Raw genomic sequence first — 115,343 nt, 5'->3', positions numbered from 1 at the left:
CGGACGCCACGGTCGAGGTCTACGGGCAGGAACTCAACCCCGAGTCCTGGGCGATCTGCCGTTCCGACATGCTCATCAAGGGGCAGGACCCGGAGAACATCGCCGCCGGGAACTCCTTCTCCGACGACGGCCACGCCCGCAAGAAGTTCGACTACCTCCTGGCCAACCCGCCGTTCGGCGTGGAGTGGAAGAAGGTCAAGGACGAGGTCGAGTACGAGCACACGTCAATGGGTGACGCGGGCCGCTTCGGCGCGGGTCTGCCCCGTATCAACGATGGCTCGCTCCTCTTCCTCCAGCACATGCTGTCCAAAATGAAGCCGGTCGAGGTGGACGGGGGCGGCGGCTCCCGCATCGCGATCGTCTTCAACGGTTCGCCTCTGTTTACGGGTGCGGCCGGTTCGGGTGAGTCGGAGATCCGCCGCTGGATCCTGGAGAACGACTGGCTGGAAGCGATCGTCGCCCTCCCCGACCAGCTCTTCTACAACACGGGCATTTCCACGTACTTCTGGATCCTCACGAACCGGAAGGCCCCGGACCACAAGGGCAAGGTCGTGCTCCTCGACGCCCGCGACCAGTGGGTGAAGATGCGCAAGTCGCTGGGCGACAAGCGCAAGGAACTGGGCGACGGGAAGAACGGCAAGCCCAACCACATCGCCGACATCACGCGGCTGTACGCGGAGGCGGTGGCCGTCGCGGGCGATCCGGAGCACCCGCTGTACGGCAAGGTGAAGGTCTTCGACAACTCGGCCTTCGGCTACCAGCGGATCACGGTGGAGCGGCCGTTGAAGCTCCGCTTCGAGGTGACCGAGGAGACGCTGGTGGCGGTGGCGGCGGCGAAGCCGGTGCGGAGGGTGGTTGCGGACCCGGAGGCGTTCGTGTCGGCCCTGCGCCCGCTGCTCGGCTCGACGTGGTCGAAGAAGGCGGAGGCGTTCGTCGATCTCAAGGACGCGGTGGTGGCGGCCGGGTTGCTCTGGCCTGCCGGCGCACCGTTCTCGAAGGCGATGCGCGAGGCGGTCGGGGTACGGGACCCCGAGGGCGAGGTCCAGAAGGTGAAGGGTGCGGACGAGCCCGACCCGGAACTGCGGGACTACGAGAACGTGCCGCTGGGCGAGGACGTGGAGGAGTACCTCAAGCGCGAGGTGCATCCGCACGTTCCGGACGCGTGGATCGACCACACGAAGACGAAGATCGGCTACGAGATCCCGTTCACGCGGCACTTCTACGTGTACGAGCCGCCACGGCCGTTGGCGGAGATCGACGCGGAGCTGAAGGCGCTGGAGGCGGAGATTCAGGGGCTGTTGGGGGAGGTGACGGAATGACCAGGATTCCCGGCTTGGGTGTCGTCCCCGGCGAGTGGACTACTGAACGTGCTAAGTGGCTTTTGGGTCGCCAGCGTCGAAATGTGCGTGCAGACGATGGGATTGTCACCGCCTTCCGTGACGGGCAGGTGACATTGCGCGAAAATCGACGTACGGGCGGCTTTACGAACGCCATTCAGGAGATCGGATATCAAGGGATCCGGAGGGGGGATCTCGTAGTTCATGGCATGGATGGTTTCGCCGGGGCCATTGGTGTATCTGATTCCGACGGGAAAGCTTCGCCGGTGGTCCACGCCTACCAGGCGAAGATGGGCATGGATGTGCGATACCTAGCTTATGTGCTGCGCACAATGGCAATTAATGGGTATGTGGCCACGCTTGCAAAGGGAATTCGCGAGCGTTCGACGGCCTTTGATTCTGCGACTCTGGGAAGCGTGCTGCTTCCAGTTCCACCGCCGGAGGAGCAGCGCCGAATCGCCGACTTCCTCGACGCCCAGACCGCCCGCATCGACACACTAGCGAGGCTGCGAAGGAAACAGGATTCTGTACTCGAAGAGAGATATTTTTCCGCTATCTCGGAGCTGTTGACGCCAGGAATCGGTAGGGTAGGTCAGCGCCATCACGTTTGGCCGTGGCTTCCCGCCGAGCTGCACACGGTCAGATTGGGTTACCTCGCGCGGGTGCAGTCCGGGGTGACGGTGCATGGCGCCCGCGAGCAGAGCTCGGATGACGCCGAGTTTCCGTACCTTCGTGTGGCTAACGTCCAAGGCGAGCGAGTTGATCTCGCCGAGATTAAGCAGATCCGGATTCCGAAGAGCATGGCAATGCGGTGCATGCTTCGGCCTGGTGACGTAGTCATGACCGAGGCGAATGGTAATCCGGACAACCTTGGTCGCGGTGCTGTCTGGCACGGCCGTATCCCCCGCATGGTGCATCAGAATCACGTGTTCGCGATCAGGGGGGATCGACAGAGGATCGTTCCCGAGTATCTGGCAGCACTCTTGGCGACCGCACATGGTAGGAGGTACTTTCGATTTACGTCGACGCAAGTCGGAATCGCGACGACGAGCAGCGCAAAAGTCCTGGACTTTCCCGTCCCAGATTGCTCGATGTCGAAGCAGCGAGAGGTGGTGAGTGAATACGAGAGCCTGAAAAATTCTACCAGCCGGGCAAGGGATGCTCTCGATAGACAACTAGCCTTGCTTACCGAGCGCCGTCAATCCCTCATTACCGCCGCTGTAACCGGCCAGTTCGACGTCTCTACCGCCAGTGGCCGCAACGTAACGGAATAACGGACGGAGTTCCGACCCATGAGCAACGTGCACCACGAGAAGGCGTTCGGCTCCGCCGTAGTCGCCGCCCTCCTCGATCGCGGCTGGCGTGAAGCCAGCCCGGAGGACTACCGTCCCGACCTCGGCCTCGACACCAACGAGCTGTTCACCTTCATCGGCGCGACCCAGCCCGACGAGTGGTACGAGCTCGCGAACGTCTACGGCGGCCAGGCCGAAGCCCAGCGCGGTTTCGCCCGCCGTCTCGACCAGGCCATCGCCGAGCACGGTGTTCTCCACGTCCTCCGGGAAGGTGTGAAGGACCGCGGAGTGAAGCTCCGTGTCGCCTACTTCAAGCCGAACCTCGTCACCGATCCCGCCATCCTCGCCCCGTACCAGGCCAACCGGCTCACCGTCGTCCGCGAGCTCCCGTATGCCACCAAGCAGGCCGACTGGGGTCACCGCCTCGACCTGACCCTGTTCCTGAACGGAATCCCGCTCGCCACCGCCGAGTTGAAGAACCCGCTCACCGGTCAGGGCGTCGAGCACGCCAAGGAGCAGTACCGCACCGACCGCGACCCGACCGAGCTGATCTTCGCCAAGCGCGTCATCGCGAACTTCGCTGTCGATCCGGACCTCGTCTTCGTCGCCACTCAGCTCTGGGGGAAGAACACTCGCTTCCTTCCCTTCAACACCGGCTCCGAGGGGCCGGGCAAGCCAGGCGGCGCCGGCAACCCCGCCCCCACCGCGTTCGGCGCGTACGCCACCTCCTACCTGTGGGAACAGGTCTGGGAGCGGGAGAACTGGCTCGACCTCCTCGAACGTTTCGTCCACCAGCCCAAGCAGAGGAAGGGCACCGGACGGACCACGATCTTCCCCCGCTACCACCAGTGGGACGTCGTCAAGAAGCTGACCGCGCATGCCGCTTATCACGGTTCCGGGCAGAACTACCTGATCATGGCATCCGCTGGTTCCGGCAAGTCCAACACCATCGGCTGGCTCGCCCACCGCCTGTCCGACCTGCACGCGGACACCGACCCGCGCGCGCTGGACCAGGACGCCGTCACCACCGCACGTGTCACCCCCGGTGAGCCGGTCTTCGACAAGGTCATCGTCATCACCGACCGCCGCAACCTCGACGCCCAGCTCCGCGAGACCGTCGGCAGCTTCTCGCGCACCGCCGGACTCGTCGTGAAGATCGACGAGAAGGGCGGGGCCAAGGGGGAGCAGCTCGCCCGTGCGCTGTCCCGGGACACCGGGAAGATCGTGACCGTAACCCTGCACTCGTTCCCGGCGCTGCTCGACTACATCAGGCGCAACCCGACCGAGATCGCGGGCAGCCGGTTCGCGATCGTCGTTGACGAGGCGCACTCCTCGCAGTCCGGTGATGCCGCCACCGCCGTCAAGTCCGCCCTGCGCGACCTCGGCCTGGACTCCGACTCCGAGGACCCCGGCGCCACCACGGCTCCCGCCACCCCTACAGCCCCGTCGTCGCTGACCGGCCAGCTCAAGGGCAAGGCCAACGAGCGCTCGAAGGCAGCGAACCTCTCCTACTTCGCGTTCACCGCCACGCCCAAGGCCAAGACCCTCGAACTCTTCGGCACGCTCGACGACATCGCCGGCGAGGCCAAGTACCGGCCTTTCCACACGTACTCGATGCGGCAGGCCATCGAGGAAGGCTTCATCCTCGACCCGCTGCGCAACTACGTCACGTACAACACGTACTGGAAACTGGTGAACCAGAACCCGGACGAGAAGGAGGTCGATCCCTCCAAGGCCAACGGCCTGCTCGCACGGTACGCGCTCACCCACGACTCGACCGTCGCACAGCACGCCCAGGTGATCGTGGAGCACTTCGTCACGCACACCCGCGGCCGGCTCGGCGGGCGCGGCAAGTCGATGGTGGTCACCGCGTCACGGCAGTCCGCTGTGCAGATGACGCGCGCTATCAAGAGCTACCTCAAGGACCGGGACTACGACACGAAGTACCCGGACCTCGGTGTCCTGGTCGCCTTCTCGGGTTCGCTCACCGTTGACGGTGAGGAGACCACCGAGAGCAAGGAGAACGGCGGGCTCGCCGAGAGCGCGCTGCCCGAGGCGTTCGCGTACACACGTGCCGACGACAAGGCGGTCCGAGCGGGTGGCTCGGGCAAGCCCGAGTACAAGATCCTCGTCGTGGCGGAGAAATACCAGACCGGGTTCGACCAGCCGCTCCTGACGACGATGTACGTGAACAAGACGCTGACCGGTATCGCCGCCGTGCAGACGCTGTCCCGGCTCAACCGGACCGCCGAGCGCAAGGCGCAGTCCGACCTCGCCGTCCTGGACTTCGTGAACGAGGCCGAGGACATCCGGGATGCCTTCCGCCCGTACTTCGAGGAGGCGAACACTCTCCCCTCCGACCCGAACCTCCTGTACACCGCGCAGGGACGCGTGATGTCCGCCCCGGTTCTCGCCGAGCAGGAGATGGACGAGTTCGCCGCCGCGTACTTCGAGGCGAAGCAGAAGGCGGGCGGCTCCCAGGCCAAGTGGGAGAAGCTGCACGCCGAGCTGTACCGACTCCTGTCCCCGGCCGTCGAGCGGTTCACCGCCCTGATGGAGAGCGAGGACGACGAGGAGGCCGAGACGGCCGAAGACTTCCGCGCGAACCTCAACGACTACGTACGCAAGTACGGATTCCTCGCCCAGATCGTCCCGTACCAGGACGCTGAACTGGAGCGGTTGCACCTGTACGGCCGTCACTTGCTCAACCGGCTGCCGCGGCGTGCAGACGGAGGAGTGGACATAGGCGAAGTCGATCTCAGCCACATGCGGGTGGAGAAGACCGGCGAGTACGACGTCTCGCTCAGCCCCGAGGGAGCGGCCGACCTGAAGGGGTTCGGCGACGGAGCCACAGGCGCCAAGGAGGTGGAGAAATCGCTGCTGTCCGAGCTGATCGAGAAGTTCAACGAGAAGTTCGGCACCGAGTTCACCGAACAGGACGTTCTGCGCCCCTTCGAGGAAGCCAAGGCCGATCCGAAGGTGCGCGCCGCCGCCGTGGCCAACAACGACGTGGACAACTTCGGCCTGGTCTTCGACGACGTCTTCGAGGACAAGATGGCCGACCACATCGACACCATCGCCGGGCTCGGCCGCCAGTACTTCGGCGGTGACAAGGGCTTCAAGTCGAGCCTCGACCGCAGTGCGCGCAAGGCCGCCTGGCGGATGATCCGTCGCGAAGAAGGGGTTGACGACGGGTTCTGACGTACCCGCCTGTCACGTCTGAGGGAGCAAGCGAGCGAGCGGTGTCGGAACCCCCGGCACCGCTCGCTCCCCGATCCTGGCTGGACCTGGCCTGGACGGGTGATCACCACAGGCGTCACACTGGACACGCACCGTCACGCCACGGACGCCGACACACGGTCACCAGCGCAGGAAGTGAGAGCACCGTGCCCCCCGAGCCCATCTCCGACCGCTACGAACTCCTCGAGGAGCTTGACCACGGCGGCATGGGCGACGTCTGGCGCGGCTACGACACCGTGCTCGACCGACCGGTGGCCGTGAAGCTGCTTCGGCAAGCATCGCTGGTCGCGGCCCCGCACCTGGCCGAGGAGTTCGCCAAGCGCTTCAAGCGCGAGGCCAGGATCACCGCGCGCATCCAGCATCCCGGCGTGCCCCAGGTGTACGACGCGGTGCTCGACGCCTCGCTGGAACGGCTGTCCCTGGTGATGGAACTCGTCGACGGCGTCTCGCTGGGCCGGTACGTCAATCCGGCGCGTCCGCTGCCGATCGGCTGGGCGGCAGCCGTGGCCGCACAGGTCGCGACAGTGCTGTCGCACGCCCATCAAGTCCCGGTGATCCACCGTGACCTGAAGCCGTCCAACATTCTCGTCGCCCGCGACGGCACGGTGAAGGTCCTGGATTTCGGTATCGCCGCCATTCTCCGTACGGACGTCACGAAGCTGACCGCCACGGGGACGCCCATCGGCACGTACCAGTACATGGCTCCCGAGCAAGTACGTGGCGGCACGATCACTCCGCAGACGGACCTCTACGCACTCGGCTGCGTCCTGCACGAACTGCTTAGTGGGCGGCTGCTGTTCACCGCCGGCGACGAGTTCGGCCTGATGTACCAGCACGTGAGCGAAGATCCCCTGCCCCTGAGGCAGCTGCGCCCTGAGGTGCCCCAGGCTCTGGAGGAACTGGTCCTGTGCCTGCTGGGTAAGGCCCCCGAAGAACGGCCCGCCGACACCCAAGAGGTGTATGAGAGGCTGCTCCCGTTCTTGCCGCTGCCCGGCGATGAGACAGCCGTAGGCGGTGAGCAGGGGCCATCCGGTGTACCTGATCCGACCGCTCTCTACCGTAAGCCCTACGCACCCCGGGCTCGTGAACAGGCGCCCGCCGCCGACCGACCGGCCCCCGTCCTCCCGCAGCCCGTGCCGGCCCAGTTGCGCGCGGACCTCAGGGCAGCCCGTGACCAGGCAGACCTTCTCATCATGGAGGAACGGTTCGCGCAGGCAGTCGATGTGCTCGGCGAGGTCATCGAACCTGCGGCCCGCGCGCTCGGCCCGGAGAACAGGGCCGTGCTGGCACTGCGCAGGCAGCGAGCCGCGGTGCGCCTGCTCGGTGGTGACTACCGCGCCGCGCGACCCGAGTTCGACACCCTCGCCGACGCGTACGCCCGTATCGCCGGGCCGACCAGTGAACAGGCCCGTGCCTGTCGTGCCCAGGCCGCCCGGTGCCGCGCCGAACTCGGCATGGTCACCGACGCGCTGGCACAGCTGACGGAAGTGCTGGACGTTGTAAGGGCTGTTGACAGCGACGCCAGCGAAGAAGCGGTGGAGCTCCGGCACAACATCGGCATGCTGCTGCTTGCGCAGGGGCGGACGGCGGAGGCCAGAGAGGTGCTGGAGCCGCTGTATCAGGACGTGGTCCTGGTCAGTGGGCCGGAAGACGAGTTGGCGGTCGAGATCGCCGAGGCGCTCGCCGTGATCGAGCTCGGCTTCGACGATCCTGAGCCGGGCGCCTGACAGGCGGACGACCCGGCCCAGGGTGGTCAGCCCCTCATGGCCGTGGATCGTGGTCGATCAGCTTCAACAGGCTCAGCAGCTGCTTGGTCTCCGTCAGAGCCGCGGTCTTCGTCTCCGGAGCGTCCATGTCCCAGTGAGCGAGTTCGTTCCGGTACTCCTTGACGGCGGTGACCCGGCGCACGAGGTCGTCCTGCTCGTACGGCCATGCCAACGTCGCCCAGCAGGTATCGTCCTTGAGGATTTCCGGGTACTGGCCGAGAGTGAGGTACTTGCCTGCGGCGCGCGTCTTGCGCACTCCCGAACCGGTGGGCAGCTCGTCCACGGGCAGCCGGTCGGTGAGGCGGCGCAGGCGCCGTTCTGCCTCGCCGAGGAGGATGAACGGCTCGACCCGTAGTTTGAGCTGATCGGCCAAGTCGGATGCGGTGAGGATGCCGAGCACGAGGTTGTCGCCGTCGGTGACGATGAGGAATCCGTGGCGCTGGATGTCGTCGATGCGGACGAACAGCTCTTCCTGTTCCTGAGCGGTGAGCGGGTGGGGGTTCAGGGCCGCGGCTATGGTCGTGCCGCGATGACCCAGCTGGGCTCGGGCAATGCTCTCCCAGGTGACGACCCCTCGCAGCACGTTGTTCCGGTTCACCACCGGAAGCTGTGAGAAGTCGCCTTGCACCATGCGCGTGATGGCGCGACTCAGCGGCTCGTCGAAGCCGACTGTCACCACATCCCGAGCGAAGGGGAGGCTGCCGATACGCCAGTGTCTACTCAGGTCCTCGCCCGCCACCCTTGTGGGTGTATGGCCAAGCTCTGTCCCCGGTGACTCCTGCACCGTCTCTCCGGTCAGCGTGGTCTCCTCCACGGAGACCGTGATCAGGCCGTCGAGCTGCACCTCCGTGAAGTGCGGTGCCACCTGCAGACCGCGAGCCGCGAGCTCCCTGTCGACGAGGTCGATGACGTCACCGGTGCGCCTCTGCCACCCCCACAGGCCGATCAGGTCCCGGGCGGTCAGCTGTCGGGTCCCCTCGTCGCGCACATCCTGCTCGAGCGCCTCGGGGTCCGCGGGCGGTTCCACGGCGCCCTTGTAGCCCGGGTCGACGCCGGTCTGGGCCAGCGTCTCGACACGGTGTGCCGCGTCACGGCGGCTCAGCTCGCTCACGGTCAGGAACGCGCCGATGCTGTCGCGGAGGTCGCCGACGATCGCCGCCCGCTCGACCTGGCTGCGCACCCACTCCACCTTGCGCGTGTGCCGGAAGCCTGGGGCAGCCTCGCTCCGGTACTCATATCCGCCGGTCAGTCGTCCGATGGCGACGACTCCCAGGAACTTGCGGGGCATCACGACCAGATCTCCGGTCTCCATCGTGATGAAGCGCCACAGCTGGTGCTTCCAGTTGTCCACCCGGCCGGCCGGCTCCTCCGGGTAGGCCCGCGCCAGAACCTCTCCCACATCGGCGATCGACGCGCAGCCGCTCAGATCCCCGACCTCCTCCCAGCCGGCGATCACCACACCTTCGTCCAGCGCTAGCTCTTCGCGCTCGCCATACTGGCCCCCGCGGACTGTCCAAGCTCTGACCATCGTTCCCCCCATCCGTGGAGCCCTCCAGCCGCACCTACGTCGAGCGGCTCGCGTCTGGGTGAATCTACGTGCGGCTGGCGGGGTGACGACAGCCGCGGAGCGGATTGGGCCAACAGCCGAGGACAGGGCAGGCGCTATGAGGACGCCTGTCCTCCGGAGCCGACGTACTGTCAGTGGTGCTCTGAGCAGGCGTTTTCCGTGGGTGATCTGCCTGTGTGGCGGAGGTGGAGTGCCGGGCTGGGGACGTACGTGGGACAGAGTTTCGAGAAGAGGCCCGAGGATCGGTGCAAAAGAGGCATGACGGGCAACGAAAAACCCGCCGCAATCGATCTCGCGGCGGGTTAAAGTGCCCTTTGACCTGCGAAAACGGTGCGCCCCCGGTAGGACTCGAACCTACGGCCAAGCGCTTAGAAGGCGCCTGCTCTATCCACTGAGCTACGGGGGCTCGGCACGGTCGCGCGTCGGGCGGAGCCCCGGTGGACCTTGCTCGCACAAGGATAGGGGTGCCCTTGGCAGCTCCTCGGTGCTTCACCGTCGCACCACGGTGTGGAGGTTCCGTGAAGCGGCTCCGATAATCGCAGGCGGGTGCGATTCGTGCATGGGTTTGTGCGGCGGGGTGGCGGGGTGTTGTGCACTCGTTATGCCTCTGATCTCCCGCACGCCTTCTGCCACAGGGGTCAAAACGGGGCGTTCCCCGCTGAATGGGCTTCAAAAAAGCGGCACATTTGGGCATTCTTCACCTTGTGGTGATCTTGGAAGCACGCACCGAACTGCTCGACGCGCTGGTCCGGCTGCGCGAGAGCGTGGCCGCTTGCCGCTTCCCGCTGCCGCTGGCCGGTGCGGAGCGGGCCCGGCGCGGCAGGGCCGAGCTGCTGGCCCAGCTGGACAATTACCTGGTTCCCAGGCTGCGCGAGCCGCAGGCGCCGCTGCTGGCCGTGATCGGCGGCTCGACGGGCGCGGGGAAGTCCACGCTGGTGAACTCGCTGGTGGGCCGCCGGGTCAGTGAGGCCGGGGTGCTGCGTCCCACCACGCGCGTTCCCGTGCTCGTCTGTCACCCCGAGGACCGGCACTGGTTCGCCGACGGACGCGTGCTGCCCCGGTTCGGCCGGGTCTCCGTGCCGCGTCCGGGTGAATCGGCGGACGGCGGCGGGGAACGCCCCCGGGCCGGGGGCGAGGACGGCGGCACCCTCCTGGTGGAGTGCGCGGAATCGCTGCCCGCCGGGCTCGCCGTGCTGGACGCCCCCGACATCGACTCCCTCGTCGCCGCCAACCGCGAACTGGCCGCCGAACTGCTGTGCGCCGCCGACGTGTGGGTGCTCGTCACCACCGCCACCCGGTACGCCGACGCCATCCCCTGGCACCTGCTGCGCTCCGCCAAGGAGCACGACGTCACTCTCGCCACCGTGCTGGACCGGGTGCCGCACCAGCTCGCCGCCGACGTCGCCCGGCAGTACGCGGCGCTGCTGGAGCGGGCCGGACTTGGCGACGTGCCACGGTTCACCATCCCGGAGCTGCCCGAGTCGGCGGGCGGCGGCCGGGGCCTGCTGCCGGGCACCGCCGTGGAGCCGCTGCGGGCGTGGCTGGCCCACCGTGCGCAGGACCCGTCCGCCCGGCACCGCGCGGCACACCGAACGGCCTGCGGTGCCCTCGACTCCCTGCGCACCCGCGTCCCTGAGCTGGCTGCCGCGGCCGCCGCCCAGCACGCCGCGACCGTGCGGCTGATCCAGCAGGTTGAGGACGCCTTCGACGCCGCCCACGCACGCGTGCGCCGCCACCTGGCGAGCGGCGAGCTGCTGGCGGGCGACACCCTCGCCCACTGGCAGGGCTTCCCCCGGGACAGCGGCGGCGACGAACTGCTCGACGCCTGCGCCGACGGCTTGACGGCGTTGCTCACCGAAGCCGTCGGCAGCGCCGAGGAGCGGATCGCCCGCAGCTGGCGTGGCGAACCGGGCGCCGCCGGACTGACCGAACCGCCCGCCGCCGAAGGCGCCACGCTCGGTGAGCGCATGGGCCTGCTGGTGCGGCGCTGGCGGCGCTGCCTGGAAGAGCTGGCCGACGAAACCTTCCGGGCCGACGGCCGTGGCCCCTCCACCAGCGAGGAGACGGCGGCACTCCTGGCGACCTCGCTGCTCGGCGGCCCCCGCGGCCGGGCCGCCGACGAGGCGCTGCGACTGATCATCGGCGCGCCCGCGACCGTCCGGCTCCGGGAGCGGGGTGCCGAACTGCTGGAGAGCGCGGCCCACCGCGCACTGCGCGGCGAGCGGGAACGGCGGCTGGCCCCGCTGGAGGAACTCGGCGCTGGCCCCGAGCAGCAGGTCGAGCTGATCGCCGCGCTGTCCGTACTCCAGAAGCAGCACAAGGAGGAGAGGTGAGCGACGTGACGGGATCGCCGGGATCGCCCGGAACACCGGGGTCGCGGGGATCGTCGGGGGAGCCGTGCGAGGACGGCGCGAGCACACCGCCCCCCGAGGCCGAGACGCGTCAAGCCGAGACGCGTCAATGGGATGACGGGCTCATCGCCCGGCGCGTCCGTCCGCAGCCGGTGCCCGTGCTCGACGGCCATCCCGCCGATCCGCCGCCTTCCCCGGTGCCACCACCGCCTGCGCCGGGACCCCCGACGGGCGCCGCGCCCGCCGGGACCTCGGTGACGGACGCCGGGTCAGGCGCTACCGGGCCGGGTGGCGCCGGGTCAGGCGCCGTCTGCGCGGGGGGCGCTGAGCGCGGTGGCGCTGATGCGGACGCCGGTGGTACGGCGGGAGGCGGCGCGCCGTACCCGTGGGCGTCCTACGCCGGGGCACCGCAGACCGGTGGGTGGGCCGCTTCGGATGGCAGCGCGCTGTACCACCCCGGGTCCGGGGCGCCCGTGGGGGACAGCGGTGAGCCGGAAGTCGGTACGCCGGAGCGGGGGACACCCCAGGGGATGACGCCGGACGGCGTGCCGCCCGTGCCGGTGGCTCAGGAACCGCTCGTCCGGGAGGGCGGGTTCGCCCCCGTGGAGCCGCTGACCGAGCTGCGGCCGCCCGCGCCCGCCGGCCAGCCTCCCCGCCTCCAGTGGGATGAGCCATACGCCGAGCCGTTCCGTCCAGGGGCGGAACCGCTCCCCGCCAGGTGCGCGGAACCTCGGCTGGCCCCGGGCGATGCGCCCCACGGGCCGCTCCCTGCGCCTCCTCCGTCTCCGCCGCACGCGCCGCCGTCCGGATGGGTACCGCCCGCCGCACCGCCGTACGCGGACCCGGCGCCGCCTCCCGGCCCGGCGCCGTACGCGTCGCCGACACCGCCCACCGCGCCGCCGTCGTACGCCGGGTGGGGAGCGCCCGGGGAGTCCTCGTACGGGTTTGCGGACCCCTCGTCAGCCTCCGAGCCGGTGTGGTCTGCACAGCCGTTGCCCTACGGTGACGGGGTCCCGTCCACGGCGCCGTTGCCTTCGTCCGGCCCGGAGCACTCTCCAGAGCAGCAGGGTCAGCCGTCGCCGTACGCGGGCGCGCAGCCGTCGCCGTACGGTGAGCCGTTGCCCGACGCCGGGTGGGCGTATGTGCCCGGTGAGCCCTCGCCGTACGGTGCGGCGGCGGCGCCTGCGGAGCCTTCGCCGTCCGGCCCGGTGCGGCTGGAGGGGGTGTCTGCGCCGGCCGCAGCCGTGCCTCCCGCCGAACCATTGCCGCTCTTCGAGCCCGCGTCCCCGACGCACCCCGCACAGCGGCTCCCGCAGTCGCTGTCAGCGCACGACGCGACCTCCGAGCCAGCCGTCGGCCCGGAGGTCGCGACGGAGCCCGCGACACCGCCCGGGCAGCGCGGCGCGCCGACGCCCGGGACCTCGCCCACCGGTGCGGCCTATGACCCTGGAGCCGCTGCCGGGCCTACCACCTCCCCGGCGCCTGACGACGCGTCCGAGCCGCCGCACGTGCCGGTGCCAAAGCCGCCTCCGAGTGAGCCCGTGCCGGTGACGCCTGTCCCGCCAGTGGGGGAGCCGATGCCCGAACCACCACCCGCACCCGCCCCGTCGAACCCGCCGCTCACCCCGCCCATGACGCCAACAACCCACACACCCCACTCGCACCCAACACCGCGCACCCCACGGTCTCTCCGTACGCCGCACGCTTCCCCCACCTCCGCGCCCGGGCAACCGTCCCCGCCGCAGGGTCCTTCGCCCGCGCCACGGTCGGCGCTGGACGAGGCCGTCGCGGACGCCGTCGGGGTGGTGACCGATCCGGTGCCGCCCGCACCCGCCCCGCGCGAGCCCGCCGCCGTCCGGCCGCCGCAGCCGCGGGCCGGCAGTGGGCTGGGCGAACGGCTGAACGCGCTGCGGGAGCTGGTCGGCCTGTCGCGGACGCGGCTGGAGCCTGCGGCGCTGGCCGAGGCGAGCCGGGTGCTGGACGAGGCGGCGGCCCGGGGGCGGCTCTCGCGCGCTTACACCACGGTGGCGATCGCCGGGCCGACCGGAAGCGGCAAGTCCACCCTGTTCAACGCGCTGGCCGGGACGCAGCTGGCCGAGGCGGGGGTGCGGCGGCCCACCACGGCGTCTCCGCTCGCCTGCGTGTGGGAGACCAGCTCCGACCGCTTGGGAGCCGAGGGCCTGCTGGACCGGCTCGGCATCTCCCACCGCGACCGGCGCCGGGCGCAGCTGCGCGACGCCTCGCACCTGGGACTGCGCGGCCTGGTGCTGATCGACCTGCCGGACCACGACTCCGCCGTGCCCGGCCACCGCGAGCAGGTGGACCGGCTGCTGCGGCTGGTGGACGCGGTGATCTGGGTCGTCGATCCGGAGAAGTACGCCGATGCGATGCTGCACGCGCGCTACCTGGGGCCCCTGGCCGGGCACGCCGAGGTCACGTTCGTGGTGCTGAACCAGACGGACCGGCTGGACGCGGAGTCCGCCGACGAGGTGCTCGGCGATGTGCGCCGCGTGCTGGACGAGGACGGCATGGCGCTCGGCGAGTACGGCGAGCCGGGTGCGCAGGTGCACGCCGTGTCCGCGCTCACCGGGCAGGGGGTGGCCGAACTGCGGGACGCGCTCACGGCGTTCGTAGCGGCGCGGTCGGCCGCCGCCCGGCGGCTGGCGGCCGACGTGGACCAGGCCGTGGCCGGGCTGCGTCCGGTGTACGTCGCCGATGGCCCGGTGCCGCCGCTGGGGCTGACGGAACAGGTGCGCTGGGAGTTCGAGGACCGGTTGGGCACGGCGGCGGGTGCGACGGCAGTCGGCCAGACCGCCGAGCGCACCTGGCTGCGTCACGCCGAGGCCGCCTGCGGGACACCGTGGGCGGGCCTGGCGCACTGGCACGCGCGGCGGCGAGCCGAACGCCGGGGCGAACCGCCGGGCGGCCCGGCCGCGGTGGAGGGGACGGAGGAGACGCGCCCGGCCGCGCGTCCGGTCGTCGCGGAGGCGGTGCGGGCGCTGGCCGCCGACGCCTCCCGGGGATTGCCGGAACCGTGGGCGCGCACCGTGCGGGAAGCGGCGTGGCGTGGCGCGGAGGGGCTGCCGAGCGCGCTGGACGAGGCGGTGGCCGAGGCCGGTCTGCCGCAGCGTCCGCCCCGGCCGCGCTGGTGGGCCGCCGCGTCGGTGGGGCAGGCGGCACTCCTCGCGGTGCAGCTGGTGGGGCTGGCCTGGCTCGTCGGCACCCTGGTGGCCGTCGTCTCCGGGGAGCCGTGGGTTCCGGCCGCGCTGCTGGCGGGCGGCGCCCTGGGGTCGCCGCTGCTGGCGTGGGTGTGCCGGGCCGCCGCCCGTGGACCGGCCCGCGCGTACGGGCTGGCCCAGGAGCAGCGGCTGCGCTGGCTGGCGGCGGGCTGCGGCCGGGGGCGGGTGCTGGAGCCGGTGGCGGCGGAGCTGCTGCGGTACCGGGAGGTGCGGGGCCAGTACGTGGTCGCGGCCGGAGGCCCGCCGGGAGGCTGACACCCGGGCGTCCCGCGCGTCCGTTTGCCGCGTTCGGATGCTTCTGACACCCCCTCATTCACCGGTGTGAGTGAGGGGGTTTTCCACAACCCCTTGGCTGTCCACAGCCTTCAGCGAGATCTGGGAGATGGCCCCACCATGGTCCGTGACCGGTCTGGCAGGCGGGCCGGCGCGGTGGGATGAGGAGACCTCGGGCATGAACGAGACGATGGTGACGGTCGTGGGCAACGTCGCGACGAAGCCGGATTTCCGGGAGACCGAGCGCGGTGCCTCGGTCCGCTTCCGGCTCGCGTCCAATGTGCGGCGGTACGACCGCGAGCAGGGCATGTGGGTGGACGGCACCACGAGTTTCTACACGGTATGGGCGTCGCGGTCGCTCGCCCACAACCTCACCGCGTCAGTGGGGGTGGGGGAACCGGTCATCGTGCACGGCCGGTTGCGCGTGGTGGAGAGCGAGCGCGAGGGGCAGCGCTGGACGCACGCGACGATCGACGCCGCCACCGTCGGCCACGATCTGACGCGCGGCACTTCGGCGTGGGTACGGGTGGCCGCTGCCCGGGCGGAGGCGCCCATGGGGGCCGCGTCCCCGGTGCCCACGGGGTGAGACGCGCGGTCTGACGGGGCGGGGCGGCGGCCGGAGAAGGCGGCGGTGGCAGCTGTGTCGGCAGCCAGCCAAGAGCGAGGAAAGTCCGTTTTGGGGGAGGTGGGGATAACGATTGCGATGCGGTGCGCGTAGCAACTGTGAAAGTTGGGGATCGTGTTGAGCTTGTCTCCTTACGATTTTGAAGACCACGGGGCTGACGAGGGGATAGTCATGAGAGCGATACGCCGACGGGCTGCCGCCCGTCGCGCGGTGACGGCACTGCTCACGGGGATGCTCGCGGCAGCGGGAACGGCGGCGGGGGCGAGTGAGGCGGCGGCGGGGGAGCTCACGGCGCGACCGCTCACGGCGGCGGAGCCTGCGCTGACGGCGGGGGAGCCTGTGGAGGGACGGCTCGCCGGGGGAGAGGCCGTGTCCCGCCCGGAGGGGGCTGGGGGCGCCAGTGCCACGCTGGGGAAACTCAAGGCGCACGGCCGCGCCGTCATCACGGACGGCAGCGCCACGACGGAGACGGCCGCCGGGTTGTTCGAGATGTCCGTCAGTGGCGGTGGCAGCCTGCTCACGTACGGCATCGACATGTACAGCTCCACCGCGCAGGGGGCGCGGTACGAGGAGGTGCCCTGGGCCGACACCTCGCTCCACGACAACCCTGAGGCCGGGCACATACGGTGGATTCTGCGCCACTCCTACCCCCAGGTTGACGATCTCGCCGCGCTCGCCGACCGGGCCGGGGCCAGCCAACTGACGCCGCAGACCGCGGCAGCCGGTACCCAGGTGGCCATCTGGCGCTACTCCGACCTGGGGCCGGACGGCGGGCGGCCGGACGTCACGGCGGTGGACCCGAACGCCGAGAAGCTGGCGGACTACCTGGTCAAGGAGGCCGAGGCCCGCCCCGAGCCGGGGCCGTCTCTGGCCCTGCGGTCGCGCGCCGCCGCCGGGCGGCCGGGCGCAGCGCTTGGCCCGGTGACGGTACAAACGGGCGCGGACCACGTTTCCGTCGCGCCCGGGCCGGAGGCCGTACGGCACGGCGTACGCATCGTGGACGCGCGGGGCGAGGAGGTGACGCAGGCGCGGGACGGCACCGAGCTGTGGTTCGACGTGCCCGAGGACGCGCCGGACGCGAGCGCGAGCCTCACGGTCCAGGGCACCACCCAGATACCCGTCGGTCGCACCCTGGCCGACAGCGGGGTGCACAGCGCCGGTCAGGCACAGGTCGTGGCTGGCTCCAGCGATGCGACGGTGACCGCGCGGGCCACCGCGAGCTGGGCTGCTGAGGGGGCCGCCCCGGCCGTCTCCGCCCGGCCGGACTGCGTTGCCGGGGCTCTGGCGGTCACCGTGGACAACCGGGGCGACGCCGCGTTCACGTTCACCCTGGGGGAGGAGGAACACGCCGTGCCGGGCGGAACGGCCGAGACGGTCGCGGTGCCGGTGGGCGAGGACCAGGCGTACCGGATCACCATCGCGGGGGCCCAGGCAGATACCTGGACGTTCTCTGGCGTGCTGAACTGCGCCACGCTGAGCGCCGAGCCGCAGGAGGAGGGCCTCAGCGTGCACAGCGAGCCCGTCACCGTCGGCGGCGACAGCTCCGGCCAGCACGGGGTCAACCTCGCGGAGACGGGAAGCGACGGCCAGCTGCCGCTGCTGACGGCGGTGGGGCTCGGCCTGCTGGTACTGGGCGGCGGCGCACTCGTCACGGTCGGCCGCAACAGACCGTGACCGGACGCCGACGCCGCGGCCCGGGCACTCCCGCGCCGTGAGGCCCACGCCGCACACGGGCCTCGGCGAGGCCCCGGACGCGGCGGGGGCGGTAGCCGGAACTGCCGGTGGGCGGGCGTATCGGCGGGGCCGGAGCGGTAGCGGCAAGCTTCGCGGACCTGCCCGCCCCGCGCCCGGTTTCCGCCAACGGCGCTCCGTACGGCAGGATGGACAACTGGCCCGCCGCGGCGCAGCCGCGACCCGACACCTACTTCACTGCCGGACGGTTTCTCTTGGCTGAGTTCATCTACACCATGCGCAAGGCGCGCAAGGCGCACGGCGACAAGGTGATCCTCGACGACGTCACCCTGAACTTCCTGCCGGGCGCGAAGATCGGTGTCGTGGGTCCCAACGGCGCCGGCAAGTCCACGGTGCTGAAGATCATGGCCGGGCTGGAACAGCCCTCCAACGGCGACGCCTTCCTCTCGCCCGGCTACAGCGTGGGCATCCTGCTCCAGGAGCCGCCGCTGGACGAGTCCAAGACCGTGCTGGAGAACGTTCAGGACGGCGTGGCCGACACCAAGGCCAAGCTCGACCGGTTCAACGAGATCGCCGAGCAGATGGCGACCGAGTACACCGACGCGCTGATGGAGGAGATGGGCAAGCTCCAGGAGCAGCTCGACCACGCGGGCGCGTGGGACCTGGACGCGCAGCTGGAGCAGGCCATGGACGCGCTGGGCTGCCCCCCGGGCGACTGGCCGGTCACCAACCTCTCCGGCGGTGAGAAGCGCCGCGTCGCGCTGTGCAAGCTGCTGCTGGAGGCGCCGGACCTGCTGTTGCTGGACGAGCCCACCAACCACCTGGACGCCGAGTCCGTCCAGTGGCTGGAGCAGCACCTGGCCAAGTACGCGGGCACCGTCGTGGCGATCACCCACGACCGGTACTTCCTGGACAACGTCGCCGAGTGGATTCTCGAACTCGACCGCGGCCGCGCCTACCCCTACGAGGGCAACTACTCCAAGTACCTGGAGACGAAGCAGGCGCGCCTGAAGGTCGAGGGGCAAAAGGACGCCAAGCGCGCCAAGCGCCTCAAGGAGGAGCTGGAGTGGGTGCGCTCCAACGCCAAGGGCCGCCAGGCCAAGTCCAAGTCGCGCCTCGCCCGCTACGAGGAGATGGCCGCCGAGGCGGAGAAGACCCGGAAGCTGGACTTCGAGGAGATCCAGATCCCGCCGGGTCCGCGCCTGGGCAACATCGTCGTCGAGGTGGAGAACCTCTCCAAGGCGTTCGGTGACAAGGTGCTCATCGACGACCTGTCCTTCACGCTGCCGCGCAATGGCATCGTAGGCGTCATCGGCCCCAACGGCGCGGGCAAGACCACGCTGTTCAAGATGATCCAGGGCCTGGAGGAGGCGGACTCGGGCAAGATCAAGGTCGGTGAAACGGTCAAGATCTCCTACGTGGACCAGTCCCGCGCCAACATCGACGCCAAGAAGACGCTGTGGGCCGTCGTCTCCGACGAACTGGACTACATCAACGTCGGCCACGTCGAGATGCCCTCGCGCGCCTACGTCAGCGCCTTCGGCTTCAAGGGCCCGGACCAGCAGAAGCCGGCCGGCGTGCTCTCCGGCGGTGAGCGCAACCGGCTGAACCTGGCCCTGACCCTCAAGCAGGGCGGCAACCTGCTGCTCCTGGACGAGCCGACCAACGACCTCGACGTCGAGACGCTCTCCTCCCTGGAGAACGCACTGCTGGACTTCCCCGGCTGCGCGGTGGTCGTCTCCCACGACCGCTGGTTCCTGGACCGCGTCGCCACCCACATCCTCGCCTACGAGGGTGACAGCAAGTGGTTCTGGTTCGAGGGCAACTTCGAGTCCTACGAGAAGAACAAGATCGAGCGGCTCGGGCCGGAGGCGGCTCGTCCGCACCGCGCCACCTACAAGAAGCTCACCCGGGGCTGACGCACGTGCGACACCACTTCGCCTGCCCCCTGCGCTGGTCGGACATGGACGCCTTCGGGCACGTCAACAACGTCGTCTTCCTGCGCTACCTGGAAGAGGCGCGCGTGGACTTCATGTTCCGGCTGGCGCGGGAGGCCGACGCCGAGTCCTTCGCGAGCGGCGCCGTCGTCGCCCGGCACGAGATCGACTACCTGCGCCCGCTGGTGCACCGGCACGAACCGGTGACCATCGAGACGTGGGTGACGAAGCTCGGCGCGGCCTCGGCCACGGTCGCCTACGAGGTCAAGGACGGGGAGACGGTGTACGCCCGGGCCGCGACCGTGATCGTCCCCTTCGACCTGCGAAAGGGCCGCCCGCGCCGGCTCTCCGACGCCGAGCGGTCCTTCCTGGAGCCCTACCTCGATGACACCTTCCGTGACCCGGCAGCTCCTGCACCTCGCTGAACCCGGGGAGGCGGTCCGCGTGGCCGCCTTCCTGGAGCGGCTGCTGCGGTGGGAGAAGAACGCCGCCGTGCGCATCCAGGCGGCCGGCGGCGTCGCGGCCGTCTTCGCCCGCCCCGCCCGCTTCGAGGTGCTGGCCGTGCGCACAGCCCGGCTGGCCGAGGCGGACGCGGGTACCGAGCTGGACGTCACCGTCGCGGCCGGGGAGCTGCTGGAGCTGCTGGACGAGAAGGCGGCGTCGCTGCGCGTGCCCGCCGCCGTCACCGGTCCGCCGTGGGCCGGGGTGATGCCGCCGCGCCGGGGCTGGGAGCGGCTCGGCGAGCTGCCGCCGGACGCCGTGCGCACGGTGGCCGCCGCCGCCGTCGGGGAGTTCCGCGAGCGGGCCGAGGAGCTGCCGGAGGCCGAGCGCACGCGGCAGCGGCTGGACGCGCTGGCCGAGGAGATCTGGTCGCGTCCGCTGGGGCGCACCGGACTGCCGCTGCGGGCCGTGCACGCCGCGCACGCGCTGGGCTTCCTGGGCGGGCCGGAGCCGCTGGGGCTGCTGGCGGCCGGACCCTGGCTGCGGCTGTCCACCCCGCACGGTTCCGTCGCCGTGCGCCCCTCCCGCCCGGTGGGACTCTCGGTTACTCCCGCGTAGCCCCGGGGGCTGGGCGCCGCCTCCCTCACGGGCGGCGGGTACGGGCGGGCGATCTGCGACCATGGGGGACGTGATGGAGATTCCGCGAGGCACCTTGCAGACGCAGACGTTCTTCGAGCAGGTCGGCGGCGAGGAGACGTTCCGCCGACTGGCGAAGCGCTTCTACGAAGGCGTCGCGGGGGACGAACTCCTGCGCCCCATGTACCCGGAAGAGGACCTGGGCCCGGCCGAGGAGCGCCTGGCGCTGTTCCTCATGCAGTACTGGGGCGGCCCCCGCACCTACAGCGACCAGCGCGGGCACCCGCGGCTGCGGATGCGGCACGCGCCGTTCCAGGTGGACCGGGCGGCGCATGACGCGTGGCTGCGGCACATGCGGGACGCGGTTGACAGCCTCCAGCTGCCGCCGGAACTGGACAAGCAGCTGTGGAACTACCTGGTGTACGCGGCGAACTCCATGATCAACACACCGGGTTGAGCCGCCGGGGGTGGCCGTTCCCCACTCCGTCACCCCGCCCGGTCCGGGTCCCGCCCGCAGGCCGCGGGCCGTCGCGCGACCGGGAGGCGCGAAAGCCAGTGCGGCGTGTGCCCGCCTCGAACGCGGCGACGGACCCCGCCCGGCGTGCCCAGGCGGGGTCCGTCGCAGGCCGGTTGCCTCACCGCGTGCGTGCGTGCGGCGGACGGTGCCGGACGAGCGCCTAGTCCCAGCGGAAGACACGCCAGGCGAGGAGGGTGACGAGGGCCGCGAAGGCGAGGAGACCGCCGATGACCGGGAGCGCGGCGGCCCAGCTCTCCCCCTGGGTCAAGACCCCCTGCATCGCCTCGGCCAGGTGTTTCAGCGGCAGGAAGTCCGAGACGGTCCGCACCCACGGTGGTGCCGCCTCCAGCGAGAAGAACGAGCCGGACAGGAACGCCATGGGCAGCACGATGACCTGCGCCAGCCCGTTGGCCGCCTCCTCCGACTTCGCCCACGCCCCCACCAGCAGCCCGATGGACAGGAACGCCAGCGTCCCGGCCAGCACGAGCGGGACGACCAGCCACCAGTCGCCGGTGAGCTGGAGCCCGTAGTACGGGAGGCTGGCGACGCCGAGGAAGACCACCAGCTGGACGAGGGCGAAGGCCAGCGTGATGCCGACGCGGGCGCCGATCACCGACGTGGCGTCGATGGGCGCCAGCCACAGGCGGCGCAGGATGCGCTTCTTGCGCCAGGACACCAGGTTGAACGCCGGTCCGAAGACGGCGCCCATCGCCACCGCCCAGCCCAGCAGCCCCGGCGTCAGGTACTGGATCGGCTTGACGGACTGGTCCTCCACCTGCTGCGCGGCGAGCGTATAGGCGGGCGGCTGGCCGGTGGCGGCCTGGTTGGCGGACTGCACGAGCGAGTTGAGCAGCGAGCGGACGGTACCCGCGCGCACCGGGTCGGCGGCGGAGTAGCGCACCTCGATCTCGTCGCCGCGCTGGAACACCGCCGCGTCCACGTCCCCGGTGCGGACCTCCTCCAGCGCCTCGTCCAGCGCGGCCTCGGAGCCGTCGGTCTTCGCCACCTCCAGCACGCCGCGCAGCGCGGCGCGGGACTCCTCGGGCATCTCGTCGAGCACCGCGACGGAACCGACCTGCACGACGGACGTCCCGGACGTGCCGGAGCCTTTGAACAGGGCGCCGAAGAGCACCAGGAACATCAGCGGGAAGAGCAGCAGGAAGAAGACGGCGGTGCGGTCGCGCAGCAGGCCCAGGGCCATGGCCCGTGACAGGCTCACGAACGGCGTGCGGTGCCTTCGCCCGGCGTCGGCGCGTGGCGCGGTCATCCGCGGTACTCCCGTCCGGTCAGGTGGAGGAAGACGTCCTCCAGCGAGTCCACGCCCAGCTCGCCGATCAGTTCGCGGGGCGGGCCGACGCGCAGGACGCGGCCGTGGTCCATGACGGCGACCCGGTCGCACAGCGTCTCGGCCTCGTCCATGTAGTGCGTGGTCAGCACGACGGTGCGGCCTTCGGACTGGATGTCGCGCAGCAGGTCCCACAGGTTGCGCCGGGCCTGCGGGTCCAGGCCCGTCGTCGGCTCGTCCAGGAACACCAGCTCCGGGTCGTGCACGAGCGCGCACGCGATGGACAGCCGTTGTTCCTGGCCGCCGGAGAGCTGGTCCTGGCGCACGCCGGCCTTGTCGGTCAGCCCGACGCGCTCCAGCATCGCGTCGGCGTCCGCCCGCCGGACGCCGTACAGCTCGGCGAAGGTGTGGATCTGCTCGCGGGCGGTGAGCTTCTCGAAGAACGCGGACGCCTGCAACTGCACCCCGATGCGGGCCAGCAGCCGCTTGTCGCGCGGCCAGGACGGCTGGCCCAGCAGCAGCGCCCGGCCCTCGTCCGGGCGGCGCAGCCCCTCGACCATCTCCAGCGTGGTGGTCTTTCCGGCGCCGTTCGGTCCGAGAATGCCGTAGAACTCGCCGCTCGCGACCTCGAACGAGACCCCGTCGACCGCCTGGACATCCCCGTACCGCTTGCGCAGTCCTTCGACGGTGATCGCGGCTTGTTGGTTCATGGGAGTGACGCTATCCCGAGAGGTGGAACGAGCGATCACCGCGTCGGAACATGTGATCGAACGGTGAACTGTCCCGCCGCGCCTGACCATCCACTGGGCCACGCGGACACCGTGCGCACGGCGGACCTGCCGGTGCCGTGCGCACGGGCGGGCGTCAGCCGCGGTGGAGGGTGATCGTCGTCCAGGCGCCGACGTGGACGCGGTCGCCTTCGCGCAGCGGTACCGGCACGAACGGCTGGATCGGGTCCTCGGCGCCGTTGAGCGTGGTGCCGTTGGTGGAGTCCTGGTCGATGACCGCCCAGCCGCCGTCAGGCTGGCGCACCAGCAGGGCGTGCTGGTGCGAGACACCCGGGTCCTCCGGCGGGCGGGAGAGGTCGATGTCGGGTGCCTCGCCCGTGGAATGCCGCCTGCGGCCGATGCTGAGCTGCTCGCCGGTCAGCTGCACCTGTTGCTCCGGTGCGTACGCCGGGAGGTTCAGCGAGGCACCCTCCGGGCCGCTGCGCCGCATCATCGCGGAGAAGTACGCGCGGTCCGGACCGACACTGACGAGCCAGCCCGTCTCCGGCACCGGCGGCGCGCCGCCGGGAGCTGGGTAGCCGTAGCCCGAGGGCTGCCCCGCACCGGGCGCCCCCTGGTTCGGGGCGTGCGGGTGGGGCCGCTGGCCGGGCGGGGCGCCCGGCGGGGCGAGGTTCCAGTCGCCGAGTTCAGCGGTTCCCTGGGGCGGCGCCTGGCGGGCTGGGGCTTGGTGGGCTGGTGCCTGGTGCGCGGCCTGTGGCGGTATCGGCTCGGCCGGGCGGTTCACCCGCGAGGGCCGGGACGCCTCGTACACCGGCGGGGCGCTCTGCTGGAGGAAGCCGGGCGGCGGCGCGGGCGGCGCGTAGGCCGTGGCCGACTGGGTGTGGAAGTTGTACCGGCACTCCTCGCAGAACGGCGCCTGCGACTCGCGCGGCGTGCGGCACTGCGGGCACAGCTCACTGTGCTGCGCGGTGCCGTGCTGTGGGCCGCCGTGGGGTGGCGCGCCGTGCTGCGCGGTGCCGGAGGGCACGCCGGGGCCGGGGTGGTGGCCGTACGCGGGCTGGCCGTGCGCTGAGGACGTCGGGTAGCCGTAACCGTCCCCGGCCTGCTGCGGTGGGGGCGGGCTGGGATAGCCGTACCCGTCGTGCCCCCCGGCGCTGTGCTGCTGTGGCGGCGGGGGCGCCAGCGGCCCCGGCCCGGCCGGAGCCGGTCCCGCCATCCGGTGCCCGCACACCTCGCACCAGTCCTCGGACGTGGACTGGTGGCCGTTCGGACATGTCGGCATCTCGGGCTTCCCCCCTCCGCGCGGCGGTGTGCGCAGTGCGTCGTCTCGTGGTTCTCGGCGGTGCTCGGCCAGCGGTTCGGCGTTTGGCCGGTGGCCTTCGTCAGCCAGACGTCAGCCGGACTTCACCCGGACCGTCTTGGTGGAGCGTGTCTCCAGCGTCATCTCGTCGGCCTCGGCGACCGCCGTCTTCAGTCGAACAGTACCGTTCGCCTCATCCACGACGTCCACCACCTTCGCCAGCAGCCGGGCGGTATCGGCGTGGCCCAGGGCCGCCGCGAGCTGGACGGCGCGGCCCAGGCGCGTCGTCGCGCCGCCGGTGTCCCCGGCCTTGCGGGCGCTGAGGCCCTGCTGGATGGCGTGGGCCAGCTCCGCCTGCCCGGTGTAGTGCGCGACCTGCGGGCTGATCGCCGTGGAGGCGGCCGCGTCGTCGGTCCACACCGCCCGGACCAGGCCCTGACCGAGCACGTCGGCGCCGCCGTCGGGCAGCGGCTGGACGAGACAGACGCGGGCGGCGAGCATCTCCTGGCCGACGGCGGCCGCCGGGACGCGGACGCACACGTGGTAGTCCCGCGACTCGTCGCCCCACGAGCCCGTCGGGTAGTCCCCGGCCCGGGCGGCGACGGGCGCACGCCGGTCGGTGAGATCGGTCACCGTCGGTGCGACCTGCTTCACAAAGCCGATCTCCGCGCCCGCCGGTGTCCACAGCCGCAGGGCGACGTCGGCCACCCCCTTGCCCATGGCGGCCGTCATCATGGTGCGGAAGTCCTCGGCCAGGCCGGAGGATTCGGCGACGATGTCGGCGGTGCCCAGCAGCGCCGTCGCGATGCCGGTGACCTCCGTGACCTCCCAGTCGGTGCCCACCCCGCGCGCGTCGCAGGTGAAGTGCCCGGAGCAGGCGTCCAGCGCGGCCCGCAGCGCGCCCGGTTCCTCGTGTTCGTTGCGCCCGTCGGTGAGCAGGATGCCGTGCCGGATGGCGGCGCCGGAGGCGGTCAGCAGCCGGTCGGCGCACCACAGCCAGGTGCTGATGGCCGTGCCGCCGTCGGGCCGCAGCCTGCGCAGGGTGGCCTTGGCGTCCGCCCGGGTCGCCGGGCCGGCCACCGCTAGGCGGCCCTCACCGGGGTAGATCTCCCGCGCCTCGTGCGTGCCCGCGACGATGGCGAAGGCCACGCCGTCCCGCAGCGCGTCCACCGCCGCCCCGGTGGCCTCACGGGCGTGCCGGATCTTCTGCGGCGGGTAGGACATCGAGCCCGAGCAGTCCACCATCAGCACCACGGCGGCCCGTGGGGCGTCCGCGCCCGCCGGGGCGGGCGCTTCGGTGGCCGGGGTCGCTGGCTGGCCGCTCCCGGCGGGCTGTGCGGAGGCGGGCAGTGGCAGGCCGCCGCTCGTCCCGCCGCCGGTGGCGGTCACCGTGATGACGGCGTGCACTTCCCGGCCGCCCTCCGGCAGATACGGGTTCTGGTGAACCTCCACCGCGAACCGCGGCGTCGTCGGTTTGGCGAAACTGGCCATTCCTCCCTGCCCCCCTCGGCGTCCCGGCCCCCCCGGACGTCGTTCGTCAGACCGATCCTGCCCGCCCGGGCGCGGCCGGGAACGGGAGGACGGCCACCGTTACGTTGTCGTGGCCTCCGCTCTCCAGCGCGTGCCGCACCAGGTGCTGGGCTGCGGGCAGCGGATGCTGCCGGGCGTCGGCGGGTACCGCCTTCGCCATGTCCGCCGCCGACTCGGCGTAGTTCCACAGCCCGTCCGTGCACACGAGGACGACCCCGGGCTCCCCGGGCATGAAGGACGCGGTGTGCGGGTCGAAATCCTCGGAGTCCGCGCCCAGCCAGCCGGTGATGGCGTGAGCACGCGGGTCGGCGAAGGCGTCGGCCTCGGTCATCAGCCCGGCGGCCACCATCTGCGCCGCCCAGGAGTCGTCCTCGGTCAGCCGCGCGGGCGGCGCCGCGCGGTCCTCCGGTACCCAGTAGGCGCGGCTGTCCCCGATCCAGCCGACGGTGAACATCTCCCCGGCGACGACCGAGCCGACGATCGTGCAGGCGGGCGCGTTGGAGCCGCGGTCGCGCCCGGGGTCGGCCAGCGCCGCCACGGCCCGGGCCGCCGCACCCAGCGCCTCGTGCACGGCGTGCGGCGGGTGCACACCCCGGGGGAGTGCGGCGACCAGCGCGTCGCGGGCTGCCGCCGCGGCGGTCGCCGACGCCTCGTCGGGCCGGCTGGAGGACGACACGCCGTCACACACCACCGCGAGCACCGCGGGCGCGGCGTTTGGCAGGTGGGCCACGGAGAGCGTGAAGGCGTCCTCGTTGCGGCGGTGCCGCAGCCCGCGGTCGCTGACCGCCGCGACACCGGGCATCTCCTGCTCCAGGTGGTCGCGCTCCTTGGGTGAGGCGTGACCACAGTGCTCGCAGTAGCCGTCGGCGTCGTCACCACCCGAGCCGACTGTGCCGCAGACGGCGCAGGCCGACGCGGACCGGGGCGGCGGGGGCGGGGACTGCGGCGGGGCGGGCGCCGGGGCGTCGGTGCGCGGGTCGCGCGGGGACTCGCGCGCGGCGGGCGGGGCGAGGGGGAAGCCGGTCAGCGTGGGTGTGGGCTCGGCGGCGGAGGCCGGGGGACCCGAGGCGGGCGCCGGGACGGCGGCCGGTGGCGGCGTACTCGGCGGGGGACCGGCGGGAGTGGGCGGGTGCGCGGGCGGCGGCGGCACGGCCATGGGCGGCGTGCCCGGCTCGGGCGGCGTGCCCTGGTGGGTGGGCGCGCCCGACTGGGGCGGTGGAGCTGGCGCGCCCGGGCCGGCGACCCCGGCCTGCGGGGGCCGCGCGGTGGCGGTGGCTGCCGTGCTGGCGGTCTCGGCCGTCGGTCGCGGCACCGTGGCGAGGCTGAGGCCGCACCGGCCGCAGAAACGGTCGTCCTCCTCCAGCGGTTCGGCACAGCCGGGGCAAGCGGAGCACTGGTCGAGCTGCTGCATCCTCACACCCAAGTCCTGGGGCGGAGGCGGTTCGCGCGCTCCACCCATGTGATTCTCTCGGTCCCGCTCTGCGCCAGCCGGGCGAGTCTGCGGCAGGCGGCTTCCAGGCCGAGCCGCAGCCCCTCCTCGGTCGGCGCGCTGCCCAGCAGCGGCCCGTGCGGTGCGGCGGTGCCGGGTGGGGCCGGACGTCCGGCCAGCACCCAGTCCAGGGCGGTGCCCAGCACTTCGGTGGCCAGGCGCTCCCGGCGCGGGGCGTCCAGACCGAGCGCTTCCAGCTGCTCCAGCTCCGTCGCGGCGGACCGCACCTCCGCCCACACCGGTTCACGCGGGTCGCGCTGGCGCAGGCGGGCGGAGACGGCCGCGACCCGGGCGGCCACGTAGTGGATGGACGCCTCAGGCACGGACTGGAGTGCCGCGACGGCTCCGGCCCGGTCCCCGCGGGCCAGCCGCACCCGGGCCAGTCCGAAGGCGGCGCTGACGTAGTTCGGGTCCGTGGACCATACCAGTCGGTAGAACTCCTCGGCGTTGTCCCACTGGCCCAGCAGTTCGGCGCTGACGGCCAGCGCCAGCTTCGGCGCGGGCTCGCCGGGGAACGCGTCGTACACGGCGTCGAAGGCGACGGCGGCGGTCGCCAGGTCGCCGTGCACCAGCGCCGCCACCCCCCGGTACCACACCACCCGCCAGTCCTCCGGGTGCCGACTGGCCAGTTCCGCGAGCTGGGCCGCACCGGCGTCGGAGCCGGGTGTGGTGGCCGTCAGCTCCAGCCGGGCCCGCAGCGCGCGCAGCCGCAGCTCGACGGAGTCGGTGGGAGCCGCCCGCAGCGCGGCGTCCAGGTCGGCGGCTGACGCGCCGGTGAGTCCGGCCAGGAAACCGGCGTTCGGGTCGGCCGGGTCCACCAGGGGAACCGGCAGGGCCAGCGCCACCGCGCGGGTGTCCAGCGGCGTCACCGTCACAGGACCCATCGCCCCAGGGAGGGGCGGCAGCTGGGCCGGCGTCAGACGGCTGCGGCGGCCCCGGGGCGGGCGGGCGCCGAGCCGGGAGGCGTCCGCGTCCCCCTGGGGCAGCAACTCCGTACTCGAAACCCGCAGTTCCGGGCCGAACAGGGTGGAGACGGCTGGCCGCGGCTGGCCGGAGCGTTCGGCGACGACCTCCCGCAGGACGCCGGTCAGCTGCTCGGCCATCTCGGCGGCCGACGCGAACCGCCGCCCGGGCTCCGGGTCGGTGGCGCGCACCAGCAGGCGGTAGAAGGACTCGTGCCGGGCGAACACCTCCACCGACTCCGGCGGCGGCAGGCTGTCGGCGTAGGTGTTGGTGTAGCCGCGGAAGTCGAACGTCAGCACCGCGAGGGTGCGGGCGACGGTGTAGAGGTCGGAGGCGACCGACGGCCCCACCTCGGCCACCTCGGGCGCCTGGTAGCCCACGGTGCCGTAGACGGCGCTCTCGTGGTCGTCCATGCGGCGCACCGCGCCCAGGTCGATCAGCTTGAGCTGGTCGTGCTGCTGGATGGCGTTGTCCACCTTGAAGTCGCAGTACAGCAGGTTGCGGCTGTGCAGGTGGCCGATGGCCTCCAGCGCCTCGATGCCGAACGCGCACGCCTGCTCCACCGGCAGCGGGTCGCGCCGCCCTTGCGGCGTGCGGCGCTCCTCGGCGAGCTGCTTGAGCGACTTGCCGCCGACGTACTCCATGACGATGTAGCCGTCCAGGCTGCCGGTGCGCTGGTCCAGGTGCTCGACGAAGTTGTAGATGCGCACGATGCCCGCGTGCTCGATCTCGGCGAGGAAACGCCGTTCGGAGATCGCGGCGGCCATGGCGTCCTGGTCCCCGGTGTCCAGCAGGCCCTTGAGCACCACCCAGCGGTCGGAGACGGCCTTGTCGACGGCGAGGTAGATCCAGCCGAGCCCGCCGTGGGCCAGGCACCCGGCCACCTCGTACTGGCCGTGCACGACGTCACCGGGGTTCAGCTTCGGCACGAAGGAGTAGGGCTGCCCGCACTTGGTGCAAAACCCCTCGGTGCGGCCCGGCCGCCCGGCGCGGGCGCGGCCCACCGGGCTGCCGCACTCGGGGTTGCCGCAGAACCGCTTGCGCTCGGGCACCTCGGCCCGCTCCAGCACGGCCGACGCCGGGTCGGCGCGCGGCACTTCGGGCACCGTCACCAGGCCCGCGCCGAGCCGGTGGCGTCCCGACGAGCCCGAGGACGTTCCGCGTGAGCTGCGCACCGACATCCGGTTCCCGCCCGCACCGGAGCCGGTGCGCGCGGAGAGCCGTCCGGACACCGAGCGGCGCGAGGACTGCGATGGGGCCGAGCTACGCCCGAAGTCGCCGGACCGGGCCGGGGGCAGCGAGCCGGAGCCGCTGCCGGGACCGGCGGGAGCGCCCGGGCCCCAGCCGGACGCGGCGGCAGCGGACCCGGGAGGCGGTACGGCCGCCGGGGCCACCACCGGGGACAGACCGCAGGTGTCGCAGTACAGCTGCCCGCCGCCGACGTCCTCGTACCGCCCCGCGCAGTCCCGCTGCTGGCACGTGTGCCCCTGCCCGGTCATCAACCGCCCTGCCCCTTGCCGTCGTTCCGTTCCGCCCCGGGCGCCTCGCCTGCCCCGTCCGCCCCGTCCGCCGGGCCGCCTGCCGCCGTGGCCGCCGCGCCGCCCGGGGCCAGGTGGCCGGTCGCCGCGTGCTGGTAGCGCAGCACCGCCTGTTCGGCGGCGCGCAGGTCACACGGGGCGCTCCACAGCATGCGGCGGGCCGCGTCGTAGCGCTGGCTGAGCAGCGGCTCCTCAGCCAGCCCGTGCCGGGCGACCTTGGCCCGGTACGCGTCCAGCCGCCCGCGCAGCTCGGCGCGGACCGCCAGCGGCGCCGTCACCGCGGCGAGCTGGTCGCGGGCGCGCCGCAACTCGTCGTCCGCGCGCTGCTCCAGGGCGTCCAGCAGCGGGGAGAGCCGGTTCCACCGGGCGTGGCGCCGGTGTTCGGCCGCTGCCGCGAGCTGTTCGTGCAGCGCGGTGGCCGGTCCGCTGACGGCCGGTACCTCCGACGCGGCGATCTTCGCCAGCACCTCGCCGCGCGCCGTGCGGGCCTCGGCCAGGGTGCGGTCGGCCCGCGAGAGCACGTCCCGCAGCCGGGCCAGGCGCTGTTCGGCGTCCTGCCGTACGCCGAGCACCGCGTCGATCTCCCGGCGCACCTCCTCCAGCGCGCGGGCCGCGCGGTCGTACCGGTCGGTGTCCGGACGGCCGCCGCCGGGCGCGCTGTTGGCACCCGCCGACCGCCAGAACGCCAGCGGGTCGGTGATCACCTCCTGGCGCAGCCGGGTGAGTTCGGCGGTGATCTCCGCCAGGTCGTCCCCGGCCGGGTGCTCACCGGGCCGGACGCCGACGGACCGCGCCAGCGAGCGGATGCGGCCCAGCTCGGCGGCGAGCAGGTCGATCCGGGCGGGCAGCGCGGACCACACCGCGTCGGCGGCGACCACCACGTCCAGCGCGCGGGCGTACCCGGAGTTCATCCGGTCCACCAGCTCGGTCAGGCTCAGCCGCTCGGCCAGCCGCCCGCCGGGCGCGCCACCGCCCGCACCGGCCACCGTCACGCCGCGCCCGCGCAGCAGATCGGTCAGCTCGGCCAGTTCCCCCCGGCCGGGCCAGCGCCGCCGGGCCCGCACTCCACGGGCGGTGGTCAGCGCCTCGGTGTAGCGCTCGAACTGCGTCCACAGCGCGGTGATGGTCTGCTCGGCGGCCGCCCAGCGGTGCCGGGTGGTGCCGGTCAGCTCGGCGCCCTCCAGCAGGCGGCGCCCGGCGTGGTCCTGGAGGGCGAGCAGCGACGACTCGATGGCCTCGTGCTCCGCGCCGAGCCGGGCCAGCGCCCGGTCCACCTCGTCCCGGCTCAGTACCGGTCCAAAGGATTCCGCGGCCTCCATCAGTCACCTCGCTGCTCTCGTCCGCCCTGCCCCTGTTACGCCTGCCCGGCTCCGTGTCGCCGTGGTCCGCCTCCGCCCGCGCTCAGTCCCGGTACACCGGCGCTGGTGGGTTCGGCTTCCGGTCCGGCATGACGTCGGCCAGCCAGCGGTCGTAGGACGCCCGCCACGCGCTGTCCTCGCCATCCGAGTCACCTGAGTCATCCGAGCCATCCGAGTCACCCGAACGGAAGTCGTTCAGCACCGCGTTGACGCGCCGGACCAGGTCCTCGTCGGCCAGGTTCATCGCCACCCCGTAGGACTCGGTGGTGAACGCCTCGCCGACCAGCCCGACCGTCGGGTCCTGCGCGGCCTGCCCCGCCGCCAGCGCGTTGTCGGTGACGACCGCGTCCACCTCACCGAGCTGGAGACGCACCAGACAGTCCAGCTGATTCGGCACGAGCAGCACCTCGGCGCCGTGCGCGTCAGCCTCCAGCGCGCTCTGGCCCGTCGAGCCGCGAGCGGTGCACACCGTGCGGCCCTCCAGCGAGGCGTCGTAACCGGTGATCTTGGACGCGCGCGGCGCCAGCACCTGCTGTCCGGCCTCGAAGTAGGCGGTGGAGAACGCCACGTCCGCACGCCGGTCGCAGGTGACCGTCATCGTGCGCACCACCATGTCCACCCGGCGCTCGCGCAGCGCCGGGACCCGCTGATCGGTGGGGATCGTGCGGTAGACGATGGCCGGGTCCTCGCCCAGCAGGTCGCGCGCGATCGCCTTCACCAGGTCGATGTCGAACCCGTCGATGGCGCCGGTGTGCGGGTCGCGGTAGCCCCACAGATAGCTGTTCTGGTCGACGCCGACGATGAGCTTCCCGCGCTCCTTAACGCGCCGCACGGCCGCACCGGAGGCGTCCGAGGGGCGCAGGCTCGCCGCCACCGGGCTGCCGTCGGCACACCGCTCGGGGGCGCCGGGTGCGCCGGGCGCGGCGGGCGGGCGGTCCCCCGGCGCCTGGGCCGGGGCGGCCCGACCGGGTGGTCCGGCTGCCGGTGCGGTCCCGTGGGCCGGTGCGCTGTCGGCCGTCTGCGCGCTGGTGGTCCGAGCGCTGGCGCCGGTCCCGGGGGTGGCGAGCACCGCCGCTTCGAGGGCGGCGAGCGCCAGCGCGCCCGCTGCCAGCGTCGCGCGCAGCCCGTGGCGCGCCCCGCGTGCCGGTGCGTCTTCGGCGTCCGTTCCCGCTCGCCTGCCGCGCATCGTCCAGCCCTCCCCGCTCACCGGTACTCCGACAGCCTGCGGCCCATCCCGGCCACCACCCCCGCGGCTCCCGCCAGGCCCAGTATCCCGGCGCCCACGGCGAGCCCGGTGAGCGCGCCGCGTCCCGCCCGGGCGGCGTCGGTGAACTCCCGCCGCTCGTGCGCGAGGGCGTCCCGCAACGCCGTATCCACCGCGTCGAACGCCTCACCCGTGCTGTCGCTCGGGCCGATCACCTTGGCCACCGCGTCACCGTACTCGCCGGTGTTGTCCAACTCCCGTGCTTCGGCGTGACGTTCCCGCCACCGGGCGACCTGGTCGCGGGCCGTGGACACCGGTTCGCGCCCCTCGGCGTCGTCCGCCCGTGCCAGCGCGTCCCCCAGCAGGCCGTCCTCCCCGGTGCCGGAGCCCGCGAGGGCGGCCATGCTCGCCTGGTACGTCTCCTCGTACTGGGCACCGCCGCCGCGCGCGACGAGCGTCATGCCCTCGTCGCCCCGTGCCTCCAGCGCCGCCACCAGGGCCTCGTTCAGCACGTGCTGTGAGCGCGCGCCGCTCTCGTCGGCGTCGTTCAGCTGGGCAGCGGCCACCCCGTGCGCGACGGCCAGCCACACCAGCAGCGCCACCGTCGCCCCGGTCGCGGCGACCAGCCCGCGATTGAACACCCGGTTGGTGCGCAGGAAGTGGCGGCGCTGGGCCCAGCCGAGCGTGCCCAGCGCCGCCGCGCCGAGCAGCAGCGCGCCCCAGGGCCATGCGGTGGCGTCCTCGTGGTCGCGTGCGTAGCGGGCCGTCTCCGTCTCGTACAGGGTGCGCGCGGCGGGCAGCAGCTCGGTGCGCATCTGCTGGTCCGCGTAACGCAGGTAGGCGCCGCCGATGGGCAGGCCCTGGCGGTTGTTGGCCCGCGCCGCCTCCACCAGCCCGGTGTAGCGGGGCAGACCCCGGCCCAGCACGCTGAGCTGGCTGCGCGCCGCCGGCGAGCCCTCGCCGCTCGCCGCGGCCCGGGTGATCAACTCCGCCGCGGTGCCGATGTTCTCGTCATACCGCTCGCCGGCCGCGCGGGGTTCCTCGCCACCCGCCAGGAACCCGCTGGCGGCCGTGGTGTTGGCGTCGGCCAGCGACCGGTGGATCTCCGCCGCGTCCGCGCTGAGCCGCTGACTGCTGTGGAGCACGGCGTCCGCCGCGTCCGCCCGGGCCGTCACCTGCCAGACCGTCACCGCGCCGCAGGCCAGCACGAGGACGACGAGGACGGCGCCGATGACGCGCAGCCGCCCCGGTTCCGTCATTGCGGCGGCCCGGGTGCGCGCCGCCGCCTCCGCCCACAGCCCGCGCTCGCCCCGGCGCGCCGGGCCGTCCGGAGCGGGCCCGGCAGCCGGGTCGGCCAGGGCGGATGGCACCGGCGGGAGCGGGCCGGGCGCGGCGGGCGGAGCCGACGGCATCACGGGCGCCGTCGGCCCGGGCGGCTGCGTCACGGTACGGGCCCTCCCCCTCGGTCACTCATCACGTCTCCCCCGTTACGGCCAGCAGTATGTCCCCTGGAGAGCGCTGGTGACACCGGTGGGTCCCCACAAAGTCGCGGTGGCGGCCGGTAGCGGCGGCCCGGCGTGGGCCGTGGGGCGGCGGCTCCGCACGCCTTTGGCCGCCTGCTCCGCGCCCCAGACCGGCCGCCCGTGCCACGGCTCCGCAGACAAAGACCCGGATCAGGCAGGGGTTCTGCCGTCGATCCGGGCCAGGGCGTCGTCCGCGCCGTACGGCTGCAGGTAGGGCAGCCAGCGCGGGTCCCTATGGCCCGTGCCGATGATGCGCCACGCCAGCCCGCTGGGCGGCGCGGGCTGGTGCCGCAGCCGCCAGCCCAGCTCCGCGATGTGCCGGTCCGCCTTGACGTGGTTGCAGCGGCGGCAGGCGGCGACGACGTTGTCCCACACGTGCTGCCCGCCACGGCTGCGCGGGATCACGTGGTCCACGCTCGTCGCCGTCTGCCCGCAGTAGGCGCAGCGGCCGCCGTCCCGGGCGAACAGCGCGCGCCGGGTCAGCGGCACCGGACCCCGGTAGGGCACGCGGACGAAACGCTTGAGGCGTACCACGCTGGGTGCGGGGATGACGCGGGTCGCGCTGTGCATCAGGGCGCCGGAGTCCTCCAGGCTGTCGGCCTTGCCGTTGAGGACGAGGATGAGCGCGCGGCGGAGCGGTACGACACCGAGCGGCTCGTACGACGCGTTGAGGACCAGGACATGCGGCACGGTGCCTCCTTGTACGCCTGCGGCACGTGGCTCGTGCCGGGACGATCTCCCTCAGTGTCACCCGGGCCTGCCCCGCCGCGCCACCACGATCACGTAACGCGCGGGGCGTGTTCTTCCCCACACCGCGCCCGGGTGCGGCCCTGCTGGGAGCGAGCACCCGTGCGCGGTGATGGCGCAACGCCGGATTCTTCCGGGAGCGGCGTGCTTAGGTGGGCGCCGTGGAGGTCGTGATCATGTTGTATGCCATGCGTGACAGGAACGCGATAACCGCCGGGGACGCCGCGGATGCCGTGGACGATGTGGAGCGGCACGCGGACGAGGCGGCGGGCTGGGTGCAGAGCAACTGGGAGACCTGGCTCGGGGCGGGCCTGCGCATCGTCCTCATCGTGCTCATCGCGCTCGTGCTGCGGGCGGTGGTCCGGCGCACCATCACCCGGCTTGTCACCCGGATGAACCGCAACACCGAGGAGGGGGCCGCGCCCGGTGGCGGCTTCGGGTCTTTGCTGATCAACGCCGAGCGGCGGCGGCAGCGCTCCGAGGCGATCGGCTCGGTGCTGCGCTCCGTCGCCTCGTTCCTCATCCTGGGCACCGCGGCGCTGACCGTGCTGTCCGTCCTCAGCATCAACCTCGGGCCGCTGCTGGCCAGCGCCGGTGTCGCGGGCGTCGCGATCGGCTTCGGCGCGCGCAACGTGGTGATGGACGTGCTGACCGGGATGTTCATCCTGCTGGAGGACCAGTACGGCGTCGGCGACCGCGTGGACTGCGGTGAGGCCGTCGGCACGGTGCTGGAGATCGGCCTGCGGGTGACGAAGCTGCGCGGTGACGACGGCGAGATCTGGTACGTGCGCAACGGCGAGATCAAACGGGTCGGCAACCTGAGCCAGGGGTGGGCGACGGCGACCGTGGACGTCCAGGTCCGCGCGAACGAGGACCTGGAGCGGGTGCGCGGCGTCATCACCGACGCGGGCCGGGAGCTGGCCGCATCCGCCCCGTGGGACGAGAAGCTGTGGGGGCCGGTGGAGGTGCTGGGGCTGGACACGGTCACGATGGAGTCGATGACCGTGCGCGTCTCCGTCCGCACCATGCCCGGCGCCGCCCCGCCCGCCTCCCGCGAACTGCGCTGGCGCATCAAGCAGGCGCTGGACGCGGCGGGCATCCAGCTGGTGGACGACGCGGGCCTGTCCCTGGAGAAGCGGTGACCCAAGGCGCGGGGAAGCCGGACGCGGGTGACCCGGCGCACCGGACCATCAGCGGGGTGCCGCACCGGCCGTCACGGTGTCACACCCCGCCGCCCCGGCTAGTGCCGCGTCAGTCAGGGTTTGCCCGTCAAGGAGCGGCGTCCGGTGCGGTGCATCGCAAGGCGCCGGATCGACNCGATTCGGCAACGCCGCGAGGCGCCGTGCCGGGCGTCGCGACGGGGCGAACCTTGGCTGACGCGGCGCTAGCTGTGCGGCGCGGACGACTCCGTGGCGGGAGCCGGTGGCTGCACCAGGGCGTCCAGGGCGCGGCGCAGGTGGGTGCTGGAGGTGTGCACGGTGTAGGGGAAGTAGACGACGTCCACGCCCACGGTGGCGAAGTCGCGCTCCAGCTGGTCACCCTTGGGGGTGCCGCGCCAGTCGTCGCCCTTGAACAGGACGTCGAAGCGGACCTGGCGCCAGGTTTCGAGCTTGCTGGGGACGGTCTCGACGAAGGCGGCGTCCACGTACTTGACGCTGCGGACGATTTCCAGCCGTTCGACCAGCGGGATCATCGGGCGCCGCCCCTTGGCGCGCTCGGCCATCTCGTCCGACACCACACCGGCCACCAGGTAGTCACACTGCTGCCGGGCGTGCCGGAGAATGTTCAGGTGACCTATGTGGAAGAGGTCGTAGGCGCCGGGCGCGTATCCCACCCGGTACGGTCCGCTGTCCGCCATGCGGCTCCTGCTCCCCTCAGGCCGGCAGTCCCGGAACCGTTGGCCCCGGTTTTACCGTGCACACTACGTAGATGAACATGTGAACGTTTAGAGTACGCGAGCTGAGAAGCTCGTCGAGGGACAGGGACACAGGATGCCGATAGGCGGAGGGGCCGACCCGGCCGGGAGCGGACGGGGCGGGCTGCGGCTGCTGCTGGTGTCCACCAACTACGCGCCGGAGCACACCGGCATCGGCCCGTACGCCACCCAGGTCGCCGAGCACTGGGCGGCCAGCGGCCACGAGACCCATGTGCTGGCCGGGATGCCGCACTACCCCGCCTGGTCGGTGGACCCGGCGTACCGGGGGAAGTGGCGGCACACCGAGGCCCGGGCGGGTGTGACGGTGCACCGCAGGCGGCACACCGTGCCCCGTCGGCAGACGGCGGCCCGGCGGGCGCTGTTCGAGGGCTCGGGCCTGGCCCACCAGCTCACCGCGCCCCCGCGCATCGGGCGGCCGGACGCCGTTCTCGCCCAGATACCGAGCCTGGCCGGCGGGGTGGCCGGAGCCCGCCTCGCGGCGCGCTGGGGCGTGCCGTACATCCCCGTCTTCCAGGACCTGATGGGGGCAGCCGCCGAGCAGAGCGGCGTCGCGGGCGGGGACCGGGCAGCAGCGCTCGCAGCCCGCGTCGAGGGGTACATCCTGCGCCACGCCGCGCTCGTGGGCGTCATCCACGAGACGTTCGTCCCGCGCGTGAGCGCCCTGGGGGCGCCCCGGGAGAAGATCCGCGTCCTGCCGAACTGGTCGCACGTGGCGGCCCCGGTACAGCCGCGCGAGGAGACCCGGCGCCGCCTGGGCTGGGCGCCAGCCGACACCGTCGTGCTGCACTCGGGGAACATGGGGCTCAAGCAGGGGCTTGAGGTGCTGGTGGAGGCCGCCCGCCTCGGCCCGGACGTGCGGGTGGTGCTGATGGGGGACGGCAACCAGCGCGAGACGCTGGCCCGGCTCGCCCAGGGCGTGCCCAACCTGGAATTCCTGCCTCCGGCCGCTGACGGCGACTTCCCCGAGGTGCTCGCGGCGGCGGACGTGCTGACCGTGACCCAGCGGGCCTCGGTGCTCGACATGAGCGTCCCGTCCAAGCTGACCTCGTACTTCGCCGCCGGGCGTCCGGTGCTCGCCTCGGTGGCCGCAAGCGGCGGCACCGCCGAGGAGGTACGGCGTTCGGGCGCCGGGGTGCTGGTCGAGCCGGAGGACCCCGGCGCGCTGCTGCGGGCGGTACGGGAGCTGGCCGCCGATCCGGAGGCGGCCCGGAAGCTGGGCGCCGCCGGGCCCGCGCACGTCGCCGCGCACCTGAGCCGGGAGGCGGGTCTGGCCCGCTACGACGCGCTGGTGGACGAAGCGCTCGCCATGAGCCGGGCAGGAGCGAGGGGGATGGGCCAGTGAGCCAGGGCCATCACGTCCAGGCCAAGGCGGGGCCGTCGGCCTCCGCGACGGTGGAGGACGAGCCGGACCTGCTGCGGGACCAGTTCCGGCAGCTGCTGCGCTACCCCCGGCTGGTGGCGGCCGGGATCGTGCTCGGCCTGCTCGGCGGGGCCTGGCTCGGCTTCAGCACGGCGGACACCTATGTGGCCAGCAGCGAAGTAGTGCTGCGGGCTCCCACCGAGGACCCCTTCAACCCCAGCATCGCGGTCGAGAAGACCGTGGACATGAACACCGAGCGGCAGGCGGCCGAGAGCAAGCGAACCGCTGACCGGGCCGGGGAGGCGCTGAGTTTCCCGGGAAGCACCTCGCAGCTCCTTCAGGGGCTTCAGGTGACCAACCCGCCCCAGTCCCTGGTGCTGCGTTTCAGCTATACCGACGACAATCCCAAGGTCGCGGCGGACCGGGCGAACGCCTTCGTCGAGGCGTTCCTCGCCGACCGGCAGGAGCAGACCGAAGAGACCCGCGACACCATGATCGAGGGGCTGAGGTCCCAGCTGGACCCGATCGCCAAGGAACACGACCGGCTGGCCGCGCAACTGGACGGCACCAGCGGTACCGGTGCCGAGGCCGAGTACGCCGTCAAGGCCAACCTGCTCAACCGCATCACCGAGCTCAGCAACCGGATCAGCAAGCTGGAAGCGCTCGACATGTCCGCCGGAAAGGTGATCAAGGTGGCGACGCCTCCGGCGTCCTCGGAAGGTCCCGGGTGGGCGCTGTCCCTGAGCCTCGGTGGCGCCGTCGGTATCGCACTGGGCCTGCTGATGGCCTGGGTGCGGCTGGTGTTCGACCCGGCGGCCCGGTCGGAAGGCGATGTGGCGCGGGCGCTGCGCGCTCCGGTCCTGGGTTCGCTGCCCCTCACCCGGGACAGCGAACCCCTGCTGACCGAGGACCGGGAGGACTCCCCGCTCGCCGAGGAGTACCGCTCGATCGCCTACCGGCTCGCCTACGACCACCGCTTCGCCGACCGGCGGCGGCTGCTGGTGGCCGCGCCCCGGGGGTCGAGCCGCACGGCCGCCGCCGTGGCCGTCAACCTGGCCGCGTCGTTCGCCGAGACGGGCAAGCGGGTGCTGATCGTCGAGGCGGAGCTGCGCCGTCCCGCGCTGGAGAAGCAGCTGCGCGCCCGTGAGCTCAACCGCACGTCCTGGGGGCGCCGGGAGGAGGACGACGACGGGTGGCCCGGACAGCGGCGGCTGGCCGTGGACGCGGGCGTCTCCGGCGGCTTCGAGCTCGTCCCCGGCCGCCGGGTCCGCAACGTGGCCCGCGCGCTGACCTCGGCGGAGACCTCCCGCCTGGTCGCCGAGGCGGACGACCCCCAGGTGACCGTCATCGTCCTGACCCCGCCGGTCTTCGCCTACGCCGACGCGCTCGCCCTGGTGGACCGGGTGGACGGCGTGCTCGTGGTGTGCGACCCGCGCGGCGTGCACCGGTCCCAGCTGGTGCGGCTGCGTGAACTCATCACGGGCGCGGGCGGAACCGTCCTGGGCACCGTGATGCACCGTGGGCAGCGCGGGGCGAGCGGGCAGCGGCCGAAGGGCGTCCGGGGGGCGCCGCGCGGCTCCGCCGCGCAGCCTGCCCGGCCCGCGCCAGCGGAAACGGCGGGGTACCACCCGCCGGAGGACGAGGAACCGGATCTCGGCGACGGCCTGTCCACCATCGCCCTGCGGGCCGTCCGGCCCCGCGACCGTTCGTGAGCGCGGGGGGCGCCGGGGGCGCGGGGGCCGACAGCGCGGGGGGCGCCGAGGACCCGGCGGGCGCCGGCAGCGCGGCGGCAGGCGGCGGTGCGCCGGGCGCCGGGAGTAGCGGTGCGCCGGGTGCCGACAGCGGCGGAGGTACCCGGCTGCGGGGGCGGACGGCGGCCCTGGCCTCGGTACTCGACCAGGGCGCGGCCGGGCTGACCAACATCCTCGTGCTCATCCTCGCCGCGCGGCTGTCCACCGCCACGGGCTTCGCCCGGTTCTCCATGGTCTACCTGGTGTTCACCGTGACCCTGGGGCTGTTCATGGCCTACGTCGGCCAGGCGCTGGTGCTGGTCCGCGGGGACGCCGCCCGCGTGCGGACGGCCTGCCGTTCCGCGCTCGCCTTCACCGTGGTGGCGGCCCTGGTCACCGGGGCCGGGTTCGCCCTCCTCGGCACGGCGATCCCGGTGCCCGGGCCCGCGCTCGCGGCGCTCGGCGCCGTCCTGCCCCTCGTGCTGCTCCAGGACGCGGCACGCTACTGCTTCTCGCTGCTGGGCCGCCCCGACCACGCGCTGGCGGCGGACAGCGTGCGGCTGGTGGCCACCGTGGCGGCGCTGACCTGGCAGCCCGACGGCGCCTCACCGGCGCGGCTGGTGCTGGCCTGGGGCCTCGCGGCGCTGCCGAGCGCGGTGGTGGCCGCCGCGCTGCTGCACCGCCCGCTGGCCGGGGCCGCGACGTCCCTGCGGCCCTATCTGCGCCGGGGTCACCTCGGGCAGCGGTTCGCCGTGGAGTTCGCCGTCGGCAACGGCGCTGGCCAGCTGGCGGTGCTGGGCCTGGGCGTGGTGGGCAGTCCGCTCGCGGTGGGGGCGCTGCGCGGTGCCTCCGCCCTCTTCGGTCCGCTGAACGTGCTGTTCGGGGCCGCGAACGGGTTCGGCCCGCCGCTGCTGGCCCGGCTGGGCGGCAGCCGGTCCGTCGTCCGGGCGACGCTCTTGCTGGGCGGCGTACTGGCGGCGACCGGGGCGCTGTGGGGCACGGCGTGGTGGCTGCTGCCCGAGGACTGGGGGCGGCAGGTGCTCGGGGACACCTGGCCCGCCGTGGCCAGCCTGCTGCCCGCCTCCGCCGCGCAGTACACCCTGATGGGCTTCGGCGTGAGCGCCCTGCTGACGCTGCGCGTGCTCAGCCCGCGCGAGACCCTGCCCGTCCAGGTGGTCTTCTCGCTGCTGTCCGTGACCCTGATGTACGCGGGGTTCCAGTGGGCGGGCGTCCTGGGCGCCGCGTGGGGCCTGGCGGCGGGCTCGGGGCTCAAGGCGGCCGCCGCCTGGCGGCGGGTGGGCCGGGCCCGGCGCCAGGAGCGGACGGAAGCGGAGCACACCGGCCGGCCGGTGCCCAGCTGAGCGGTCAGCGCATGCGGGCGCTGTGGTCCTGCCGGTAGGTGGCGATCAGCGCGATACACAGCGCGGCGATCACCACCCGGCCGGTGGCCTGGAGCAGCGGGCCACGGATGAGGATGAAGGAGTAGCCCGCGATCAGCGGCGCCGCGATCAGCAGCACGCTGCCGGGGGGAGACCGGCGCACGGCCCGGCGGGCGACGCGCCGGTCCACCCGCGCGGCGGCGTACCCGAGGCCCGCCAGGCCCGCGGTCATGCCGACCGGGCCGAAGTCGATCCACAGCTCCGCCCAGATGGGCGAGGACCGGTTGGTGTTGACCGCGCCCATCCACTCACCGACCATCACGCCGGTGTCGGTGGGCTTGGTCTCCCAGGCCGAGCGCGGCACCGCGAACAGCAGTGAACCGGCCAGCTGGTAGCCGTAGGAGTGGCCGTGTCCGGCCTCCACGTAGGTGATCGTGTTGGCGAACATGCCGACCTGGTCGTAGTCCTTGAGCGCGAGCGGCTCCAGGAACGACGTCGTCTCGTACGGCTGGGCCTGGCCCTCGTCGTAGCGGAACCGGTCGGCGAAGGGGAAGATCAGCAGCGCCACGACGACGCCCAGCGACAGGGACGCCCGGTACATCGCCGCGCTCACCGGGAACGCGGCGAACAGCAGGGCGAACATCACGGTCAGGAACCAGTAGCGCGGGTTCGAGATGGGGTTGTTGACGATGAGGTTGAGGACGACGAGCGCGCCGAAGGTCCAGACCACTGACCAGGTGTGGCGGGCGTGCCGGGAGGTGACCAGCCAGCGGGTGTAGGCGAGCAGCGCGATCAGCGGCAGCACGGTGCCAAAGCCCCGCAGCAGGGCCTGGCCCGCCTGCGAGCCGTCACCGGAGATCCCCGCGTCCTCGATCCCGGCGATGATCTCCTGGCGGCTGCTGAAGAAGATGCTGAGGCCGCCGAGCTGCATGATGAGCAGGCTCGCGGCGACGAAGGCGAGCGCGGTGAGCAGTTGCAGCCGCCTGCGGTGGATCAGCAGGGGCCGGGCGTCGCGGCTGCCGTCGTCCGGGCGCCTGCCCGCGGTCAGCAGCTGGACCCGCCACAGCGGCCGGTACCGGGCCAGCAGCGCGCCCACGTCGAAGGCGCAGCAGCCCAGGAGCACCAGGGCGATGGCCTGGAGGAGGTGCTCACGGGGTCCGACGATGGGGGTCGGTGCCCGGCCGAGTACCGCCTGGGCGAGGGGCGCGACCCCCATCGCCATGTAGCAGAACATCCAGAACGACGCCTGGAGCAGCTTGCGGCGGGCGGTGAGCACCATCGCGGACAGCCGCACCCCGCAGTAGACGGTCAGGACGAGCTGGAGCCAGAACGCGGCGTCGCGCGGGCCGGTGCCGGAGTTGGAGATGACCACCAGCGGCAGGAAGCACGCCAGCCCCAGGACCAGGGGCACCGCGAGCGCCCGGGACAGGAGCGTGCGCGGCGCCAGCGGCGGCGGCAGCGGGGGGTCGGCATGGGGGCCGTGGGGGCCGCCGGGTGCGGTGGTGCGCGGGGGCGCGGGAGGCGTGTTCCCGACCGGCACTGCGTCCACTCCCTCCTCAGGCGTCCCCCGACCGGGTGACGGTATGCCGCGCAGTCTAACGAGCGCCGACGCGGCGCCGGGACCGCGCGCCGGGTCGGCGCGGGTCGCCGGGAGCGGACGCCGGATCCTCGCGGGGGAGGGGCGTGCGCCGGGGCGGCGATCACCGGTACGCTCAGCCACCGGTAATCTCAGCTGACGGTAATCTTGGCGCGCCCGCGCTGTCGTACCGCCCACGGTGACGTGCCCTCCCGTCGGAGAGGTCCGACCGGAGACGCCGGCGGGTGGCACGCGCCCGCGGACGAGCGGACCCACCAGCGGACACAAGGGGGCACAGGCGCCATGCGCGACCTTTCGGCGTTCACGCTAGCCGGATACGACAAGGGGCGCGGCAAGCTCACGCAAGCGCTGTGGTTCGCCGTGCTCAACCTGGTCTTCATGGCCTGGTGGTGCCCGAACCGGCTGCGCGTGGCACTCCTGCGCGCCTTCGGTGCCACCGTGGGCGAGGACGTGCTGATACGCCACCGGGTGCGCGTGCTGTGGCCGTGGAAGCTGACGATCGGCGACCGGACGTGGATCGGCGAGGGGGCGTGGCTGCTGAACCTGGAGCCGGTCACCCTCGGCTCCCACGTGTGCGTCTCCCAGGAGGCGCTGCTGTGCACCGGCAGCCACGACCACCGGGCCGCCGACTTCCGCTACCGCAACGGCCCGGTCACGGTCGAGGACGGGGCGTGGATCGCCACCCGCGCCACGGTGCTGGCCGGGACCCGGGTGGGGCGGCACGCGGTGGTGGGGGCTGGCGCCGTACTGCACCGAGACCTGCCCGAACTGACCCTGCACACGGTGGACGGCGAGCGCCGTCCGGTCGGAGAGCCCACGTGAGTACCCCCGGACTGCGCGTGCTGCACGCGGTGACCCTGCACGCGCCCACCGGAGCCTTCGGCGGCCCGGTCCGCGTCGCCCTCAACCTCTCGCACGCCCTGCGCGAACGCGGCCACGCCCCCCGCCTGCTGGCCCTGGCCGAGGGTTTCGGCGCGACGCCGCCCACCGAGGTCGAAGGCGTCCCGGCGCGGCTCTACCCGGCCCGCAGGCTGCTGCCGCTCGGCTTCAGCGGCATCACCTCGCCCGCGCTGCTGGCCTCGGCGGGCCGCCTGGTGCGCGGGGCGGACGTCGTGCACGTCCACCTCGCCCGCGACCTGGTGACGCTGCCGGTGGCGCTGGCCGCGCTGCGCGCCGGGGTCCCGCTGGTGCTGCAGACCCACGGCATGGTGGACCCGAGTGACAAGGTCCTGGCCCGGGTGCTGGACTCGCTGGCCGTACGGCGGGTGCTGCGGGACGCGTCGGCCGTGCTCTACCTGACGTCGCACGAGCGCCGGGGGCTGGACGCCGTGCTGGGCACCCCGCTGGACCACGCCGTGCGGCTGGTGAACGGGGTGCCGGGGCAGCCCGCGCGCACGCCCCCGCAGGGACCGCCGGTCATCCTCTACGCGGCCCGGTTGCAGGCCCGTAAACGGCCCCGGGACTTCGTGGCGGCGGCGCCGGAGATCCTGCGGCACCACCCCGGCGCGCGGTTCGTCATCGCGGGCCCCGACGAGGGGGAGCTGCCGGCGGTGCGGGAGCTGATCGACCAGCTTGGACTGCGGGACCGGTTCACCTGCCCCGGGGCACTGAGCCAGGCCGAGGTGCTGGCCGAGCTGCGGCGGGCGCACGTCTACGTCCTGCCCTCGGTGGACGAACCCTTCCCCATGTCCGTGCTGGAGGCGCTGTCCGTGGGGACCCCGGCGGTGGTGACCGAGTCGAACGGTCTGGCCTCCGCCGTGCGGGAGGCCGGTGCGGGCCGGGTCGTCGCGGACGCGGCGGAGCTGCCCGGTGCCGTACGGGAGCTGCTGGAGCCCCAGGAGGCGGCAGCGGCGTCGGTGGCCGCCCACCGGCTGGCCGCCGACGCCTTCTCCATGGACGCGGTGGCAGCCAGCCTGCTGGAGGTCTACACCGACGCGGTGGGGCGTCCCCGCCCCCGGGCGTGAACCGCTGAGGCCCCGGGCGGCTGCGACGCTGTTGGTGATGAACCAGCAGCGTCGGTCCAGCCCGGGGGCTCAGCGGATGGCACGGAGAGTCCAGCGAGAAAGCCCGCCGGTCAGCCCCGCGCCCAGGCGCCGCAGTCCGCCGAGGTGAACGAGGCGGCCCCGCCCGGAATCGTCACCTTGTGCTCCTGGCCCTCCTTGGCCCCTCCCTCGGGGCCTACGGCCAGCGCCTTGCCGTCCGCCCCGGTCACCGACCAGGTGCACCCGGAGCCCGCGTCCAGCGTCCGGTACGTACCGGCCGTCGGGTCCTTGTGGGTGCCGTCGGGGTAGCCGCCCTTCGCGGCCTCCAGCACGGGCTTCTGCTCCGGGCACAGGTGGGTGACGGCCTCCTCCGGATCGGTGAGCTCGCCCCGGATGAGAGCGGAGACGACCGCGTCCTGATCCCGTTTGGCGGTGCGCTCGATCCGCTGGCAGGTCTCCTTGCCCAGGTCCAGCACGGCCGCGGGCTCGACCGACTCGGGCACCCGGCCGCTCAGGTACTCCTTCTCGTCCTTGGTGAACGAGCCGGTGGCCGGGGTGAGCTCGGCGTCCGGCCGGACGGACTCGGGAGCCTCCGGCTTCGCCGAGGGGGCGGGGCTCTCCCCGGCGGCGTCCTTGGCGTCCTCGGTGTCCTTCTCGCCCTCCTGCTCGCTGTCCTCGTCCAGTTCCTGCTCGACGCGCTCGGCTGCCGACAGCCCGGACTCGGAGGCCGCAGGGCTGGCCTTCGCGCTCGTGTCCTCGTCCTGGCCGGAGGAGCAGCCGGACACCGTGAGGACCGCTGCCAGCAGCAGGGCTGCCGCGCCGGGGCGGCGAAGGTGGGTACGCATGGATGTACTCCTGCTTGTCAGGCCGCGCGGCGGGCGGTGCGGGGCACCGCCCGCCGCGCGGCCGTGGTGGGGCTTGTGTGGTCGAGCCCGGCCCGGCCGCGCCTGGGTGAGACGCGGCCGGGCCGGGCGGGTGACCGGGTGGGGAGGGTTACTTGGGCGAGAAGGTGAGGATCAGCTTGGGCGTGCCCTCGGAGGCCGATGCCTCGGAGGACCACAGCCACAGCGAGTCCGTTCCCTCGCCCGTCAGGGCCAGGCTGTACTCCCCGCCCAGGGCGGCGCTGAGGGCGGCCTTGTCCAGCTGCACCGACGCCTTGGTGTTCGGTCCGGTGGGCGGGGTGAGCTCACCCACCGGGTCCTGTGCCAGCTCGGGCTTGGTCGCGTAGGTGACCTCACTGCCCGACCAGTCACCGGTCACCGGCACCACGCGCACCTGGTCACCGGAACCGGCGTAGGAGGCGGAGTTGGTCTTCACGGCCAGGGCCGCCCCGGTCAGCTCGGTTCCCTCGGGAGCCGTGGGCAGGGTGAAGCGCAGGTAGGTCTCGTAACCGGAGGAGCCGCGCACCGCCACCGAGGTCTTGGAGCCGTAGTTGGCGCCGGAGGCGGCCTCGTTGACGTAGGTGTCCTCATCGGTCTCCACCACGGTGACGGTGTCCCCGGGGTGGGAGGCCAGCTCGTAGTGGTTGGCCACCTGGCTGGCGCTGAGCACCGAGGGGTAGACCGCCGTCTCGTCGATCTGGCCGGCGAACCGGTTGCTCAGCGGCCACCACCAGCTGGTGCTCCAGCCCTGCAGGTTGTCGCCGCCCACGTGCCAGTAACCGGCGAAGTCGTGGTGCTCGGAGTAGCCGTTCCGGGCGACCCGTTCGCCGTCCACGTACAGCGTCATGCCACCCGGTCCCTGGGTGCCCACGACGTGGTGCCACTGGCCGTCGTTGTAGCCACGGCCGCTCTGGACGGTACGCGTGTCGCCGTCGTAGGCACCGAGGATGACCCGGCCGGAACGGTCCATGTACAGGTGCTTGTCGTAGCGGTAGCTGAGCTCGGTGGTGTTGTTCCCCAGGCCGATGAGCTTGCCGCCGGAACGGCTGGTGGTCTTGAACCACGTCTCCAGGGTGTAGGAGTCGCCCACCCGGGTGCGGCGGTCGCTGTAGACCATGTCGTCGCTGCCGTCGAAGCTGAACGCCTTGCTGCTGCTGGCCAGCGCGCCCGGTGTCACCTGCTGGGTCGGGTCACCGGTCTGCAGCCCGCTGGTGTCCCCGGCCGAGGTGTCGGCCACGTAGGGCCGCACGGTGTCGTCATAGCGCCAGTACAGCTCGGCACCGTCGGCGACGACCGCCGAGGCGTAGGGGTCCTGGGAGACGGCCGTGGTGGCGGTGACGGTGGCGGAGTGGGCGCTCACGTTGCCCGCGCCGTCGGTCGCGGTCACCCGGTAGGAGTGCGTGCTGCCCGGGGTCAGACCGGTGTCGGTGAAGGACGCCTGCGGACGCTCCCAGGGCAGGGACTCGGCGTCCACGGTGCCCACCGGGGTGGAAGCGCCGTCCCGGTAGACGCGGTAGGTCAGGCGGTGGTCGTCCAGGTCGAAGCTGGTGCGCCAGCGCACCTGGATCTCGCCGGGCTCGATGCTCTCGGCGCTGGCCACCGGAGTGGTCGGGCGGCCGGTGTCACCGGTGGAGGCGAAGCGGGTCAGGCCCTGGGCGGGGGAGCCGTTGACGGTGGTGAACTCGCCGCCGGACCACAGGTACTCCACGCCGTCCTTCTCGGCGACGGTCAGCGTGCGCGGGCCGATGCGCTCGCCGATGCCGTCGTTGGTGTCCGGCACCCAGCCGAGCTTGCCGACCTCGGTCGTGGGCTGGGCGAGGAAGTGGTAGCGCTTGCCGTCGGGGAACTCGCCCACGCTGCCGCAGTCGTGGGCGTGGGAGGCGCTGTAGAGCACGCCCTTGTGCGACTTGACGGCCTGCGTGGCGCCCAGGCAGGTGTCGCGCCAGCGCTGGTTGAAGTCGGACAGGTCCAGGGCGATGCGGCCGTCGAAGCCGCCCCAGCCCTCGTTGGCGGTGTAGAAGCCGGTGTCATCGACGTCGATGTCCTTGACGACCGAGACGTCCTCGATGAAGCCGAGGGGGTACTTCTTGGTGAGGTCCCCGCTCTCGGCGTCCACGACCGCCAGGGCGTGCGAGTCGGCCCCGTTGACCTCGAAGAAGTCACCGCCCAGCAGGACGTTCTTGCCGTCCGGGGTGATCTCCACCGCCCGGCCGGGCTCGTCGGCGTCGGACCGGAAGGGCAGCAGCGAGCCGTCCTCGGCGTTGACGGCGGCGAAGCGCTCGCGGGTCTGGCCGTTGACCTGGCCGAAGTCCCCGCCCGCGTAGACGGTGTCCTCGGTGACGGCCAGCGCCCGCACGGTGGCGGGGAAGGCCGCGTTGAAGCCGCTCTTGGGGGTGCAGCTGTCGATGTCGATGGCCGCGAGGCTGGAGACCGGCTGGTCGTTCACCCTGCCGAAGTAGCCGCCCGCGTAGAGGGTGCGCTGGTCCGGGGAGACGGCCAGCGCCCGCACGGTGGCGGTGCCGGAGCTCACGGTGAAGGACAGCTCGCAGTCGGTGGGCGCACCGCTGGCGGCGTCCAGCGCGACGAAGTTCAGCGCCTGGCGTGAGCTGCCGGACTCACCCTCCGGCGGACGCGCGGTGGAGAAGGTGCCGCCGGCGAAGACCACGCCGTTCGCATGGGCCGTGGCCCAGACGATGCCATTGGTCTGCCAGGTCGGCAGATCGTCCGCGGTGAACGCCACCGGGTCGGTGATCGCGGTGGCCTTGGGGAGCGCCAGGGCTCCCACGCCAGCGGCGAGTGACAGGGCGAGGACAACGCGCAGTCCTCTGGATCTCTTCAAAATGGCCCCCAAGACAGAGCGTCTTGATGCAGTGGGCGCGCGCACAGCAGAAGCTGGCCCTGCCGGTCAGGGAGCGCCCGAAGGAGAGTGGATGAGCCGCAGGATACCGCTGCGGAGAGGTTTTTGGCCAAGTTCCTTGAGTAACTTTGTGCAAACAGCAGCCCCGGGGCGGCACTTGGCCGGGTAACGGTGCTGTGCGCTACCGATCGGTTTCAGCCAGTGTGGTGCGGTCCCGGCCAGGCGCGGCACCCTCGCCGGGGTTGGCCCGCGCCCGGTATGCCCCGGGCGCGGGCCAGTGCCGCGTCAGTCACGCGGCACTGGCGTGGCTCAGCGGTCGATGCGCACCGAGGCCCCCGCCAGGGCGTCCTCCACCTGGCGGATGTCGGCGTCCACCATGATCCGGGCCAGGTCCTCGACCAGCACCTCGGGCTTCCAGCCGAGCCGGTCGCGGGCCTTGCTGGCATCGCCGATCAGGGCGTCCACCTCGCTGGGGCGCTCGTACTTGGCGTCGTGCCGGACGTACTCGCGCCAGTCCAGACCGGCGTGCCCGAACGCCGCCTCCAGGAACTGCCGGACGCTGGCCTCGACGCCGGTGGCCACCACGTAGTCCGTCGGCTCGTCCTGCTGGAGCATGCGCCACATCGCGTCCACGTACTCCGGGGCGTACCCCCAGTCCCGCACCGCATCCAGGTTGCCGAGGTACAGCTCGCTTTGCAGACCCGCCTTGATCCGGGCCACCGCGCGGGTGATCTTGCGCGTGACGAAGGTCTCACCACGGCGCGGCGACTCGTGGTTGAACAGGATGCCGTTGACGGCGTACATGTCGTACGCCTCGCGGTAGTTGACCGTCGCCCAGTAGGCGAACACCTTGGCGGCGCCGTAGGGGCTGCGCGGGTGGAAGGGGGTCTGCTCGTTCTGCGGCGGCGGGGTGGAGCCGAACATCTCCGAGGACGACGCCTGGTAGATCCGGGTGTCGATACCGGAGGCCCGCACCGCTTCCAGCAGCCGCAGCGCCCCGAGCCCGGTGACGTCACCGGTGTAGAGCGGGGCGTCGAAGGACACCCGGACATGGGACTGGGCGCCCAGGTTGTACACCTCGTCCGGCTGTATGTCCCGCAGCAGGTTCACCAGCGCCACCCCGTCGGAGAGGTCGGCGTGGTGCAGCACGTAGGAGCGCCCGGATTCCTGCGGCCCCTGGTAGATGTGATCGATCCGCTCGGTGTTGAACGAGGAGGACCGCCGCACCAGGCCGTGCACCGTGTAGCCCTTGGACAGCAGCAGCTCGGACAGGTACGAGCCGTCCTGCCCGGTGACTCCCGTGATCAGTGCGGTCTTGCTCATGCGTGGCCTCTCTGTGCGGACGCGCCGGATCTCGGCCGCGTCCACCGCGTTGTCGCGCGGTGTTGCGTATGGGGGTGTTGCGTTTGGAGTGGGATGGTCACGACCCGTGCGGGTCGCGCGGTGGGGAGGGAACCGGGTGAGGGTCGCGGCAAAACCGGGGGAGGGTCGCGGAGCCCCCACTCCTTGCTGGCATGATCCGGGTCATGACCGATTCGCCCACGGCTACGCCGTCCCCCGCTCCGTCCTCGCCGTACCTGCCAAGCAGCTCCCGGATATTCGTCGCGGGTCACCGGGGGCTGGTCGGCTCCGCGGTGGCGCGGCGCCTGGCGGCCGACGGTCACGAGGTGATCACCCGAAACCGCGCCGAGCTCGACCTGCGGGACGCCGAGGCCACCGCCGCGTTCCTCGCCGACGTGCGGCCGGACGCGGTGGTCCTGGCCGCCGCCAAGGTGGGCGGCATCCTCGCCAACAGCTCCCAGCCGGTCCCGTTCCTGGAAGAGAACCTGCGCATCCAGCTCAGCGTCATCGCGGGCGCGCACGCGGCCGGGGTGGGGCGGCTGCTGTTCCTGGGCTCCTCGTGCATCTACCCCAAGCACGCGCCACAGCCCATCCGGGAGGACGCCCTGCTGACCGGCCCGCTGGAAGCCACCAACGAGCCGTACGCGCTGGCGAAGATCGCGGGCATCTGCCAGGTGCAGTCCTACCGCCGGCAGTACGGGGCCGCCTACATCTCGGCCATGCCGACCAACCTCTACGGCCCCGGTGACAATTTCGACCTGGAGACCTCGCACGTCCTGCCCGCCCTGATCCGCCGCTTCCACGAAGCCACCCAGGAGGGGCGCGAGGAGGTGACGCTGTGGGGCTCGGGCACCCCGCGCCGGGAGTTCCTGCACGTGGACGACCTCGCGGACGCGTGCGTGGCCCTGCTGAGCCGCTACGACGGCGACGAGCCGGTCAACGTCGGCTGCGGAAGCGACCTGACCATCCGGGAGCTCGCGGAAACCGTGGCCGAGGTGACGGGTTTCACCGGCCGCATCGCCTGGGACACCGGCAAGCCGGACGGGACGCCCCGCAAGCTGCTGGACGTCTCCCGTCTGACCTCCCTGGGCTGGCAGCCCCGTATTCCCCTGCGGGACGGCATCGCGGCCACCTACGCGTGGTGGCGGTCCGGCCAGGAGCGGTGAGCTCCGCATTCCTCAGCCTCAGTACGCTCCGCTGCCGTCAACGACGGCGCGGAACGTACGGCTCAGCACGTCGAGGTCACTGCTGAAGGACCAGTTGTCGACGTAGTGCAGGTCGAGCTGGACGGTTTCGTCCCAGGACAGGTCGGACCGCCCGCTGACCTGCCACAGCCCGGTCATGCCCGGCTTCACCCGCAGCCGCCGCACCGCCGTGGCGTCGTACCCGGCCACCTCGTCGGGCAGCGGCGGGCGCGGACCCACCAGGGACATGTCGCCCCGGAGCACGTTGAACAGCTGGGGCAGTTCGTCCAGCGAGGTGCGGCGCAGCAGGCGGCCCACCCGCGTCACCCGCGGGTCGCGGCGCATCTTGAACATCAGCCCGTCGTGCTCGTTGCTCGCCGCCAGCGTGTTCTTGCGCTGTTCGGCGTCCGGGACCATGGTGCGGAACTTCCAGATCCTGAAGGACTCCTGGTCCCGGCCCACCCGCTCCTGGCGGAAGAAGGCCGGGCCGGGGGAGTCCAGGCGTATGGCGAGGATGAGCAGGGCGAAGAGCGGGGCCAGCAGCAGCAGTCCCAGGGCCGCGCCGCACCGGTCGGTGAGCGTCTTCAGGGCGCCCTGGACGCCCCCGCCGCGCGGAGGGTTCACGCGCAGCACGGTCAGCCCGGCGACGGTGGAGGCTTCCAGCCGCTTGACCGACGTCTCCACCAGGCCGGGGGCGAGGGCCACGTCGAGTCCGGTGTCGTGCAGCGCCCAGCACAGCTCGCGCAGCCGGTCGCCGCTGAGCTGACCTCCCGGGGTGAGCAGCACCAGGTCGGCACGAAGCCGCCCGGCGGCGTCCACCACCTCGCGGGCGGCGGTGCCCTCCCGGTCGAGGTGCAGCCGCTCGCGCACCAGGCCGTCGGCGGGTGCGCCGTCTTCGGTTACCAGGGCGCCGACGACCGCGAACGGGTGGTCGGTGCGGGAGGCGAGCCGCTGTACGGCGCTGTCCATCGCGCTGGGCTCCCCGACCACCAGCACGCGGCTCACGGCGCGCGCGTCCCGCCGTACGGCCGTCAGGTGGCCGTGGACGAAGCGGCGGCTCAGCAGCGCGCCCACCAGCGTCGGGGCCAGGGCGGCCAGCGAGGTGAGGGGGGCCGGGGTCTGGGCGGTGGCCGCCGCGAGGACCGCCAGCACCGCCACGAAGATCAGCCAGTCGTGCAGCACGGGCAGGGCGCCGCGCGATTCGCCGATGCTGTCCCAGTGGTACCGGCGCCGGACCGCCAGGACGCCCACCCAGATCAGGGCGGCGGCCAGGGCGGAGCGTATGGGGTGCGGGTGCCCGGCGGTGCCGAAGACCATCAGCACCGTGAAGCTGGTGACGCCCGCGTCCACCCCGAGCAGGAGCGGCAGGTACCACGACGGCTTGGCGCGACTGTCCGCCACGGCGGAGGGTGAGGGCCTAGCCTGACGCTGCGTGGGTATGCGTGCGGTACGGACGCCGTAGGTTCGGGTGGTTTCCAAGATTCGCGTGCCCCCAGCCATGCACAGCTTCACCCGCTCTTCCGATAAGCGGGTCACATTTTCTTCACATCAGCGGGCACACTATGTCACCCGCGCGTCGCGCGACACACGTTCACGCGTGTTCGGATGGATCTCGTGACCCCTGCCGTGCCATAGCGGCTGGTTGGGGTACTCTCGGCGGTTCCGGTGATGGCATAGATCACACCCCGGCTGTCCGCGCGGGAGCGGTCGCCGCCCGCTGCGTGCCGGGCGAGCCCGCGCGGTTGAGTTCCCGGAACCACTTCACCAGGAACAGCGGCAGGTAGAGCAGCGCCACCGCGCCCAGCACACCGTAGGCCCAGGCGAACGCCGTGCCACCGCCCAGCACCACGAAGACCAGGCAGAAGACGCCGTGATCGACGGGAACCAGCGCCAGCGCCCGCAGGGTTGAGGGGGCTGGCGGCGCACCGCCCGGCGCGGGCTTCGGCTTCAGCTGCTCGGTGAGCAGCCCGCCGAAGAAGGTGACGAGGGTGGCGAACAGGAAGACCAGCGGCACCAGCAGCCACCCGGCGGCCTCGGTGCCGAAGTGTTCGGGGTGCCGGTAGAAGGCGATCAGCACGGCGCAGTGCAGGGCCGTCACTTTGGCGCAGTCCACGACGTGGTCCAGCCATTCGCCCGCCGGGCTGCCGCCCCCGCGCAGCCGGGCCAGCTGGCCGTCCGCGGAGTCGAACGCGAACCCGACGGCCAGCGCCAGCCACACCAGCGCGCCCGCCCACCAGGACGGTGGGAGGAAGATGAGCGCGGCGACGCCGGTGAAGCTGAAGACGGCGCTGACCGCGGTCACCTGGTTGGGGGTCAGGCCCGCCGTGTACGCGCCCGCCGCGAGATAGCGCCCGGCGGGCCGGTTGAGGAACCGGGAGTACAGCGAGACGCCCTTGGCGGATTTCTGCGCCCCCCGCAGGCGCCCCAGGGCCTCGCCAAACGGTCGCGCGGTCCCCACCGGACCGGTCACTTCGGTCACGCCTGTCCCTTCCTTCTCTTCGCGGACTTCGGGCCTTGTTGTCGGAGTGCTCGGAGTGCTCGGAGCACTCGGAGCACTCCGAGCCGTCGTCTTCAGGTCATGTGGCTGAGCTCATCCGCCGTCAGCGGCCGGTCCGGGCAGCCAAGAGACCGCCGGGAATCCGCCACCACCACGTCTCAAGGTGGTGTCACCGGCCCGCCGTGGCGGGAGAGTCGTACGCCGACTCGGGCACGTCCGCGCTCTCCCGCAGGGCTTGCCACAGCTCGTCCGCCTGCGGCTCGGCCGGTACCACCCGGTTGGGATCGGCCGTGTCGTACGCCACCGGGAGCATCACGGTCTCCATGGCGCCGGGGTCGATGCCCCGCATGCCGCGGGCGAAATCGGCCAGCGCGGTCAGCGAGCCCAGCTCGGCGTCGGTGGTCAGGGATTCGGTCGCCGCCCGCGCGATCCGGTAGGACTTGGCGGGGCTGCTCAGCAGGTCCTGGCGCTTCACCTCGTTCAGCAGCGCGACCAGGAACTGTTGCTGGAGTCCGATCCGCCCCAGGTCGCTGCCGTCACCGTAGCCGTAGCGAGTGCGCACGAACCGGAGGGAGTCGGCACCGTCCAGCCGGTGCGTTCCGGGTTCCAGAGTGAACCCGCTCTTGGTGTCCCTGATGGGCTCCTCGACGGTGACCGGCACCCCGCCCAGCGCGTCCACGAGATCCTCGAACCCGGCGAAGTCGATCTCCAGCAGGTGATCGACGCGTACGCCCGACATCTGCTCCACGGTCCGCACCACGCACGCGGAGCCGCCGGTGGTGTAGACCGAGTTGAACATCACGCGGCTGGCGGGGCCGGTCTCCGCGCCGTTCGCCGAGCGGCAGGAGGGCCGGTCCACGAGGGTGTCGCGGGGGATGCTGACCGCCACCGCACTGGTGCGGTCCTCGGGAATGTGCACCACCAGGGCGGTGTCGGCGCGCGCCCCGGCGACCACGCCGGAGTCCAGTTCCGCGTTGTCCCCGGCCCGCGAATCCGAGCCCAGGACGAGCAGGTTCGTCGCGCCCCGCGCGGCCGGTGCCTTCTCGGGACGGTCGTCACCCAGGGCCTGCTCCAGGTCCACGCTGGTGAGGTTGCCGTCCAGGGAGCGGTAGGCCCAGTAGCCCGCTCCCGCCGTGCCGAGCAGCAGGACGGCCAGCGCGATGCCGACCGTGCGCCCTATCCGGCGGCGTCCGGAGCGGCGTTGCCGCCGTGCGCGGTGGCGACGAGGGCTGCCGCGCTCGGCGGCTATCGGGCCGGAGCTGGTGTCGGGCATGGTTCGTTCCCCTTTTCCCACTGTCGATCCGGATGGAGCGGGACGTGGGGGGAGGGATGTGGTGGCCCGCTGGCCGGTTCGCAGCACTATATAGAGGGTGCTCTCCCGCACGAAACGCCCGGTCCCTCCCCGCAGCCGGGAGGACGCCGCCCGCCTGGTGCACGGCTCCGCCGTGGCGGCGGGCGACACCGCGCGTTCACTCAGCCCCCGGTTCTCCCTCCCGCACGCGGCGGGGGAGCGCCCCAGCGCACCGGGGGAGGGACGGACGAGGGGCGGTCCGGGCGGCGTTGACCCAGCGGAGTGCCCCACTTATGGTCTGGACCACTTGGCCCGGGGTGAGAGGAGACGCGGGTGCGGATCGCCGTCGTCGGCGGAGGCTCGACCTACACGCCGGAACTCGTGGACGGGTTCGCCCGGCTCCGCGACACCCTGCCCGTGACCGAACTGGTACTCATCGATCCGGCGCGCGAGCGGCTGGAGCTCGTCGGCGGGCTCGCGCGCCGCATCCTGGCGCACCAGGGGCATCCGGCCCGGGTGGTGCTCACCGAGGACGTCGCGGCGGGTGCCGAGGGCGCGGCGGCGGTGCTCGTGCAGCTCCGGATCGGTGGCCAGGCGGCCCGGCAGCAGGATGAGACGTGGCCGCTGGAGTGCGGCTGCGTCGGCCAGGAGACCACCGGCGCGGGGGGCCTGGCGAAGGCGCTGCGCACCGTGCCCGTCGTGCTGGAGATCGCCGAGACGGTGCGCCGGGTCAGCCCGGACGCGTGGATCATCGACTTCACCAACCCCGTCGGCATCGTCACCCGCGCCCTGCTCGCCGCCGGGCACCGCGCCGTCGGCCTGTGCAACGTGGCCATCGGCCTCCAGCGCGCCTTCGCCGGGCTGCTGGACCTGCCGCCAGAGGAACTGCACCTGGAGCACTACGGGCTCAACCACCTCACCTGGGAGCTGGCCGTACGCCACGGCGGCCCTGACGGCCCCGACCTGCTGCCGCGCCTGCTGGCGGGGCACGCCACCGCGCTCGCCGAACGGCTGCGGCTGCCCCGGCCGCTGCTGGAGGGGCTCGGCGTCGTCCCCTCCTACTACCTGCGCTACTTCTACGCGCACGACGCCGTGGTGGCTCAGCTGCGCCAGAAGCCCGCGCGCGCGGCCGAGGTCGCCGCGCTGGAGGAACGCCTGCTGCGGATGTACGCCGACCCCGCGCTGGCGGAGAAGCCCGCGCTGCTGGCCGAACGCGGCGGGGCGTACTACTCGGAGGCCGCCGTCGCGCTCGCCGCCTCGCTGGTGGGCACCGCGGGGCAGGACGGCGGCGGCGTGCAGGCGGTCAACGTCCGCAACGGCGGCACGCTGCCCTTCCTGCCGGACGACGCGGTGGTGGAGGTCCCGGCCCGGGTGACGCGCGGCGGCGCCGAACCGCTGCCCGCGCCACCGCTGCCCCCCGCGCACGCCGGACTGGTCGCGCACGTCACCGGCTACGAACACCTCGCGCTCCAGGCCGCGCTGCACGGCGGGCGCGAGCGGGTCTTCGCGGCGCTGCTCGCCCATCCGCTGATCGGCCAGTACGAGCGGGCCGAGGCGCTCACCGACCGGCTGCTCGCGCACAACCGGGCGTACCTGCCATGGGCGTGACGCCCCCCGGCCCGCCCCGCGTCCTGGCGCTGGACGCGGGGAACAGCAAGACGGACGTCGCGGTCGTCGGCCTGGACGGCACGCTGTGCGGGCGCGCCCGGGGCGAGGGCTTCCGGCCCAGCGCGGGCACGGCGGACGGGGCGGAACGCGCGGTCGCGGGGCTGGCCGCCACGGTCCGCGCGGCGCTCGCGGATGCCGGGGTCCGCGCGGCGCCCGGCACCGCCGTCCGGCACGTCACCGCCTGTCTGGCGGGCGCGGACCTGCCGCGAGAAGAGCGCGAGCTGTCGGCCGCCGTGGCCGCGGCGGGCTGGGCGCACGGCTCCGCCGTCGTCAACGACACCTTCGCGGTGCTGCGCGCCGGGCTGCCCGACGACGGCTCCGTGCGGCACGGCGTCGCGGTGGTGTGCGGCGCGGGCATCAACTGCGTGGGCCGGACGGCGGACGGGCGCACCCACCGCTTCCCGGCGCTGGGGCGGGCCTCCGGCGACTGGGGCGGCGGCATCGGGCTGGCCGAGGAGGCGCTGTGGCACGCCGCCCGCGCCGCCGACGGCCGGGGCGAAGCGACGGCACTCGCGCGGGCGCTGCCCGCCCACTTCGGGTGCGCGACGACGGGCGAGCTGATCGAGGCCCTGCACTTCGGGGCCATCGCGGCGGACCGGCGGCTGGAACTCGTACCGCTGGTCTTCGCCCTCGCGGCGGACGGCGACGCGGTGGCCGGTGCGCTGGTGGACCGGCAGGCGGACGAGATCGTGGCCATGGCCCGCGTCAGCCTGGCCCGGCTGTCGCTGCTGGCCGAACCGGCGCCGGTGTTCCTGGGCGGCGGCGTGGTCGCGGCCCGGCACCCCCGGCTGCTGTCGCGCGTGGCGTCCGGGCTGGCCGGGGTTGCCTCCCACGCGGTGCCGACGGTGCTCGACGCTCCACCGGTCCTGGGCGCGGCCCTCCTGGCCCTGGACGCCGTGCGGGCACCGCACCCGGCCCACGCGACCCTCCGGTCCGCCCTGACCCCGGACCCCTGAACCTGCCCCGGGCCTCCCCGCGCGGGCTGGGCTGGGCACCCGGTCGGGGCCGGTGCGGGGCGGCGACCGGGGCGCGCATAGCCTCCTGGGGTGGCTAGTAGCTGGGCTTTCCTGCCGGTGTTCGGGAGCATCGTGTTCTTCGGTGCCGCCGTGCAGCGGGTGGCGGGGATCGGGTTCGGGCTGGTGGCCGCGCCGTTCCTGGTGCTGCTGGTGGGGCCGATGGACGGGGTCGCGGTGGCCAACTGCGCGGGCATCGCGATCAGCGGGCTCGGCCTGCTGGCCACCTGGCGCGGGGTGCGGCTGCGGGCGATGGTGCCGCTCGTCGCGGCGGCGGCGCTGACCGTGCCGCTGGGTGCGGCCGTCGCCCGGTGGCTGCCGGAGCCGGTGTTGCTGACGGCCATGGGCGCGCTGCTGAGCGCGCTGGTGCTGCTGCTCATCGTCGGGGTGCGGCTGCCCGCGCTGCGCGGGACGGCGGGCGCGCTCACAGCCGGGGCGGCGAGCGGTTTCATGAACTCCTCGGCGGGTCTGGGCGGCCCGGCCGTGTCGCTGTACGCCGTGAACGCGGGCTGGTCGGCGCGCGAGTTCGTGCCGAACGCCCAGTTCTACGGTCTGCTGGTCAACGTGTTCTCGATCGCCGCCAAGGGGGTTCCGGCGCTGGGCGCTCCGGCCTGGACGCTGGGCGCGGCGACGCTGGGCGCGGGGCTGCTCGCCGGTCATCTCGTGGGCGCCAGGACCCCGGAGGACCGGGCCCGCCGGGTGATCTTCGCCCTCGCGCTCGGCGGCGGACTCGTCACCTTCGGCAAAGGGCTGTGGCTGCTCGCCCCGGGGTTCGCTGGCTGAGGGCCCACGCTCCGCACGGTTGACTTCAACCAGACTTCAACTCCTACGTTCCCCTCATCCGAGAACACGCGGGTCCGCGCGCGGCGCAGGCCCGGGGAGAGGGAGCCGCCATGACGTTCACCCAGCCGAACACCGCGCCGTCACCCGAGGCGGATCGGGAGTTCACCGACGCCGAACTCCAGCACCAGCCGCTCGGCTACTGGACCGGCGCCGCCAGTGAGGCGATCGTCGGCCACATCCGGGCCGCGCTGCGCCGCGCGGGCGGCCTGTCGCAGCCGCAGTGGTGGGTTGTCAACCGAGTGCGGGACGCCACCGGGGGCGCGACGGCCGCGGAGGTGATCGAAACCATCGCCGCCGGCCGCCCCTACGTCGATGTCTCCGGGCTCCGCGCGGAGATCGACGACCTGCTGACGCGCGGCCTGCTCCGCGCCGACGCGGACCGGCGGCTGCGCCTGACCGAGGAGGGCGCCGCCCTCGTCGAACACCTGTGGCGGGAGGTGATGCCCGCCACGCTTGGCCAGGTCCGCGAGGGCATCGGCGATGCCGAGTACGCGGCCGTGATCCGGCTGCTGCGCCGGATGATCCGCAATGTGGGTGGAGACGCGAGTTTCCGCCTCTGATCAGCGGCGACGCGGCCCCCGGGGGGCTGGCGCGGCGGCAGGGACGAGGTGCCGCCCACCCGCCGGCCGGGGGTCCCGAGCGGCCGCCCGCCGCAGGGGAGCGGGCGGCAGAGCACGGGTCTGCACCCGGTGCCGCCGGGTGCGGACCCGCGCTCTGCCGTAAAATCTGATGCTGTAGAACCGTCCGGCCGTGTGGCATACGCTCACGGCGCCGCGAGACCGCATAATGACCGGTGTCCGCCCGCGACGTGACCTGTGCCACGTTCAGGTCCCGTTCGTGGATGCCCGCTCCAGCACGTGGGTAGGGCACCGGGTGACCTTTCTATCGTCCAACGAACGGAGGCCCCTGTGGCCGCGTCCGCTGAACTTCTCGAACCCGCCATTGCCCCTGTGCCCAGACAGCAGGAGCGGGCGGAGGAGGGTGACCCCTCCAAACAGATCCTCGCCACCCTGGAAGGCCCGGAAGGGCTCGACGGCTCCTGCTCCTGCGGCTGCTTCGAGGCGCCGCTGACCAGTGAGCCCCCGCTCGCCGACGTGGCGCCGCTGACCAGCGAGCTGCCCATCGCCGCGCAGCTCCCACTGACCAGTGAACCCACCGGCGCCGGTTTCGGCGCGGAGTACACGGTCATCTGATGGGCCGCCTGGCGCGGCTGGCCGCGGCACACGGTGTCGCCACCTCCTACGAGCCCGGCCCCGGCCGGGTGGTCGAGGTGCCCCAGGAGACGGTCGTCACCGTCCTCGCCGCGCTCGGCGTGGACGCCTCGACCCCCGATGCCGTCCGCCAGGCCCTGCACGCCCACGACGCGGCGGCGGCCGCCCGGCTGCTGCCCTCCACGGTCGTTCTGCGGGCCGGTCAGGACACGCTCCTGACCGGCCCGTACGCCGTTCCGGCCGGGACGAGTCTGCTGGTCGAAACCGAAGACGGCCAGCGGTGCGACGCCGGGGCGGACCTGCCGCCCGGCGTGCACACCCTGCGGGCCCACACCCCGGACGGCCGCGCGGCCCGTGCCACCCTGATCGTCGCCCCCGAGCGGTTATCCGTACCCGAGGGCCGGGAGTTCGGCGTCCTGGTCCAGCTCTACTCGATGCTCTCCGCCCGCTCCTGGGGCCTGGGAGACCTCGCCGACCTGCGCGACCTGGCCTCCTGGGCCGGGCACACCGCGCACGCCGGGTTCGTCCAGCTGAACCCCCTGCACGCGGCGGTGCCCGCCGCCGAGGGCCACGGCACCGACCCGTCCCCCTACCGTCCGTCCTCCCGCCGCTTCGCCGACCCGGTGCACCTGCGCATCGAGGACGTCCCCGAATACGCCTACCTGCGCGGCGCCGACCGCGCCCGCATGGACCGCCTCGCCTCCCGCGCCGGTGAGCTGCGCGACGGCGTGCTGCGCAAGGACGCCCACATCGACCGCGACGCCGTGTGGGCGCTGAAGCGGGACGCGCTGGAACTGCTGCGCACCGTCCCGCTCAGCCCCGGCCGCCGCGCCGAGTACTGCGCCTACCTGGCCCGCCAGGGCCCCGCGCTGGAGGACCACGCGCTGTGGTGCGCGCTCGCCGAGCTGCACGGGCCCAACTGGCGCTCCTGGCCCACCGGGCTGGACGATCCACGCTCCGCCCGCACCGCCCGGGCCCGCGCCCAGCACCTGGACCGGGTGGACTTCCACTGCTGGCTCGCCTGGCTCACCGACACCCAGCTCGCCCGGGCCCAGGAAGCCGCCCGGGACGCCGGGATGCGCGTGGGCCTGGTGCACGACCTGGCCGTCGGCGTCCACCCCTCGGGCTCCGACGCCTGGGCCCAGCAGGACGCGCTGGCCGCGGGCATGTCCGTGGGCGCCCCGCCCGACGCGTTCAGCGCCGCCGGTCAGAGCTGGGGCCTGCCGCCCTGGCGGCCCGACGCGCTCGCCGCCACCGGCTACCGGCCGTACCGGGAGCTGCTGCGCGGCCTGCTGGCGCACGCGGGCGCACTGCGCATCGACCACGTCATGGGCCAGTTCCGCCAGTGGTGGGTGCCCGACGGGCTGCCCCCGTCCGAGGGCACCTACGTGCGCTACGACGCCGGTGCGATGCTCGCCGTCCTCACCCTGGAGGCGCACCGCGCCGGAGCCCTGGTGATCGGTGAGGACCTGGGCACGGTGGAGGACGGCGTACGCGAGGAACTGGCCGGACGCGGCGTGCTGGGCACCTCGGTGCTGTTCTTCGAACGCGACTGGGCAGGTGACGGCACACCGCTGCCACCCGAGCGCTGGCGGGCGGGCTGCCTGGCCACGCCCACCACCCACGACCTGCCCAGCACCGCCGCCCGGCTCAGCGGCGACCACGTGCTGCTGCACCACCGGCTCGGCCTGCTGGCGGGATCGCTGCGCACCGCCCGCACCGCGGACGCCGCCGAGCGCGCCGAGTGGCTGGCGCACTTCGCCCGCCTCGGCCTGCTGGACGGCGGTCACGGCGACGAGGAGGCCCGCGTCCGCGCCGTCTACCGCTTCCTGGCGGCCACCCCGGCGCGGCTGGTCGGGGTGTGGCTGCCGGACGGCGTCGGCGACCGGCGTCCGCAGAACGTGCCGGGCACGTCGCTGGAGTACCCGAACTGGCGGCTGCCCCTCGCCGACGGCACCGGGCGCCCGCTCGCGCTGGAGGAACTACTGGCCTCGCCGCGCCTGCACGCCCTGCTCACCGACCTGCGCGGGGCCCTCACCGGTACGCGGCCCGCGCCGCGCTGAACCGTCCCTGCCGGGTGCGGCCCCGCCGATCCGGCGACGGGGCCGCAAAAGGACCCCGGATGCGCGGCGCGGCGAGTCATTCGCTACGTTGATGACGTGGACAAGACCTTTGCTGCGCGTGCCGGAGTCGTCGGCGTCGGTACGACGCTGATGCTGCTGATGTCGTCCCCTGCCTTCGCCCTGACCCGCGACGACGGTGACGACCCCGGCACGGGTCTGAGCGTCGCGGAGACGCTGGGCCTGTTCGTGGGCGCCCCGCTGGTGCTCTTCCTGCTGATCACGGGCCTGGTGATGGTGGGCGACAAGTCCCACAAGAAGCGCGGCTGACCTCCCCGCTTCCCACGCGAACGAACCCGAGGGCGCCTGTGGCCGACGAGGACGGCCACACGGCGCCCTCGTCGTATGCCGGGAGCCCCGCGTGGCCGGAACCCCTTCCACCGAGGTGACCCGCCCGCCCTCGTGGTGTGCGGGCGGGGCGGACGGGCCGGGCTGACCCCGGCTACGGGGCGGCGCGGGGTCAGGCTGCCTGGCGGTCGGCCTCCTGGGCGGCCAGGGCGCGGGATACGCCGGCGCGGGATTCCGAGACCAGGCGGCGCAGGGCGGCGCTCGCGGACGTGGCGGAGGCGAACCACGCGTCCGTCGCGTCCAGCGTCTCCCGCGAGACCAGCAGCGTCGGGTACAGACCGATCGCGATCTGCTGCGCCATCTCGTGGCTGCGCGACTCCCACACCCCGGTCAGCGCCTCGAAGTAGCGCGCGGTGTACGGCGCGAGCAGCTCGCGCTGGTCGGCCTGGACGAAACCGGCGATGACGGCTTCCTGCAGGGCGTTGGGCAGCTGGTCGGACTCCACCACCCGCGCCCACGCCTCGGCCTTCGCCGCCTTCGTGGGCCGTGCCGCGCGCGCCGTCGCCGCGTGCCGCTCGCCCGCCGACGTCGCGTCGCGCTCCAGCTCCGCGGCGATCTCCGGCTCGTCCGCCCGGCCGGTCGCGGCCAGCCGCAGCAGCAGCGCCCAGCGCAGCTCGGTGTCCACCGCCAGCCCGTCAATCGTCCGGGAGCCGTCCAGCAGCCCGGCGAGCAGGTCCAGCTGCGCGTCGGTGCGGGCGACGGCGGCTAGCGCCCGCGCCCACGCCAGCTGGTGGTCGCTGCCCGGCTCGGCGGCCAGCAGGTGCTTCTCGGCCGCCTCCGCCCAGCGCCGCAGGCCCTCCTCGCGCCACTGGGGCGCCGCGTACAGCTCCAGCGCCAGCTTGATCTGCCGGTGCAGCGACTGCACGACGCCGATGTCGGACTCCTTGCCGATCCCGGACAGCACCAGCTCCAGGTAGGAGCGGGTGGCCAGTTCGCCGTCGCGCGTCATGTCCCACGCCGACGCCCAGCACAGCGCGCGCGGCAGCGACTCGGTGAAGTCGCCCAGGTGCTCGGTGACCGTCTCCAGCGACCGCGGGTCCAGGCGTACCTTCGCGTACGACAGGTCGTCGTCGTTGAGCAGGATGACCGCCGGACGCGCGCGGCCCGCCAGCTGCGGCACCTCGGTGACCTCCCCCTCGACGTCCAGCTCGATGCGCTCCTCGCGCACCAGCTTGCCCGCCTTCAGCTCGTACAGGCCGATCGCGACGCGGTGCGGACGCAGCGTGGGCTCACCCGTGGCGCCCTGGGGCAGCGCGGGTGCCTCCTGCCGCACCGCGAAGCTCTCGATGACGCCCTCGGCGTCCACGGCGAGCTCCGGACGCAGCACGTTGATCCCGGCCGTCCGCAGCCACGCCTTCGCCCAGGCGCCCAGGTCGCGCCCCGAGGTCTCCTCCAGCGCGCCGAGCAGGTCGCTCAGCCGCGTGTTGCCCCAGGCGTGGCGCTTGAAGTACGCCTGCACGCCACGGAAGAACGCGTCCGTACCGACGTAGGCGACGAGCTGCTTGAGCACCGAGGCGCCCTTGGCGTAGGTGATGCCGTCGAAGTTGACCAGCACGTCGTCCAGGTCACGGATCTCGGCCATGATCGGGTGGGTGGACGGCAGCTGGTCCTGCCGGTAGGCCCAGGTCTTCATCTGGTTGGCGAAGGACGTCCACGCGGCGGGCCAGCGGCTGCCGGGCGCGTGCGCCTGGCAGGCGATCGAGGTGTAGGTGGCGAACGACTCGTTCAGCCACAGGTCGTTCCACCACTCCATGGTGACCAGGTCGCCGAACCACATGTGGGCCAGCTCGTGCAGGATCGTCTCCGCCCGCGCCTCGTAGGCCGCGTCCGTCACCTTGGAGCGGAACACGTACTGGTCGCGGATGGTGACGGCGCCCGCGTTCTCCATCGCGCCCGCGTTGAACTCCGGCACGAACAGCTGGTCGTACTTCTCGAAGGGGTAGGCGAAGTCGAACTTCTCCTGGAACCAGTCGAAGCCCTGCCGGGTGACGTCGAAGATCGCGTCGGCGTCCAGGTACTCGGCCAGCGACGGGCGGCAGTACAGGCCCAGCGGCACGCTGCGGTCCGCGCCCTCCCAGGTGCTGTGCACACTGTGGTAGGGACCGGCGATCAGCGCGGTGACGTAGGTGGACAGGCGCGGTGTCGGGGCGAACCGCCACACCCGCTCCTCGGGCTGCGGCGTCGGCGAGTTGGAGATCACCGTCCAGCCCTCCGGGGCGGTCACGGTGAACCGGAACGACGCCTTGAGGTCGGGCTGCTCGAAGCAGGCGAACACGCGCCGCGCGTCCGGCACCTCGAACTGGGTGTAGAGATACGCCTGCTGGTCCACCGGGTCCACGAAGCGGTGCAGGCCCTCACCGGTGTTGGTGTAGGCGCAGTCGGCGACGACCGTCAGCTCGTTGGCCCCCTCGGCCACCGCGTCCAGCTGGATGCGCGAGTCGGCGAACACCCGCCCCGGGTCCAGCGCCTCGCCGTTGAGCTGGACCTCGCGCACGGCCGGGGCCACCAGGTCGATGAAGGTGCTCCTGGCCTCGCGGGCGGTGAAGCGGACCGTCGTCGCGGAGCGGAACGTGCCGCCCTCCTGCGCGCCGGACAGGTCGAGGTCGATGACGTAGGCGTCCACGGTCAGCAGACGCGCCCGCTCCTGCGCCTCGTCACGGGTCAGATTCGTCCCAGGCACCTGGTGTGTCTCCTCATCGGTCGGCTCGGGTGTACACCGCGTCGGGCCATCCTTCCACGCGGGGCAACCTCCCGGACGGGCGAGCCCCGCGACCCCGGCACCCTTGGGGCGGGCCGGGTCCCGGCGGGGGCGTGCCTCAGCGGGGGAGCACCACGACATACGCCGCCGGGGGGCGCTCACCGGCCGTCATCAGCGCCGTGCGCACCACGGCCGCCTGCCCGTGCGGATCGTCCCGCAGCCGCAGCGGCGCCAGGTGGAGGAGGGTGATCCCCAGCCGCTCCAGCGTCTCACGGCGGTGGGCGTGCTCGGCCCACAGGTTCCCGCCGTCCTCCCCGGTACGCCGTGTCCCGCGCGCGTCGAGCTCCACCGCGACGCCCTGGCCGGGCCAGTAGGCGTCCACCGCGCACCCGGGCGGGCCGTGCGGCAGCCGCAGCTCCACGTGCCAGCACGGGTCGGGCAGCCCGGCGTCGCGCACCATCGCGTACAGCCGCTCCTCGGCGAGCGCGCGTCCCTCCGCGAGCAGCGAGTCCACGGCGTCCACGACGTGTGCCCGCGACAGCGCCCGCGTCCGGGTCAGCTCGCGCACCAGCGTCTGGGGTTCGCAATGGCCGCCGCGCACGGCCTCCGTCAGCAGCCGCCGCACGGTGACGGCGTCGGTGAGCCGGGCCACGGCGTCAGCCACCGCCCGCGCCACCGGGGCCACCGGCACCCCGCCCGCCTCCTCGGCCACCGGCATCACCCGCGCCCGCGCCACCCGGGCCCAGCCCGTCGAGCGCAGCCGCCGGGTGTGCGGCACGAGGACGTCCACCCGCTCCAGCGCGGCCAGCCGGGGAGCGGCGTCGAACCCGCGCAGCGCCAGCGCCGCGAGCCCGGTGACCATCGCGGGACCCGGCGGCTCGTCGCGCTGGGCGTACCGCAGCACCGCGTGCAGTCGCTCCTCGCCCGACGCGGGGCCGGAGTGCAGCAGGTAGACGCCGGGCAGGGGGCGCTGCCAGGGCCCGCCGGGGCGGCAGCGATCCTGTGCTTCGGCGAGCGGGACGCCCCACGCGCGCAGCGTGCGGACGGTGACGACGCGGCGGCGGACGTCGGACAGCTCGCTGAGGGGGCGGGGAGTGAGCGGCGTGTTGTGCGTCATGCGCCCGGAATTCCCGCCTCCGACCGCCTCCTTAACCCCTGTTACACGCCTGTCGCGGTTTCGGGACGCGCCTGCCCTCAAGGTTTCGGCTTCCCCCGCCACGGCGACCGTGTGTTCGGATTCCGCCCGCCCTCGCCGCCCGCCCCTCGCCGCGCGCCCTACCCCGCCCGGCCCGCCGCCGTGTCGCAGACCTGGCCTGCCAGCGCCCGGGCCAGGTCGTCGCGGGCTTCGAGCACCAGCCGCCGCAGCGCCGGCGGCGCCGTGGACGCCGAGGCCGACAGCCACGCGTCCGTCGCCTCCAGCGTCTCGTGGCTGCTCAGCAGCGCCGGGAACAGCCCGCGCACCACGGACATGCCGATCTCGATGGACCGCTCTTCCCACACCCGCTCGATCGCTGCGAAGTACCGCGTCAGATACGGCTGAAGCAGCTCCCGCTGACCCGGCTGCGCGAAGCCCGCGATCGTGGCGACGACGAGCGCGTTGGACAGTCGGTCGGACTCCACCACGTCCCGCCACGCCTGCTCCTTGACCGTGGCCGACGGACGGGCCGCCAGAGCGCGCACCTGGTGCCGCTTGCCCGAGGCGGTGTCGTCCCGCTCCAGCTCGGCGGCCAGCTCCCGTTCCCCGGCCCGGCCCTGCGCCGCGAGCTGCGCCAGCAGCGTCCAGCGCAGCTCTTGGTCGATCTCCAGCCCGTCCACGCGGGCGGCCCCGGTCAGCAGCTCCTCCAGCAGCCGCAGATCCTTCTCGCTGTCGGCCGTGGCGGCGAAGAAGCGGACCCAGGTCAGCTGGTGGCCGCTGCCCGGCTCGGCCTGGTGCAGCTGGGCGAGCGCCCCCTCGGCCAGCTCCCGCCCGCCCTCGGCCCGCCACTGGGGGGCGGCGTAGTGGTCGAGCGCGGAGTGCGCCCAGGCGTGCACCATCTGCAGGACGCCGACATCGGACTCGCTGCCAGCGTGCCGCAACACCGTGCGCAGGAACTCGCGGGCGGGCAGCAGGCCGTCGCGGGTGAGGTTCCACAGCGCGGACCAGCACAGCGCGCGCGCCAGCGGGTCGGCCACCGCGCTCAGGTGCTCGCGCAGGGTGGCCAGCGAGTCGGCGTCCAGCCGGGTCTTGCCGTAGGTGAGGTCGTCGTCGTTGACGAGAATCAGCTCCGGGCGCCCGGCCCCGGCCAGCTCGGTGACGACGGTGCGCGCACCGGCGACGTCCAGCTCGGCGCGGGCGTAGCGGGTGAGCGGCGCGCCCTCCTCCGCCCGCCGGTACAGGCCGACGGCCACCCGGTGCGGGCGCAGCACCGGGTGCGCGTCCGGCGCCTCCTGGAGCACCGCCAGCTCGGCGATGCGCCCGGCACCGTCGTAGCGCACCTCGGGCGTCAGCGTGTTGACGCCCGCCGTCTGCAGCCAGGCGCGCGCCCACTCGCCCATGTCGCGGCCCGACGTCTCCGACAGCACCGCCAGCAGGTCCGCCAGGCGGGTGTTGCCCCAGGCGTGCCGCTTGAAGTAGCGGCGCGCGCCCTCCAGGAACGCGTCCCGGCCCGCGTAGGCGACGAGCTGCTTGAGCACCGAGGCGCCCTTGGCGTAGGTGATGCCGTCGAAGTTGAGCTTGGCGTCCTCAAGGTCACCGATGTCGGCGGTGACCGGGTGTGTGGTGGGCAGCTGGTCCTGCCGGTAGGCCCACGCCTTGCGCCGGTTGGCGAAGGTGATCCAGCCGCCGGTGAAGCGGGTGGCCTCCACCTGCGCGAAGCTGCCCATGAAGTCGGCGAACGACTCCTTGAGCCACAGGTCGTCCCACCACTCCATCGTCACCAGGTCGCCGAACCACATGTGCGCCATCTCGTGCAGGATGACGTTGGCCCGGCCCTCGTAGGACGCCTGCGTCACCTTGCCCCGGAAGACGAACTCCTCGCGGAACGTCACGCAGCCGGGGTTCTCCATCGCGCCGAGGTTGTACTCGGGGACGAACGCCTGGTCGTACTTGCCGAACGGGTACGGGTAGTCGAAGTGCTCGTGGAAGAAGTCCAGGCCCTGTTTGGTGACGCGGAAGATGTCATCGGCGTCGAAGTGCTGGGCCAGTCCGCGCCGGCACAGGGCGCCGAGCGGAATCTCCAGGGTCTGGCCGCCGGGCAGTTCGCGCCGGTAGGTGTCGGTGACGTGGTGGTAGGGGCCGGCCACCACGGCCGTGATGTAGGTGGAGATGGGCTCGGTGCGGGCGAAGCGCCAGGTGGCCGAGCCGTCCGCGTGCGGCTCCGGGTCGCCGAGGCGGGCGCCGTTGCCGAGCACCGTCCACCGCGCCGGTGCGGTGACGGTGAGGTCGAAGCGCGCCTTGAGGTCGGGCTGCTCGAAGTTCGCGAAGACCCGGCGCGCGTCAGCGGGCTCGTACTGGGTGTAGAGGTAGGTCTCGCCGTCCTCCGGGTCCACGAAGTGGTGCAGTCCCTCACCGGTGCGGCTGTAGGCGCAGGCGGCGTCCACGACCAGCTCGTTCTGCGCCCGCAGCGGGCCGAGGCGCAGCCGGGAGCCGTCGAAGACGCGGTCCACGGGCAGAGCGTCGCCGTTCAGGGTGGCCGAGTGCACGTGCGGGGCGAGCAGGTCCACGAAGGTGGACGCGCCGGGCTCGGCGCAGCGGAAGCGGATCGTCGTCGTCGAGCGGAACGTCCGGACGCCGTCGGCGGGGGCGGGGCCTACGGCCGAGCGCAGGTCGAGCGCGATGTCGTAGCCGTCCACGGTGAGCAGCCTTGCCCGCTCGCGGGCCTCCTCGCGGGTCAGGTTCTCTCCGGGCACGGGGCCGACTCCTTCGTCACGCGCGTCTCGCATATCGAACAACCGGGGTCAGCATGCCATGGGCGCCGCCGCGTGGGCAGGGTGGGCGGAGAGCGGCGGGGAAGGCCGGGCGGGGCGGTGGGAAAGGCTGGGCGGGGCGGTGGGAAAGGCTGGGCGGGGCGGTGGGGATGCCGCGCGGGGGTGGGAATGCCGCGCGCGCCCGGCGCGTTAGGCGTCAGGACTGGTCCGGCCTTTCGAGTGAGGAAGTGAACGTGTCCGAGAAGACCACCGCAGACTTCTGGTTCGACCCGCTGTGTCCGTGGGCGTGGCTGACCTCCCGCTGGATGCTGGAGGTGGAGCAGGTACGGCCGGTCGAGGTGCGCTGGCATGTGATGAGCCTGGCCGTGCTGAACGAGAACAAGCTGGACGAACTGCCCCAGCAGTACCGGGAGCTGCTGCGCACAGGGTGGGGACCGGTACGCGTGTGCGTCGCCGCCGCGCAGAAGTACGGCCCCGAAGTGCTCGGCCGCCTCTACACCGCGCTCGGCACGCGCTTCCACGTGCGCGGCGAGGAGCGGAACGCCGAGACGATCGCCGCCGCGCTGACCGACGCCGGGCTGGAACCGGAGCTGGCGGGCGTCATGGAGAGCACCGAGTACGACGAGGCGTTGCGCGCGTCGCACGCTGAGGGCATCGGCCTGGTGGGCCAGGACGTCGGCACCCCGGTGATCGCCGTCCCGGGTGCTGACGGGCAGCCGCTGGGCTTCTTCGGCCCCGTCGTCACCCCGGCCCCGAAGGGTGAGGCCGCCGGCAAGCTGTGGGACGGCACCCTTTTGGTGGCCTCCACCCCGGGCTTCTACGAGATCAAGCGCACCCGCGACGTGGGACCCGTCTTCGACTGAGGTTCCACCAGCGAGCCGGCCCCGGTCCGGGCCAGCGGAAAATTCCCCGGCTCAGCGGAAGGCCCCGCCGCGCGTCACGTCCGCGCGGCGGGGCCTCCTTTTTCCGCCTGCCTCCGTGAAGGGTGAGAAGACGATCACGAGGCAGGAGTTTCGTGCGGGCGGCGTCAGGGTGCCAGCAGCAGGTTGTGCGCGCGCTCCTTCGCGGCCGTGTACCGCTTGGCGACGTCCTGCCAGTTGACGACGCCCCACATCGCCTCGACGAAGTCCACCTTCTGGTTGCGGTACTGCAGGTAGAACGCGTGCTCCCAGGCGTCGAAGACCAGGACCGGTACCGAGCCCTGGCCCACGTTGCCCTGGTGGTCGTAGACCTGCTCCACGATGAGCCGCCCGGTGACCGGCTCGTAGGCCAGCACACCCCAGCCGGAGCCCTGGGTGGTGGCGGCGGCCTTCGACAGCTGGGCCTTGAACCGGGAGAAGGAGCCGAAGGACTCCGCGATGGCGTCGGCCAGCTCGCCGGTGCCGTCCTTCTCCAGCGGCTCGCCACCGCCGTCACCGGTCATGTTCTGCCAGTAGATGGAGTGCAGGATGTGGCCGGAGAGGTGGAAGGCCAGGCTCTTCTCCAGGCCGTTGATGCCGCCCCACTGCTCTTTGTCCCGTGCCTCGGCGAGCTGTTCCAGGGTGTCGTTGGCCCCCTTCACGTACGCGGCGTGGTGCTTGTCGTGGTGCAGCTCGATGATCTCGCCGCTGATGACGGGCTCCAGCGCGGAGTAGTCGTACGGGAGCTCCGGCAGCGTGTACAGCGTGGTCATGGTGCGTATTCCCCTCCAGCCGTTGTTGCAAATGTATTGCAAGAAGAAGCTACCAGCAACAAGATCGCCGTGATCCGCCCGGACGCGCCGAGGGGGCGGCTCCCGTGACCATTACGGGAGCCGCCCCCTCGGGCGGAGCAGCGCGCGGAGCAGTGCCAGGGCGCCGGTTGTCGGCTCAGCGCCGGGCAGCCGCCAGCCGCTGCCGCAGCAGGCCGATGAGCGCGAGGGCCAGCGTGAGGCCGCCGGTGGCGAACAGCTGCTTGCGGGTCGCGTCGTCGCGGAGCATGAGCACCAGGATGACGGCGATGGCGGCGATGGCCAGCCAGGTCAGCACTGGGAAGCCCCACATGCGCACGACCAGCTTCTCGGGCGCCTCGCGCTCCAGCCTGCGGCGGGTGAGCAGCTGGGACGCGGCGATGAAACCCCACACCACGAGTACCGCCGCGCCGACCATGTTCAGCAGCCAGAAGAACACGGTGTCCGGCCACACGAAGCTGAGCAGCACCGCGACGAAGCCGAAGCAGGACGAGGCGACCACCGCGCGGCGCGGCACGCCGCCGGAGACCTTGCCCAGCGCCGCCGGGCCCTCGCCGCGCCGCACCAGCGAGTAGGCCATGCGCGAGGCGCCGTAGATGTTGGCGTTCATCGCGGACAACAGGGCCACCAGCACCACGACGTTCATCACCTCGGCCGCCGCCGGGACGCCGATGTGGTCCAGCACGGCCGCGTACGGGCCGCTTCCCAGCGACGGGTCGTCCCACGGGATCAGCGTGACGATCACCGCCATCGAGCCGACGTAGAACACCGCGATGCGCCACATCGCGGTGCGCACCGCCTTGGCGACACCGCGCACCGGGTCCTTGGACTCGGCCGCCGCGATCGTCACCGTCTCCAGGCCGCCGTAGGCGAACACCGACGCCAGCAGGCCGACGATCAGGCCCTCGGTGCCCGTCGGCAGAAAGCCGCCGTTGCCGGTCAGGTGGGACATGCCGGGCGCGTCCGTGCCCGGCAGCACGCCGAAGATGGCCAGCAGGCCCAGCACGAGGAACGCGACGATCGCGAAGACCTTCAGCGCGGCGAACCAGAACTCGTACTCACCGAAGTTCCGCACGGAGGCGAGGTTCGTGCCGCAGAAGACGGCCATGAACAGCGCCACCCACATCCACTGCCCGGTGCCGGGCAGCCACCCCGTCATGATCTTCGCCGCCCCGATGGCCTCGGCCGCGACGGCGACGCACAGCAGCACCCAGAAGATCCACCCCGCGGCGAAGCCCGCCCAGGGGCCGATCGCCCGCTCGGCGTGCACGGAGAACGAACCGGAGGCCGGGTGCGCCGCCGACATCTCGCCGAGCATGCGCATCACCAGCATGACCAGCAGCCCGGAGGCGGCGAAGGCGAGGACGATCGCGGGTCCCGCGGCGGCGATGCCCGCACCGGAGCCGACGAACAGCCCGGCGCCGATGACGCCACCGAGCGCGATCATCGACAGGTGGCGCTGCTTGAGGCCGTGCGTCAGCGTGCCGCCGGAGCCCTCGGGGGGAGCGCTGGACGCCGTGGCGGGGGACGCCTCGGTGGTGGGGGAGGAAGCCATGGGAGTCCAAGGGAGGGGGGAGGAGAGGGGGAGGCACGGTGAACGGGGTGCGAACCCAGCTGTTCCACCCGGCCGTGGGCCAGTGTGAGGCAGGGCTCACAACGCTTCAATGGCGCAGATCACCATCGCGCTATCCGGACGCCGACGCGGTGCGCCAGGTCGTGGCCGAACCGGATAACTGTACCGGCAGGCGGTTGTCGTCAACGTCACGGCATGCGGCCACCTCGGTCGGATAGCGTCAACCCGTTGTCCCACCCCCTCACCCGAGCGGAGTAATCCGAATGAGCACCGCCGCAGTCAGCCTCCGTCCGGGCGCCGTCCTCGCCGACGTGCTGCCCGCCGCCACCGCCGCCCGCGCCCGGGTCCGGGACGCGGCCCTGGTCGTCGGCGGTGCCGCGCTCACCGGCCTCGCCGCCCAGCTCGCCGTGCCCGTGCCCGGCTCCCCGGTACCGGTCACCGGGCAGACCTTCGCCGCGCTGCTGGTCGGCGCCGGGCTCGGCGCGCGGCGGGCCCTGCTCTCGCTCGGGCTGTACACCGTCGCCGGTGTGGCGGGCGTGCCGTGGTTCGCCCAGGGGACACACGGCGCGGGCATGCCGTCCTTCGGCTACGTGCTCGGCATGCTGCTCGCCGCCGTGGTGGTCGGGGCGCTGGCCCGGCGCGGCGGCGACCGCGGGGCGCTGCGGACGGCGGGCACCATGGCCGCCGGGACCGCGATCATCTACGCCGTCGGGGTGCCCTACCTCGCGCTGGCCACCGGGATGAGCCTGGGTGCGGCGGTGGCCGCCGGGCTGGTGCCGTTCCTCCTCGGCGACGCGCTCAAGGCCGCGCTCGCCATGGGTGCCCTGCCCACCGCCTGGCGCCTGCTCGACCGCCGCGACTGACGGCCACCACGGCGCACCCGCCGCGCGGGCTCACCGGAGCCCGCGCGGCGGGTGCGGGTGCGCGGCTCCCGGCTGCGGGCCGAGGCGTCCGGCGCACGCCAGGCGGCCCCGCACCGAGTCGGATACGAGCCGGTGCGGGGCCGCTGGGCGGGGACGGGGGTCAGCCCTGCGGCAGGTTCTCCAGCTGGGCTTCGATGCGGGCGATGTCCGCCTCCGCCGTGGCCTTCCGGGCGCGGATCTTCTCCACCACGTGGTCCGGCGCCTTGGCCAGGAACGCCTCGTTGCCGAGCTTGGCCGTGGTCTGCGTCAGCTCCTTGCGGGACGCCTGAAGGTCCTTCGTCAGCCGCCGGTGCTCGGCCGCGAAGTCGATCACGCCGGACAGGTCGAGCGCGACCTTCGCCCCGGCCACCGGCAGCGACGCGGTAGCGGCGAACGCCTCGCCCGCGGGCTCCAGGCGCAGCAGCGCGCGGAACGCCTCCTCGTGCGCGGCCAGCGGCGTCCCGGCCAGCTCCAGCTGGGCGGGCACCCGCTGGCCGGGCTGTAGACCCTGGTCGGCACGGAACCGGCGCACCTCGGTGACCGCCTGCTGGAGTGTGGCGATCTCCTGCTCGGCCGCCGCGTCCCTAAAGCCGCTGTCGGCGGGCCACCGCGTGATCACCAGCGACTCGCCGCCGGTCAGCGTCGTCCACAGGGTCTCGGTGACGAACGGGATGACGGGGTGCAGCAGCCGCAGCATGACGTCCAGCACCTCGCCCAGGACACGCCCGGCGACCTCGGCGGGGCGGCCACCGGCGGCGAACGTCGTCTTCGACAGCTCGACGTACCAGTCGAACACCTCGTCCCACGCGAAGTGGTACAGCGCGTCGGAGAGCTTGGCGAACTGGTAGTCCTCGTAGTACGCGTCGGTCTGCGCGACGACGGTGTTCAGCCGGGAGAGAATCCAGCGGTCCGCGGCTGACAGCTCGGACGCCTGGGGCAGCGGACCCTGGACGGTCGCGCCGTTCATCAGCGCGAACCGGGTCGCGTTCCAGACCTTGTTGCAGAAGTTCCGCGACGCCTGGACCCAGTCCTCACCGATCGGCACGTCAACGCCGGGGTTGGCACCGCGCGCGAGGGTGAAACGCAGCGCGTCCGACCCGTAGGCGTCCATCCAGTCCAGCGGGTTGACGGCGTTGCCGAAGGACTTCGACATCTTCTTGCCGAACTGGTCGCGCACCATGCCGTGCAGCGCGATCGTGCGGAACGGCGGCGTGCCGTCCATGGCGTACAGGCCGAACATCATCATCCGGGCGACCCAGAAGAACAGGATGTCGTAGCCGGTGACCAGTACCGCGTTCGGATAGAACTTCGCCAGGCTCTCGGTGCGCTGTGGCCAGCCGAGCGTCGAGAACGGCCACAGGCCCGAGGAGAACCAGGTGTCCAGGACGTCGGTCTCCTGATGCCACCCCTCACCCGCCGGCGGCTCCTCGTCCGGGCCGACGCACACGGTCTCGCCGTTCGGCCCGTACCAGACCGGGATGCGGTGGCCCCACCACAACTGCCGCGAGATGCACCAGTCGTGCAGGTGGTCCACCCAGCCGAAGTAGCGGGACTCCATCTCCTGCGGATGGATCGTCACCTCGCCACTGCGCACGGCGTCACCGGCTGCCTGCGCCAGCGGACCGACCCTGACCCACCACTGCATCGACAGCCGCGGCTCGATCGTCGTCTTGCAGCGCGAGCAGTGCCCGACCGAGTGCGGGTAGGGCCGCCGCTCCGCGACGATCCGGCCCTCGGCACGCAGCGCGGCGACGATCGCCGAGCGCGCCTCCAGCCGGTCCAGGCCCTGGAACGGGCCGTGCGCGGTGATGACGGCGTGCTCGTCCATCACCGTCAGGCTCGGCAGGCCGTGCCGCTGGCCGATCTCGAAGTCGTTCGGGTCGTGCGCGGGCGTCACCTTGACGGCGCCGGTGCCGAACTCCGGGTCCACGTGCGCGTCGGCGACGACCGGGATGGAACGGTCGGTCAGCGGCAGCTTGACCGTCCGCCCGATCAGGTGGCGGTAGCGCTCGTCGTCGGGGTGGACGGCGACGGCCGTGTCCCCGAGCATCGTCTCCGCGCGCGTGGTGGCGACGACGACGGTGTCCGCACCCTCGCCGTACTTCAGCGAGACCAGCTCGCCGTCCTGCTCGGCGTACTCCACCTCGATGTCCGAGATCGCCGTCAGACAGCGCGGGCACCAGTTGATGATGCGCTCGGCGCGGTAGATCAGCTCGTCGTCGTAGAGCCGCTTGAAGATCGTCTGGACGGCGCGCGAGAGGCCCTCGTCCATGGTGAACCGCTCCCGCGACCACGCGACGCCGTCGCCCAGGCGGCGCATCTGCCCGGAGATCTGCCCCCCGGACTCCGCCTTCCACTGCCACACCCGTTCGGTGAACGCCTCGCGGCCCAGATCGTGCCGGGACTTGCCCTCCTTGGCCAGCTCCCGCTCGACGACGTTCTGGGTGGCGATGCCCGCGTGGTCCATGCCCGGCTGCCACAGCGCCTCGAAGCCCTGCATCCGCTTGCGGCGCGTGAGCGCGTCGATCAGCGTGTGCTCGAAGGCGTGGCCCAGGTGCAGGCTGCCGGTGACGTTCGGCGGCGGGATGACGATCGCGTACGGCGGCTTGTCGCTCTTCGCGTCCGCCTCGAAGTAACCGCGCTCTACCCAGCGCTCGTACAGCGGTCCCTCTACCTCGGCCGGCGCGTACTGGGTCGGCAGGTCGGCAGGTGCGCTGTGCGGAGCCCGGGGGCGGTGCTGAGAGTCGGTCACGCGGGTCAGTGTACGGCGGGCCATGTCATGGTCTCGAACCGGTTTGGGGACCGGTTCGGTCCTGCGCGGGGACGTCCGACAGGATGTACGGACCGCGTCAGCGCATGCGTCGCGCATGCTCCAGGGAGGGAACGTTATGAGCCACCAGCAGCCGCCGCCACAGGGGCCGTACGGGCAGCAACCGCCGCAGCCCGGACCGTATGGCGCGCCCCCGCAGCCGCCCGGCCAGCCTGGCTACGGCTACCCGGGACAGCCCCCCGCTCAGCCCGGCTACCCGCAGCAGCCCCCGGCCCAGCCCGGCTACCCGCAGCAGCCACCGGCTCAGCCCGGCTACCCGCAGCAGCCACCGCCCGGCTACGGCTACCCGGGACAGCCCGGCGCCGCCCCCGGCCAGCCGCCCTACGGTATGCCGCAGCACCCCGGGGGTTACGCGGCGCCGCCCCCGCCCGGCAAGGGCGGCAAGGGCAAGATCATCGGCCTGTCCGTCGGCGCCGTCACCGTCGTCGGCGCGATCGTCGCCGGCGTGCTGCTGCTGGGCGGCTCCGGCTCCGACATCGCCGACGACGGCCCGCACAAGCTGGTGCCGCCGAAGCAGGTGGGGGAGTTCTCCCTCGACGAGAGCGCCAGCGATAACGGCAGCCCCACTGCCGACGACGACTTCCAGCAGACGATGGACTCCCTGGGGGTCGAGGACGCGGAGGACGTCGATGGCGGCTATGCCAACGTCGATACCGAGGACCCTGATCTGACCTCGCTGGCGAGCATGAAGCTGGCGTGGTTCGGCGGCTCCTACGGAGCTGTCGAGGACCCGGAAGGGGCTGTGGACAAGTTCTTCGCGGCCATGCGGGCCAACCACGAGAAGAACGCTGACGACGACAGCGAATTGGTCGGTGACCCGAAGACGGTGTCCCCGGAGGGCTTCGAGGGCGCTGTCATGAAGTGCCAGACCCTGCGGGGCACCGAGGAGGGCAAGACGCTGGAGGCACCGATGTGCTTCTGGGCCGACCGCAGCACGGTCGGGGCGGTCATGATGATCTCGCCCACCGGCGCCGAGGTCAGCCTGGAGGAGGGCGCCCAGTTCACCGCCGACCTGCGCAAGGACGCCCGCGTCCCGGCCGAGTGACGCGCGCCGGAGGTGATGCAAAGGGGCCTGGCCCGACGCACAGCGCGTCGGGCCAGGCCCCTTTGGGCACGGCAGTGGCCGTTACGCTGACTTCTCCTGCGGCCCCGCCTCGGTGCCGCGCGAGCGCGGCACCAGCGTCGGGTTGACGTTGGAGTGAACGACGTCGGCGGTGATGACCACCCGGGCGACGTCCTTACGGGAGGGCACCTCGTACATCACCGACATCAGTACCTCCTCCATGATGGCCCGCAGGCCGCGCGCCCCGGTGCCGCGCAAAATGGCCTGGTCGGCGATGGCCTCCAGCGCGGGCCGGTCGAAGTCCAGTTCCACGCCGTCGAGTTCGAACAGCCGCTGGTACTGCTTGATCAGCGCGTTGCGCGGTTCCACGAGGATCTGCAGCAGTGCCTCGCGGTCCAGGTTGTGCACCGAGGTGAGGACCGGCAGACGGCCGATGAACTCCGGGATCATCCCGAACTTCACCAGGTCTTCCGGCATGACCTCCTCGAAGTGGTTGGCGTCCGCCAGCTCGCGCTTGGAGCGGATCGTCGCGCCGAAACCGATGCCCTTCGCCCCGGCCCGGGACTCGATGATCTTCTCCAGACCGGCGAAGGCACCGCCCACGATGAACAGCACGTTCGTCGTGTCGATCTGGATGAACTCCTGGTGCGGGTGCTTGCGTCCGCCCTGCGGGGGCACCGAGGCCGTCGTGCCTTCCAGGATCTTCAGCAGCGCCTGCTGCACGCCCTCGCCGGAGACGTCCCGGGTGATCGACGGGTTCTCGCTCTTGCGCGCGACCTTGTCGATCTCGTCGATGTAGATGATCCCGGTCTCGGCCTTGCGGACGTCGTAGTCGGCCGCCTGGATCAGCTTCAGCAGGATGTTCTCGACGTCCTCACCGACGTACCCGGCCTCGGTCAGCGCGGTGGCGTCGGCCAGCGCGAACGGGACGTTCAGCATGCGGGCGAGCGTCTGGGCCAGCAGTGTCTTGCCCGAGCCGGTCGGGCCGAGCAGCAAGATGTTGGACTTGGCCAGCTCGATGCCGTCGTCCTTGCTCTGCGGGCCGCCGTTCTCCCCGGCCTGCACCCGCTTGTAGTGGTTGTAGACGGCCACCGAGAGCGCCTTCTTGGCGGCCTCCTGCCCGACGACGTAGCCCTCAAGGAACTCGTAGATCTCGCGCGGCTTGGGCAGTTCGTCCCAGCGCACCTCGGAGGACTCGGCGAGCTCCTCCTCGATGATCTCGTTGCAGAGATCGATGCACTCGTCGCAGATGTACACACCCGGGCCCGCGATGAGCTTCTTCACCTGCTTCTGGCTCTTGCCGCAGAACGAGCACTTGAGCAGATCGCCGCCATCACCGATGCGTGCCACGAGGTGCTTCCCCTTCGCCTGTCACCGCCGGGGCCCCGGCGGCGCCTGGTCCTTGCTCTGTCGAAGGTACCTTGCCCGGACCCTCACGTGGGCCCCCCTCGGCCGGAAACGACCCGAGGGGGGCACGGGAGCGCCCGCGGCTCAGACCGCGACCGTCCCCTTGCGGGTGGAGACGATCTGGTCGACCAGACCGTACGCCAGCGCCTCTTCGGCGGTGAGGATCTTGTCCCGCTCAATGTCGTCGCGGATCTGGTCAATCGGCTTGGTGGAGTGCTTGGAGAGCATCTCCTCCAACTGCGTGCGCATCCGCTGGATCTCGTTCGCGGCGATCTCCAGGTCCGAGACCTGGCCGCGGCCGGTCTCGCTGTACGGCTGGTGGATCAGGATGCGCGCGTTGGGCAGGGCCATGCGCTTGCCGGACGTGCCGGCCGCCAGCAGCACGGCCGCGGCCGAGGCCGCCTGCCCCATGCACACCGTCTGCACATCGGGCTTCACGAACTGCATCGTGTCGTAGATCGCCGTCAGCGCGGTGAAGGAGCCGCCGGGGGAGTTGATGTAGATCGAGATGTCGCGGTCCGGGTCGATCGACTCCAGGCACAGCAGCTGCGCCATGACGTCGTTGGCCGACGCGTCGTCGATCTGCACGCCGAGGAAGATCACCCGCTCCTCGAAGAGCTTCGCGTACGGGTCGTACTCGCGCACGCCCTGCGAAGTGCGCTCCACGAAGCGCGGCACGACGTAGCGCGACTCGGGTGAGGGCCCGGTGAAGCGCATGTCAGGGCGCTCGTAGAGGCCGGAGCCGGGGAAGTTGTTCATGGGGCTGACCACCGTTCCTGGTGTCTCCTGGTGAAAGGCTGGCTGCGGGCTGCGGGGGTGCGGCAAACGCCGCTACCAGGCTCAGGCGCCCGTACCGCCGCCGCCGGGGATGTCGGCGGCCGAACCGATGACGGAGTCCAGCAGGCCGTAGTCCCGCGCCTCCTCGGCGCTGAACCAGCGGTCGCGGTCCGCGTCGCGGTTCCACTGCTCGACCGTCTGCCCCGTGTGCTGGGCCGACAGTGTGGCCATCTTCTTCTTCGTCCGCAGCAGCTGCTCGGCGTGGATCTTGATGTCCGAGGCCGAACCGGCGAGACCGGCCGACGGCTGGTGGATCAGGATCTCGGCGTTCGGGAGCGCGAAGCGCTTGCCCGGGGTGCCGGCGCTGAGCAGGAACTGGCCCATCGAAGCGGCCAGGCCCATCGCGATCGTCACCACGTCGTTCTTGATGTACTGCATGGTGTCGTAGATCGCCATGCCCGCGGTGATCGATCCGCCGGGGCTGTTGATGTAGAGGTAGATGTCCTTGTCCGGGTCGGCGGCAAGGAGCAGCAACTGCGCGGTGATCTTGTTGGCGATGTCGTCGTCCACCGCCTGGCCGAGGAAGATGATCCGCTCGTTGAGCAGCCGGTTATAGACCTGGTCGCCAAGCCCGCCACCGAAGGTGCTGGGCTCGCCGGCGGCGGAAGGCATCGGAAACGTCACGTGTCCACCTGCTCGTGTCCGGACGGCTGAGCCGCGATGGGCTCCCTTGGCCGTCGCTAGCGTTCGTACATGGACCCTAACGCGCGGGCCCTGCCCCGCCATCCCGGCCTGGGACCTGTTCGCTGTGAGCGCAGGGAGCGTTGTGGCAGGTCGGAAGGGGTACAGCCCGATCGTTGCGCCATACGCGAACGGGCCCGCACGCTCCTGGCGTACGGGCCCGTCGGCAACCCGGCGGGGCGGGGTGAGGTCAGGCGTCGTTCTTGCGCTCACCCTCGGCGGTCTCGGTGCCGCTCCCGGCGGCGTCACCCTCGGCGGACGCGGCCGCCTCGACGGTCTCACCCGCCTCCTCTTCCTCGTCCTCCAGCTCGACGACCTCGCCGTTGCTGTCCTTGACGGTGACGGCCTCCACGACCAGCGCCAGCGCCTTGCCACGGGCGACCTCGCCCACCAGCATCGGCACCTGGCCGCCCTCGACGATCGCCTGCGCGAACTGGTCGGGGCTCATGCCGGAGGACTGCGCCCGGCGCATCAGGTGCTCGGTGAGCTCCTCCTGGCTGACATTCAGCTTCTCCGTGGAGACCAGCTCGTCCAGCACGAACTGGGTACGGATGCCCTTCTCCGCCTGCTCGCGCAGCTCGGCGTCGAAGCTCTCCTCCGTCTTGTCCTGCATCTGCAGGTACGTCGCCAGGTCCATGCCCATCTGGCCCAGCTGGTGGTTGACGAGGTTGTGCTTGCGGGTGTTGACCTCGTCCTCAAGCAGCTTCTCGGGGACCGGGACCTCGACCAGGGCGATCAGCTCGTCCAGTACCTTCTGCTGGGCCTCGGTGGCCTGCTCGTACTTCTTGTTCTGCTCCAGCCGCTTGCGGCTGTCCTCGCGCAGTTCGGCCATGGTGTCGAACTGGCTGGCCAGCTGGGCGAAGTCGTCGTCCAGCTCGGGCAGTTCGCGGGCGGAGACGCTCTGGACGTCCACCTTGACCTCAGCCTCCTGGCCAGCGGCGGAGCCGCCCTTGAGGGTGGAGGTGAAGGTGGCGGTGCCGCCCGCCTCCAGGCCGGTGACGGCCTCGTCGATGCCCTCCAGCAGTTCACCGGAGCCAATGGTGTAGTCGACGCCCTCGGCCACGCCGTCCGGCAGGACCTCGCCGTCCACCCGGGCCTCCAGGTCGATCTTGACGACGTCACCCTCGGCGGCGGCGCGCTCGACCGGGGCGGTGGAGGCGAAGCGCTCGCGCAGCTGCTCGACGGCCTGGTCCACGTCCTCGTCGGTGACCTCGACGGCGTCGACGGTGACCTCGATGCCCGAGTAGTCCGGGATCTCGATCTGCGGGCGGACATCGACCTCGGCGGTGAACGCCAGCAGCTCGTTGTCCTTCAGCTCGGTGATGTCCACCTCAGGCTGGCCGAGCGGGTTCAGCTCACCCTCGTCCACAGCGCTCTGGTACAGCTTCGGCAGCGCGTCGTTGACGGCCTCCTCCAGCACGGCGCCACGGCCGAACCGCTGGTCGATGACGCGGGCCGGGACCTTGCCCTTGCGGAAGCCGGGCACCTGCACCTGCTGGTTGATCTTCTTGTACGCCGCGTCGAGGCTGGGCTTGAGCTCCTCGAAGGGCACCTCGACAGTGAGCCGAACCCGGGTCGGGTTCAGGTTCTCAACGGCGCTCTTCACGGTCGGTCTCCTTGGGGCTGACTGCTCGGATATACGTCCTCTGGCGATGTGTGCCATCAGACGCGGTCCCCGGACGGTTGCGTCCACGGACTCGGGGCGCCCCGTAGCGAAGTCGGAATACACGGACACGACACAGGCACGCGCGTCTTCATCGTACGTGGTCGGGGTGGCCGGATTCGAACCGACGACCTTCCGCTCCCAAAGCGGACGCGCTACCAAGCTGCGCCACACCCCGCCGGTGCGACACGTAGCGTACATGCACTACGATGCACTGCGTGCCGCACACCGGATCAGTGAAACCGGCGCGGCGCTCGCGGGCGTAGCTCAATGGTAGAGCCCCAGTCTTCCAAACTGGCTACGCGGGTTCGATTCCCGTCGCCCGCTCCAGGTTTCCCCGGCCAGGCCAGCGAGTTCTCTCGCCGCCTGGCCGGAGTCGTTTGCCGCCCCTTGCTCCCGTGGCGGCCGGTCCCTCGCGACGGGTCACTTCCGCCGCCGGTGGCCGTTCAGAGGTTGATGGAGTTGAGGGACGCGGCGATGGAGTCCAGGAAGTTCTGAATCGTCGGGGCCATGCCGCTGGAGGCGAGGAAGAATCCGAACAGCGCGGCGACGAGCGCGGGACCCGCTTTGAGGGAACCGCCACGGATCATGACGACCAGGACGATCGCGAGCAACAGCACCACTGACAGCGAAATGGCCACAACAGATCACACCTTCGGGTCGGAACGCTCGCCACCGGCCTGAGGGCGGCTACCTGACGACGCCATCCCCTCCGCGGCTTCCATCGCGACCATCGTGCCACCAACCGGGTGACGACAGCAGACCACTGACGCGGCGTCGGCGTGCCGGAGGAACACATTCCGGTGCGACGGTCCCCCTTGGCGGACGTGGAGCCTCCACTTCTCCGCCACCCGCTCGTCCCGGTATCGACGTCCGCGACAGATTCCGGCATTCCGGTGTGAGTGGGGTGTTCGGCTCACGGTGTGGTCTCGTTACGGACACGAGGTGAAGAACTTTTCCGATCTGAGGCAACGCGCGGACACGGATGTGCGTCCGCCCGCTTCCGGCTTAGGGTGCGGAGAATGTCTCACGCTGGTAACGGCCGGACGGCCCCTCCTTCCCTCTGTGAGGAGACGCCGACGGCAACGCCCACCGCACCGCCGTCCACCGCGCCGTCCTCCGCCGCGTCCGGGTCCGCTCGCCGGGACGCCGGGCGTGGCAAGCCGCGTGACCCGTTCCTGGATAACGCCAAGTACCTGACGATCCTGCTGGTGGGCCTCGGACACGCCTGGGCGCCGATGGTGTCCGACAGTGACACGGCCGGCGCCCTCTACCTGGCGACGTACACCTTCCACATGCCGGCGTTCATCGTGATCTCCGGCTACCTCTCGCGCGGTTTCGCGGGCCGTCCGGCGCAGGTCCGGCGCCTGGTGACCGGCGTCGCCGTGCCCTACGTGGTGTTCGAGATCGCGTTCACCCTGTTCATGCGGGTGATCGAGAACCCGGACCGCGCGTTCTCGATGTTCACGCCCAGCTACGCGCTGTGGTTTCTCGTCGCGCTGTTCGTCTGGCGGCTGACCACCCCGGTCTGGAAGGCGCTGCGCTGGCCGCTGCCCGTCGCTCTGGTCATCGCCATGGTGGCCAGTGCCACCCCCGGAATCGGCGGTGCGATGGACCTGATGCGGGTGCTGCAGTTCCTGCCGTTCTTCGTCCTCGGCCTCCAGCTGCGCCCGGAACACTTCGAGCTGCTGCGGCACCGCGCGATGCGCGTCGCCGCCGTACCCGTCCTGGCCGCGTCGCTGGTCTTCGGCTACTGGGCGCTGCCGCGCATGAACTCCACCTGGCTGCTGCGGCATGACGCCGCGCCGGAGATGGGCGTCCCCGCCTGGGTCGGCCCGGTCATGACGCTGGCCACCTTCGGCTGCGCGCTCGCCATGACGGCCGCCCTGCTGGCGCTCACCCCGCGCCGCACCACCTGGTTCACCTCGCTCGGCGCGGGCACGGTCTTCGCTTACCTGCTGCACGTCTACCCCATCCACCTGGCCCGGCAGTACGACTGGTACAGCCTGCCCGGCGCGGACTCCACGCTCGGCCGCGCCGTCTTCACCGTGCTCGCGCTGGCCATGATGACGGCGCTGTGCACCCAGCCCGTGCGCCGCGTCTTCCGCTGCGTCGTCGAGCCCCGGATGGAGTGGGCCTTCCGCTGTCTGGACGCCACCGACTCCGGCCGGAGCGAGCAGGCTCCCGCTGTGCGGCGGCTCGCAGCCCGCTGACGCCCCGGGCCCACGGCACCCGGCCCGGGGAAAGGCGCAAACCGGGCCCGGCCGACGGCGCGAGGTGGGCCAGCCCCGGGCAACGGCCGCGCGCTGGTCAGTCCCGGCTGAGGATCAGCAGCGCCCGGTCGTCGTTGACGTCGCGGGCCACGTGTTCGATCAGGTGCCAGGCCGCGCCGCGGAAGCCGGTGGCGACGTAGGTGTCGGCCGTGCCGGTGAGGCGGTCGATGCCCGCGTCCAGCTCCCGGTCGGCGGACTCCACCAGCCCGTCGGTGAACAGCATCAGCACGTCGCCCCGGCGCAGCCGCCCCTTCACCGGGTGGAACTCGGCGCCGTCGAGTACGCCCAGCAGCGGCCCCTCCGCGGCGTGCCGCTGCCACTTCCCGCTGCCCGAGCACAGCTGCACCGCTGGCAGGTGACCGGCGGACATCAGCTCGAAGTCGCCGGTGTCCAGGTCCAGCACCAGGTGCACGGAGGTGGCGAAGCCCTCGTGCCAGTCCTGCCGCAGCAGGTAGGCGTTGGCGCCCGGGAGGAACGCGGGCGCGGGCAGCGAGCCCAGCAGTCCGCTGAACGCCCCGGACAGCAGCAGCGCCCGGGACGCGGCGTCCATGCCCTTGCCGGAGACGTCGGTGAGTACGACCTCCAGCGTGCGTCGGTCGGGGCCGGTGCGCGCGGCGACCACGAAGTCACCGGAGAAGGACTGCCCGCCCGCCGGGCGCAGCGACATCTCCCGGTGCCAGCCGCGCGGCAGCTTCGGCAGCTGGCTCTGTACCCGCAGCCGCTCGCGCAGGTCGAACAGCATGGTGCCGCCCCGGGTCCACGGCACGCCCACCCGCATCCGGAACTGGGCGATGAGCAGTCCGGCCAGCCCGACCGTGGCCACCACCAGCACGGTGCCCGGCGTGACCCGGCCCGCGCCCCCGGTGTAGGGGCCGAGCGCGAAGGACTCCACCACCAGCGCCACCGCGGCGGCCGTGTACAGCGTCAGCAGCCGCACCGGGCGCAGCAGCAGACCGCCAGCGATGACGGGCAGGACCAGCGTCTCCGGGGCCACCCACAGCGGTTGCGCCAGCGTGCCCCAGGCGAGCAGTGCGACGGCGGTGAGCAGGACGCCGAAGACCGCCCAGTCCGAGCCGTGACCACGGAAGGAGTCGACGCCGGACCGGCGCAGCCGCGTCCGGGCCCGGTGCCACGCCTTGCGGCCACGGTCCAGCCGGGCCGATCCGCCGACCGCACCGGTGTGACCTGCCATGGTGCGCGACCTTATCCGGGCGGTCAGGGCCGCGTCGATTCCCCGCTGGTGGCCGTCGCGTCCCCGTTCGAAATGCGGATGCCGATGCCCGGTCGGCTTGATAGGGATGGGGCATGACGATGGAGCTGCGCGGGATTGGCCGCGAGGACTGGGACGCCTGGTACGGCACGGTCATCCGGGCCTTCGGCGGGGTGCCCGAGGAGCCGGCGGAAGAGGCCAGGTGGCGAAGCCTGGTGGAGTTCGGGCGCGGGATCGCCGCGGTGGATGACGCGGAGATCGTCGGTACCGCGGCCACCTTCTCCTTCCGCATGACGGTGCCGGGCGGCGCCCTCGTGCCCGCTGGCGGACTGACCCTGGTGAGCGTCGCGGCCACCCACCGGCGCCGTGGTGTGCTGCGGTCGATGATGCGCCGTCAGCTCGACGAAGTCCGGGCGGCCGGAGAGCCGCTGGCCGTGCTGACGGCGTCCGAGCCCGCCATCTACGGCCGGTTCGGGTACGGCGTCGCCACCCAGGAGCTGCGCGCCACCCTCGACACCGACCGGGTGCGCCTGACCACCCCGCCGGGCACGGACGAGGTGTCGGTGCGCTATGCCGACCCGGCGAAGTCCCTGACCCGGTGTGAGGAGCTGTACGCCCGCCTGGTGCCCACCCGCCCCGGCATGATCGAGCGCGGCTCCCAGGAGTGGGCCGAGAACGGCATCGCCGACCCGGTCAGCGAGCGCAAGGGCTCCTCACCGCTGCTGTGCGTGCTGGCCGAACGGGACGGCGAACTCGTCGGCTACGCCCGCTACTCCGTCACCCCCGGGTGGGACGACGCGGGCCCCAAGGGCACGGTGAACCTGCGCGACCTGGAGGCGCTGGACCCGCCCGCGGCCGGGGCGCTGTGGCGCTTCCTCGCGGGCATCGACCTCACCTCGCGCATTCACACCGGCGCGCGCCCGCTGGATGACCCGTGGCAGTACCTCGTCTCCGACCCGCGCCGCTGCGACCGCCGCCTGCGCGACGGGCTGTACCTGCGCCCGGTGGATGTCGGCGCCGCCCTCGCCGCGCGCACCTACGCCCGTGAGGTGGACGTGGTGCTCGACGTCACCGACGCGTTCTGCCCCCAGAACACCGGCCGGTGGCGGCTCGCCGGGGACGGCACGGGCGCACGCTGCGAGCGCACCGGGGCCCCGGCCGACCTGGCGCTGTCGGTACGGGAGCTGGGCTCGGCCTACCTCGGCGGCGAACCGCTGCACGCGCTGGCCGCCGCGGGCCGCGTGCGCGAGCTGCGCGCCGGTGCGCTGGAGGCCGCGTCGGCCGCGTTCACCGCCGAGCGCGCGCCCTGGCTGCCGCACGGGTTCTGACCGCCCGGGTCCGGATCGCTCCTCGCCGGTCCCGGGGCCGTCAGCCCTGCTGGCAGCCCGGGCACCAGAACAGGTTGCGGCCCGCCAGCTCGGCGGTCCGCACCTGGGCGCCGCACACGTGGCACGGCAGCGCCGCTCGGCGGTAGACGTACACCTCGCCCCCGTGGTCGTCCACGCGCGGGGCCCGGCCCATCGCCTCCGGGGTGTGCTCGGGCCGCACGGTGTCGATGCGCCCGGAGCGCACGCCCCGTGGCATCAGCGCCACCAGGTCCTGCCACAGCGCGTGCCACTGCGCCGGGGTCAGCTCGCGCCCGGGGAGGTAGGGGTCGATGCCGTGCCGGAACAGCACCTCGGCGCGGTAGACGTTGCCGACGCCGGAGACGATCTTCTGGTCCAGCAGCAGCGTGGCGATCGCGGTGCGGCTGCGCGCTATCCGCCGCCACGCCCGCTGTGGGTCGGCGTCGGGCCGCAGCGGGTCGGGTCCGAGCCGCTCGGCGACGGCGGCCTTGTCCGCGTCGGTGACCAGCGCGCACCGCGTGGGTCCGCGCAGATCGGCGTAGCCGCGCTCACCGGCCAGCCGCAGCCGCACCGTCGGCGCGGGGGCGCCGCCGGGGTCGTCGTCCGCGCCGAAGAACACCTTGCCGAACAGGCCGAGGTGGATGTGCACCCAGCCGACGCCGGGGCCGAACCCCTGGAACCCCAAAAAGAGGTGCTTGCCGAGAGCGTCGGCGCTGGTCATCGGGTGGCCGTCCAGCCGCGCGGCGCCCTCGGCGAAGGTCCCCTGTGGGCTGCTCGCGCGCACCGGGCGGCCCGCGAAGCGCTCCGCGTACTCGGCGGCGAGCCGGTGGATGGTGTGGCCCTCGGGCATCGGCGTGCGGGTCGCTCTTGGTCGGTCCTGTGGGCTCCGGGTCAGTCCTGCCGCGGGTGGCCCTCGGGCAGGGGCGGCAGCTGCCCCGTCTCCTCGTAGCCGCTGAGCTGGTCGATGCGGCGCTGGTGGCGCGCGTCACCGGAGAACGGCGTGCTCAGGAACGCCGCCACGAACGCGGTGGCCTCCTCGGCGGTGTGCATCCGGGCGCCGATGCTGATGACGTTCGCGTTGTTGTGCTCCCGGCCCAGCGCGGCCGTCTGCTCGCTCCAGGCCAGTACCGCGCGCACGCCCCGCACCTTGTTGGCCGCGATCTGCTCGCCATTGCCGGAGCCGCCCACCACGATGCCCAGCGCGTCCGGGTCACCGGCGACGCCTTCGGCCGCGCGCAGGCAGAACGGGGGGTAGTCGTCGGCCGCGTCGTACAGGTGCGGGCCGCGGTCCACGGGCTCGTGCCCGTTGGCCTTCAGCCACTCCACCAGGTGGTTCTTCAGTTCGTAGCCCGCGTGATCGGAGCCCAGGTAGACGCGCATGGACGAAAGTGTGGCACGCGCGCGCGGCGCCGCCCCCGCCGGGGCGCCGCCCCCGAGTGGCCCGGCCCCGGGCTTTCGTAGACTGGCGGACGTGAGCGACACCCCCAGCACCCCCGGCCCCGAGCCCGACGACCCCCATGGCGCCGATCCGCTGGAGGAGGGCGAGGAGTTCGACGCCATCGTCGGCCAGGAGACCCGGCGCGATGCGGACCTGGCGGTGATCGAGGCCGGCAGCCGCACCCTGCGCACCCAGGCCGGTCCGCTGGCCGCCGACGCCGCACGGGACGTGCCCGCCCGCCCCGCCGACCCGGAGCTGGACCGGGCACTGCGCGAGGTCGAACAGGCGCTGCTCGACCGCTGGCCCGAGACCCGCCTCGACCCGTCCCTCGCCCGCGTCCGGGCGTTGATGGACGTGCTCGGCGAGCCGCAGAAGGCGTACCAGTCCCTCCACATCACGGGCACCAACGGCAAGACCAGCACCGCGCGCATGATCGACGCGCTGCTGCGCGGCTTCGAGCTGCGCACCGGCCGCTACAGCAGCCCGCACGTGCAGTCGATGACCGAGCGCATCAGCGTGGACGGGCTGCCGGTGTCCCCCGAGACCTTCATCCGCGCCTACGCGGACACCAAGCCCTTCTTCGACCTGGTCGACGCGGCCCAGGAGCACCGGCTGTCGTTCTTCGAGGCGCTCACCGGCATGGCGTACGCGGCGTTCGCGGACGCGCCGGTGGAGGTCGCCGTCGTCGAGGTCGGCATGGGCGGTACCTGGGACGCCACCAACGTCATCGACGCGGGCGTCTCGGTGATCACCCCCATCGCGCTGGACCACACCGACCGGCTGGGCGGCACCCCGGCCGAGATCGCGCAGGAGAAGTCCGGGGTCATCAAGCCCGGTGCGACGGTCGTCATGGCCCAGCAGCCGGTCGAGGCCGCCTCGGTGCTGCTGCGCCGCGCCGCTGAGGTGGGCGCCACCGTCGCGCGCGAGGGGCTGGAGTTCGGCGTCGTCAGCCGCGAGGTCGCCGTCGGCGGCCAGCTGCTGACGCTGCGCGGGCTGGGCGGCGAGTACGCCGATGTCTTCCTGCCGCTGCACGGCGCCCACATGGCGCACAACGCCGCCGTAGCCCTGGCGGCCGTCGAGGCGTTCTTCGGCGTCGGCGCCGAACCCGGCCGCACGCTGGACGCCGACGCGATCCGCACCGCGTTCGCGGCCGTCACCTCGCCCGGGCGCCTGGAGCTGGTGCGCTCCAGCCCCTCGGTGCTGCTGGACGCCGCGCACAACCCGGCCGGGGCGCAGGCCACCGCCGAGGCGGTCTCGGAGGCGTTCGGCTTCAGCCGGCTGGTGGGCGTCGTCGGCCCCAGCGGCGACAAGGACGTGCGCGGCCTGCTGGAGGCGCTGGAACCGGTGCTGGCCGAGGTCGTCGTCACGCGCAACTCCACGCCGCGCGCGATGGACGTGGACGCGCTGGCGGCGCTGGCCGTCGAGGTGTTCGGTGCGGAGCGCGTCCAGGTCGAGCCCCGGCTGGACGACGCGCTGGAGGAAGCCATCACCCTGGCCGAGGAGGAACACGAGTACGCGGGGGCCGGGGTGCTGGTGACCGGCTCGGTCATCACGGTCGGTGAGGCCCGGCTGCTGCTGGGAAGGGACCGCTGATGCGGACGCTGTGCGCTTCCACACTGATCGGGGAGTTCCTCGTCGTCGGCCTGGCGGGCCTGGTGGCCCTGCGCCTGACCGACCACTCCCCGGGCACGGTGTGGCTCGTCTTCGGCACCGCCATGGCGCTGTGCCTGCTGGCGTGCGGCCTGCTCGGCCGTCCCGGCGGGGTCGCGTTCGGCTGGGTGGTGCAGGCGGGGCTGATCGCCAGCGGCTTCCTCGTGCCGACGATGTTCGTCCTCGGCGCGGTGTTCGCCCTGCTGTGGTGGACCTCCGTCCACTACGGCCGCAAGATCGACGCCGGACGCGCCGCCGCGCAGCCCTGAGCGGTCCCCGCTGGACGGCACCCCGGTCGTGCGGGGCGGGCGCTGCCCGCGCCGTATCGCCGGAACGGGGCGGCGTCCGCCGCCCGGCGGGGGAGCGGTAGCCTCGGGCGGGTCAGCCGACGCCACCCGCAAGGAGCCGCATTCATGAGCCAGCGCACCCTCGTCCTCCTCAAGCCCGACGCGGTCCGGCGTGGCCTGATGGGCGAGATCATCGGCCGCCTCGAAGCGAAGGCCGGCTGGACGATCACGGCGCTGGAACTGCGCACCCTGGACCGGGCGACGCTGGAGACACACTACGCCGAGCACCAGGGGCGGCCGTTCTACCCGCCGCTGCTGGAGTTCATGTCCTCCGGCCCCTCGGCCGTCCTCGTCGTGGAGGGCGAGCGGGTCATCGAGGGCGTGCGCGCGCTCACGGGGCCGACTGACCCGATCCAGGCCGCACCCGGCTCCATCCGGGGGGATTTCGGGACCATTGTCCGGGAGAACCTCATGCACGCCTCGGATTCGGCCGAATCCGCCGAGCGGGAGCTGAAGATCTTCTTCCCCGACCGTTACTGACGCCTGCTGACGCCGCGTCACGTCAATCCGGGGATATTCGACGCGCTCCAGGGGAACGATTCACCCGAACGCGTCGTCCTCAGAGGCAGGGCGGGTCCCGGTTGCCACCACAATGGCGGTGGAACCCGCATCCCGCGTGCGCGGGGACCTGGCTACGATGGGGGCTTCCGGAGGCTCTCTCCGCGACCCGCATCGCTCCCTGCCCTCTTGCCGCACCACCGCTCCACATCGCTCCTGCTGGAAGGCCAGACGTATCCTCATGGCGAACAACATGTCGTTCATCGGCCGGGACATGGCGATCGACCTCGGGACCGCGAATACGCTGGTGTATGTCAGAGGGCGGGGAATTGTCCTCAACGAGCCGTCGGTCGTCGCCATCAACACCAACACGGGCGGAATTCTGGCGGTCGGCGCCGAGGCGAAGAAGATGATCGGGCGCACGCCCGGCAACATCGTCGCCGTGCGGCCGCTGAAGGACGGCGTGATCGCCGACTTCGAGATCACCGAGCGCATGCTGCGCTACTTCATCCTGAAGGTGCACCGCCGCCGCTACCTGGCCCGGCCCCGCGTCGTGATCTGCGTCCCCTCGGGCATCACCGGCGTCGAGCGGCGCGCCGTCATCGAGGCGTCCACGCAGGCCGGTGCGCGGCAGGTGCACATCATCGAGGAGCCGATGGCCGCCGCGATCGGCTCCGGGCTCCCGGTACACGAGGCCACCGGAAACATGGTGGTGGACATCGGCGGCGGCACCACCGAGGTCGCCGTCATCTCGCTGGGCGGCATCGTCACCGCCCAGTCGATCCGGGTCGCCGGTGACGAGCTGGACAACGCGATCATCCAGCACGTCAAGAAGGAGTACAGCCTCCTGCTGGGTGAGCGCACCGCCGAGTCCATCAAGATCACCATCGGTTCCGCCTACGACCTTGAGCAGGACGAGCACACCGAGATCCGGGGCCGGGACCTGGTGAGCGGGCTGCCCAAGACGGTCGTCATCTCCGCCGCCGAGGTGCGCAAGGCCATCGAGGAGCCGGTCAACTCCATCGTTGACGCGGTCAAGACCACGCTCGACAAATGCCCGCCCGAGCTGTCCGGCGACGTGATGGACCGTGGCATCGTGCTCACCGGCGGCGGCGCCCTGCTGCGCGGCCTGGACGAACGGCTCCGGCAGGAGACGGGCATGCCGATCCACATCGCCGAGGACCCGCTGGACTCGGTCGCGCTCGGCTCCGGCAAGTGCGTCGAGGAGTTCGAGGCGCTGCAGCAGGTCCTGGACGCCCAGCCGCGCCGGTAGCCGCGTGAACGCCGGGCGGACACCGCATCGCGGCCGTCCGATCGGCGCACACCGGTGGACACATCACGCACAACACCTGAAGGTCTGTAAAAAGACCCGGTTCCGACCTAGGGGAAGGCACGGCGCGCGCACGTGAGGGACTCCCGAGAAAGCCGGCTGCTGCTCATCCTGCTGGCAGCCATCGCGTTCGCACTGATCACGGTGGACATCAGGAGCGGTGAGGACTCGCCCCTGGACACCGCCCGGGAGGGCGCCGCCACCGTCTTCGGGCCGGTGGAAAACGCCGTGGCCGGTGCCGTCAATCCGGTGAGCAACGCCGTCTCGGCCGTCCGCTCCTCCGGCGACCGCCACGACCAGCTCGCCGCCCTGGAACGGGAGAACGCCGAACTGCGGCTGGAGCTAGGCTCGGACGAGCGGCGCTCCTCACGCGTGCAGCAGCTCGACGCGCTGCTGGGGGCCGCCGCGTCCGGGCAGTACGGCGTCAAGGGTGCCCAGGTCGTCGCGATCGGTGCCGCGCAGGGCTTCTCCTGGACCATCACCCTCGACGTCGGCGAGCGCGACGGCATCACACCGGACATGACCGTGCTCAACGGCGACGGACTCGTCGGCCGCGTCACCACCGTCGGCCCCACCACCTCCACCGTGCTGCTGGCCACCGACCCGGATTTCACCGTCGGTACCCGCATGGAGGGCAGCGACGAACTCGGTTTCGCCGCCGGCCGTGGCGACAGCTGGCTGACCGTCGAACTCCTCAACACCAAGGCCGAGGTGAAGAAGGGCGACCGTCTGGTCACCTTCGGCTCCAGCAACGACAAGCCGTTCGTGCCCGGCGTCCCGGTCGGTACGGTGGCCGAGGTGCCGCCAGCCAGCGGCAACCTCACCCGCACCGTGCGCGTCGAGCCCTACGCCGGCTTCACCCGGCTGGACATCGTCGGCGTCGTCGTCCAGCCGCCGCGTGAGGACCCGCGCGACGTGGTCCTGCCGGACAAGCCGAAGGCCGAACCGACCCCCACGGTCACCGTCACCGTCGGTCCCGACGGCCAGCCGCTGGAAGAAGGCGAGGGCCTGGAAGGCCAAGGCGACCGAGACGAACTCGACCCCGAAGCGACCCCGGACCCTGGCGACCCGCCCGTACCGGATGCCCCGGGCCAGGACACCGAGGAAACCGAAGAAGTGGCCGGAGCCGACCCCATCGGCCCAGGGACGGACTGACCCATGCGCCTGAACCGCGTTCTGCTCTCCGCGACGCTCCTGGTCGTCGCCCTCGTCGTCCAGGTCACCATCCTCGCCCGGCTCCAGCTGCCCGGCGCCACGCCCGATCTGCTGCTGCTGACCGTGCTGGCCCTCGCGCTGGTCTACGGCCACACCAGCGGCGCCGTCGTCGGCTTCTGCGCGGGCCTGCTCGCCGACCTCGCCCCGCCCGCCGACCACGCCGTCGGCCGCTACGCGCTCGTGCTGTGCCTCGTGGGCTACGCCGCCGGGCTCACCCGGCCGGAGACCGGGCGGCACCGCAGCGCCACCGTGCCGATGATCGTCGTCGCGGGGGCCGCGCTCAGCTCCACGCTGCTGTACGCGGGTGTCGGCGCCCTCGTCGGGGACGGCGCCGCCCGGCACGTCGGCCTGGGCAGCCTGCTGCTCACCGCCACCCTGTATGACCTGCTGCTGGCGCCGTTCACCGTGCCGTTCCTCATGGCGCTCGCCCGCCGCGCGGACCCCGACCCGCTGGCCGAGGCGGCGGGCGGCGGCTCCGGTACCGCAGCTGACACCGTCCTCAGCCCGTTCGGCGGCGCCTTTGCCCGGGGCCGCACCGGCAAGCTCGGCCGCACCGGCAAGCTCGGCCGGTCCCGCTCCGCGCGGTGGGCACCGGCGTCCGGGGGAAGTACCGGCGGGGGCGGGCTGCTGAGCCGGCCGGCCCGGCACAAGGCGGGACGCATCAAGGGCATCAAGCGGCTGTGACGGGAGGGGCCCCATGAGCAACATTCCGGAGACCGGACGCACCTCGCGCGTCACCATCCGGCTGATCGGCATCCAGATCCTCGTGTTCTCGCTGCTGCTCACCCTCGGCGGACGCCTGTGGTACCTGCAGATCCGCAACGGCGACGACTACTCCGAGGAAGCCGCCGGCAACCACGTGCAGCAGGTCGTCCAGCCCGCGCCGCGCGGCACCATCTACGACGCCCGCGGTGTACCACTGGCCGACAGCGAGACCCGTCTGGTCGTCTCCGCCAGCCGCACCGAGCTGATGAAGATGAAGGACGACGGCGAAGCCGTGCTCGCCCGCGTCGCCGAGGTGCTGGAGATGTCCGAGGAGGACGTCGCCCACAAGGTCCGGCTGTGCAACGCCGAGACGCCACAGCCCTGCTGGAACGGCTCGCCCTACCAGCCGATCCCGATCAGCGACGAGGCCACCACCCAGCAGGCTCTCACCATCCGCGAGCGCGCCGAGGACTTTCCCGGCATCACCGCCGAACCCACCGCCGTGCGCCACTACCCGGCCCCCTACGAGGCCAAAACCTCCCAGGTACTCGGCTACCTCTCCCCGGTGACCGACGACGAGGTGCAACAGGCCAAGGACACCGACTCGCCGCTGCTGCGCTCCGACCAGATCGGCCGCTCCGGCATCGAACGCACCTACGACAGCGCCCTGCGCGGCGACGCGGGAGTGCTGCGCTACGAGGTTGACAAGCTCGGCCGCGTCCTGGGCATGGCCGAGGCCGAGGACCCGGTGGCTGGCTCCTCCCTGGTCACCAGCATCGACGCCCGGGTGCAGACCGTCGTCGAGGAACAGCTGGGGCTCGCGATGGAAACGGTCCGCAAGCAGACCGACTCCATCACCGGCCGCCCCTACGAGGCGGACGCGGGCGCGGCCATCGTCATGGAGTCCCAAACCGGCCGCATCGTGGCCATGGCCTCCCTGCCGGACTACGACCCCAACGCCTGGGTCGGCGGCATCGACAGCGACACCTACGCCAAACTCACCGGCAAGGACTCCAACTACCCGCTGCTCAACCGGGCGATCCAGGGCCAGGCCGCACCGGGCTCGATCTTCAAGGTCGTCTCCAGCATGGGCGCCGTCAACGCCGGGTACGCCTTCAACGACACCTACCCGTGCTCCGCGTCCTACAGCCTGGGCAGCCACTCCTTCGCCAACTTCGAGTCCACTGGGCACGGCCCCATCACCCTCGGTGAAGCGCTGAAGTACTCCTGCAACACCGTCTTCTACCGGCTGGGCCACCAGGAGTGGCAGAAGGACGGCGGCCTCAACCCCGACCCGGGCGAAGCCAACGAGTACCTCTACCAGGCCGCCAAGGACTTCGGCCTGGGCGCGAAAACCGGCATCGACCTGCCCAACGAGGTCACCGGCCGGGTGCCGGACCGGGCGTGGAAGCAGGACTACTGGGAGGCCAACAAGGACAGCTGGTGCAAGCAGGCCAAGGCCGCTGAGTCCGGCGAGTCCGGCGAGTCCGCCAATGACGCAGACGGCACCAGCGCCTACGTCGCCAAACTGGCCCGCGAGAACTGCCTGGAAGGCATGAAGCTGCGCGCCGGTGACAGCATCATCTACGCCATCGGCCAGGGTGACCTGCTCGTCACCCCGATCCAGATGGCCACCGGCTACGCGGCCATCGCCAACGGCGGCACCCTCTACGACCCGACCATCGGCAAGGCCATCATCAGCCCCGACGGGCAGCGGATCGAGGAGATCAAGCCTTCCGCGCACGGCAAGCTCCCCGCCAGCAAGAAGACCGTCCAGCAGATCGACGCCGCCCTCCAGACCGTCGCCACCGAGGGCACCGCCGCCTGGCGCTTCACCGACTGGCCCCACGACAAGATCCCCATGCACGCCAAGACCGGTACCGCGCAGGTCTACGGCAAGCAGACCACCTCCTGGCTGGCCACCTACACCGACGAGTACACCGTGGTCATGACCATCTCCCAGGCCGGCACCGGCTCCGGCGCCTCCGGCCCGGCCGTGCGCAACATCTACGACGCGCTCTACGGTGTCGGCGAGGGCGGCAAGATTGACCGTGGCAAGGCCCTGCTGCCCGAGCCGCAAAAGGAGCTCCCGGAGATCAACCCCGACGGGACCATCGCGGCGGCGCCAGTGCGCCCCGAGATCGTCGCGGCATGGCGCGAGGCGGAGTTCGGCTGACATGAGCGTCCACTCCTTCAACACCAGCGCCGTCCAGGCGAACAAGAGCCTGTGGTCCCGGATGACCGCGCGCGACTCGCTCGTCCGCCGCCTGGACTGGACGCTGATGGCCGCACCGCTGGTCCTGTCCGCGCTCGGTGCGCTGCTGGTGTGGTCCGCCACCCGCAACCGCACCGAGCTGACCGGCGGCGACCCCGACCAGTACCTGTTCAAGCACCTGCTGAACGCGGCCATCGGCATCGCGCTCGCCATCGCCGTCGTCTGGATCGGCCACCAGCGCCTGCGCTCGGTCATGCCGGTGCTCTACATCGCCTCCGTCGTCCTCGTCGGACTCGTCTACACCCCGCTCGGCGCCACCATCAACGGCGAGCGGGCCTGGCTGGGCGTCGCCCCCGGGCTGCAGATTCAGCCGTCGGAGTTCGTCAAGGTCACGATCATCATCGGCATGGCCGTGATCCTGGCCGCCAAGGTGGACGCCGGTGACCGCGAGCACCCCGACCACCGCACCGTCGTGCAGGCGCTCGCCCTGGCCGGGCTGCCCGTCGCCGTCGTCGGGGACCTCGGCCAGGTGATGGTGTGCGCCGTGATCATCCTCGGCGTGCTGCTCGCCTCCGGCGCGGCCAACCGCTGGGTGCTCGGCCTGCTGCTCACCGGCGCGGCCGGCGCCGTCGCCGTGTGGGTCTTCGGCCTGCTCGACCAGTACCAGCTCAACCGCTTCGCCGCCTTCGCCAACCCCGCCCTGGACCCCTCCGGCGTCGGCTACAACACCAACCAGGCCCGCATCGCCATCGGCTCCGGCGGCCTCTTCGGCACCGGCCTGTTCCAGGGCTCCCAGACCACCGGCCAGTTCGTCCCCGAACAGCAGACGGACTTCGTCTTCACCGTGGCGGGCGAGGAGCTGGGCTTCGTCGGCGGTTCCTTCATCCTGCTGCTGCTCGCCGTCATCCTGTGGCGGGCCTGCCGCATCGCCCGCGAGGCCACCGACCTCTACAGCACGATCATCGCCGCGGGCATCGTCGCCTGGTTCGCGTTCCAGTCCTTCGAGAACATCGGCATGTCGCTGGGCATCATGCCCGTCGCGGGCCTGCCCCTGCCGTTCGTCTCCTACGGCGGCACGGCGATGTTCGCCGTCTGGATCGCCATCGGCCTGCTCCAGTCCATCCGCATACAGCGCCCGATGTCCGCGTAGCGGTCACCACCTGAGCCCGCTGAACCGGGCGCGTGGGGAGCCCGGCCCCGCGCGTGACCACCTGAGCACGCGCTGACCCCCGGGGAGCCCCAGCGCGGGAGGACGACGGCCCCAGCCCGGGGGACCGGTACGCTGGAGGATCAGCCACACACCCCCACCCCATCGAACCCCGTAGAACCAGTCGAGGTCACCACCCATGCCTGTCGAGTCGGTCTTCCCGCGCCTGGAGGCCCTCCTCCCGCACGTCCAGAAGCCGATCCAGTACGTCGGCGGTGAGCTGAACTCCACCGTCAAGGACTGGGACGAGGCCGACGTGCGCTGGGCGCTGATGTACCCGGACGCCTACGAGGTGGGCCTGCCCAACCAGGGCGTCATGATCCTCTACGAGGTGCTGAACGAGCGCGCGGGCGTACTCGCCGAGCGCACCTACAGCGTGTGGCCGGACCTGGAAGAGCTCATGCGCGAGCACCGGGTGCCGCAGTTCACGGTGGACGCGCACCGCCCGGTCGGCGCCTTCGACCTGTTCGGCGTCTCCTTCTCCACCGAGCTCGGCTACACCAACCTGCTCACCGCGCTCGACCTCGCGGACATCCCGCTGCGCGCCGCCGACCGCACCGAGGATCACCCGGTGGTCATCGCCGGCGGCCACGCCGCGTTCAACCCGGAGCCCATCGCCGACTACCTGGACGCCGCGGTGATCGGTGACGGTGAGCAGGCCGTCCTGGAGATCACCGAGCTCGTCCGCGCCTGGAAGGCCGAGGGCCGCCCCGGGGGCCGTGAGGAACTGCTGTTCCGTCTGGCCCGCACCGGCGGCGTCTACGTGCCGCGCTTCTACGACGTCGAGTACCTGGCCGACGGCCGCATCTCCCGCGTCGTGCCGAACCGCTCCGGCGTGCCGTGGCGGGTGTCCAAGCACACCGTGATGGACCTGGACGAGTGGCCCTACCCCAAGCAGCCGCTGGTGCCGCTGGCCGAGACGGTGCACGAGCGGATGTCGGTGGAGATCTTCCGTGGCTGCACCCGCGGCTGCCGCTTCTGCCAGGCGGGGATGATCACCCGCCCGGTGCGCGAGCGTTCCATCACCGGCATCGGCGAGATGGTGGACAAGGGGCTGAAGAACACCGGCTTCGAGGAGGTCGGGCTGCTCTCCCTCTCCTCCGCCGACCACAGCGAGATCGGTGACGTCGCCAAGGGACTGGCGGACCGCTACACCGAGGACAAGATCGGCCTGTCGCTGCCCTCCACCCGGGTGGACGCCTTCAACATCGACCTGGCCAACGAGCTGACCCGCAACGGCCGCCGCTCCGGCCTGACGTTCGCCCCGGAGGGCGGCAGCGAACGCATCCGCAAGGTCATCAACAAGATGGTTTCCGAGGACGACCTGATCCGCACCGTCGCCACCGCCTACGGCAACGGCTGGCGGCAGGTGAAGCTGTACTTCATGTGCGGCCTGCCCACCGAGACCGACGACGACGTGCTCCAGATCGCGGACATGGCCACCCGGGTCATCGCCAAGGGCCGCGAGGTCTCCCGCTCCAACGACATCCGCTGCACCGTGTCCATCGGCGGGTTCGTGCCCAAGCCGCACACCCCGTTTCAGTGGGCACCGCAGCTGTCCGCCGAGGAGACCGACGCGCGGCTGGAGAAGCTGCGCGACAAGATCCGCGGCGACAAGAAGTACGGCCGCTCCATCGGCTTCCGCTACCACGACGGCAAGCCCGGCATCGTTGAGGGCCTGCTCTCACGCGGTGACCGCCGCGTCGGCGACGTCATCCGCGCCGTCTACGAGGCCGGCGGCCGCTTCGACGGCTGGCGCGAGTACTTCAGCTACGACCTGTGGATGACGTGCGCCGACGCGGCCCTGGCCCCCCATGGCGTGGACGTCGATTGGTACACCACCCGCGAGCGCGGCTACGAGGAAGTCCTGCCCTGGGACCACCTGGACTCCGGGCTCGACAAGGACTGGCTGTGGGAGGACTGGCAGGACGCCCTGGACGAGACCGAGGTCGAGGACTGCCGCTGGACCCCGTGCTTCGACTGCGGCGTCTGCCCGCAGTTTGATACATGGCCACAACTGAGCGAGAGCGGGAAGAAGATGCTCCCGCTGACGGTCAAGAAGCCGTCGTGACCAGCGACGATGCCCTCCGCCGGACGGCTGAGACGCTCGCCGGAATGACCGAGGCGGAGCGCGCCGAGATCCTCCGAGGGCTCGGCATGAAGGAGCGTGACCAGGCTCTCCGTCCTTCGCGGCGCACGCCGCTCCCTGCTTCTGGGCGAGACCCGGACATCGTCTCTGTGATCGAGTGGCTGTAGCTCGTGCCAGGCGGTCGGGCAGAACCCGGCCGCCTCTCGTTAGTTCTCCAGGACCAGCGCGGCCCCATGATCACTCAGGCTTTGAAACGGCCCTGGGTGGCCAGCTCTACCGCCGCCGCACGGCAGGAGCTACGGTGCCCGCTCCAGAAGGAGTCTTCCTACACTGAAGGCCGCTCGATCGTCAAGCCATTCGGTCGAGCCCCTGTCCTGACGTCGTTCGGAGAGACAGGGCAGGGGCACAGCTTCGTCAGAGCTTGGCGGCGAAGTCGTCGCTCTTGATGACGAGACGCTCGCGTACGTCGCGAGGGATCTTCAGCCGCAGGTGCACGGACGGGGCGCGCACCCCCTTGACCTTCGTTCGGGATACCTCGCACGTGACACCCACTCGGCGCAGGTCTTCGGCCATGGCCTCCATGCCTCCCGCTTCCCACATCTCGCGGAACGTCTTGCCGTTGTGGACGAGGGTCCAGCGGTCCTGCGTGGTCTCGGGGTCGATGGCGCTCAGTTCGTCGGTGAGCCTGTTGAGTGTCTTCTCCGCCTGCTCCCTAGTGAACCGGGTCTTCGTGTACGTGCCACCTGGCTCAAGCCCCGTCATGTAATAGGCGATGGCCTCTTCGAGGCGCTTCACTTCGGCGCGTGCCTCTGCGCCTTGGGCGTACTCCCGGACCTGTACGGGGAAGTCCCCAAGAACTCGAAGGACGTCGCTCACCAGCACGTCGTACACGCCCTCTGGGTTGGGTGCCCCGAGCCCTCCGCTCTTGCAGTTCCCGCACCGCAAGTAGGCGTAGTCCCGGCCCTTGTGGCTCGTCTTCTGCACGGTCATGTTGGTTGAACAGTCGGCGCAGATCAGTACGCCAAGGAACTGCGTGGCTCCGCCTCTCTGCCGTGCAGGCTGGTTCCTGCTTCGGTGGTCTAGCGCCGCTTGAAGCGTTTCGAACTCCTCCTCAGTGAAGATCGGGGGAGCGACCCGTATGGGCTTGCCGTCGTTGCCGAGAACAAGCCTGCTGCGCCGCACCCCGCCCTGCTTGTTCTCCTCGACCCTGTACCCCAGCAGCGCCGGGTTACGAAGGCGGCGGAGGAGAGTCGACGGGGTGAGTCCGGCGGACATGAGACCGGAGCGGACGATGCACAGAACCATGTGACGGGCGGACACCCCTCGCAGAGCCATACGGCGCGCCCAGTGCAGCGCTTTGCGCGCGTCGGGTTCGATGGCAAGGGCAGACTTTCCGTTGATCCTCGCCGTGACGTAGCCGTATGCGGGCTTGCCGACAAGCCATGCGTCCTGAGTCCGGGTGTAGTCCCACAGCGACGTCACACGAGTGGATGTGTTCGACGCCTCGATCTCGGCAATCCCACCGATTAGGGTGACCATGGTCCGGCCGACAGGCGTGCTGAGGTCGATCGGGTCGTTTTTCGAGACGAGGTTCTTCCCGTACCGCTCGCACCACTCGATCATGGTGGAGAGGTCCGTCATGCGGCGGATGAACCTGTCGAGCTTCCAAAAGAGCAGAGCATCGAAATCGGGGGTGCGGTTGTTGAGCCACTCGCCGAGTTCCTTCCGCTTCCACGGCGGAACCTTCGTCGCTGATACGTTGAGGTCCGAGGCGACGCCGACGACGCGGTACCTCATTTCCCTGGCGAGGATGCGGAGGTCGAGCTCCTGCCGCACAGGCGACGTAGTGTCCTCTGTCAGCACGGATAGCCGGGTGGAGAGCAGGGCTCGGGGAGCGTCCTCGGGAAGCAGGGCCTCTGCCCTCTTCAGCTCCTCCAACAGGGCCAGGTCTGATGCGGTCCACTCGGTCTCTGCGTCGTACTTCTTCACGTCGCCGGACACTACAGGATGGATTTAGATACGTGTCTTTGTAGCTACAGATGAACACCTCCATCCATTCGCCCCACCGGCAAGAAGCTGCTCCCGCTGACGGTCAAGCAGTAGCCATACCAGCGGGGATGCCTCTGCCGGAGGGCTGGGACGCTGGTCGGCGAGACCGGGGCGTCAGGAGCCGCGTGGCCGGTGCCGTGCGGGTGCCGCCAGGGACAGCCCGGCCGCGCGGGCTCAGTGCAGGGCGCTGCGTTGCTGCCAGTCGGCCCAGGAGAGGTTCCAGGCGCCGAAGCCGTTGCCCGGTGCGACGAGGCCCTTGGTGTCCTCGCCCGTGATCTCGAAGGGGTCGCCGGGGCGCACCTGGGCGTAGAACCAGGCGGCGTCGGCGTTACTCATGCCGATGCAGCCGGAGCTCTTGTTGACCTTGCCCATCACCTTCTTGTTCCAGGGCGCGGCGTGGGCGTACATGCCTGACCAGGTGAGCCGCATCGAGTAGTCGACCATCTTGTCGTAGGTGGTGCCGAGGCCGACGGTCTCGGAGTTCATGTTGATCGTGCCCTCCTTGGACATGAGGACGGCGGTGCCGCCCCAGGAGCGCTTGACGCCGCCGGGGGTACCGCCGGAGACGGGGATCGTGCGCACCCGCTGCCCGTCACGTACGAGCGTGAGCTGCTTGCGGTCGAGATCGACCTGGACGATCTGGCGGGAGCCGACGGTGAAGCTGGTGGTGTAGTCGCGGACGAACCAGCCGCCGTCGCCGGAGTCGGTGCCGTTCAGCTCGGCGGTCAGGGTGACCTCGGTGCCGGGTTTGAAGTACTCCTTGGGGCGCCAGTCGATCCGGTCGCGGCCGGTGTAGTCCTCCAGCCAGGCCCAGGAGCCCTCGGTGCCGTTGGAGGTGGTGACCTTCAACTGCCGTTCGACGGCGGCCTTGTCGGTGACGGGGTGATCGAAGACGAGGGAGATGGGCTGGGCGACGCCGACGGTGGTGTCGGCGCCGGGCCGCCAGTCCACCTTGTTGACCTGGTCGGCCTCGGCGGTGGTGAAGGCGGACTTCACCGTCTTCTCCCGCCCCGCCGGGGAGGCGGTCACGGCGGTGATGGTGTAGGAGGCGCCCGGGACGGCCTTGCGCTGTGACGTCCAGCCCGTGCCGTCCGCGTCGAGTTCGCCGTCGAGAACGGCGCCGTCCGCGTCGGTGACGGTGACCGAGGTGAGCGTGCCGCCCGCCACCTTGACCTGGACGGGCTGACCGGCCTCGACGTCCTCGCCGTGCGGGGTCACCGTCACGGACACGGGACGGTCGTCGCCCGTGGCCCCGCCGCCCTTGCCGTCGTCGGCGCCGGTTGCCGAGGACGAGCAGGCGGCGAGCGGCAGCAGCAGGGCCGCGACCGCCACCGTGCGCCGCGTACGTATGTGGTTCATCGGATTCCCCCGTCACATTCCATGGGTGTCGCAGTGGGCGTACGTGGACTGTAGAGCCGGGAAAGCGCAGGTGAGCCGGGTGTTGGCCAGATGAGGGCGGACCGCGACGGAACGGTCATCGTCCGGTCACACACGTCGCGCGGAGCGGTCATGGACGGCTGTGAGCATCCTCGGCGTCCGGGGAGACCCGGGCGTTCCCGAGAGACCCGACAGAGAGGCTCACACCGTGTCAGCGTTGCTCGCGCCGGCCGACCGTGGTCAGCAGACACCGCTCGGTCCCATCACCGCCGCCGCGTACCGCGGGTTTCTGGAGTCGCCCGAGGGGGCCGCACTGGGCGCCGCGTTCTTGCAGTGCCCGTCCTGGGCGGAGGTCAAGGAGGGCTGGCAGGGCCGGTTCGTGGGCTGGGGGCCAAACCCGGCGTCGGGGCGGCTGTCCGGGGTGGCGCTGGTGCTGCTGCGGCAACTGCCGGGTACGCGTAAGTTCTTCGCGTATCTGCCGGAGGGACCGGTCGCCGACTGGGCTGACCCGGCCATCGACAGCTGGCTCGCCCCGCTGCTGCGGCAGCTGCGCGCGGAGGGCGCGTTCGCGGTGCGGATCGGGCCCTCGCCCGCGTACCGCCGCTGGAGTGCGGCCCGGGCGAAGTCGGGGACCGGTCCCGGGCGGCGGCTGTCGGACGTCCTGGCGAGCGAGGTGGACCCGCTGGGCACGGCCGTCGCTGAGCGGCTGCGGGCACGCGGCTGGCAGCGGTGCGGCGGGGAGGAGGACGGGGACGCGCAGCCACGGCACGTCTTCCGGGTGCCGCTCGCTGGCCGCACGCCGGACGACCTGTGGTCGGGGCTCAACCAGGAGTGGCGGCGCAACGTGCGGCGGGCACAGAAGTCCGGGGTGGAGATCGTCGTCGGCAGCGCCGCCGACCTGCCCGAGTTCTACCGGCTGCTGCGGATCACGGAGGAGCGGGACGGCTTCCGGCTCGGCCGGCCGCTGGCGTACTACCAGCGCCAGTACGCGGCCCTCAACGCCGAGGAGCCGGGCCGGATGAGGCTCTACCTCGCCCGGCACGGCGGTGAGACGCTCGCCGCCCACACCATGATCCGCGTCGGCCGCCGCGTCTGGTACCAGACCGGGGCCTCGGCCGACCACCGCCGCGAGGTCCGGCCCTCCAACCTGCTCCAGTGGCGGATGCTGCTCGACGCCCAGGCGCTCGGGGCCGACGTCTACGACATGCGCGGGGTACCCTCCACCCTCGACCCTGACGACCGCCCGTTCGGGCTGCTGCGCTGGAAGCTCGGCACCGGCGGGGAGGTCGTCGAGACGCTGGGGGAGTGGGAGAGACCGTTGGACGGCCCGGCCAACCACGCGCTGTACCGCGCGTTCCAGACGTATCTGACGCACCGGTGACGGCGGCGCACCCGGCCTCCGCCGCTTCCGCTGAGGCGACGCGCCCGGCGGCGGAGGAAGCGGTGCTTACGGCGGCGGCGGAGGAGGTCGCGCGCCCGGTGGCGGCCGCCCCCGCCACGGTGGCGCGGGCGCCGTCCGTGCTGCGCAGCGGTGCCGTCATGGCCGCCGGCTCGGTGGTGTCGCGGGCGACCGGGTTCGCGCGGTCCGCCGTCGTCGCCGCCGCACTAGGCGTCGGGACGGTCGCCGACGGGTACGCCGTCGGCAACGCGCTGCCCACGATCGTCTACATGCTCCTGCTGGGCGGTGCGCTGAACGCCGTCTTCGTGCCCGAGCTGGTCAGGGCCGCCAAGGAGCACGCGGACGGCGGCGTCGCGTACACCGACCGGCTGCTGACCGTCTGCGTGCTCGCCCTGCTGGTGCTCACCGCGGGCGCGGTGTGGGCGGCGCCCGCGATCGTCGGCGCCTACACCGACTACCCGTCAGGACAGACCGCCATGACGGTCGCCTTCGCCCGCTACTGCCTGCCGCAGATCTTCTTCCTCGGGCTGTTCACCCTGCTCGGCCAGGTGCTCAACGCCCGTGGACACTTCGGCGCGATGATGTGGACGCCCGTCCTCAACAACGTCGTCGTCATCGCCGTCTTCGGGCTCTACCTCACGGCCTTCGCCACCGGGGACGGCGCTGTGCTGAGCCCCGGCGAGACGGCGCTGCTCGGCTGGGGGACGACGGCGGGCATCGCCGTCCAGGCCCTTGCCCTGCTGCCCGCGCTGCGGGCGGCCCGCTTCCGGTACCGGCCCCGCTTCGACTGGCGCGGCAGCGGGCTCACCCGGCCGTTGCGCAACGCGGGCTGGCTGGTGCTGCTGGTGCTCACGAACCAGGCCGCGTACTGGGTCACGACCCGGCTGGCGACGACGGCGGGCCTGCACGCGGAGGCGTCCGGCGTCGAGGGTGGTGCCGGGTTCAGCGCGTACACCAACGCCTACCTGCTGTGGGCCGTGCCGCACGGGATCATCACGGTGTCCCTGATGACCGCGCTGCTGCCGAGGATGAGCGCGGCCGCCGCCGACGCGGACACCACGGCTCTGCGGCGCGACGTGTCGTACGCGCTGCGCACCAGCGGGGCGGCCGTCGTACCGGCGGCGTGCCTGCTCCTCGCCCTCGCACAGCCCGTGCTGACGCTCGTCTTCCAGTACGGCGAGACCAACGCGGCGGCTGTCGCCGTCATGGCGGGCACCCTGATGGCGTTCGCCCCCGGGCTGATCGCCTTCAGCGGACAGTACGTCCTCTCCCGCACGTTCTACGCGCTGTCCGACACCCGCACCCCGTTCCTGCTCAACCTGCTGATCGCGGGCCTCAACGCGGGCCTGTCGGTGGCGGCCTACCTGCTGCTGCCCGCGCGCTGGGCGGTGACCGGCATGGCGGGCGGCTACGCGCTGGCGCTGTGGGCGGGCTGGGCCGTGACGGCTCTCGTCCTGCGGCGCCGGCTGACGGCGAGCGGGCCGCCCGGTGCGGGGAGCCCGGGAGCGCCGCGACGCACCCCCGGGCGCACGCTCACCGCGCAGGCGAAGCTGCTGGCCGTCGCCGTGCCCGCGACGGTGCTCGGGTACGCCGCCGCCCGCTGGGCGGAGCACGGCGGGCCCCTGGCGTCCGCCGGGGCCGGGGCGGCGGTGATCGCCGGAGTGTTCGTCCTGCTGGCCCGTCCGCTGCGGCTCACCGAGATCGACGCCCTCGTCACCGGCGCCGTCGCACGGCTGCGGCGCCGCTCATGACCCGGCCGCCGCGTATGACCCCGGTGCCGCTCATCCCCCCGGCCCGGCGCCGGACCGCCCCCGACGTCTGGATACTGGTGTCATGCCCCGCGTACTCCTGATCGAAGACGACCCTTCCGTGCGCGAGGGCGTGGAACTCGGGCTGCGTCGCCGTGGCCACCAGGTGCGGACCGCCGGTACCGGCGAGGCCGGGCTCGCCGCACTGCGAGAGTTCCGGCCCGACCTGCTGTTGCTCGACCTGATGCTCCCCGGCATGAACGGGGTGCAGGTCTGCCGCCGGGTGCGGGAGGACAGCCAGCTTCCGATCATCATGCTCACCGCCCGTGGCGACGACTTCGACGTCGTCATCGGCCTGGAGGCCGGGGCCGACGACTACATCGTCAAGCCCGCCCGCGCCGAGGTCATCGAGGCCCGCATCCGGGCGGTGCTGCGCCGGGTCGAGGAGCCCGCGGCCGGGCGGCCCGCCGTCGAGTTCTACGGTGCGCTGGCCATCGACCGCGCCGGGATCGCCGTGGCCAAGAACGGTGAGCAGCTCACCCTCGCGCCGTCCGAGATGAAACTGCTGCTGCATCTGTCCGCCGCGCCCGAGCAGGTCTTCAGCCGCCAGCAGTTGCTGGAGCACGTGTGGGAGCACAGTTACCACGGCGACGCAAGGCTCGTGGACGCGTGCGTGCGGCGGCTGCGCCACAAGATCGAGGACGTCCCGGGCAGCCCGCGCTACATCCAGACCCTGCGGGGCTTCGGTTACCGCTTCGGACCGCTGTGAGGCTGCGGCCCCGGCCCTCGCGCGGGCCGGCTTGGCAGGGGGAGGCTCCGGGCAGGCGGCGCCTCTTCGGCCTGCGGGCCCGCCTCGTGCTGGCCTTCCTGCTGGTAGCCGCCGTCAGCGCGGGCACGACCGCCGTGCTCACCTTCCGTGAGGCGCGCAACGCGGTCCTGGCGACGGCCCAGGACACCGCGGTCACCTCCTTCCGCTCCCACGTGCGCGAACTCGGCATCCACCTTCCGGTCAGCCCTCCCGACCTGGAGTTCGCGCTGCGCGAGATGGCCAGCGACGGCAGGCCGCGCCCGTGGTACGTCTACGCCGAGTATGGCTCGCAGCGCTTCTCCTCCGCGACCAACCCCACGTCCACGGTGCTCACGCCCGAGCTGCGCCGCAGGGCGCACGCCAGCCCGCGCGGCAGCTTCCAGCGGGTCGTCAAGGACGGGGTGCCCTACCTGGCCATGGGCATGCCGGTCGTGTTCGAGGCCGGGAAGGGCCGGGGCGTGCCCACGGGCCTCGTCCTGTTCGCCGTGATGCCCCTGCCCGAGGAGCAGGCGAACGTGGAGGCGCTCGTCGTCGCCGCGAGAGACGGTGCGCTGCCGGGCCTGGCCATCGCTGTGGTGCCCGCGCTGATCGCCGCACGGGGCGTGCTCCGCCCGGTGCGCGAGTTGCGCAAAGCCGCCCAGTCCATGGGGCGTGGTCGCCTCGACACCCGTATCCAGGTCAGCGGCCGAGACGAACTCGCTGACCTGGCACGGACGTTCAACGAGTCAGCAGGCGAACTGGAGCGTTCCGTGGACGAGCTGCGGCAGGCGGAGGCGCGTGCCCGCCGCTTTGCCTCCGATGTCTCGCACGAGCTGCGTACCCCGCTCGCGGGGATGCTCGTCGTCACCGAAGTCCTCGACGAGGACGCGGACCGCCTCGATCCCGACACCGCGCGGGCGGTCCGGCTGATCAGCGCGGAGACCGGGAAACTCGCGGTGCTCGTGGAGGACCTGATGGAGATCTCCCGCTTCGACGCCCACGCCGCCGAGCTGAACACCGACGAGGTCGATGTCGCGCAGACCCTGCACAAGACGCTGGAGCGGCGGCGCTGGACCGACGGGGTGGTCACCGACCTCCCGGACGGTATCCGGGCCCAACTCGATCCGCGCCGCTTCGACGTCGTCATCGCCAACCTGGTCGGCAACGCGCTGCGGCACGGCGGTGTACCCGTCACGGTGACGCTGCGTACCACCACCGGAGCCGACGGGACAGCATGGCTGGTCACCGAGGTCACCGACGAGGGGCCGGGCATCCGGCCGGATGTCCTCCCGCACATCTTCGACCGCTTCTACAAGGCCGACGCGGCCCGCACCCGCTCGGCCGGCAGCGGCCTGGGCCTGGCCATCACCGTGGAGAACGTCAGACTGCACGGCGGCACCGTCCGCGCCGCGAACCGGCCCGGCGGAGCCGGCGCCGTCTTCACCGTCGAGATGCCGCTGCGTCCGGGGGAGGACCCGGCATGAGACGACCTCGGGTGGCCGTCCTCCCTGCCCTCCCTGCCCTCCCCGCGCTACTGCTCGGCGGCTGCGCTGTCCCCGAGACGGACGTCATCGAAGCGGGCGGCCCGGCCGCTGTCGAGGTGTATCCGTACCCGACCACCGGGATGGTTCTCTTCTTCCGGTCGTCCGAGGGGCGGCTGATGCCCGTGGTCCGGTTCGAGGAGGACGCCCCCGACGTCCCCACCGAGGCCGACACGCCGGGGGTCTCGACACCCGAGACGCTCGCGACGCTCTTCGCCGGGCCCCTGCCGGGCGAACGGGAGGCCGGGCTCACCGGCGGCCTGCCCGACTTCCCGTCCGAGGGCGTCGCCCGGTCGGTGACACACCCCAGGGGTGGGGTGGAGGTGACCCTGCCGATCGCCCTCGCCGAACTCGACGACCTGGCGGTGCGGCAGGTGGTGTGCACGGTCGCGTTCACCGAGGACGCCGAGGCCCGTACCCGGGTCCGTCTGCGGGGGACCGACACCGCGCTGCCGTCGGCCGGGTGCGGCGTGACCGTTGACCTCGGCGGCACCCCGACGTCCGCCACCCCCGCTACGGGTTAGCCTGCCGCCGGGCATGGTGGAACACCTCCCGCTGGGTCCCGCCCCGATGGCCCGCCGGGTCGGCAGTAGGCTGAGCAGTGCCGATCCGTACCGCGTCGCGGCCGCACCACGGCCCGGCGCACCGCACAAGGAGAAGGACCCCTGGGGAAGCGACAGCCCGAAGGCCCGCCGCCCGCACCCGCTGTGCAGCGCGTGCGCCTGCGCTACACCAAGCGCGGCCGCCTGAGGTTCACCAGCCACCGCGACTTCCAGCGTGCCTTTGAGCGGGCCCTGCGCCGCGCCGAGGTACCGATGGCGTACTCGGCCGGTTTCACCCCGCACCCCAAGGTCTCCTACGCCAACGCCGCGCCCACCGGCACGGCCAGCGAGGCGGAGTTTTTGGAGATCGCCCTCACCGAGCGCCGTGACCCGGCCCGGCTGCGTGAGCTGCTGGACGCGTCCTTGCCCCCGGGGCTGGATGTGACCGACGCCGTCGAGGCCCACACCTCCGGCTTCGCCGACCGGCTCACGGCCTCCCGGTGGGAGCTGCGGATGGACGGTGTCGAGCCCGCCGAGGCCGAGCGGGCGGTGCGCGTCTTCCTCGACGCGCCGAGCGTCGAGGTCCAGCGCGAGACGAAAAAGGGGTTGCGTACCTTCGACGCCCGTGCCGCCGTGGCGGCTCTCGCGGTGAAGGACGCCGACGCCGCAGCAGGGGGCGATAGGCCCGGACCGGCTCCTTGTGCGATACTGCGCCTGGTAGTGCGGCACGTGACACCTGCCGTACGACCCGACGACGTCCTGACCGGACTCCGCACGGCGGCCGGCCTGGCGCCGCCGGTCCCCGCAGGGGTGACCAGGCTGGCGCAGGGACCGCTGGACGAGGAGACCGGGACGGTGACCGATCCGTTGGCGCCCGACCGCGACGCTACCCCCGTCGCGACGGCGCCCGGGCCGACCGCTTAGGGCCGACGTCGCGGCGCCACCTTCGAGCCAGGCACCAGGGAGCCACCCGGGTACCGCCGGACGGTCGGCGCACCCACCGACAGACTTTCGCCGTAGCCGGGTCAGTGGCACGGAACCGGCGAGTGAGACAACAGCTCCCGTGCGGCGCCCGCGCCCCGGCTCGCGACACCGTCCCGTTGCCGCGAGCCGTGGTGGGCGCGAGCCCAGCACACCCGGGAGCGTGACGGGAGACACCCCCGGATGCTCGAACCAACCGACCCCGCAGCTCCGCCGGAGCACACCGAGGACGCCAGCCCCAGCGGTACCCTGCCGCCGCGCCGACGCCGCCGGGCCGCCAGCCGCCCGGCTGGAGCCCCCGCCCCGGCGCCCGAACCGGCACCGGCCGCGTCCGCCGAGGACGCCCCGTCCGCCGCCGCGCCGCAGGCTGCCGAGCGGGCCGAACGGGTCACCGCACCGGCTCCGGACGCGGAGACCGCTGCCGAACCGGCGGCCAAGCCCGCCCGCACCCGCCGCCGCGCCACGCGCAAGGCCGCCGCACCGCCGCCCGGCTCCGAGCAGCCCGCCGCCGAAGACGCCGCCGTGGCCACCGCGTCTGCCGGCCCGCGCCCCACGGACGCGCCGGTCGAGCCGGAGACGCCGCAGCAAGAGGAACAGAAGCCTCACAAGACCCAGAAGGGTCCGAAGGCCCAGAAGGCCCAGAAGACCCAGGAGCCTCAGAAGACGCAGAAGAAGTCACGGAAGGCGCAGAAGGCCCCGGCAGCGGAGCCCGGTGGGGGCGAGGAGACCACCGCGCAGGAGCCCACCGGCCCGGCGCTCTCGGCGGCCTCCCTCTTCCAGGCCCCCGTCTTCTCCGAGCCCAGCTTCCAGACGCCGCAGAGCGTCGCGGCCGCCGGGCAGCGGGCGGAGGCCGAGGCTGCGGAGGCCGAGCCGGAGCGCCCCGCCCGCCGACGCCGCCGCCGCGCGGACGCCGACCAGGACGAGCGGCAGGCACCCGCCGCCGGGACCACCGAGCCGGCCGAGTCCGAGGACGAAGCCCAGGACGAGGCCCACGAGGCTGACACGGACGCCGACGGCCGCCAGGAGTCGGAGGAGGGTGGCGAGCGTCCCGCGCGCCGCCGTCGCCGGGGCGGTCGCCGCCGTCGCCGGGGAGACAACGCCGACGAGTCCGAGGGTGCCGAGCAGGACTCCGGGGAGGAGTCCGCGTTCGCCGAGGGCGCCGAGGAGGAGACAGGGGGCGAGAACGACGCTCAGGACGACGCCCAGGACGAGGAGGGCGGTTCGTCGGCCACCAGCAGCTCGCGCCGTCGTCGCCGGCGCCGCCGCCGCAGCGGTGACGGTGAGGGCGGCTCCGGTGAGGGCGAGGCGGGGGACGACCCCGAGCGCACCGTCGTGAAGGTCCGCGAGCCGCGCAAGAAGAAGGCGGAGGACGAGGGTGACGGCGTTCAGGCCGTCAGGGGTTCCACCCGGCTGGAGGCCAAGAAGCAGCGTCGCCGGGAGGGCCGCGAGCAGGGCCGCCGCCGGGTGCCGATCATCACCGAGGCCGAGTTCCTCGCGCGCCGCGAGGCGGTCAAGCGGGAGATGATCGTCCGGCAGAGCGGCGAGCGTACGCAGATCGCGGTGCTGGAGGACGACGTCCTCGTCGAGCACTTCGTGAACAAGGAGGAGTCCCACTCCTACGTCGGCAACGTGTACCTGGGCAAGGTGCAGAACGTGCTGCCGTCGATGGAGGCCGCCTTCGTGGACATCGGCAAGGGGCGCAATGCCGTGCTCTACGCCGGTGAGGTCAACTTCGAGGCGCTGGGCGTCTCCGGTGGCCCGCGGCGCATTGAGACGGCGCTGAAGTCCGGCCAGTCGGTGCTGGTGCAGGTCACCAAGGACCCGATGGGGCACAAGGGTGCCCGGCTGACCAGCCAGGTCTCGCTTCCGGGCCGCTACCTGGTGTACGTGCCCGAGGGCTCGATGACCGGGATCAGCCGCAAGCTGCCCGACACCGAGCGCTCCCGGCTGAAGACGATCCTGAAGAAGGTCGTCCCCGAGAACGCGGGCGTCATCGTGCGCACCGCCGCCGAGGGTGCCAGCGAGGCTGAGCTGGCCCGCGACGTCCAGCGGCTGCAGGCGCAGTGGGAGGACATTCAGCGGAAGGCGCAGAAGGGCAACGCCCCCACCCTGCTCTACGGCGAGCCGGACATGACCGTCCGCGTGGTGCGCGACATCTTCAACGAGGACTTCACCAAGGTCGTCGTCAGCGGTGCCGAGGCGTGGGAGACCATTCACGGCTACGTCTCGCACGTCGCGCCGGATCTCGCCGAGCGGCTGCAGAAGTGGACGTCCGAGGTGGACGTCTTCGCCACCTACCGGATCGACGAGCAGCTGATGAAGGCGCTGGACCGCAAGGTCTGGCTGCCCAGCGGCGGCTCGCTGGTGATCGACCGGACCGAGGCGATGATCGTCGTCGATGTCAACACCGGCAAGTTCACCGGCCAGGGCGGCAACCTGGAGGAGACGGTCACCAGGAACAACCTGGAGGCGGCCGAGGAGATCGTGCGCCAGCTGCGGCTGCGCGACCTCGGCGGCATCATCGTGATCGACTTCATCGACATGGTGCTGGAGTCCAACCGGGAGCTGGTACTGCGGCGCCTGCTGGAGTGCCTGGGCCGGGACCGCACCAAGCACCAGGTCGCCGAGGTGACCTCGCTCGGCCTGGTGCAGATGACCCGCAAGCGGGTCGGCCAGGGCCTGCTGGAGTCCTTCTCCGAGCCCTGCACGCACTGCAACGGGCGCGGGCTCATCGTCCACATGGAGCAGGCCCACGCGCCGGCCGGCGGTGGTGGCGGCAAGCGCGGCAAGAAGAAGGGCAAGGGCGGCCAGCAGGAGGCCCCGCAGGCCGAGCCGACGCCCGCCGGGCCGGCCGCCGAGCCGGAGCGGGCGCCGGAGCCTGAGCCGCAGCCGGTGGCTGCGGAACCCGCACCCCGGCCGGAGCCGTTCGAGCCCGACGACGAGCTGTACAGCAGCGTCGCGGAGGCCGAGGAGGCCGCGTCGCGGTACGGCCGCCGGGGTCGTCGCCGTGCGTCCCGCCGCGCCGGTGCGCCGACGACGCCGGAGCCCGCCGAGGCGCCCGCTCCGGAGCCGGTGGCCGTCGAGCCCGTCTCCGGTGAGCCGGTGGCCGTCGAGCCCGCCGCGCCTGAGGTGACGCCCCCCGAGCCGGAGCCCGCGCCCGCCGCCCGCACCCGGCGCCGGGGCAGCCGCAAGGTGTCCGTGCCCGCTGGTGCCCCGGTGGCGTCCGATGAGGACGCGGTGACCGTGGTTCCCGCGTCCGCACCGGCGCCCGAGCACCCGACCCGGCCCGAGCCGGTCGCGCAGGCACCCGCCGCCGAGCCCGCTCCCGCCCCGCGCCGCCGGGCCAGCCGCAAGGCGACGGCACCGGCCGGTGCGCCCACGGAGTCACCGGAGGCGGCCGTGACGGTCATCTCCGCAGGGGCGCCCGAGACCGCCCCGGAGGCCGCCGGGCCCGTCGCGGAACCGGCTCCGGCGCCGGAGCCCGTCGCGGCGGCAGCAGGTCCCGCCCCGCGTCGCGTCACCCGCCGGGTGTCCGCGCCGGTGTCGGCACCGGAGACCCAGGCACCGGAAGCGATCGTCCTGCCCGCCGCCGCGCCGGAACAGGGAGCCGCGCTGGAGGAGGCGGCGCCGGAGAAGCCCGTGAAGAAGACGGCGAAGAAGGCGCCGGCGAAGAAGGCCGCCAAGAAGGCCCCCGCCAAGAAGACGACGGCCAAGACGACGGCGAAGACGGCGGCGAAGAAGACCACCGCCAAGAAGGCCCCCGCCAGCTCCACGGCGAAGAAGGCGACGGCGAAGAAGGCCACGGCGAAGACGGCGGCCAAGAAGACCACCGCCAAGAAGACGGCGACTGCCACCGCCGGGGCGTCCGCTTCGCCGGAGTCCGCCGAAGGCTGACGGACTCCGCCGGCCGGGGAGGGCGGACTACGGTCCGTCTCCTCCCCGGCCGGGGGCCGGGCCGGTTTGACCCTGCTGGTCATGGGCCCGTAACCTTGACCGTCGGCGTGTCACTGTGCACGCCGTGCCTCTGAGCACCTCCCTCCTCTCCGGTCGTCCGGCCAGGGGAGAGGCCGCTGACATCCCCCGGATCGCCGCGGACGTCGAGTCCGCGCGCGGGCGGCTGGCATCAGGGGCTTCGACTACGAGTGAAAGAGAGTTCCGCGTGTACGCCATCGTGCGCACCGGCGGCCGCCAGCAGAAGGTTGCTGTCGGCGACGTCATCGAGGTTGACCGTATGTCCGCGAGCAAGGTCGGCGACAGCGTCGAGCTCTCCACCGTGCTCGTGGTTGACGGTGACGCCATCACCAGCGACCCGTGGGTGCTCGCCGGCGTGAAGGTCCAGGCCGAGGTCGTGGACCACCACAAGGGCACCAAGATCGACATCCAGAAGTACAAGAACAAGACCGGTTACAAGAAGCGCATCGGCCACCGCCAGCTGCACACCGCGCTGAAGATCACCGGCATCGACGCCCCGGCGAAGTGAGGGACTGAGAACAGATGGCACACAAGAAGGGCGCATCGTCCACCCGGAACGGCCGCGACTCCAACGCCAAGCGCCTCGGCGTGAAGCGCTTCGGCGGCCAGGTCGTGTCCGCCGGTGAGATCCTGGTCCGCCAGCGCGGCACCCACTTCCACCCGGGCGCGGGCGTCGGCCGCGGCGGCGACGACACGCTGTTCGCGCTGTCCGCCGGTGCCGTGCAGTTCGGCACGGCCCGTGGCCGCAAGGTCGTCAACATCGTTCCGGCCGGCGAGTAACAGCCACGCGCCGGGTCACCGGCTCCGGAACACCACACGGCATTCTGTCGAGGGCGGACCGCCTCACTCGCGCCACGCGCGGGGGGAGCGGCTCCGCCCTCGGCGTGTTACCCAGCGTGTGGCGGGCGCCGCGCCCGTCGCACTGAACCAGCCAGCCGGGAGGCACCTTCATGACCACCTTCGTGGACCGCGTCGAGCTGCACGTCGCCGCGGGCAACGGGGGCCACGGCTGTGCCTCCGTGCACCGGGAGAAGTTCAAGCCGCTCGGTGGCCCGGACGGCGGCAACGGCGGCCGGGGCGGCGACGTCGTCCTCGTCGTCGATCAGAGCGTGACGACGCTGCTGGAGTACCACCACAGCCCGCACCGCAAGGCCACCAACGGCAAGCCGGGCGCGGGCGGCCACCGCGCCGGGTCCCACGGTGAGGATCTGGTGCTGCCGGTGCCGGACGGCACGGTGGTGCTGGACAAGCGCGGCAACGTGCTGGCCGACCTGGTGGGCGAGGGCACCACCTTCGTCGCCGCCGAGGGCGGCCGGGGCGGCCTGGGCAACGCCGCGCTGGCCTCACCCCGCCGCAAGGCCCCCGGTTTCGCCCTGCTGGGCGTGCCCGGCCAGGTGCGGGACATCGTGCTGGAGCTGAAGACCGTCGCCGATGTGGCGCTGGTGGGCTACCCGTCGGCGGGGAAGTCCTCGCTGATCTCCGTGCTGTCCGCCGCCAAGCCGAAGATCGCCGACTACCCGTTCACCACGCTCGTCCCCAACCTCGGCGTGATGACGGCCGGTGCGACGGTCTACACGGTCGCCGACGTGCCCGGGCTCATCCCCGGCGCCAGCGAGGGCAGGGGCCTGGGCCTGGAGTTCCTGCGGCACGTCGAGCGCTGCGAGGTGCTGGTCCACGTCCTGGACACCGCGACGCTGGAGTCCGGCCGCGACCCGCTGTCCGACCTCGACGTCATCGAGCGGGAGCTCACCGAGTACGGGCGCGGCCTGGCCGACCGGCCCCGCATCGTGGTGCTGAACAAGATGGACGTGCCCGACGGCCGGGACCTGGCCGAGCTGGTGCGACCCGACCTCCAGGCGCGCGGCTACCGGGTCTTCGAGGTCTCCGCGGTCAGCCGCGAGGGCTTGAAGGAGCTGTCGTTCGCGCTCGCTGGCCTCGTCGCCGAGGCGCGTGCCGCGCGGCCCCGGCAGGAGGCCACCCGCGTCGTCATCCGCCCGCAGGCCGTGGACGACAGCGGTTTCACCGTCACCCGGGAGGGCGAGGGCGTCTTCCGCGTGCGCGGCGACAAGCCCGAGCGCTGGGTCCGCCAGACCGACTTCAACAACGACGAGGCCGTCGGCTACCTCGCCGACCGGCTGAACCGCCTCGGCGTGGAGGAAGAGCTGCTGCGGGCTGGTGCCCGTGAGGGTGACGGCGTGGCCATCGGCCCGGAGGAGGACGCCGTCGTCTTCGACTGGGAGCCGACCGTCATGGCGGGCGCCGAGATGCTGGGCCGCCGTGGCGAGGACCACCGCATGGACGGCGTACGCCCGGCCGCGCAGCGCCGCCGCGACCGCGACG

Annotated in this window: 86 protein-coding genes and 3 tRNA genes (2 of these 89 running past the window's edge); 52 read left to right on the top strand and 37 right to left on the bottom strand. The window is 72.3% G+C overall.

Annotated features, from left to right (window positions below):
• The 4 genes from JJV70_RS03375 to JJV70_RS03360 form a co-directional block, all read left to right on the top strand.
• On the top strand, window positions 1-1,319 hold the 3' portion of the coding sequence (locus JJV70_RS03375) for a class I SAM-dependent DNA methyltransferase (protein WP_219046136.1). It extends 694 nt beyond the left edge of the window; the window shows 1,319 of its 2,013 coding nt (coding positions 695-2,013); the start codon falls outside the window, past its left edge; the stop codon is at window positions 1,317-1,319.
• Window positions 1,316-2,611 carry a hypothetical protein gene (locus tag JJV70_RS03370; protein WP_219046135.1) on the top strand — a complete coding sequence of 432 codons (1,296 nt, stop codon included), beginning with the start codon at window positions 1,316-1,318 and terminating at the stop codon, window positions 2,609-2,611. Before JJV70_RS03375 ends, JJV70_RS03370 begins: the two co-directional genes overlap by 4 nt.
• 18 nt (window positions 2,612-2,629) lie before the next feature.
• Window positions 2,630-5,830, top strand: a complete 3,201-nt coding sequence (locus tag JJV70_RS03365; RefSeq protein ID WP_219046134.1) for a type I restriction endonuclease subunit R — start codon at window positions 2,630-2,632, stop codon at window positions 5,828-5,830.
• 185 nt (window positions 5,831-6,015) lie between these two features.
• Window positions 6,016-7,596, top strand: coding sequence for a serine/threonine-protein kinase (locus JJV70_RS03360; protein WP_219046133.1), 1,581 nt, complete (start codon window positions 6,016-6,018; stop codon window positions 7,594-7,596).
• Between the two features lie 34 nt (window positions 7,597-7,630).
• Here JJV70_RS03360 and JJV70_RS03355 read toward each other — a convergent pair whose 3' ends face one another.
• Window positions 7,631-9,094: a CBS domain-containing protein gene (locus JJV70_RS03355; protein WP_219046132.1), complete on the bottom strand. Its 1,464-nt coding sequence runs from the start codon at window positions 9,092-9,094 to the stop codon at window positions 7,631-7,633.
• A 441-nt stretch (window positions 9,095-9,535) separates the two neighbouring features.
• Window positions 9,536-9,608, bottom strand: a tRNA-Arg gene (locus tag JJV70_RS03350).
• 298 nt (window positions 9,609-9,906) lie between these two features.
• Between JJV70_RS03350 and JJV70_RS03345 the strand changes: the two genes are divergently transcribed.
• The 8 genes from JJV70_RS03345 to JJV70_RS03310 all read left to right on the top strand — a co-directional run bounded on the left by JJV70_RS03345 (window position 9,907) and on the right by JJV70_RS03310 (window position 20,853).
• Entirely contained in the window at window positions 9,907-11,535 is a 1,629-nt protein-coding gene (locus JJV70_RS03345; protein ID WP_219046131.1) for a dynamin family protein, read from the top strand.
• A 1,823-nt stretch (window positions 11,536-13,358) separates the two neighbouring features.
• Window positions 13,359-15,047 (top strand): GTP-binding protein, encoded by a 1,689-nt coding sequence (locus JJV70_RS03340; RefSeq protein ID WP_308294660.1) that lies wholly within the window; start codon window positions 13,359-13,361, stop codon window positions 15,045-15,047.
• A 196-nt stretch (window positions 15,048-15,243) separates the two neighbouring features.
• Entirely contained in the window at window positions 15,244-15,651 is a 408-nt protein-coding gene (locus JJV70_RS03335) for a single-stranded DNA-binding protein (protein ID WP_219046129.1), read from the top strand.
• Between the two features lie 408 nt (window positions 15,652-16,059).
• On the top strand, window positions 16,060-17,364 hold the full coding sequence (locus JJV70_RS03330; RefSeq protein WP_308294659.1) for a thioester domain-containing protein: 1,305 nt from the start codon (window positions 16,060-16,062) through the stop codon (window positions 17,362-17,364).
• Window positions 17,365-17,636: 272 nt separating this feature from the next.
• Window positions 17,637-19,301 (top strand): energy-dependent translational throttle protein EttA, encoded by a 1,665-nt coding sequence (ettA, locus tag JJV70_RS03325; protein WP_219046127.1) that lies wholly within the window; start codon window positions 17,637-17,639, stop codon window positions 19,299-19,301.
• A 5-nt stretch (window positions 19,302-19,306) separates the two neighbouring features.
• The gene (locus JJV70_RS03320) at window positions 19,307-19,744 is read left to right on the top strand and encodes a thioesterase family protein (protein ID WP_219046125.1); all 438 of its coding nucleotides are present in this window, start codon (window positions 19,307-19,309) and stop codon (window positions 19,742-19,744) included.
• Window positions 19,704-20,378 carry a hypothetical protein gene (locus JJV70_RS03315; RefSeq protein ID WP_219046123.1) on the top strand — a complete coding sequence of 225 codons (675 nt, stop codon included), beginning with the start codon at window positions 19,704-19,706 and terminating at the stop codon, window positions 20,376-20,378. Before JJV70_RS03320 ends, JJV70_RS03315 begins: the two co-directional genes overlap by 41 nt.
• 70 nt (window positions 20,379-20,448) lie before the next feature.
• Window positions 20,449-20,853: a globin gene (locus JJV70_RS03310; RefSeq protein WP_308294658.1), complete on the top strand. Its 405-nt coding sequence runs from the start codon at window positions 20,449-20,451 to the stop codon at window positions 20,851-20,853.
• A gap of 220 nt (window positions 20,854-21,073) precedes the next feature.
• Here the strand turns inward: JJV70_RS03310 and JJV70_RS03305 are convergent, their stop codons facing one another.
• From JJV70_RS03305 to JJV70_RS03260, 10 genes are all read right to left on the bottom strand, one after another.
• The gene (locus JJV70_RS03305) at window positions 21,074-22,180 is read right to left on the bottom strand and encodes an ABC transporter permease (RefSeq protein ID WP_257573226.1); all 1,107 of its coding nucleotides are present in this window, start codon (window positions 22,178-22,180) and stop codon (window positions 21,074-21,076) included.
• Window positions 22,177-22,908: an ABC transporter ATP-binding protein gene (locus JJV70_RS03300; RefSeq protein ID WP_219046120.1), complete on the bottom strand. Its 732-nt coding sequence runs from the start codon at window positions 22,906-22,908 to the stop codon at window positions 22,177-22,179. Before JJV70_RS03300 ends, JJV70_RS03305 begins: the two co-directional genes overlap by 4 nt.
• A 154-nt stretch (window positions 22,909-23,062) precedes the next feature.
• Window positions 23,063-24,208, bottom strand: coding sequence for an FHA domain-containing protein (locus JJV70_RS03295; RefSeq protein ID WP_219046118.1), 1,146 nt, complete (start codon window positions 24,206-24,208; stop codon window positions 23,063-23,065).
• 111 nt (window positions 24,209-24,319) lie between these two features.
• Window positions 24,320-25,717 carry a VWA domain-containing protein gene (locus JJV70_RS03290; RefSeq protein WP_219046116.1) on the bottom strand — a complete coding sequence of 466 codons (1,398 nt, stop codon included), beginning with the start codon at window positions 25,715-25,717 and terminating at the stop codon, window positions 24,320-24,322.
• Between the two features lie 46 nt (window positions 25,718-25,763).
• Window positions 25,764-27,167 carry a PP2C family serine/threonine-protein phosphatase gene (locus tag JJV70_RS03285; protein ID WP_219046187.1) on the bottom strand — a complete coding sequence of 468 codons (1,404 nt, stop codon included), beginning with the start codon at window positions 27,165-27,167 and terminating at the stop codon, window positions 25,764-25,766.
• Between the two features lie 2 nt (window positions 27,168-27,169).
• Window positions 27,170-29,707: a serine/threonine-protein kinase gene (locus JJV70_RS03280; RefSeq protein WP_219046115.1), complete on the bottom strand. Its 2,538-nt coding sequence runs from the start codon at window positions 29,705-29,707 to the stop codon at window positions 27,170-27,172.
• Window positions 29,707-31,065, bottom strand: coding sequence for a hypothetical protein (locus JJV70_RS03275; protein WP_219046114.1), 1,359 nt, complete (start codon window positions 31,063-31,065; stop codon window positions 29,707-29,709). Before JJV70_RS03275 ends, JJV70_RS03280 begins: the two co-directional genes overlap by 1 nt.
• Window positions 31,066-31,147: 82 nt before the next feature.
• A complete protein-coding gene (locus JJV70_RS03270) occupies window positions 31,148-32,311 on the bottom strand; it encodes a glutamate ABC transporter substrate-binding protein (protein WP_308294657.1) in 1,164 nt (387 codons plus the stop codon).
• Entirely contained in the window at window positions 32,308-33,753 is a 1,446-nt protein-coding gene (locus JJV70_RS03265) for a hypothetical protein (RefSeq protein WP_308294656.1), read from the bottom strand. Before JJV70_RS03265 ends, JJV70_RS03270 begins: the two co-directional genes overlap by 4 nt.
• Before the next feature lie 228 nt (window positions 33,754-33,981).
• Window positions 33,982-34,521: an HNH endonuclease gene (locus JJV70_RS03260; RefSeq protein WP_219046112.1), complete on the bottom strand. Its 540-nt coding sequence runs from the start codon at window positions 34,519-34,521 to the stop codon at window positions 33,982-33,984.
• 245 nt (window positions 34,522-34,766) lie between these two features.
• Here JJV70_RS03260 and JJV70_RS03255 point away from each other — a divergent pair, with 245 nt between their 5' ends.
• Entirely contained in the window at window positions 34,767-35,720 is a 954-nt protein-coding gene (locus JJV70_RS03255) for a mechanosensitive ion channel family protein (protein WP_219046111.1), read from the top strand.
• Window positions 35,721-35,962: 242 nt separating this feature from the next.
• On the opposite strand, the gene JJV70_RS03250 is transcribed toward JJV70_RS03255, so the two are convergent.
• Complete coding sequence (locus JJV70_RS03250) at window positions 35,963-36,436, bottom strand: adenylyltransferase/cytidyltransferase family protein (RefSeq protein WP_219046109.1); 474 nt, start codon at window positions 36,434-36,436, stop codon at window positions 35,963-35,965.
• 133 nt (window positions 36,437-36,569) lie between these two features.
• On the opposite strand from JJV70_RS03250, the gene JJV70_RS03245 reads away from it, so the two are divergent.
• From JJV70_RS03245 to JJV70_RS03235, 3 genes are all read left to right on the top strand, one after another.
• On the top strand, window positions 36,570-37,856 hold the full coding sequence (locus JJV70_RS03245; RefSeq protein ID WP_219046107.1) for a glycosyltransferase family 4 protein: 1,287 nt from the start codon (window positions 36,570-36,572) through the stop codon (window positions 37,854-37,856).
• The gene (locus JJV70_RS03240; RefSeq protein WP_308294655.1) at window positions 37,853-39,586 is read left to right on the top strand and encodes a lipopolysaccharide biosynthesis protein; all 1,734 of its coding nucleotides are present in this window, start codon (window positions 37,853-37,855) and stop codon (window positions 39,584-39,586) included. Before JJV70_RS03245 ends, JJV70_RS03240 begins: the two co-directional genes overlap by 4 nt.
• Window positions 39,587-39,732: 146 nt before the next feature.
• Window positions 39,733-40,965, top strand: coding sequence for a hypothetical protein (locus JJV70_RS03235; RefSeq protein ID WP_219046183.1), 1,233 nt, complete (start codon window positions 39,733-39,735; stop codon window positions 40,963-40,965).
• Window positions 40,966-40,969: 4 nt separating this feature from the next.
• Here the strand turns inward: JJV70_RS03235 and JJV70_RS03230 are convergent, their stop codons facing one another.
• The gene (locus JJV70_RS03230) at window positions 40,970-42,523 is read right to left on the bottom strand and encodes a hypothetical protein (RefSeq protein ID WP_374227240.1); all 1,554 of its coding nucleotides are present in this window, start codon (window positions 42,521-42,523) and stop codon (window positions 40,970-40,972) included.
• A gap of 339 nt (window positions 42,524-42,862) precedes the next feature.
• Here JJV70_RS03230 and JJV70_RS03225 point away from each other — a divergent pair, with 339 nt between their 5' ends.
• Together JJV70_RS03225 and JJV70_RS03220 are read left to right on the top strand one after the other, a co-directional pair.
• Entirely contained in the window at window positions 42,863-43,402 is a 540-nt protein-coding gene (locus JJV70_RS03225; RefSeq protein ID WP_219046105.1) for a WcaF family extracellular polysaccharide biosynthesis acetyltransferase, read from the top strand.
• 11 nt (window positions 43,403-43,413) lie between these two features.
• Window positions 43,414-44,544: a glycosyltransferase gene (locus tag JJV70_RS03220; protein WP_219046181.1), complete on the top strand. Its 1,131-nt coding sequence runs from the start codon at window positions 43,414-43,416 to the stop codon at window positions 44,542-44,544.
• Between the two features lie 110 nt (window positions 44,545-44,654).
• On the opposite strand, the gene JJV70_RS03215 is transcribed toward JJV70_RS03220, so the two are convergent.
• The 3 genes from JJV70_RS03215 to gmd form a co-directional block, all read right to left on the bottom strand.
• Entirely contained in the window at window positions 44,655-45,407 is a 753-nt protein-coding gene (locus JJV70_RS03215; protein ID WP_219046103.1) for a hypothetical protein, read from the bottom strand.
• 148 nt (window positions 45,408-45,555) lie between these two features.
• Window positions 45,556-48,282 (bottom strand): DNRLRE domain-containing protein, encoded by a 2,727-nt coding sequence (locus JJV70_RS03210; protein WP_219046101.1) that lies wholly within the window; start codon window positions 48,280-48,282, stop codon window positions 45,556-45,558.
• 327 nt (window positions 48,283-48,609) lie between these two features.
• Window positions 48,610-49,623, bottom strand: coding sequence for a GDP-mannose 4,6-dehydratase (gene gmd / locus JJV70_RS03205; protein WP_219046099.1), 1,014 nt, complete (start codon window positions 49,621-49,623; stop codon window positions 48,610-48,612).
• Between the two features lie 203 nt (window positions 49,624-49,826).
• Here gmd and JJV70_RS03200 point away from each other — a divergent pair, with 203 nt between their 5' ends.
• On the top strand, window positions 49,827-50,807 hold the full coding sequence (locus JJV70_RS03200; RefSeq protein WP_219046097.1) for a GDP-L-fucose synthase: 981 nt from the start codon (window positions 49,827-49,829) through the stop codon (window positions 50,805-50,807).
• Between the two features lie 18 nt (window positions 50,808-50,825).
• Here JJV70_RS03200 and JJV70_RS03195 read toward each other — a convergent pair whose 3' ends face one another.
• The 3 genes from JJV70_RS03195 to JJV70_RS03185 all read right to left on the bottom strand — a co-directional run bounded on the left by JJV70_RS03195 (window position 50,826) and on the right by JJV70_RS03185 (window position 54,595).
• Window positions 50,826-52,226, bottom strand: coding sequence for a sugar transferase (locus JJV70_RS03195; RefSeq protein WP_308294654.1), 1,401 nt, complete (start codon window positions 52,224-52,226; stop codon window positions 50,826-50,828).
• Window positions 52,227-52,503: 277 nt separating this feature from the next.
• A complete protein-coding gene (locus JJV70_RS03190) occupies window positions 52,504-53,304 on the bottom strand; it encodes a CDP-alcohol phosphatidyltransferase family protein (RefSeq protein ID WP_308294653.1) in 801 nt (266 codons plus the stop codon).
• Between the two features lie 187 nt (window positions 53,305-53,491).
• Window positions 53,492-54,595, bottom strand: a complete 1,104-nt coding sequence (locus JJV70_RS03185; RefSeq protein WP_219046095.1) for an LCP family protein — start codon at window positions 54,593-54,595, stop codon at window positions 53,492-53,494.
• 351 nt (window positions 54,596-54,946) lie between these two features.
• Between JJV70_RS03185 and JJV70_RS03180 the strand changes: the two genes are divergently transcribed.
• From JJV70_RS03180 to JJV70_RS03150, 7 genes are all read left to right on the top strand, one after another.
• Window positions 54,947-56,221 carry a 6-phospho-beta-glucosidase gene (locus tag JJV70_RS03180; protein ID WP_219046093.1) on the top strand — a complete coding sequence of 425 codons (1,275 nt, stop codon included), beginning with the start codon at window positions 54,947-54,949 and terminating at the stop codon, window positions 56,219-56,221.
• On the top strand, window positions 56,212-57,237 hold the full coding sequence (locus tag JJV70_RS03175) for an N-acetylglucosamine kinase (protein ID WP_219046092.1): 1,026 nt from the start codon (window positions 56,212-56,214) through the stop codon (window positions 57,235-57,237). The genes JJV70_RS03180 and JJV70_RS03175 overlap by 10 nt, the downstream gene beginning before the upstream one ends.
• A 90-nt stretch (window positions 57,238-57,327) precedes the next feature.
• The gene (locus JJV70_RS03170) at window positions 57,328-58,077 is read left to right on the top strand and encodes a sulfite exporter TauE/SafE family protein (protein WP_308294652.1); all 750 of its coding nucleotides are present in this window, start codon (window positions 57,328-57,330) and stop codon (window positions 58,075-58,077) included.
• A 110-nt stretch (window positions 58,078-58,187) separates the two neighbouring features.
• Window positions 58,188-58,697, top strand: a complete 510-nt coding sequence (locus JJV70_RS03165) for a MarR family winged helix-turn-helix transcriptional regulator (protein WP_219046090.1) — start codon at window positions 58,188-58,190, stop codon at window positions 58,695-58,697.
• 348 nt (window positions 58,698-59,045) lie between these two features.
• The gene (locus tag JJV70_RS03160; RefSeq protein WP_219046089.1) at window positions 59,046-59,330 is read left to right on the top strand and encodes a hypothetical protein; all 285 of its coding nucleotides are present in this window, start codon (window positions 59,046-59,048) and stop codon (window positions 59,328-59,330) included.
• Window positions 59,330-61,411 (top strand): 4-alpha-glucanotransferase, encoded by a 2,082-nt coding sequence (gene malQ, locus JJV70_RS03155; RefSeq protein ID WP_219046088.1) that lies wholly within the window; start codon window positions 59,330-59,332, stop codon window positions 61,409-61,411. Before JJV70_RS03160 ends, malQ begins: the two co-directional genes overlap by 1 nt.
• 96 nt (window positions 61,412-61,507) lie before the next feature.
• Window positions 61,508-61,738, top strand: a complete 231-nt coding sequence (locus JJV70_RS03150; protein WP_219046086.1) for a hypothetical protein — start codon at window positions 61,508-61,510, stop codon at window positions 61,736-61,738.
• A 190-nt stretch (window positions 61,739-61,928) separates the two neighbouring features.
• On the opposite strand, the gene pepN (JJV70_RS03145) is transcribed toward JJV70_RS03150, so the two are convergent.
• The 3 genes from pepN (JJV70_RS03145) to pepN (JJV70_RS03135) all read right to left on the bottom strand — a co-directional run bounded on the left by pepN (JJV70_RS03145) (window position 61,929) and on the right by pepN (JJV70_RS03135) (window position 68,402).
• On the bottom strand, window positions 61,929-64,496 hold the full coding sequence (pepN, locus tag JJV70_RS03145; RefSeq protein WP_219046084.1) for an aminopeptidase N: 2,568 nt from the start codon (window positions 64,494-64,496) through the stop codon (window positions 61,929-61,931).
• Window positions 64,497-64,632: 136 nt separating this feature from the next.
• Entirely contained in the window at window positions 64,633-65,631 is a 999-nt protein-coding gene (locus JJV70_RS03140; protein WP_219046083.1) for a hypothetical protein, read from the bottom strand.
• A gap of 158 nt (window positions 65,632-65,789) precedes the next feature.
• Entirely contained in the window at window positions 65,790-68,402 is a 2,613-nt protein-coding gene (gene pepN, locus JJV70_RS03135; protein ID WP_219046081.1) for an aminopeptidase N, read from the bottom strand.
• A gap of 251 nt (window positions 68,403-68,653) precedes the next feature.
• Here pepN (JJV70_RS03135) and JJV70_RS03130 point away from each other — a divergent pair, with 251 nt between their 5' ends.
• Window positions 68,654-69,283 (top strand): disulfide bond formation protein DsbA, encoded by a 630-nt coding sequence (locus JJV70_RS03130; RefSeq protein WP_374227239.1) that lies wholly within the window; start codon window positions 68,654-68,656, stop codon window positions 69,281-69,283.
• Window positions 69,284-69,447: 164 nt separating this feature from the next.
• Here JJV70_RS03130 and JJV70_RS03125 read toward each other — a convergent pair whose 3' ends face one another.
• Entirely contained in the window at window positions 69,448-70,092 is a 645-nt protein-coding gene (locus tag JJV70_RS03125; protein WP_219046078.1) for a superoxide dismutase, read from the bottom strand.
• 175 nt (window positions 70,093-70,267) lie between these two features.
• Window positions 70,268-71,683: an amino acid permease gene (locus JJV70_RS03120; protein WP_219046076.1), complete on the bottom strand. Its 1,416-nt coding sequence runs from the start codon at window positions 71,681-71,683 to the stop codon at window positions 70,268-70,270.
• Between the two features lie 281 nt (window positions 71,684-71,964).
• On the opposite strand from JJV70_RS03120, the gene JJV70_RS03115 reads away from it, so the two are divergent.
• On the top strand, window positions 71,965-72,564 hold the full coding sequence (locus JJV70_RS03115) for a biotin transporter BioY (RefSeq protein ID WP_219046074.1): 600 nt from the start codon (window positions 71,965-71,967) through the stop codon (window positions 72,562-72,564).
• Window positions 72,565-72,724: 160 nt separating this feature from the next.
• Here JJV70_RS03115 and JJV70_RS03110 read toward each other — a convergent pair whose 3' ends face one another.
• Window positions 72,725-75,355 (bottom strand): valine--tRNA ligase, encoded by a 2,631-nt coding sequence (locus JJV70_RS03110; protein ID WP_374227238.1) that lies wholly within the window; start codon window positions 75,353-75,355, stop codon window positions 72,725-72,727.
• Between the two features lie 136 nt (window positions 75,356-75,491).
• Here JJV70_RS03110 and JJV70_RS03105 point away from each other — a divergent pair, with 136 nt between their 5' ends.
• Window positions 75,492-76,478 (top strand): hypothetical protein, encoded by a 987-nt coding sequence (locus tag JJV70_RS03105; protein ID WP_219046070.1) that lies wholly within the window; start codon window positions 75,492-75,494, stop codon window positions 76,476-76,478.
• 81 nt (window positions 76,479-76,559) lie between these two features.
• Here the strand turns inward: JJV70_RS03105 and clpX are convergent, their stop codons facing one another.
• The 5 genes from clpX to JJV70_RS03080 all read right to left on the bottom strand — a co-directional run bounded on the left by clpX (window position 76,560) and on the right by JJV70_RS03080 (window position 81,262).
• Window positions 76,560-77,846, bottom strand: a complete 1,287-nt coding sequence (gene clpX, locus JJV70_RS03100; RefSeq protein ID WP_219046068.1) for an ATP-dependent Clp protease ATP-binding subunit ClpX — start codon at window positions 77,844-77,846, stop codon at window positions 76,560-76,562.
• A gap of 141 nt (window positions 77,847-77,987) precedes the next feature.
• Window positions 77,988-78,662, bottom strand: coding sequence for an ATP-dependent Clp protease proteolytic subunit (locus JJV70_RS03095; RefSeq protein ID WP_219046066.1), 675 nt, complete (start codon window positions 78,660-78,662; stop codon window positions 77,988-77,990).
• Between the two features lie 81 nt (window positions 78,663-78,743).
• Window positions 78,744-79,352 carry an ATP-dependent Clp protease proteolytic subunit gene (locus JJV70_RS03090; RefSeq protein ID WP_219046177.1) on the bottom strand — a complete coding sequence of 203 codons (609 nt, stop codon included), beginning with the start codon at window positions 79,350-79,352 and terminating at the stop codon, window positions 78,744-78,746.
• 259 nt (window positions 79,353-79,611) lie between these two features.
• Complete coding sequence (gene tig / locus JJV70_RS03085; protein ID WP_219046064.1) at window positions 79,612-81,027, bottom strand: trigger factor; 1,416 nt, start codon at window positions 81,025-81,027, stop codon at window positions 79,612-79,614.
• A gap of 158 nt (window positions 81,028-81,185) precedes the next feature.
• Window positions 81,186-81,262, bottom strand: a tRNA-Pro gene (locus tag JJV70_RS03080).
• A 78-nt stretch (window positions 81,263-81,340) separates the two neighbouring features.
• On the opposite strand from JJV70_RS03080, the gene JJV70_RS03075 reads away from it, so the two are divergent.
• Window positions 81,341-81,414, top strand: a tRNA-Gly gene (locus JJV70_RS03075).
• 116 nt (window positions 81,415-81,530) lie between these two features.
• Here JJV70_RS03075 and JJV70_RS03070 read toward each other — a convergent pair.
• Window positions 81,531-81,725, bottom strand: a complete 195-nt coding sequence (locus JJV70_RS03070) for a hypothetical protein (protein WP_219046063.1) — start codon at window positions 81,723-81,725, stop codon at window positions 81,531-81,533.
• A 381-nt stretch (window positions 81,726-82,106) separates the two neighbouring features.
• On the opposite strand from JJV70_RS03070, the gene JJV70_RS03065 reads away from it, so the two are divergent.
• Window positions 82,107-83,297: an acyltransferase family protein gene (locus tag JJV70_RS03065; protein ID WP_219046062.1), complete on the top strand. Its 1,191-nt coding sequence runs from the start codon at window positions 82,107-82,109 to the stop codon at window positions 83,295-83,297.
• 97 nt (window positions 83,298-83,394) lie between these two features.
• Here JJV70_RS03065 and JJV70_RS03060 read toward each other — a convergent pair whose 3' ends face one another.
• Window positions 83,395-84,549 (bottom strand): PP2C family protein-serine/threonine phosphatase, encoded by a 1,155-nt coding sequence (locus JJV70_RS03060; RefSeq protein ID WP_219046061.1) that lies wholly within the window; start codon window positions 84,547-84,549, stop codon window positions 83,395-83,397.
• A 113-nt stretch (window positions 84,550-84,662) separates the two neighbouring features.
• On the opposite strand from JJV70_RS03060, the gene JJV70_RS03055 reads away from it, so the two are divergent.
• Window positions 84,663-85,895 (top strand): GNAT family N-acetyltransferase, encoded by a 1,233-nt coding sequence (locus JJV70_RS03055; RefSeq protein WP_219046059.1) that lies wholly within the window; start codon window positions 84,663-84,665, stop codon window positions 85,893-85,895.
• 40 nt (window positions 85,896-85,935) lie between these two features.
• On the opposite strand, the gene JJV70_RS03050 is transcribed toward JJV70_RS03055, so the two are convergent.
• Complete coding sequence (locus tag JJV70_RS03050; RefSeq protein ID WP_219046057.1) at window positions 85,936-86,763, bottom strand: Fpg/Nei family DNA glycosylase; 828 nt, start codon at window positions 86,761-86,763, stop codon at window positions 85,936-85,938.
• Window positions 86,764-86,804: 41 nt separating this feature from the next.
• A complete protein-coding gene (locus JJV70_RS03045) occupies window positions 86,805-87,293 on the bottom strand; it encodes a ribose-5-phosphate isomerase (RefSeq protein ID WP_219046055.1) in 489 nt (162 codons plus the stop codon).
• A 91-nt stretch (window positions 87,294-87,384) separates the two neighbouring features.
• On the opposite strand from JJV70_RS03045, the gene JJV70_RS03040 reads away from it, so the two are divergent.
• From JJV70_RS03040 to JJV70_RS02995, 10 genes are all read left to right on the top strand, one after another.
• Window positions 87,385-88,944, top strand: a complete 1,560-nt coding sequence (locus JJV70_RS03040; protein ID WP_374227237.1) for a folylpolyglutamate synthase/dihydrofolate synthase family protein — start codon at window positions 87,385-87,387, stop codon at window positions 88,942-88,944.
• Complete coding sequence (locus tag JJV70_RS03035) at window positions 88,944-89,270, top strand: DUF4233 domain-containing protein (protein WP_219046052.1); 327 nt, start codon at window positions 88,944-88,946, stop codon at window positions 89,268-89,270. Before JJV70_RS03040 ends, JJV70_RS03035 begins: the two co-directional genes overlap by 1 nt.
• Window positions 89,271-89,414: 144 nt before the next feature.
• Window positions 89,415-89,828, top strand: coding sequence for a nucleoside-diphosphate kinase (gene ndk / locus JJV70_RS03030; protein WP_219046050.1), 414 nt, complete (start codon window positions 89,415-89,417; stop codon window positions 89,826-89,828).
• 271 nt (window positions 89,829-90,099) lie between these two features.
• Window positions 90,100-91,119, top strand: coding sequence for a rod shape-determining protein (locus JJV70_RS03025; protein WP_219046176.1), 1,020 nt, complete (start codon window positions 90,100-90,102; stop codon window positions 91,117-91,119).
• Window positions 91,120-91,251: 132 nt separating this feature from the next.
• Window positions 91,252-92,331, top strand: coding sequence for a rod shape-determining protein MreC (mreC, locus tag JJV70_RS03020; RefSeq protein ID WP_219046048.1), 1,080 nt, complete (start codon window positions 91,252-91,254; stop codon window positions 92,329-92,331).
• Window positions 92,332-92,334: 3 nt separating this feature from the next.
• A complete protein-coding gene (gene mreD, locus JJV70_RS03015; protein WP_219046046.1) occupies window positions 92,335-93,075 on the top strand; it encodes a rod shape-determining protein MreD in 741 nt (246 codons plus the stop codon).
• A 13-nt stretch (window positions 93,076-93,088) separates the two neighbouring features.
• Window positions 93,089-95,272 (top strand): penicillin-binding protein 2, encoded by a 2,184-nt coding sequence (mrdA, locus tag JJV70_RS03010; protein WP_219046044.1) that lies wholly within the window; start codon window positions 93,089-93,091, stop codon window positions 95,270-95,272.
• Window position 95,273: 1 nt separating this feature from the next.
• Window positions 95,274-96,461 (top strand): FtsW/RodA/SpoVE family cell cycle protein, encoded by a 1,188-nt coding sequence (locus tag JJV70_RS03005; RefSeq protein ID WP_219046042.1) that lies wholly within the window; start codon window positions 95,274-95,276, stop codon window positions 96,459-96,461.
• 196 nt (window positions 96,462-96,657) lie between these two features.
• The gene (locus tag JJV70_RS03000) at window positions 96,658-98,589 is read left to right on the top strand and encodes a TIGR03960 family B12-binding radical SAM protein (RefSeq protein ID WP_219046040.1); all 1,932 of its coding nucleotides are present in this window, start codon (window positions 96,658-96,660) and stop codon (window positions 98,587-98,589) included.
• Window positions 98,586-98,774, top strand: a complete 189-nt coding sequence (locus JJV70_RS02995; RefSeq protein ID WP_219046038.1) for a hypothetical protein — start codon at window positions 98,586-98,588, stop codon at window positions 98,772-98,774. The genes JJV70_RS03000 and JJV70_RS02995 overlap by 4 nt, the downstream gene beginning before the upstream one ends.
• Before the next feature lie 247 nt (window positions 98,775-99,021).
• On the opposite strand, the gene JJV70_RS02990 is transcribed toward JJV70_RS02995, so the two are convergent.
• Together JJV70_RS02990 and JJV70_RS02985 are read right to left on the bottom strand one after the other, a co-directional pair.
• Window positions 99,022-100,596 carry a recombinase family protein gene (locus JJV70_RS02990; protein ID WP_308294651.1) on the bottom strand — a complete coding sequence of 525 codons (1,575 nt, stop codon included), beginning with the start codon at window positions 100,594-100,596 and terminating at the stop codon, window positions 99,022-99,024.
• A 234-nt stretch (window positions 100,597-100,830) separates the two neighbouring features.
• Window positions 100,831-102,015, bottom strand: a complete 1,185-nt coding sequence (locus JJV70_RS02985) for an Ig-like domain-containing protein (RefSeq protein WP_219046034.1) — start codon at window positions 102,013-102,015, stop codon at window positions 100,831-100,833.
• 226 nt (window positions 102,016-102,241) lie between these two features.
• On the opposite strand from JJV70_RS02985, the gene JJV70_RS02980 reads away from it, so the two are divergent.
• From JJV70_RS02980 to obgE, 10 genes are all read left to right on the top strand, one after another.
• Complete coding sequence (locus JJV70_RS02980) at window positions 102,242-103,414, top strand: peptidoglycan bridge formation glycyltransferase FemA/FemB family protein (RefSeq protein ID WP_219046032.1); 1,173 nt, start codon at window positions 102,242-102,244, stop codon at window positions 103,412-103,414.
• Window positions 103,415-103,572: 158 nt separating this feature from the next.
• Window positions 103,573-105,183 carry a murein biosynthesis integral membrane protein MurJ gene (murJ, locus tag JJV70_RS02975; protein ID WP_257573289.1) on the top strand — a complete coding sequence of 537 codons (1,611 nt, stop codon included), beginning with the start codon at window positions 103,573-103,575 and terminating at the stop codon, window positions 105,181-105,183.
• Between the two features lie 82 nt (window positions 105,184-105,265).
• A complete protein-coding gene (locus JJV70_RS02970) occupies window positions 105,266-105,949 on the top strand; it encodes a response regulator transcription factor (RefSeq protein WP_219046029.1) in 684 nt (227 codons plus the stop codon).
• A complete protein-coding gene (locus JJV70_RS02965; RefSeq protein ID WP_219046027.1) occupies window positions 105,946-107,451 on the top strand; it encodes a HAMP domain-containing sensor histidine kinase in 1,506 nt (501 codons plus the stop codon). Before JJV70_RS02970 ends, JJV70_RS02965 begins: the two co-directional genes overlap by 4 nt.
• Window positions 107,448-108,032, top strand: coding sequence for a hypothetical protein (locus JJV70_RS02960; protein WP_219046025.1), 585 nt, complete (start codon window positions 107,448-107,450; stop codon window positions 108,030-108,032). Before JJV70_RS02965 ends, JJV70_RS02960 begins: the two co-directional genes overlap by 4 nt.
• 183 nt (window positions 108,033-108,215) lie before the next feature.
• Window positions 108,216-108,974, top strand: coding sequence for a TIGR03936 family radical SAM-associated protein (locus JJV70_RS02955; RefSeq protein ID WP_219046023.1), 759 nt, complete (start codon window positions 108,216-108,218; stop codon window positions 108,972-108,974).
• 240 nt (window positions 108,975-109,214) lie between these two features.
• A complete protein-coding gene (locus JJV70_RS02950; RefSeq protein WP_219046022.1) occupies window positions 109,215-112,925 on the top strand; it encodes an Rne/Rng family ribonuclease in 3,711 nt (1,236 codons plus the stop codon).
• 265 nt (window positions 112,926-113,190) lie between these two features.
• Window positions 113,191-113,511, top strand: a complete 321-nt coding sequence (gene rplU / locus JJV70_RS02945; protein WP_219046021.1) for a 50S ribosomal protein L21 — start codon at window positions 113,191-113,193, stop codon at window positions 113,509-113,511.
• Between the two features lie 14 nt (window positions 113,512-113,525).
• Window positions 113,526-113,783, top strand: a complete 258-nt coding sequence (gene rpmA / locus JJV70_RS02940; protein ID WP_219046020.1) for a 50S ribosomal protein L27 — start codon at window positions 113,526-113,528, stop codon at window positions 113,781-113,783.
• A 170-nt stretch (window positions 113,784-113,953) separates the two neighbouring features.
• On the top strand, window positions 113,954-115,343 hold the 5' portion of the coding sequence (gene obgE, locus JJV70_RS02935) for a GTPase ObgE (protein WP_219046017.1). Its footprint extends 53 nt past the window's final position; the window shows 1,390 of its 1,443 coding nt (coding positions 1-1,390); the start codon lies at window positions 113,954-113,956; its stop codon lies beyond the right edge, outside the window.

Source organism: Streptomyces sp. JJ66, assembly GCF_019303495.1.
GTDB lineage: Bacteria > Actinomycetota > Actinomycetes > Streptomycetales > Streptomycetaceae > Streptomyces.
Note: the sequence above shows the minus strand (reverse complement) of the source record. Positions and strands in the feature narration are given on the sequence as shown.

Excerpts from the sequence above, each read along its gene's own strand:
- JJV70_RS02960 (WP_219046025.1), top strand. The coding sequence starts at position 107,448 with ATGAGACGACCTCGGGTGGCCGTCCTCCCTGCCCTCCCTGCCCTCCCC.
- JJV70_RS03045 (WP_219046055.1), bottom strand. The coding sequence starts at position 87,293 with ATGCGCGTCTACCTGGGCTCCGATCACGCGGGCTACGAACTGAAGAAC.
- JJV70_RS03305 (WP_257573226.1), bottom strand. The coding sequence starts at position 22,180 with ATGACCGCGCCACGCGCCGACGCCGGGCGAAGGCACCGCACGCCGTTC.
- JJV70_RS03185 (WP_219046095.1), bottom strand. The coding sequence starts at position 54,595 with ATGCCCGACACCAGCTCCGGCCCGATAGCCGCCGAGCGCGGCAGCCCT.
- JJV70_RS03125 (WP_219046078.1), bottom strand. The coding sequence starts at position 70,092 with ATGACCACGCTGTACACGCTGCCGGAGCTCCCGTACGACTACTCCGCG.
- JJV70_RS03025 (WP_219046176.1), top strand. The coding sequence starts at position 90,100 with ATGTCGTTCATCGGCCGGGACATGGCGATCGACCTCGGGACCGCGAAT.
- JJV70_RS03065 (WP_219046062.1), top strand. The coding sequence starts at position 82,107 with ATGTCTCACGCTGGTAACGGCCGGACGGCCCCTCCTTCCCTCTGTGAG.
- JJV70_RS02970 (WP_219046029.1), top strand. The coding sequence starts at position 105,266 with ATGCCCCGCGTACTCCTGATCGAAGACGACCCTTCCGTGCGCGAGGGC.
- JJV70_RS03175 (WP_219046092.1), top strand. The coding sequence starts at position 56,212 with ATGGGCGTGACGCCCCCCGGCCCGCCCCGCGTCCTGGCGCTGGACGCG.
- JJV70_RS03275 (WP_219046114.1), bottom strand. The coding sequence starts at position 31,065 with ATGGAGGCCGCGGAATCCTTTGGACCGGTACTGAGCCGGGACGAGGTG.
- JJV70_RS03165 (WP_219046090.1), top strand. The coding sequence starts at position 58,188 with ATGACGTTCACCCAGCCGAACACCGCGCCGTCACCCGAGGCGGATCGG.
- JJV70_RS03200 (WP_219046097.1), top strand. The coding sequence starts at position 49,827 with ATGACCGATTCGCCCACGGCTACGCCGTCCCCCGCTCCGTCCTCGCCG.
- mreD (WP_219046046.1), top strand. The coding sequence starts at position 92,335 with ATGCGCCTGAACCGCGTTCTGCTCTCCGCGACGCTCCTGGTCGTCGCC.
- JJV70_RS03290 (WP_219046116.1), bottom strand. The coding sequence starts at position 25,717 with ATGGCCAGTTTCGCCAAACCGACGACGCCGCGGTTCGCGGTGGAGGTT.
- JJV70_RS03140 (WP_219046083.1), bottom strand. The coding sequence starts at position 65,631 with ATGACGCACAACACGCCGCTCACTCCCCGCCCCCTCAGCGAGCTGTCC.
- JJV70_RS03255 (WP_219046111.1), top strand. The coding sequence starts at position 34,767 with ATGCGTGACAGGAACGCGATAACCGCCGGGGACGCCGCGGATGCCGTG.
- JJV70_RS02985 (WP_219046034.1), bottom strand. The coding sequence starts at position 102,015 with ATGAACCACATACGTACGCGGCGCACGGTGGCGGTCGCGGCCCTGCTG.
- JJV70_RS03055 (WP_219046059.1), top strand. The coding sequence starts at position 84,663 with ATGACGATGGAGCTGCGCGGGATTGGCCGCGAGGACTGGGACGCCTGG.
- JJV70_RS03315 (WP_219046123.1), top strand. The coding sequence starts at position 19,704 with ATGACACCTTCCGTGACCCGGCAGCTCCTGCACCTCGCTGAACCCGGG.
- mrdA (WP_219046044.1), top strand. The coding sequence starts at position 93,089 with ATGAGCAACATTCCGGAGACCGGACGCACCTCGCGCGTCACCATCCGG.
- JJV70_RS03095 (WP_219046066.1), bottom strand. The coding sequence starts at position 78,662 with ATGAACAACTTCCCCGGCTCCGGCCTCTACGAGCGCCCTGACATGCGC.
- JJV70_RS03005 (WP_219046042.1), top strand. The coding sequence starts at position 95,274 with ATGAGCGTCCACTCCTTCAACACCAGCGCCGTCCAGGCGAACAAGAGC.
- JJV70_RS03370 (WP_219046135.1), top strand. The coding sequence starts at position 1,316 with ATGACCAGGATTCCCGGCTTGGGTGTCGTCCCCGGCGAGTGGACTACT.
- JJV70_RS03250 (WP_219046109.1), bottom strand. The coding sequence starts at position 36,436 with ATGGCGGACAGCGGACCGTACCGGGTGGGATACGCGCCCGGCGCCTAC.
- JJV70_RS03090 (WP_219046177.1), bottom strand. The coding sequence starts at position 79,352 with ATGCCTTCCGCCGCCGGCGAGCCCAGCACCTTCGGTGGCGGGCTTGGC.
- JJV70_RS03335 (WP_219046129.1), top strand. The coding sequence starts at position 15,244 with ATGAACGAGACGATGGTGACGGTCGTGGGCAACGTCGCGACGAAGCCG.
- JJV70_RS03115 (WP_219046074.1), top strand. The coding sequence starts at position 71,965 with ATGAGCACCGCCGCAGTCAGCCTCCGTCCGGGCGCCGTCCTCGCCGAC.
- JJV70_RS03000 (WP_219046040.1), top strand. The coding sequence starts at position 96,658 with ATGCCTGTCGAGTCGGTCTTCCCGCGCCTGGAGGCCCTCCTCCCGCAC.
- JJV70_RS03120 (WP_219046076.1), bottom strand. The coding sequence starts at position 71,683 with ATGGCTTCCTCCCCCACCACCGAGGCGTCCCCCGCCACGGCGTCCAGC.
- JJV70_RS03225 (WP_219046105.1), top strand. The coding sequence starts at position 42,863 with ATGCGCGACCTTTCGGCGTTCACGCTAGCCGGATACGACAAGGGGCGC.
- JJV70_RS03280 (WP_219046115.1), bottom strand. The coding sequence starts at position 29,707 with ATGACCGGGCAGGGGCACACGTGCCAGCAGCGGGACTGCGCGGGGCGG.
- JJV70_RS03285 (WP_219046187.1), bottom strand. The coding sequence starts at position 27,167 with ATGCAGCAGCTCGACCAGTGCTCCGCTTGCCCCGGCTGTGCCGAACCG.
- JJV70_RS03245 (WP_219046107.1), top strand. The coding sequence starts at position 36,570 with ATGCCGATAGGCGGAGGGGCCGACCCGGCCGGGAGCGGACGGGGCGGG.
- JJV70_RS03215 (WP_219046103.1), bottom strand. The coding sequence starts at position 45,407 with ATGCGTACCCACCTTCGCCGCCCCGGCGCGGCAGCCCTGCTGCTGGCA.
- malQ (WP_219046088.1), top strand. The coding sequence starts at position 59,330 with ATGGGCCGCCTGGCGCGGCTGGCCGCGGCACACGGTGTCGCCACCTCC.
- JJV70_RS03300 (WP_219046120.1), bottom strand. The coding sequence starts at position 22,908 with ATGAACCAACAAGCCGCGATCACCGTCGAAGGACTGCGCAAGCGGTAC.
- JJV70_RS03365 (WP_219046134.1), top strand. The coding sequence starts at position 2,630 with ATGAGCAACGTGCACCACGAGAAGGCGTTCGGCTCCGCCGTAGTCGCC.
- JJV70_RS03050 (WP_219046057.1), bottom strand. The coding sequence starts at position 86,763 with ATGCCCGAGGGCCACACCATCCACCGGCTCGCCGCCGAGTACGCGGAG.
- rpmA (WP_219046020.1), top strand. The coding sequence starts at position 113,526 with ATGGCACACAAGAAGGGCGCATCGTCCACCCGGAACGGCCGCGACTCC.
- gmd (WP_219046099.1), bottom strand. The coding sequence starts at position 49,623 with ATGAGCAAGACCGCACTGATCACGGGAGTCACCGGGCAGGACGGCTCG.
- JJV70_RS02950 (WP_219046022.1), top strand. The coding sequence starts at position 109,215 with ATGCTCGAACCAACCGACCCCGCAGCTCCGCCGGAGCACACCGAGGAC.
- JJV70_RS03060 (WP_219046061.1), bottom strand. The coding sequence starts at position 84,549 with ATGGCAGGTCACACCGGTGCGGTCGGCGGATCGGCCCGGCTGGACCGT.
- ndk (WP_219046050.1), top strand. The coding sequence starts at position 89,415 with ATGAGCCAGCGCACCCTCGTCCTCCTCAAGCCCGACGCGGTCCGGCGT.
- JJV70_RS03295 (WP_219046118.1), bottom strand. The coding sequence starts at position 24,208 with ATGCCGACATGTCCGAACGGCCACCAGTCCACGTCCGAGGACTGGTGC.
- JJV70_RS03035 (WP_219046052.1), top strand. The coding sequence starts at position 88,944 with ATGCGGACGCTGTGCGCTTCCACACTGATCGGGGAGTTCCTCGTCGTC.
- JJV70_RS03105 (WP_219046070.1), top strand. The coding sequence starts at position 75,492 with ATGAGCCACCAGCAGCCGCCGCCACAGGGGCCGTACGGGCAGCAACCG.
- murJ (WP_257573289.1), top strand. The coding sequence starts at position 103,573 with ATGGCCGCCGGCTCGGTGGTGTCGCGGGCGACCGGGTTCGCGCGGTCC.